Here is a 110,349-nt window from a genome sequence, read left to right on the forward strand (position 1 = left end):
TGCTGATAATCTGTTGACTAGCAGTCTGACTCCACAAGCACCCACACGAATTGCTTGATTCAGTTGTTAAAGAGCGGCTGGTTAAGATCTTTCGTCTCAACCGAGATGCACATCTTACAGCGCATCCTTTCAACTTGCAACCTTAAAAGTTTCTGATTTTTCAACAAAATCAACTACTTAAACCAACGACAACATCAAACTGCTCGTTAGCGGGAGGCGAATAGTACAGGATTAAAATCCGAGGTCAACCCCCCACCTGAAAATTCTTCTTCCCTACCAAAGCGCCCGGGTCGCCACCATGAGAACCTCCAGCATCTATATAAAGCACTGGGACAGCAACGAACCCAAACCACACCACCTGGACATATAGATACAACAATGGTGAGAAAAACCTACGGCAAATGGATACCCAGGGGATCCCAAGAGCATGACAGGCATCACGTCAAAAATGCCGGGGCACGAAACGCCCTCCCCGACCAATACGACAGAAACGAAAAAGCCCCTGAAATGTTTAACCATTTCAGGGGCTTAGTCTTGTTCAATAATGGCGGAGAGATAGGGATTCGAACCCTAGGTACCGGTGAAGGTACAACGGATTTCGAATCCGTCCCATTCGGCCACTCTGGCATCTCTCCAACGGCGCGCATCATAACAACACTTTCGCAGGAAGCGAACCCCCTAAGCGAAATATTTCTGTGCTATCAGATGCTTGCGTCGGTTAAAGCGGTACGCCCAGACGATTGGCGACTTCTTCATAGGCTTCGATGACGTCACCGAGGCCCTGACGGAAGCGGTCCTTGTCCATTTTCTTGCCGGTGGCCTTGTCCCACAGACGGCAGCCGTCCGGACTGAATTCGTCGCCCAGCACGATGGAGCCATCGTGGAACACGCCGAACTCCAGTTTGAAGTCGACCAGCAGCAGGCCGGCGTCGTCGAACAGCTTGCTCAGGACTTCGTTGACCTTGAGCGACAGCTCTTTCATGCGAACCAGTTGCTCGGCGGTACCCCAACCAAAGGCCACAACGTGGGATTCGTTGATGAACGGGTCGCCCTTGGCGTCGTCCTTCAGGAACAGTTCGAAGGTGTAAGGGTTGAGCTTCATGCCCTCTTCGACACCCAGACGCTTGACCAGGCTGCCGGCGGCGTAGTTACGCACGACGCATTCGACCGGGATCATGTCGAGTTTCTTCACCAGGCATTCGTTGTCGCCCAGCAATTTGTCGAATTGGGTCGGCACGCCGGCCGCTTCGAGCTTCTGCATGATGAAGGCGTTGAACTTGTTGTTCACCATGCCTTTGCGGTCGAGCTGCTCGATGCGCTTGCCGTCGAACGCCGAGGTGTCGTTACGAAACAGCAGGATCAAGCGGTTAGCGTCGTCGGTCTTGTAAACCGACTTGGCTTTGCCGCGGTAGAGTTCTTCACGTTTTTCCATGATGGGCTCCGCTTGCTAAGTAGATGGGCTAGGCGATATGTCGCCAGTCGAGCCCTGAATCTTGATCGGCCAGTTGCAGCCAGTCCGGGTCGCACCCAAGGGTGTCGACAAAACATTGCCGGGCCAGCCGCGGCAGGTTGTTCTTGCTGCTCAGATGGGCCAGGACCAGGTGTTGCAGGTCTTTCCAGCCCAGCTCGGCCACCAGGAATGCCGCCTGGTGGTTATTCAAATGCCCGAGTTCACCGCCTACCCGCTGCTTGAGAAAGTACGGGTAATGACCGCGAGCCAGCATGTCACGACAGTGATTGGACTCGATCATCAACGCATCGAGATCCCGATAGCCGTCCAGCACCTTGTCACAATACGAGCCCAGGTCGGTCAACAGGCCGAAGCGCCGTAAACCGTCACTGAAAACATATTGCGTCGGTTCTTGTGCATCGTGGGCCACGGCAATGACACCGATGCTCAAGTCGCCGATTTGCAGTTGATCGCCGCCGGCCAGAAAGCCTGCCGGCTCAATAGGTTTGCGCATCCCGCGCAAGGTCCCGCGACTGAGGTAGACAGGCAGATTGTAGCGCCGAGACAGCAAACCCACGCCATGCACGTGGTCGGCATGTTCGTGGGTCACGAGTATCGCGCTCAGCTGCGCAGGGTTCACACCCAGGCGCAGCAGGCGTTTTTCGGTTTCCCGCAGGGAAAAACCACAATCCACCAATACGTACGTATCAGCGCTGGCTATCAGCGTGCCGTTCCCTTGACTACCGCTGCCGAGAACGGCAAAACGCATAGGATCAGCCCAGGTTGTCCTGAATCTTGCTCAACACTTTACGCGCCACATCGGCCGGCGCCACGGTGTTGATGTTTTTCTCTACGGTGACCTGGACGTTCTCGCCAACCTTGCTCAGGCGAACCTGATAACGCTCGGCGCGGGCCTCAAGCTCTTCCTTGCTCGGCGCGCTGCCGAACAGGCTGCTGAAGAAGCCTGGCTTGTCGTCTTTGCTCTCGGCTTTTTCGGCCAGGTTGATGTAGTACAGGCCCAGGCTGCGGTTGATGTCTTCAACACGCCATTCGCCTTGTTCCAGCGCACGACCGACGCTCGACCAGGCACGATCCAGATCGGTACCGACGTTCAGCACAGGGTTGCCGCTGCCGTCTTCACTCAGGCTGACACGACTTGGCGCGTCGAAATCACGCGAAGCCAGCATGGAGACCGAACCGCCCTTCTCGGAGATACGGCTCATGCTCGCGAGCATGTCGTCGACCAGTGCCGCGTCCAGGCCAGTGTTGACCGAACGGTTGGTGAAGGCCACGTCGGCGGTGCTGCCGGCGGGACGCTCGGCGCTGACCACATAGACTTCACTGGTGTTGCGCTGCACGCCCGGTTCGATGCGCACCCGCACGCGGGTTTCGCTGTCCGTGCTGACGCCGGCCGCGCTCAGGCGCTTGGCCATGGCCGCAGACAGTTCATCGGAATGCTGCCAGGTCGTGGTGAATTCACCGGTTTGCGGACGCTGTTCATCCAGACGGAAACCGTTGTCCTGGAAGAACTGAACGGCCACGGGCCAGACTTCAGCCGGCGGATTCTGCGCCAGGATGGAGCTGGAGCCGCCGCTCTTCTGCAGGGAGTAGGCACCGGCGTCAGCACCCGCGGTCAGCGGCTGCGGCCGAGGAACGATGTATTCGCCCTTGGCGGTGTCATCGGCCACGTTGCGCGGGATCGGCAACAGCGGATCCAGACGCTTGGCGGTACGGACATCCGGTGGCATTTGCATCGGTGCAGTCTGTTGCGCTTCCAGGTAATCGCTACCACGGTCACGGAAATAACCTTCCGGGCCCCAGATCCATCCACAGCCACTGGTGCTGGAGATAATCAAGGCAAGTGCGGAAAGTCCGGCCATTCGCTTCATGCGTTGTACTTCCTCAATTAAACCAGGACGCCGCACTGGCGCAGGGCCGTGCGCAGCGTTTCGTGACAAGGTGCGCTCAGCCAGGTCAACGGCAGGCGGATGCCTTCGTGCATCAGGCCCATTTCAACCAAAGCCCACTTCACCGGAATCGGGTTGGCTTCGATGAACAGATCCTTGTGCAGTGGCATCAGTTTTTCGTTGATTGCCCGTGCAGTCTCGGCATCCCCCTTGAGGGCAGCCTCGCACAGATCGGCCATTTCACGCGGCGCGACGTTGGCGGTAACGGAGATGTTGCCCTTGCCGCCCATCAGGATCAGCTCGACCGCGGTCGGATCATCGCCGGAAAGGACGATGAAGTCCTTGCTTACGCCGTCGAGGATGGCCTTGGCGCGCTTGAGGTCGCCGGTCGCTTCCTTGATACCGATGATGTTCGGCACGGTGGACAGGCGGATCACGGTTTCGGCCTGCATATCGCAGGAGGTGCGGCCGGGAACGTTATAGAGAATCTGCGGGATGTCGACCGATTCGGCGATGTGCTTGAAGTGCAGGTACAGGCCTTCCTGGGTCGGCTTGTTGTAGTACGGCACTACCAGCAGGCAGGCATCGGCGCCGGCTTCCTTGGCATTACGGGTCAATTCGACGGCTTCGCGGGTCGAATTGGCGCCGGTACCGGCAATCACCGGAATGCGGCCGTTGACCTGCTTGACCACGGCACGGATGACTTCGATGTGCTCGTTGACGTCGAGGGTTGCCGACTCGCCGGTGGTGCCAACGGCGACAATGGCATGGGTGCCGTTTTCAAGGTGGAAGTCCACGAGTTTGCTGAGGCTGTCCCAGTCAAGACGCCCCTGTGCATCCATGGGTGTGACCAGTGCCACCATACTGCCCGCAATCATGAAACCGCTCCTGCCGGAAAAAGAGAGCCGTAATGGTACTGGCGCCAAGATGCTTGTACAAGCGAAGTACTGTGCTGCCGCCATTCCCCTTGGCGCCGGTTTTCGCTACCCTTCAGACTTTGATCGGTACAGACAAGCTCGCGCGTCGGGTTTCAGCCTCCATTTTCGGCATCACAAGCCCTGATCCAGCGTTGCCGCGTCTCGCTCCCGCCCTGCCGGAGCACGTCGCGACCTGCCGCTTGGGGTTTACTGAATTCGCATCCGCAGGCTCGCTCCCGGCAAAACGCCCTCTGGACGTACCGACCGCTCATCGCTTTAGGAATGCTGCATGTCCACCCCCACAGTTCGCGAACAATTCCTTGTTATCAGTGCCCTCGGCGCCAACCCCATGGAGCTGACCAACGTCCTGTGCCGCGCCAGCCATGAAAACCGCTGCGCCGTTGTCACCTCTCGCCTGACCCGCCATGGCGAATGCAGTGCCCTGGTGCTGGAAATCTCCGGTAGCTGGGATGCCCTGGCACGCCTGGAAGGCAGCCTGCCAGTATTGGCCAAGCGGCATGCGTTCACGGTCAACGTGGTGCGCAGCGCGGCCCTGGAAAACCGCCCTCAGGCCCTGCCGTACGTCGCTTATGTCAGCTCGGCCTACCGCTCGGACATCATCAACGAGCTGTGCCAGTTCTTCATGGACCACAATGTCGAGCTGGAAAACCTGACCTGCGACACTTATCAGGCTCCGCAGACCGGCGGCACCATGCTCAACGCCACGTTCACCGTGACCTTGCCGGCCGGCGTGCAAATCAGCTGGCTGCGCGATCAGTTCCTGGATTTTGCCGACGCGCTGAACCTCGATGCCCTGATCGAACCCTGGCGCCCACAGAACCCAATGTAAGGAAGCTTTCATGGCCGTCGCCATCGACCAACCGGTTGCCGATTTCCAAGCCCCCGCCACCAGCGGGCAAACCGTCAGCCTCGCCGGCCTGAAAGGCAAGCAGGTAGTGATCTACTTCTACCCCAAGGACAGCACCCCGGGCTGCACGACCGAGGGGCAGGGCTTTCGTGATCAATACGCTGCGTTCAAGGCCGCCAATACCGAAGTGTTCGGCGTGTCTCGCGACAGCCTCAAATCCCACGAGAACTTCAAGTGCAAACAGGAATTCCCTTTTGAGCTGATCAGCGACAAGGACGAAGCCATCTGCCAAGTGTTCGACGTGATCAAGCTGAAAAAGCTCTACGGCAAGGAATACATGGGCGTGGATCGCAGCACGTTCCTGATCGACGCCAACGGCATGCTGCGCCAGGAATGGCGCGGCGTGAAGGTACCGGGGCATGTTGATGCGGTATTGGCCGCGGCTCAGGCTTTGAATAAGGCCTGATTTCCGGGTGCTCTTTCGGACGCCATCGCGAGCAAGCTCGCTCCCACAGCTAACCGTGATTTTCTGAACAACTCGGTCAACTGTGTGAGCGAGCTTGCTCGCGAAGGGGCCATCAGCCCCACTGAACGATCAAACCTGCTCCTTAAAGCAGCGGCGCGACCTCCGGCTCCTTGCGCGGCCAGGCATCCAGCACGGCCTTGAACAGCGTCGCCAGGGGAATCGCGAAGAACACCCCCCAGAACCCCCACAACCCGCCAAACAACAGCACTGCGCAGATGATTGCCACCGGATGCAGGTTGACCGCTTCCGAGAACAACAATGGCACCAGCACGTTGCCATCCAGCGTCTGAATGATCCCGTAGACCGCCATCAAGTATATGAACTGATCGCTCCAGCCCCACTGGAATAGCGCAATCAGAAACACGGGCACAGTCACCACCACGGCGCCGACATAAGGCACCACCACCGAAATCCCCACCAGCAGTGCCAGCAGCGCCGCGTAATTGAGTTCAAGTACAACAAAGGCGATGTAGGTCACGCCACCGCAAATGAAGATTTCGATGACCTTGCCGCGAATGTAATTGGCGATCTGCCGGTTCATTTCATGGGCGACCCGGGTGATCAACGCCCGCTCACGGGGCAGGTAACCGCGCACCCACTGGCCGATCATGGCCCGATCCTTGAGGAAGAAGAACACCAGGATCGGCACCAGCACCAGGTAGATCATGATGTTCACCAGCAATGGCAGGCTCGACAGCGAGAACGTCAGTGCCCACTGACCAAACTTGCCGATTTCGCCCCGCGCCGCTTCGATGGCCTGCAGTACTTGCTCATCGGACACCAGATGCGGATAGCGTTCGGGTAGCAGCAGCAACAGCGACTGCCACTTGGCGAGCATGCCGGGCAACTCGTTGAACAACGTGATCAGTTGATGCCACAGCAACGGCACGACCACCACGATAAACACCAGCAACAGCCCCATGAACAATGCAAAGACCAACCCTACCGCGACCCCGCCCGGCACCCGCAGGCGCTCGAGGGTCACTACCAGCCCCTGCATCAGGTACGCAAGCACCATCCCGGCGAGCACCGGCGCCAGCATACCGCCCAGGGTCAGTACGGCGGTGAACGCCAGAACCAGCAGGACAGCCAGCACCACCGCTTCTTCATCGGAGAAATAGCGCTGAATCCAGTCGCGCAACACTTTGAACATCAATAATCCTTAGGAGTAAACGCAGCCGATTTCAGGCTTTTTTCAACCAGTAACGGTAAACACCCGCATCATCTTCTTCACGAAGCAGGGTATGACCGGCCAATCGGGCAAAGGTGCGAAAGTCGCGCTGCGAACCCGCATCGGTGGCGATGACCTTGAGCACCGCGCCACTGGCCAGACGGTTGAGCTCCATCTTGGCCTTGAGCAACGGCAACGGGCAATTCAGGCCGCTGGCGTCCAGTTCAACGTCATGCTTTACAGCGTCGGTCATTGCATCACTCCAGGTCAGGTGGTTGTGTTGCCTAGAATATCTGGTCGCAACGCCGGTGTCCGGCTACAGTAAGGTCTTTGTCGACTAAGGCTTTGTGCATGACTTTTTTGCGCCCCACCCTGCTGACGCTCGCTTGCCTGCTCGCCTCACCGGGCTTTGCCGACGACCTGCCGTCACTCGGCGACGCCAGTTCTGCCATTGTCTCGCCGCAACAGGAATACCAGCTCGGCCGCGCCTGGCTGGCAATGTTGCGCAGTCAGGTTTCGCAGCTCAACGATCCGCAGCTCAAGAATTACGTGGAATCCAGCGTTTACCGACTGGTCGAGACCAGCCAGGTCACTGACCGACGCCTGGAGTTCATCCTGATCAACAGCCCGCAGCTCAACGCCTTTGCAGCGCCGGGCGGGATCGTCGGGGTGAACGGAGGTTTGTTCCTCAACGCCCAGACCGAGGGCGAATACGCTTCGGTACTGGCGCACGAATTGGCTCACTTGTCGCAGCGCCACTTTGCCCGGGGCGTCGAAGCGCAACAACGCATGCAAGTACCCATGATGGCTGCATTGCTGGCGGGTATCGTGCTGGCGGCCGCCGGTGGCGGTGACGCCGGGATCGCGGCCATTGCCGGCACACAGGCCGCAGCCATCCAGGAACAGCGGCGATTCTCCCGCCAGAACGAGCAAGAAGCCGACCGTATCGGCATCCTCAATCTGGAAAAGGCCGGTTACGATCCCCGCTCGATGCCAACCATGTTCGAACGGCTGGGGCGTCAGTACCGCTACGATGCCAAGCCACCGGAATTTCTGCTGACCCACCCGGTCACCGAATCGCGTATCGCCGACACCCGCAACCGCGCCGAACAGTTTCCAAAGGGCGGTATCGAAGACAGCATGCGCTACCAACTGATCCGCGCACGCGTACAGCTGATCTATGAAGAAACCCCGGGGCTTGGCGCCAAGCGCTTCCGCGCCCAGCTCGACGAGAACCCGAAAAACGACGTGGCACGCTACGGTCTGGCGATCGCCCAGATCAAGGGCGGCCAACTGAACGAAGCACGGGAAAACCTCAAGCAGTTGCTGGCCAAGTCACCCAACGAAATCATCTACAACCTGGCTCAGGTCGATCTGGATATCACCAATAATCGCTTGGCGGATGCCCAGTCCCGGGTTGACCGGTTGATGGGCCAATACTCTGGCAACTACCCGCTGAACCAGATTCGCGTCGACCTGCTGCTCAAGCAAAACCGTACTGCGGATGCGGAGAAAGCCCTCGATAGCCTGCTCAAGTCCCGCCCGGATGACCCGGACGTGTGGTATCAGGTTGCCGAGACGCGCGGCCTGTCGGGCAATATCATCGGCCTGCATCAGGCTCGCGCCGAATACTTTGCGCTAGTCGGGGACTACAAACAGGCCATTCAGCAACTGGACTTCGCCAAACGCAGGGCTGGTAGCAACTTCCCGCTGTCTTCGCGGATCGACGCGCGACAACGCGAGCTGATGGAACAAGAGCGCATGATCAAGGACATGATGGGCTGACGCCCCGACGACAAAAGGTCCGGACACAAAAAAACCGCCTCTTTCGAGGCGGTTTTTTATGCATCCACCAACCGGGTTATTCAGCCAGCTTGAAGGTGATGAAGCTCGCACGTCCCTGACGCAGTACCCGCATCGACACCGAACGGTTCTTTGGCAGCGCCTTGGCGATGTCCGCGAACTCCTTGGTGGAACCGATCGCCTGGTTGTTCAGATGGGTGATCACATCACCCGGCTGCAAGCCGATCATGGCAGCAGGGCCGTCCTGTACTTCCTTGATCAGCACCCCCCCCTTGAGGTCGTAGGTTTTCTTCTGCTCGTCAGTCAGCTCGACCACAGAAACACCAAGGCGATTGCTGCTGCGCTCGATGCTGGATTTTGGCAGCGAGTCCAGCTCCTTGCCTTCTTCCGGAATTGCGCCGACCGTCAATTCGACATTCTTGCGCTTGCCGTCACGAATCACTTCCAGATCGGCCTTGTTGCCAGCCTTCAACCCGCCAACCAGATGCGGCAGGTCGGCCGACATGACGATTGGCTGACCGTTCATGCTCAGGATCACATCGCCAACTTGCAGGCCGCCCTTGGCAGCCGGGCCATCGTCCTGGATTTGGGCAACCAGCGCACCGGCCGGTTTCTCCAGGCCGAACGACTCGGCCAGATCCTTGCTCACTTCCTGAATCACGACGCCCAGCCAGCCACGGCTGACCTTGCCACCGGATTTCAGCTGATTGGAAACATCCATGGCCACGTCGATCGGGATTGCAAACGACACGCCCATGAAGCCACCGGAGCGGGTATAGATCTGCGAGTTGATCCCGACCACCTCACCGTTGAGGTTGAACAGCGGACCACCGGAGTTACCCGGGTTGATCGCCACGTCGGTCTGGATGAACGGCACATAATTTTCGTTCGGCAGGCTGCGACCGACGGCGCTGACGATGCCTTGGGTCACCGTGTGGTCAAAGCCGAATGGCGAACCGATCGCAACAACCCATTGGCCAGCCTTCAGGTCCTGGGACTTGCCAAGCTTGAGCACTGGCAGATCCTTGCCTTCGATTTTCAGCAGCGCCACGTCGGAACGTGGATCGGTACCGATCAGCTTGGCTTTCATTTCACTGCGATCGGCCAGGCGGACGAGGATTTCGTCAGCGTCGGCGATCACGTGATTATTGGTCAGGATATAGCCATCGGAAGAGATGATGAAACCCGAACCCAGGGAGGTTGCCTCGCGCTGACGGTCACGAGGTGAGCGCGATTGTGGCGGCATGCCCCGTTCGAAGAATTCGCGCAGCATCGGTGGCAAGCCTTCGAGGTCAGGCATTTGCTGGCTGACTTTGCGATCCGGCAGCTTTTGCGTGGTACTGATGTTCACGACCGCAGGCGAAGCCTGTTCGACCAGCTGCGTAAAGTCAGGCAATTCGACCGCTTGGGCGGTGACCGCCTGACCGAGCACCAGCACGGTGGCAATAATGGAAAGGTAGGACTTCAAGCGTGGTATCGACATACGGCTCCCGTTACAACGAGCATGGTTAAGCGATATGGAGCAAGGAACACCGGGAACAATACGCCGGTATTTTTGTTCCGGGAACAACAAACAAGGCCAGAGCCGAGAGGCTCTGACCTATAAAAATTCTACGGGATTTTTGCAAGCTGAAATGCTCACGAAACATTTCGAATTCAGCTCATTGCTTGGTTGCAGCGGCGTCGGTACGCATCGAAAGCGCTATCCGTTCAGCAGTACCGACCGGTATCTCGCCAACGACAGTCACCATCATGTCGCCCTGTGCCGTGGCCAAGCGCCGGGAAACCGCAACGGTCGGCCCCAACTGAGTACGGGTATCGGTGACTGTTGCGCCATTCAACGGCTCGAGGAATACCGAAAAGCGCGTCAAGCCATCGTCATACATCAGGCTATTGACCTGAGTCTTGGTCTGCGGATCCTTGCGAGCGGTGCTGCTGATCAGCTCGAAGCCAGGCGGCAACCAGTCGGAACGCCAGACCTGGGCAGCCTTGACGGCAGAGGCCTTGTCACTTTCGAGATTGACTGGCTTGCAATCATTACTGGCCTGCAGGTCTTTTTCGGAAGGGACGTCAGCGGTATCCATTTGCGTGAACTGGAAGCGCTCCAACAACCGCCCCTTGTCGTCCAGTAGCAAGGACTTCAGAGGCAGGCCGGTCTCCTTGTCCAGATGCAGTTCAAAACCATAGCGGTGCTGATCACGGGGTGTCAGCGATACGATCACCGCCGAACGCCCGGCGACACGCGACTTGCCGATGACGGCCAGGTCATACCAATTCTTGAGCTTTTGAGGATCGAGTGCACGGGCGGCGGAGTTCGGGGAGTCCCCAAGCCCTGCTATCAGTGTGCCACTGACGCATTGGGTTTGCCCATCAATGCGAACGACTTCCTGAGCGGAACCGTCGAGCTGGATTAAACGCTCGCGGACCTTTCCATCCTGGACGCGGTGCCAGATGTTATGGGTAGAAAAACTACCGTTACGCTCGTAGACGAAAGTACCCTGAAAGCTTTGCTGTTGCTCTGCCTGGCCCAGGCGGGTCAACCAGTCCTGGGCTTCACCGGCTTGGGCTGGAACGATGAACCAGCCGCTGAGCAGAAGCGAAAGTAGAGGTATGGCGCGCATGATCCTCCTTAACGGTTTTCCAGACTTGCGGCACGAGCGTAAGGCAGAGCGCTCTCAGTGCCTTTCAATGCAGCCTGTTGTGCGTGTTGGCGCAAGTAACCTGGCAGACGCTGATCGTGCCAGCCTGGCTGACCTTGCAGTACGCCATTGGCCATTGGGCCAGTAGCATCCGAACTCTCATTGTAGCCTGCCAAAACGGCTGGGCCTTTTACTTGAGGAGCAGCCAGTCCGGGTTGAGCGGATTGCTGGGCCAGCTCGACACCGGCGATCTCATCCTGGTTGTACAGACGCACACCGGCCAGCACCGCCAGGGTCACCGAGGCAGCGACCGCCAGACGACCCAGGCTGCGCCATGGACCACGGGAAGCTTTTGCCGGTACGGCTTCGTCAGCCAGGGCAGCAGAAACAGCCGCGGCGATGTCCAGGCGTGGAAGCAGCAGATCCTTGTGCATCACTGCCCGAGCGATCTGATAACGAGCCCAGGTTTCACGGGTTTCTACATCGTCACAGGCATTCAATACCCGACGCAATTCCAGTTCGTCCGCTTCGTTATCCATCACTGCGGACAGCGATTCCTGCAGGGCTTCACGACTCATGGCGTTCCTCTCTTGGCTGTCGCCGCTGTCTTTAGTTTTCCTGCAACAACGGCTGCAGGGCTTTGTCGATGGCCTCCCGGGCGCGGAAAATCCGGGAGCGCACGGTGCCTACCGGACATTGCATGACGCTCGCAATGTCCTCGTAACTCAGACCATCAAACTCACGTAAAGTTAAAGCCGTACGCAAATCTTCCGGCAGTTGCTGAATGGTTCGATGGACGGTGCCTTCGATCTCATCCCGCAGCAAAGCCCGTTCTGGCGACTCGAGATCCTTGAGGCCATGATCGCCATCGTAGAACTCTGCATCCTCGGAACTGACATCGCTATCCGGCGGCCGACGGCCGCGTGAAACCAGATAGTTTTTCGCCGTGTTGATGGCGATGCGGTAAAGCCACGTATAAAACGCGCTGTCTCCGCGAAAATTTCCAAGTGCACGGTATGCCTTGATAAAGGCTTCTTGTGCCACATCCTGGGCTTCATGGGTGTCGTGCACGAAACGCACGATCAACCCGAGAATTTTGTGCTGGTATTTCAGCACTAGCAGATCGAAAGCACGCTTGTCGCCGCGCTGAACGCGTTCGACCAGTTGCTGATCCTCTTCCTGGGTTAGCATGAACACTCCTCGATGAGCTCGGAGGAGGCTTGCAGAAGTAAACCACCAGACTTGCAAACATAGACTCGGGCTTTTCGCAAAAGTTCTCCCCCTCCAGGCAAGTTTCCTGCGGGCTCTGATTTGGCACGCACGAAAAGCGCAGCACGAGTTGACCCGGCTGCGCGGATAATCTTGTCATCGGATTCTTCAGCAAGGATCGAACTGCAATCCCGCACTGAAGCCGACACTGTCCCTTGTTTCAGGCAACCGTCTATTGATCTTGGGCCTTTGGCAAAAGTTCCAATTATTTATAGCCGTACCAACCCGACATCGTGCAACCGTGAAGGGAAAAAGACTGTTAAATCGGCGATACAGTCATTCTCGCGCCCAATGGGCAGAAAAACATCCGACGAAGCGACCGATGTTTTGCGTCACGGTAGTTTCACAATGCCATGCTAGCTCGGGTATTGTGCCGCTCCCCCCCTCTATATACTAGTGGGCAGTGCGGCTGCGTTGACTCGAAAGTCCAGCTGCGCCACCCCCGACCCGGGTCGCTTTGAGCGGAATCCTGAAATGAGCCAACAGTTTCAACACGATGTTCTGGTAATTGGCAGCGGTGCTGCCGGCTTGAGCCTTGCGCTGACCTTGCCCGGTCATTTGCGCATTGCCGTTCTGAGCAAGGGCAACCTCGCCAATGGCTCGACTTTCTGGGCCCAGGGCGGCGTTGCGGCCGTTCTCGATGACACCGATACCGTTGAATCCCATGTCGATGACACCCTCAATGCCGGCGGTGGCCTGTGTCATGAGGACGCCGTGCGCTTTACCGTCGAGCACAGCAGGGAAGCGATTCAATGGCTGATTGACCAGGGCGTGCCCTTTACCCGCGATGAACAATCGAGTAACGAAGATGGCGGGTTCGAGTTCCACCTCACCCGCGAGGGTGGTCACAGCCATCGGCGCATCATCCATGCCGCCGATGCCACCGGTGCTGCCATTTTCACCACCCTGCTCGACCAGGCCCGGAAACGACCGAACATCGAACTGCTGGAGCAGCGGGTTGCGGTTGACCTTATTACCGAGAAACGCCTGGGACTCGAAGGTGATCGCTGCCTCGGCGCCTATGTGCTCAATCGCGGCACCGGCGAAGTCGACACCTACGGCGCCCGCTTTGTGATCCTCGCCTCCGGTGGTGCGGCCAAGGTTTACCTCTACACCAGTAACCCTGACGGCGCCTGCGGCGATGGCATTGCCATGGCCTGGCGCTCGGGCTGCCGGGTGGCGAACCTGGAATTCAACCAGTTCCACCCTACTTGCCTGTATCACCCGCAAGCCAAGAGTTTCCTGGTCACCGAAGCCCTGCGAGGCGAAGGTGCCCACCTGAAGCTGCCCAACGGCGAGCGCTTCATGCAGCGCTTCGATCCACGGGCCGAATTGGCCCCACGAGACATCGTCGCCCGGGCCATCGACCATGAAATGAAGCGCCTGGGCATCGACTGCGTCTATCTGGACATCAGCCACAAACCCGAAGCCTTCATCAAGACGCACTTCCCGACGGTGTACGAACGCTGCCTGGAATTTTCCATCGACATCACCAAACAACCGATCCCGGTGGTCCCGGCGGCGCACTACACCTGCGGCGGCGTGATGGTCGATCAACAGGGTCGCACCGATGTGCCGGGACTGTATGCCATCGGCGAAACCAGTTTCACCGGCCTGCACGGCGCCAACCGCATGGCCAGCAACTCGCTGCTGGAATGTTTCGTCTATGCCCGCTCGGCAGCCGCGGACATTCTCGAACAGTTGCCCCGGGTTCCGATGCCAACCCCCCTTCCCGCCTGGGATGCGAGCCAGGTCACCGATTCCGATGAAGACGTGATCATTGCGCACAACTGGGATGAACTGCGGCGATTCATGTGGGACTACGTTGGCATCGTGCGCACCAACAAGCGTCTGCAACGGGCGCAACACCGCGTGCAGCTGTTGCTGGATGAAATCGACGAGTTCTACAGCAACTACAAGGTCAGCCGGGACCTGATCGAGCTGCGCAACCTGGCCCAGGTGGCCGAGCTGATGATTCTGTCAGCCATGGAGCGCAAGGAAAGCCGAGGCCTGCATTACACCCTCGACTACCCGGACATGTTACCGGTCGCGCTGGACACTATTCTGGTGCCGCCCACCTACGTCGGCTGAACTTGAGCCGCACCCGCAGGCGTCGGTGCACATCCGCCGCCTGCGCATCCCGGGGTACGCAAATGGCCCTGACCCGGCGCTCGCCACGCAGACGGAAACGCAGTACCACCACCAACGGCAGCGCCAGGCTGTCCGGCCTCAGTTGTACGGCCTGCCACCCCCTGGCCCGACTCCACAACTGCCAGCCATCGGCATCGCGCCGCAAGCCGCAAAAGGCCTGCGGGTGCGTCAGCAGGATTTGCCGGGGCAACAGCCAAGCGCCGTGAACCACGCACAGCATGACGCCGAGCAAGCTGGCCCAGACCGGAATCGACAGTAAAAACAACGAACCCAACGCGAACATCTGGACCAGAAGATAGGCCGCCAGCAACTGCCGTGAGGCATGCCAGCGGCATTCGAACCCATTACTTGGGCTGGACACGATCCAGGATCATGCGAACCATGCGTTGCAGCTCAGGATCTTCCGATTCGCTGCGTTCCATGAACCAGCCGAACATGTCCTGATCTTCACATTCGAGCAACCTGACATAGCAGGCGCGATCAACCTCGTTGAGGTGCCGATAAACCTCTTTCACAAACGGCACCAGCAACACATCAAGCTCAAGCATGCCGCGGCGGCTGTGCCAATAGAGGCGGTTCAGTTCAACATCTTCGACCATGGAGCGCTCCTCAAATAGGCCGCAAGTATACAGGCCCGCGCCCCGTCGAACAGTCGGCTTTGGTCGGCCACCGTCGAGCCTTTGTTAACTACCCATTTCGAAGGCGGCCCCTTATGATGTCCACCAGACTTTTTACCCTGCGATGACCCATGGCCGACTCTGCTTTTTTCTGCACCCTTTCTCATGAAGGTGTTCTCGCGGTCCGCGGCGCGGACGCCAGCAAATTCCTGCAAGGCCAACTGACCTGCAACCTCAACTACCTGAGCGATTCCCGGGCCAGCCTCGGTGCCCGCTGCACGCAAAAAGGCCGGATGCAATCGAGTTTCCGCATCCTGCTCGAAGGTGACGGCGTGGTCCTGGCCATGGCCACCGAATTGCTCGAACCGCAACTGGCGGATCTGAAAAAATACGCGGTATTTTCCAAGTCGAAACTGACCGACGAAAGTGCCGCCTGGGTCCGTTTCGGCGTTGACCATGGCGACGCCGCACTGGTCAGCCTCAGTCTGGACCTGCCGGCAGAAACCGACAGCGTCGCGCGCAACGATGGGCTGATCGCCATCCGCGTCTCGCCTGATCGTGCCGAACTGTGGGTTGCCGCCGGTCAAGCCGATGCGGTCAAAGGCAAGCTTTCGGCTGTGCTGAGCGAAGGCGATCTGAATCAATGGCTGCTGGGCCAGGTCCGCGCCGGGATCGGCCAGGTCATGCCCGGCACCCGCGAGTTGTTCATCCCCCAGATGCTCAACCTGCAAGCGGTCGGTGGCGTGAGTTTCAAGAAAGGTTGCTACACCGGGCAGGAAATCGTCGCGCGGATGCAGTACCTGGGCAAACTCAAGCGCCGCCTGTATCGCCTGCAACTGGCTGCCGGCGAACTGCCTGAACCGGGTACCCCGCTGTTTTCCCCGACCCACGGCAGCGCCATCGGCGAAGTGGTGCTGGCGGCCCGCGCCGGACAGAACATTGAACTCCTGGCTGTGTTGCAAGCCGAAGCAGCAGAAAGTGGAGACATCCACTTGGGCGCGCTCGAAGGGCCTTCCTTGCAGCTGCTCGACCTGCCTTATGAACTGGACCGCGACCGCGAAATCCAGCAATAACGGCAGTACTTGGTGCGACACCTAGAGAGATTAAATGAGCAAGCTGGCGGAAAAGGTCCAACAGGATTTGGTTGAGGCCATCAATAACGATGACCTGGTTCTGCCAACGTTACCGGAAGTAGCCTTGCAGATTCGCAAGGCCGCGGAAAACCCGGAAGTCAGCGTCAGTACCCTGAGCAAAGTGATCGGCCGTGATACCGCGCTGTCGGCACGCCTGATCAAAGTGGTCAACAGCCCACTGTTGCGCGCGACCCAGGAAGTGACCGACCTGCATACCGCGATCACACGCCTGGGCATCAACTACAGCTGTAACCTGGCGATCGGCCTGGTCATGGAGCAGATTTTCCATGCCCGCTCCGACGTGGTGGAACAGAAGATGCGCGATGTCTGGCGTAAAAGCCTGGAAATCGCCGGCGTCAGCTACGCCTTGTGCCGCAGTTGCACCCGACTAAAGCCCGATCAGGCGGCCCTTGGCGGCCTGGTGCACCAGATCGGCGTGCTGCCGATCCTGACCTACGCCGAAGATCACTACGAGCTGTTGTCCGACCCGGTAAGCCTCAACCATGTGATCGACCGGATTCATCCGCTAATCGGCGAAAAACTGCTCAGGGTCTGGGAATTTCCCGACATGCTGGTACAAGTGCCGCGGCTATACCTGAACTTCAAGCGCCAGTCTGCACAGGTCGACTATGTGGATCTGGTGCAGGTGGCCAGCCTGTATTGCCTGCAGGACACCGATCACCCGCTCGCCAGTACCGATGCATTGAACGTACCGGCCTACAAGGCACTTGGAATCGATTTTGACGACAAGGCGATGTGCGCCGACCTGGAAGAAACGCGCACGATGTTTTACTGATCAAAGACCGCGAAGGGGCCTGAACAGACGCGGCATCAATCCCCCGCAACAAAACTCACCCGCACCTTCAACCCCGCCCGCTCGCCATCGTGCAGGCTGATCTGGGCCAGATGCGCGCGGCAAATCTCACCGACAATCGCCAACCCCAATCCGGAACCGGCCACTTGCTGATTGCGGCGATAAAAGCGCTCGAATACCCGATCGCGGTCTTCAAGAGGTATGCCGGGGCCATCATCTTCGACTTCCAGCACGGCAGGCGCCGAGACCCGCAGAATCACGTTGCCACCCGGCGGCGTGTGGGCCAGTGCGTTATCCACCAGATTGCTCAGCAGCTCGTTCAATAACGTCGGCTCGCCCCGCAACCAGACCGGCTCATCCGCCTCCAGTGCCAGCGCGATACCACGCTTATGGGCCAACGGCGCCATGGCCATGCCCAGCTCACGTGCCAGCTGACTCAGGTCGAGCAACTGCGCGCCGCCCTCGGCAATCGCCCGTGCGCCATTTTCGACCCGCGCCAGGGAAAGCAACTGATTGGCCAGATGAGTCAATCGATCAGTGCCCTGGGCGGCACTCTCCAGCGTGCTGCGCCAGACATCGGGCTCGGCCGAGCGCTGGCCCAGCTCCAGTCGCGCCTTGAGCGCCGCCAGCGGCGTGCGCAGTTCGTGGGCGGCGTCGGCGATGAATTGCGCCTGCTTCTCGAACTGGCCACGCAAGCGCTCGGTAAAGTGATTGAGTGCACGCACCAGCGGCCACAATTCGCGCTGCACTTCCACCAAAGGCAAGGGGCGCAGATCGTCCGGCTGGCGCTCTTCCACCGCCGTGCGCAAGCGCTCCAGCGGACGCAACGCAGCACTCACCGCGAACCACACCAGCATCAACGCACCGATTGCCAGCATGCCCAGGCGCAGCAAAGTATCCGCCGCCAGACTGCGGGCCATGCTGACGCGCGCCTCATCGGTTTCCGCCACGCGAATTTCCGCCATGCCGTTCATGTTCGGCTCGCTCACGGGCTTGAGCAGGCTCACCACGCGCACGTTCTGCCCGCGGTACTGGGCATTGTAGAAACGTGCGAGCGCCGGATAGTCATCGGTGCGCGGCGTTCCCGGCGGTGGCGCGGGCAGGTTTTCGTAACCGGAAATCAGCTTCTGATTGATGTCGTTGACCAGGTAGAAAATTCGCCCGGCACTGTCGTAGGCAAAGGTATCGAGGGCCACGTAGGGCACGTCGGCACTCAGGGTGCCGTCGCGCTGGGAGACGCCGGCAGCGATGGTTCGCGCCGACGCCAGCAGGGTCCGGTCATAGGCCGTATCGGCAGCTTCGCGTCCGTTCCAGTAGGCGCTCAAACCACTGGCGAGCATCAACACTACCAGCAGCAGCGCCAGGTTCCACAGCAACCTCCAGCGCAGGCTGCTGGGCTTATGCATCGCGGCTTTCCAGCAAGTAACCGAGGCCGCGGAAGGTCACGATGGCGACCGGCTGACCGTCGAGTTTCTTGCGCAGGCGGTGCACGTAGATTTCGATGGCATCGGGGCTGGCTTCTTCGTCGAGGCCGAACACTTGCGACGCCAGCTGCTCCTTGCTCATCACCCGACCGGGGCGCGCGATCAGGGCTTCGAGCACGGCCTGTTCGCGGGAGGTCAGGGTCAGCAACTCTTCCCCGAGGGTGAAACGCCGGGTTTCCAGGTCGTAGGCCAGCACACCGCAACGCTGAATGCGCTCACCGCCCAGCACGCTGCGGCGCAACAAGGCTTTGACCCGGGCTTCGAGTTCGGTCAGTTCGAACGGCTTGGCCAGGTAGTCGTCGGCGCCGAGGTTGAGGCCGTGGACCCGGTCCTTGACGTCGCTGCGGGCGGTCAGCATCAACACCGGCAGGTTCTTGCCCCGCGCCCGCAAACGTGCCAGCACTTCGAAACCATCCATGCGCGGCAAGCCGACGTCGAGGATCGCCATGGCGTATTCCTCGCTTCCCAGCGCCAGGTCGGCTGCCACGCCATCGTGCAGAACGTCCACGGTCAGCCCGGTGCTCTTGAGCGCCTGAGCGACACTTTCGGCGAGCTGCAAATGGTCTTCGACGAGCAGAACACGCATGGATCTTTACCTCATTCCGGGATGGTCGACGCCATTCTCTGGCGCGAAGTTTACAGCCGCAACCGCCGCTGTGAAGCCCGAAAACCGTGAAAGTCAGCTGAAAGGTTAGCGAAAGGTTAGCCCGTTACAGTCCAGCCACGGACAGTTTCGACTGCCGTCGCTGCAGCCAAACAGCGATACGAAAAACGCCTCGACGCGTTTTCGACAAATAAGAACAATAAACGGAGTAAGTCATCCATGCAGTCCCTGCAGACCCAGGCTATCGCGCCTGCCCGCCTCTCCCGTTTCAGCCACACTGCGCTTGCCAGCGCTGCCGCCCTTGCCGGCTTTTCGCCGTTGAGCCAGGCCGCATTCTTCGAAGACAGCTCGGCCACTTTCGAAACCCGCAACATGTACTTCAATCGCGACTTTCGCGACGGCACCAGCGCCCAACAGTCCAAGCGTGACGAGTGGGCCCAGGGGTTCATGCTCAATCTGAAATCAGGCTACACCGACGGCACCGTGGGGTTCGGTGTCGATGCGCTGGGCATGATGGGGGTCAAGCTCGATTCGAGCCCGGACCGTACCGGTACCGGCCTGCTGCCGACCGACGATGGGCGCGCCGTCGACGAATACTCCAAGCTCGGCCTGACCGGCAAAATGAAAATCTCCGCCAGCGAGCTGAAAGTCGGCACCCTGATCCCGGAACTGCCGATCCTCAAGCCCAATGACGGGCGCATCCTGCCGCAGACCTTCGAGGGCGGCATGCTGACATCCAAAGAGCTCAAGAACCTGACTTTCACCGGCGGGCGTCTGGATAAAGCCAAGGACCGTGACAGCACCGACTTCGAGGACATTGCCCTCAACAACAAGAACGGCCGTTTTGCTGGCACGGTGGCCGGCAAGCACTTTGATTTTGGCGGCCTGGACTACAAGCTCACCGACAAGATCACCGGCAGCTACCACTTCGCGCAACTCGATGAAGTCTACAACCAGCATTTCCTCGGTTTGATCGCTTCGCAGCCATTTGGCCCCGGCACTTTTGGCACCGACCTGCGGTTTGCCATCAGTGATGACCAGGGTGAGGCCCGTGGCGGCAAGATCGACAACAAGTCCCTCAACGGCCTGGTGAGTTACGCCTTGAGCGGCCACAAGTTCAGCGCGGGCTACCAGCACATGTCCGGCGACAGCGCATTCCCGTATGTGGATGGCGCCGACCCGTACCTGGTTAACTTCGTACAGATCAACGACTTTGCCGGCGCCGAAGAACGCTCCTGGCAAGCGCGTTATGACTTCGACTTCGTCACCCTCGGCGTCCCCGGTCTGACCTTCATGAGCCGTTACGTGAGCGGTGACAACATCAAGCTCAAGAACGGTGACGAAGGCAAAGAGTGGGAACGCAACTCCGAGATTAAATATGTTGTACAAAGCGGCGCGCTCAAGGATGTCGCCGTGCGCCTGCGCAATGCCACCTACCGCTCCAACTACTCTGCTCGCGATGCCGATGAAGTGCGTCTGCTGGTGAGCTATAGCGTTGCCCTTTGGTAATTCAGTACGTCCATAACAACAACTCCCAAGGAGACTTGAATGAACCTGTCAATGCGTAAAATCGCCCTCGCCGCCAGCGTCCTGCTGTTCACCGGCCAAGCGCTCGCCGAACCCAAACGCCCGGAATGCATCGCCCCGGCCTCGCCCGGCGGTGGCTTCGACCTGACCTGCAAACTGGCGCAAAGCGCGCTGGTCAACGAAAAGCTGCTGACCAAACCGATGCGCGTGACCTACATGCCCGGCGGTGTCGGCGCGGTGGCGTACAACGCGGTGGTCGCCCAGCGTCCCGCCGATGCCGGCACCCTGGTGGCCTGGTCCAGCGGCTCGCTGTTGAATCTGGCCCAAGGCAAGTTCGGTCGTTTCGATGAAAGCAACGTGCGCTGGCTGGCCGCCGTTGGCACCAGCTACGGCGCCATCGCAGTGAAAAGCGACTCGCCCTACAAGACCCTCGACGATCTGGTTAAGGCACTGAAGAAAGATCCGAGCAAAGTGGTGATCGGCTCCGGCGGCACCGTCGGCAGCCAGGACTGGATGCAAACCGCGCTGATCGCCAAGGCCGCCGGGATCAACCCGCGCGACCTGCGCTACGTTGCCCTTGAAGGCGGCGGTGAAATTGCCACCGCCCTGCTCGGCGGTCATATCCAGGTCGGCAGCACCGACATCTCCGACTCCATGCCGCACATCCAGAGCGGTGACATGCGCCTGCTGGCGGTGTTCTCCGACAAGCGCCTGGACGAGCCGGAAATGAAGGACATTCCGACAGCCCGCGAGCAAGGCTACGACATCGTCTGGCCGGTGGTTCGCGGCTTCTACCTCGGGCCAAAAGTCAGCGATGAAGACTATGCCTGGTGGAAGGATTCCTTCGACAAGCTGCTGGCCTCCCCCGAGTTCGCCAAGCTGCGCGACCAGCGTGAACTGTTCCCGTTCGCCATGACCGGCCCGGAACTGGACACCTACGTGAAGAAGCAGGTCGCGGACTACAAAGTGCTGGCCAAAGAGTTCGGCCTCATCCAGTGATCGTCTCTGTCTAGCGGCTGCGACTCCGTTCGGCGGAGTCGCAGCACAGGAGTTCCTCATGCTCTTACAACGCATTTTTGCTTCGGTGCTGTTGCTGGCCTGTCTCGGCCTGGCACTGATGGCGTGGCCGTACCAAGCGGATTTTTCCTACGAACCGGTGGGGCCTCGGGCCTTCCCACTGCTGATGCTTGGCCTGATGGGCTCGGCACTTCTGTACATGGTATTTCGTCCTGCGCCGATCAAGCACAGCGATGACGAGCCGCCGCTGGACCGTGAAACCCTGACCAAGATCGGCCTCTGCGTCGTGCTGTTGCTGGTGTTCGCCGGCGCCTTCGAACCCCTGGGTTTCATCGTCGCCAGCATCCTGATCGGGGTGCCCATGGCCCGTCTGTATGGCGGTCGCTGGGTTCCAAGCATCGTGATCATCAGCCTGATGGCCGTCGGCCTCTACCTGCTGTTCGACAAGTTGATGGACGTGCCGCTGCCCTTGGGCGTGCTCAACGTTCTGGAGAACTGATATGGATACTCTTGGCTATTTGGGTCAGGGTTTCGGCGTCGCGCTGAGCCCGTACAACCTGGTGACCGCACTGTGCGGCACCCTGATCGGCACCGTGGTCGGCCTGTTGCCGGGCCTGGGGCCGATCAACGGCGTGGCACTGTTGATCCCGATCGCATTCGCCCTCGGCCTGCCACCGGAGTCGGCACTGATCCTGCTGGCGGCGGTGTACCTGGGTTGCGAATACGGCGGCCGGATAAGCTCGATCCTGCTGAACATTCCGGGCGAAGCGTCCACCGTGATGACCACCCTGGACGGTTACCCGATGGCCCGCAAAGGTCTGGCCGGTGTAGCGCTGTCGTTGTCGGCATGGAGCTCGTTCATCGGTGCCTTCATTGCCACCTGCGGCATGGTGCTGTTCGCCCCGCTACTGGCGAAATGGGCGATTGCCTTCGGCCCCGCGGAATATTTCGTACTGATGGTGTTTGCGATTGTCTGCCTCGGCGGCATGGCCGGTGACCGCCCACTGAAGACGTTCATCGCGGCGCTGATCGGTCTGTTCCTGTCGACCGTCGGCATCGACGCCAACAGCGGTGTGTACCGTTTCACCGGGGACAACATCCACCTCACCGACGGTATCCAGTTCGTCGTGCTGGTGTTGGGCCTGTTCTCCATCAGCGAAATCCTTCTGCTGCTGGAAAAAACCCACCACGGCCAGGAAGCGGTGAAAGCCACCGGGCGCATGATGTTCAACTTCAAGGAAGCGGCGTCGGTGTTCGTGGTGAACATCCGTTGCGGCGTGCTGGGTTTCATCATGGGCGTGTTGCCGGGTGCCGGTGCGACCCTGGCCAGTGCCGTGGCCTACATGACCGAAAAACGCATGGCGGGTGCCAAGGGTACTTTCGGACAAGGCGACATGCGCGGCCTCGCGGCGCCGGAAACCGCCATCGGCGGCGCAGCCTGCGGTGCGCTGGTGCCGATGCTGACCCTCGGCGTTCCAGGTTCAGGCACTACGGCGGTGATGATCGGCGCCCTTTCGCTGTACAACATCACCCCAGGCCCGCTTCTGTTCCAACAGCAACCGGACATCGTCTGGGGCCTGATCGCTTCGTTGTTCATCGCCAACGTGATGCTGGTGATCCTCAACATCCCGATGATCCGCATCTTTACCCGCATTCTCGCCGTGCCGAACTGGGCACTGGTGCCGGTGATCGCGATCATTACCGGGATCGGCGTCTACGCGGTGCATGCGACCACGTTCGACCTGTTCCTGATGATCGGCATCGGCATCTTCGGTTACATCCTGCGCAAGCTGGACTTCCCGCTGTCGCCGGTATTGCTGGGCTTCATCCTCGGAGGTTTGATGGAACAGAACCTGCGCCGCGCTCTGTCGATTTCCAACGGTGCGCTGGAAATCCTCTGGTCGAGCCCGATCACCTTCGGCTGCTGGGTCCTGACGGCGATCATGCTGCTGATGCCGCTCATCCGCATCTGGCGCAAACGTTCGGCCGCCCAACGCGTTATCGCCGATGTCTGATCCGTCCCCCCTCAAACTCTGGTGGGGAACCCCGCTGGTCGGCCTGCTGGGCGGTTTCCTCGCCAGCCAGGTCGGCTGGCCTTTGCCGTGGATGGTCGGCTCGTTGCTGGCGATCATCCTCGTGCGCTGCCTGACACCCTGGCAATTGGCCGAAATCCCTGGCGGACGCAAGTGCGGCCAGTGGATCGTCGGTATCGGTATCGGCCTGCATTTCACTCCAGTGGTGATGGAGCAGGTACTCAGTCATTTCGGTCTGATCTTCTTCGGTGCGTTGGTCACCAGCCTGTCGGCGGTCGTCGGCGTGTGGCTGATGCGCCGTACCGGAGAAGATCGCGCCACGGCGTTCTTTTCCAGCATGCCCGGTGGTTCCGGGGAGATGGTCAACCTCGGCGCCCGCAATGGTGCGGTGCTCAGCCGTGTCGCGGCGGGGCAGAGTTTGCGGGTGTTGGTGGTCGTGCTGTGCGTGCCGGCAGCCTTCAAGTATCTGCTGGGCGACGGTGCGCCGATTTCCCATGCCGGCAGCATCGATTGGCGCTGGCTGGCAGTATTGTTTCCTGCCGGCGCATTGGCCGCCTGGATCTGGGAACGCCTGCGTCAACCCACCCCCTGGCTGTTCGGGCCGTTGCTGGTCAGCGCGGCAGTCAGCATCGGCTGGGACCTGCACATCGGTTTACCCGATGGCGGTAGCCAGATTGGCCAGTGGTTGATCGGTAGCGGTCTGGGCTGTCACTTCAACCGGCAGTTTTTCCGGCGTGCGCCATCGTTCATGGGGCGCACCTTGATCGGCACGATTTTGACCATGCTGATCGCCACAGCGGCGGCCTTGGGTTTGAGTGCGCTGACCCATCTGGATCTGCGTTCGCTGACCTTGGGCATGATGCCCGGCGGGATTGCCGAGATGAGCCTGACGGCGGAAACCCTGCAACTGTCGGTGCCTCTGGTGACGGCGATGCAGGTGATGCGGCTGTTGTTTGTGTTGTTTCTGGCGGAGCCGTTGTTCAAGTACTGGAACCGGGGTCCGGATTCAGTCTGAGCGATCGAGTCGACTTCATCGCGAGCAAGCTCGCTCCCACAGGGTTCGCGTGATCCTTGCTCGCGATGGGGCCCTCTTGCTCAACCCATCAAACCGGCGGCAACCGCCACTCGATCGGCGTCTCGCCATTCTGTTCCAGAAATTTATTGGTCCGGCTGAAGTGCCCGCAACCGAGAAAGCCGCGATAGGCCGACAGCGGTGACGGATGCACCGAGGTCAACACCAGATGCTTGGTCGCATCGATCAGCTTCTGCTTGCTCTGGGCATGGGCGCCCCACAGCATGAAGACCAGGTGCGGTTGCTGTTGGCTCACCACTTCAATGACCCGATCGGTGAAAAACTGCCAGCCCTTGTCCTTGTGCGCATTGGCATTGGCACGCTCGACGGTCATGGTGGTGTTGAGCATCAACACGCCCTGATCGGCCCAGCTTTGCAAGTAGCCATGGTTGGGAATGTCGATGTTCAGGTCGCGTTTGAGTTCTTTGTAAATGTTCACCAGCGACGGCGGCGCCGGCACGCCCGGTTGCACCGAGAAGCACAAGCCATGGGCCTGGCCCGGACCGTGATATGGGTCCTGCCCGAGGATCACTACCTTGACCTTATCCAGCGGCGTGGAATTGAGCGCGTTGAAAATCATCGGCCCCGGCGGATAGATCTCCTTACCGGCCGCCCGCTCCTGTTGCAGGAAGTTTCGCAACTCTGCCATGTAGGGCTGGTCGAATTCGGCACGCAGTGCCTCCTTCCAGCCCGGTTCGAGTTTGATACGGTCGTCAGCAGTCATGGTTACATCCGGAAAAAACAATGGGGCGAACCCTAGGAAAGCGCATCACGCTTGTCAATTGATCTGACGCAGATCCGGCACTTTCCCACACAGCGATCATACTTAACCTTCAAATTCCCGATCGAGGTCACGATGAATCTGCACTTCGAAGAACTCACCGGCACCGACGGCGCGCGCATCGGTATCGCCAGCCTGGATGCCGAAAAATCCCTGAACGCCCTGTCCCTGCCGATGATCAACGCCCTGCGCGACCGAATGGGGGCCTGGGCCAAGGACCCGCAGATCGTCTGCGTTCTGTTGCGCGGCAATGGCGCCAAGGCCTTTTGCGCCGGCGGCGAAGTGCGCAGCCTGGTGGAAGCCTGTCGCGTCCATCCAGGCGAAGTACCGCCACTGGCCGCGCAGTTCTTTGCGGCGGAATATCGCCTGGACTTCAAACTGCATACCTACCCAAAACCGCTGATCTGCTGGGGCCACGGCTATGTGCTCGGCGGTGGCATGGGGCTGTTGCAAGGGGCAGGCATCCGCATCGTCACGCCGAGCAGCCGCTTGGCCATGCCGGAGATCAGCATCGGCCTGTACCCGGACGTTGGCGCCAGTTGGTTTCTGTCGCGCCTGCCCGGCAAGCTCGGGTTGTTCCTGGGCCTGACCGGTGCGCACATGAACGGCCGCGATGCCATCGACCTGGACCTGGCCGATCGTTTCCTGCTCGATGAGCAGCAGCCGGAATTGATCGAAGGCCTGTTGCAATTGAACTGGCAGGAACAGACACCCATGCAACTCAACAGCCTGCTCAAGGCCTTGCAGCAGGAAGCCGTGGCACAGATGCCTGAAGCCCAGTGGCTGCCGCGCCGACAACAGATCGACGAGATGCTGGATGTCAGCGACGTGCGTTGCGCCTGGAAGGCCATCAGCGCCTTGCGCGATCACACCGACCTGTTGCTGAGCCGCGCAGCCAGGACCCTGAGCGAAGGCGCTCCGCTGACCGCTCATCTGGTGTGGGAGCAAATCATCCGTGCCCGACACCTGTCGCTGGCCGAAGTCTTCCAGATGGAATACACCCTGAGCCTCAACTGCTGTCGGCATCCGGAATTCAGCGAAGGCGTACGTGCCCGGTTGATCGACAAGGATCAGAAACCGCATTGGCACTGGCCGGACATCAACAACGTGCCGGACGCGGTGGTAGAGGCGCATTTTCACAAGGCGTGGGAAGGTCGGCATCCGCTGGCGGATTTGTCCGAATACTGAAGTCCGGGCAAAAAAATGTGGGAGCGAGCCTGCTCGCTCCCACAAGTTTTGTATTCAGTTTAAGGATTAGCGGTGCTTGCCCCGCCCGCTGCGATAGCCGCGTCCGTCGTGACCGCGATAGTCGTTGTTCCAGTTCCCGCGGTTACGGCCGTCCCAGCCATGGTTCTGATGCATGCGGTAGTCGCCTCGCGATGGCTGATAGTAACGAGGGGCCGACTGGTAATGGCGCGATGGCTGATACATCCGCGGCTGCGAGTAATAGCGCGACGGTTGATAGATCCGTGGCTGTGAGTAATAGCGCGGTGTCGGCTGGTAATACCGCGCTGGCGGCACGTAGTACCGGGGCGGCGGTGTGTAGTAACCGCCACCATTGGAGTAGTAGGAACTCCCCCCGGCGTAATAGGTTGGCGATGGCGAGGTATAGACCTCGGAACTGTAGTAACTGCCTCCTTCATCGTAGTAAGGCACGCACCCACCAAGGGACAATCCCAACACAGCTAGCAGAAGAATTCGACAGAGCATGGCGGCCTCCTGGACCGCGGGTAAGCCACACCAGCGACGCTGGCAGGCGACAGTCAAATGTTCGGTGACTGTCGAAAGATCAGACACCGAATTCGGAATCTGGTGCGCCATCGAAACAAGTGGAAACATCTGGCCGATGAAAGGTTTTTCATCCATTCGCGCCCTGATTAACGGTGGCCACCTCGATGTCCACCGCCATGATGTCCGCCGCCGTGGCCTCGGTAGTAACCATGCCCACCGTAGTAATAGGCGCGATAGCCACCGTAGTAACGCGGACCGTAGTAACCGTAGTAATAGGGCGAGTAGTAGCCGGGGTAGTAATAAGGTCCCCCGTAGACGTCGGCAGGACCGGCGTAGTAGTAGCAGCCAGACAATCCAAGACCCAGTACTGCACCTAACAACAATCGACGCAACATGGCGGCCTCCGTGAAGACCTGTAACAGCAGTCGGCACGCTCCGACTTACACCTGTTTTGACTGGCAATCCCCTGCCAAGTGCGACGTCACACCCACCGTCTGATCAGCGGTGGACAGGTTCCAATGCGGTGCACCAGCGCACCATCACAAGGCAGTGCACCTTTCCAACCAACACCGTCGATCTCCCTGCCCCCCACGCTAGAGCGCTCGGACCAACTTGGCACGCCTCTCGCTTTACTAAAACCGTGCAGGAGTCACTACAGGTTCGCGGCACCACAATTTGCAATGGCTGACTAGGGTTCCGGCTCGCAATCGCGAGTGACTGGTCCGAGAGTTGGCGACCTCCAGTTGAGGTTACACGGCGGGACAAAAGCCCGGGAGACAAGCCACCGTTATCGGTGCCGCTGCCGTCCTGTCCGTCCTTGATCAACTGGAGAACCACCATGTCCCAGCTTCGTTTACCCGCCCTGCTCGCCGCTGCGTTCGCCGCCCTCGTGAGCTTCTCGTCCCAGGCTGCACAGAAAGACCACTTCAGCGTGTGCTGGACGATCTACGCCGGCTGGATGCCCTGGGAATACGCCGGCAGCCAGGGCATCGTCGACAAATGGGCGAAGAAGTACGGCATCAAGATCGACGTGGTACAGCTCAATGACTACGTCGAATCCATCAACCAGTACACCGCCGGCCAGTTCGACGGTTGCACCATGACCAACATGGACGCGCTGACGATTCCGGCCGCTGGCGGCGTGGACAGCACCGCGCTGATCGTCAGTGATTTCTCCAACGGCAACGACGGCATCGTACTCAAGGGCGAAGGCAGGAAAGTCGCCGACCTCAAGGGCATGGACGTCAATCTGGTGGAGCTCTCTGTCTCCCACTACCTGCTGGCCCGGGCGCTGGATTCGGTGGACCTCACCGAAAAAGACCTGAAAGTGGTCAACACCTCCGACGCCGATATCTCGGCTGCTTTCAACACTGATCAGGTCAACGCCGTCACCACCTGGAACCCGATGCTCTCGGACATCAAGGCCAAGCCTGCGGTGACCGAGGTGTTCAACTCCAGCCAGATCCCCGGCGAAATCATGGACATGATGGTGGTCAACTCCCAAACCCTCAAAGACAACCCGGCCCTCGGCAAGGCACTGACCGGCGCCTGGTTCGAAGTGGTCGAGTTGATGAACGCGAAAAACGCCGCCAGCAAAGCCGCCCTTGAGCACATGGCCAAGGCCTCTGGCACTGACCTGGCGGGTTTCCAGGCGCAACTGGACACCACCAAATTGTTCGCCACCCCGAAAGAAGCCCTGGCGTTCAGTACCAGCAAGCAACTGCCGGAAACCATGCGCAAGGTCGCCGAGTTCTCCTTCCAGCACGGCTTGCTGGGTGAAGGCGCCAAAGACACCAGCGCGGTCGGCATGGCCTTCGCCAACGGCGTGACCAGCGGCGACAAGGGCAACCTCAAGCTGCGCTTCGACCCGAGTTACGTGCAGATGGCCGCCGACGCCAAGCTGTAATCAGGAGAACTGGCCATGCGCCTGATCAACCGTCACCCGGACCGCCCGAGTCGCCTGTTGCTGGTGATCCTGCCGTTCGCCCTGGTGCTGTTCGCCTACTTCATGGGCTCGGCCGAGCGACTGGCGGAAAACCCCAACGACAAGCTGCTGCCCAGCGCCGTGCAGATGACCGATGCGGTGAAACGCCTGGCCTTCGTGGCCGATAGCCGCACCGGCGAATACCTGCTCTGGCAGGACACGGCGTCCAGCCTGCAACGCCTGGCCATCGGCCTGGGCATCAGCGCCCTGGCCGGGCTGTGCCTGGGCATCGCCGCCGGTACCCTGCCGCTGTTCGGTGCGCCGTTGTCACCCTTGTTGACCGTGCTGTCGATGGTGCCACCGCTGGCGATCCTGCCGATCCTGTTCATCGTCTTCGGCTTGGGTGAGTTGTCGAAAGTGATGCTGATCGTGATCGGCATTACTCCGGCACTGGCCCGTGACCTGGAACAACGCGCCCGGGAAATTCCGGTGGAGTTGCTGATCAAGGCCCAGACCCTCGGCGCGTCTACCTGGACCCTGATGCTGCGGGTGGTGTTGCCGCAACTGCTGCCACGCCTGTTGATCTCGCTGCGACTGATGCTCGGCTCGGCGTGGCTGTTCCTGATTGCCGCCGAAGCCATCGCCTCCACCGACGGCCTCGGCTACCGGATTTTCCTGGTGCGCCGTTACCTGGCGATGGACGTGATTTTGCCGTACGTGGTGTGGATCACCCTGCTCGCCTGGTTGATGGATTGGGGGCTCAAGCAGCTGACCCGCCGCGCATTCCCTTGGTATGAAGGAGCGGCCAAATGAGCTTCATCACGGTGAAAAACGTCTGGCAGCAATACGTCGATCAGGTGGTGCTCGAAGGTCTGAACCTGACCGTCAACGAGGGTGAGTTCTGCACCCTGGTGGGTGCGTCCGGGTGCGGTAAATCCACCTTCCTACGTTTGCTGCTCGGTCAGGAGCGAGCCAGCCGCGGCGAAATCCTGCTCGACGGCCAGCCCTTGGCCGCAGAACCGGACGCCAGCCGTGGCGTGGTGTTCCAACGCTATTCGGTGTTCCCGCATCTGAGTGTTCTGGACAACGTCGCCCTCGGCCTCGAACTGCCGCGCTCGCGTTTGCTTGGACGCCTGTTCGGCAGCGCGAAAAAAGAAGCCCGCGAACAGGCTTCGGTGCTGCTGCACAAAGTCGGCCTGGGCCACTCGCTGGACAAGTACCCGGCGCAGCTCTCCGGCGGCATGCAACAACGGCTGGCCATCGCCCAGGCGCTGATCATGAAGCCGCGGGTGTTGCTGCTCGACGAACCGTTCGGCGCCCTCGACCCGGGCATCCGCAAAGACATGCACGCCTTGCTCCTGGAGCTGTGGCGCGAGACCCGACTGACGGTGTTCATGGTTACCCATGACCTGTCCGAAGGCTTCAGCCTGGGCACCCGCCTGCTGGTGTTCGACAAGGTCCGTCTCGACCCCCATGCACCCGGCCGCTATGGCGCACGCATCACCTACGACATCCCTTTGAACAGCGACCGCCGCACCCACAGTACCGCCGTCGACGCCCTGCCAGTGCAACTGGCGGGCTCACTTCGAACCGCTTGAGAGGTTTTTGCCCATGACTGATTCGACCCGACTGTTCCCGCCCTTCGCCGAGGAAATGCTCCCCGGCGGCGGCCATCGTTCCTTCGTGCTCAAACGCGGCCAATTGCTGCGTCTGACCGACCTGCGTGGCGGCGCCAATGTCAGCCTGACGTTGCTCAACGCCAATGAAAAAACCGAACGGCTGAACCTGCCCGACAGCCTCAAATGCCAACACACCGCCAAACTCACCGCCGGCCACTGCCTGTACTCGGACATGGGCCGCGTGCTGGCCGCCATCACCGCTGACACCTGCGGCTGGAGCGACAGCCTCGGCGGTGTGCTCTGCGCTGAAGAAGTGGCGCAAAAGTACGGCGCGGGCCGCTATCAGGAACTGCGCAACGGCTTCTTCCGCAACGGTACCGACAACCTGTTGGTGGAACTGGGCAAGTGGGGGCTGGGCCTGTCCGACCTGCTGATGACCCTCAACCTGTTCAGCCGCGTGAACGTCGATGACGCCGGGCGCTTCCATTTCGTGGAGGGCAATTCCAAGGCTGGCGACTACATCGAGTTGTACGCGCCGATGGACACCCTGGTGGTGCTCACCGCCCTGCAGCACCCGATGGACCCGTCGCCGGAATATGCACCGAAACCGCTGAAGCTCAGCTGGATGAACGCCGACGCCACCGTCGCCGAACACTGCCGTACCTCGCGCCCGGAAAACGAGCGCGGCTTCATCAACACCGACCGTTTGTTTGCCTGAGGATCGCTGCCATGTCACTCGCAATCGCTACCGTTCACAAGCAACCAGACACCGCGATCTACCGCGCCACCATCCCCGCCGGCGAGCCTTGGCTGATGGAGATCAAGGCGGGACAGACCCTGCGCATCCTCGACCTTGAAGGTAATCAAGCCGTCGACACCTTGTTCTACAGCGTCGCCAATCCCAGGGAGCGCTACGACGTGCAGCGCACCCTGCGTCGGCAAAACAGCGTGTACCTGAGCACTGGCAGTGTGCTGTATTCCAACCTCGGCAAGCCGATGCTAACCATCGTCGCCGACACTTGCGGGCGTCACGACACCCTCGGCGGCGCCTGTGCGCAAGAAAGCAACACCGTGCGCTACGCCCTGGAAAAACGCTACATGCACAGCTGCCGCGACAACTACCTGCGCGCCTGTGCTCACGATGGCCGCCTGGGCAAGGGCGACATCGGGCCGAATATCAACTTCTTCATGAACGTTCCAGTTACTGCCGACGGCGGCCTGACCTTCGAAGACGGCATCTCGGCACCGGGCAAGTACGTCGACCTGCGGGCCGAGATGGACGTGATCGTGCTGATCTCCAACTGCCCGCAACTGAACAACCCCTGCAACGCCTACAACCCCACCCCTGCGGAGCTGCTGGTATGGAACTGAAGTTCTCGCGGTTGCGTCGCTGGTTGTTCGCCTTATGCCAGGCCCGTTCCGGCCAGTGCCTCAAACCTCAGGAACACCACCCCCTGTAGGAGCGAGCTCGCTCGCGAAAAACCCGAAGCCACCGCTAGGCATCTGGTTTCACGCGTAATCGTTCACGACCATCGCGAGCAAGCTCGCTCCTACAGGGGGGCGGTGGTGATTTGAAGAAATCTGATTCTGCCGCCGGGGACGACCCCGGCTCTCATCGAAAAACTGCGGGACGGCCCGCATCCCCTCCAGGGGTTATGCCATGTTCGAAAAAGTCCTGATTGCCAACCGTGGCGCCATTGCCTGTCGCATCCTGCGGACCCTGCGTGAACTGCAAGTGCAGGGCGTTGCCGTGTACTCCGAAGCCGATGCCGCCAGCCTGCACATCCTGCAAGCCGATGAGGCCCACAGCCTCGGTGAAGGTGCAGCGGCTGGAACTTACCTGGCGGTCGATAAAATCCTCGCCATCGCCAAGTCCACCGGCGCCACCGCGATCCATCCCGGCTACGGCTTTCTTTCGGAAAACGCCGCGTTCGCCGAAGCCTGCGAGGCCGCCAACATCGCCTTCATCGGCCCGACGCCCGAACAACTGCGGGTGTTCGGCCTCAAGCACACCGCACGCGCCCTGGCCAAACAACACGGCGTGCCGATGCTCGAAGGCACCGAACTGCTCGACAGCCTCGATGCCGCGCTGCTGGCCGGTGAACAGGTCGGCTACCCGGTGATGCTCAAGAGCACCGCTGGCGGTGGCGGCATCGGCATGCGCGTGTGCCGCAGCGCGGCCGAGTTGAGCGAATCCTTCGAAGCGGTCAAGCGCCTGGGCCAGAACAATTTCAGCGACGCCGGAGTGTTCATCGAGAAGTACATACAGCGCGCCCGGCACCTGGAAGTACAGGTGTTCGGCGACGGTCGCGGCGAAGTGATCGCCCTCGGCGTGCGTGATTGCTCGGTACAACGACGCAACCAGAAAGTCCTAGAAGAAACCCCTGCGCCGAACCTGCCCGACGGCATGGCCGATGAACTGTGTGCGGCGGCGATCAAATTGGCCAAGGCAGTGAATTACCGCAGCGCCGGCACCGTGGAGTTTGTGTTCGACAGCGAGGCCCAGCGTTTCTACTTCCTGGAAGTGAACACCCGTTTGCAGGTGGAACACGGTGTCACCGAACAGGTGTGGGGTGTCGACCTGGTGCGCTGGATGGTGCAACTGGCGGCCGGCGATCTGCCACCCCTGTGCGAACTGATGCAGGGTTTGCAACCGGTGGGTCATGCGATTCAGGCGCGGTTGTATGCCGAGGATCCGGGTCGCGACTTTCAACCCAGCCCAGGCTTGCTTACCGCCGTGGATTTCCCGGTGGCCAATGGCGTTCAATTGCGTATCGACACCTGGGTCGAGGCTGGCTGCGAGATCCCGCCCTACTTCGACCCGATGATCGCCAAGGTCATCAGTTGGGCGCCAACTCGCGAAGAGGCCAGCGCGGATCTGCATCAGGCGCTGGGGGCCAGCCTGCTCTACGGCGTGGAAACCAACCGCGACTACCTGCGGCAGATTCTGCTCGATGTGCCTTTCGCCAGCGGCCAGCCATGGACCCGTTGCCTGGAAGGCCTGGTGTATCAGGCCAACACCTTCGAGGTGCTCAGCGCCGGCACCCAGACCAGCGTTCAGGACTATCCCGGCCGACTCGGTTACTGGGCGGTGGGCGTACCGCCATCCGGGCCGATGGACAGTCGCGCGCTGCGTCTGGGCAACCGTCTGCTGGGCAATGACGAAGGCGCAGCGGCGCTGGAAATCACCATGAGCGGACCGTTGCTGCGCTTCAATTGCGAGACGGTGGTGACGGTGACCGGCGCGGTGATTCCGTTGGCTTTGAACGGCGAAAGCGTACCGATGAACACGGCACTGCTGATTCCAGCGGGCGCAATGTTGAGCCTTGGCACCATTGCAGGCGCAGGTGCGCGCACCTATCTGTGCCTGCGCGGTGGCCTGCAAGTGCCGGACTATCTGGGCAGCAAAAGCACCTTCACCCTCGGCCAGTTTGGCGGCCATGGTGGTCGCGCATTGCGAGCCGGTGATGTGTTGCACCTGCCAGCCCTGAATGACCGCAGTGCCGGTCAGCAACTGGCTGAAGAACAGGCCACCAAGTTGCCGGCAGTTCGGCAGATTCGCGTGATCTACGGCCCCCACGGCGCCCCGGAGTACTTCACCGAACACTACATCGGCACCTTCTTCGCCACGCAGTGGGAAGTGCATTTCAACTCCAGCCGCACGGGCGTTCGCCTGATCGGACCGAAGCCTGAGTGGGTGCGTGCCGACGGCGGTGAAGCCGGTTTGCATCCGTCGAACATCCACGACAATCCATATGCGATCGGCGCGGTGGATTTTACCGGTGACATGCCGGTGATCCTCGGCCCGGATGGCCCGAGCCTTGGCGGGTTCGTGTGCCCGGTGACAGTGATCGAGGCAGATCTTTGGCAACTGGGGCAGCTCAAGGCTGGGGACAAGGTGCAGTTCTTGCCCGTCGACCTCAAGACCGCCCGCAGCCTCGCCTTGAAATGGGATCACTGTGGGAGCGAGCTTGCTCGCGATAGCGGTGTTTCAGTCACACAGATGTCGGATGTGATGCCGTCATCGCGAGCAAGCTCGCTCCCACAGGGGATTGAGTCGCCTGTGGTATTGGACATTGGGCAGGACGACACACGGCTGGTGGCAAGACTGTCCGGCGACACCCACCTGCTGCTGGAAATCGGCGCCCCGGAACTCGATCTGGTCCTGCGTTTCCGCGCCCACGCCCTGATGCAGGCGCTGGAAAGCAAATACCTGCACGGCGTGATCGACCTCACCCCCGGCATCCGCTCACTGCAGGTCCACTACCAACCCGAGCAACTGCCGCTGTCCGACCTGCTCGGCATCGTCGCCGGCGAATGGGACGCCGTGTGCGCCGCCAAGGATCTGCAAGTGCCCTCGCGCATCGTGCATCTGCCGCTGTCCTGGGACGACCCGGCGTGCCAGTTGGCCATCGAGAAATACATGACCACGGTGCGCAAGGACGCGCCGTGGTGCCCGAGCAACCTGGAGTTCATCCGCCGCATCAACGACCTGCCGAACCTCGATGAAGTGCAGCGCACGGTGTTCGACGCCAGTTACCTGGTGATGGGCCTGGGCGACGTCTACCTCGGCGCACCGGTCGCCACCCCGCTCGACCCGCGCCATCGCCTGGTGACCACCAAGTACAACCCGGCGCGCACCTGGACCGCGGAAAACTCGGTGGGCATCGGTGGCGCCTACATGTGCGTCTACGGCATGGAAGGCCCCGGTGGCTATCAGTTCGTCGGGCGCACGTTACAGATGTGGAACCGCTACCGCGAAGTCGCCGCGTTCGATGGCAAACCCTGGTTGCTGCGGTTTTTCGACCAGATCCGATTCTACCCGGTCAGCGCCGATGAACTGCTACGCATCCGCCGGGAGTTCCCCCTCGGGCGCTTCGACCTGAACATCGAGCACAGCCAGTTGAACCTGGCGGATTACCAGGCGTTCCTGGCCAGCGAAGCCGAGACCATCGAGGCGTTTCGCGACCAGCAGAAAGGCGCATTCAATGCCGAGCGCGAACGCTGGATCGCCAGTGGCCAGGCGCATTTCGACAGTGAAGAAGCGGCCCCGGAGGCCACCGAGGATGCACCGCTGGAAAACGGCCAACAGAGCGTCGACAGCCACATCGCCGGCAACCTCTGGCAGGTTCAGGTGGAGGTCGGCAGTCGGGTCGCGGCCGGCGATGTGCTGGTGATCCTGGAGTCGATGAAGATGGAAATCCCCCTGCTCGCGCCAATGGCCGGTGTGGTGCGCGAGATTCGCGTGCAACCGGGTTCGGCGGTGCGCGCCGGGCAGCGCGTCGTGGTGCTGGAACTTGACTGAACCCATTTTGAAAAGGACTCATGCCATGAACATCAATCTGCAACTCGACGCCCTGCGTGGCGCTTATCGCGAAGGCTGCACCACGCCACGGCAATTGCTGCTGCAGCTGCGGGACAAAGCCGCGGCACTGAACCCGGACTATCACCTGTTCATTCATTTGCTCAGTGTCGCTGAACTGGAGCCTTACCTCGCCGCCCTCGACGGTCGCGACCTAGACAGCCTGCCGCTGTATGGCGTGCCGTTCGCGATCAAGGACAACATCGACCTGGCGGGCATTCCGACCACGGCGGCGTGCCCGGCATTCGCCTATGTGCCGGAGCGCTCGGCGACCATCGTCGAACAACTGCTGGCCCTTGGTGCGATCCCGCTGGGCAAGACCAATCTCGACCAGTTCGCCACGGGGCTCAACGGCAGCCGCTCACCGTACGGCGCGTGCCCCAACAGCGTATTGCCGGAGTATCCGTCGGGCGGTTCCAGCGCCGGATCGTCGCTGGCGGTGGCGCTCGGGGTCGTAAGCTTTGCGCTGGGCACCGACACCGCCGGCTCCGGTCGTGTGCCGGCGGCGTTGAACAACCTGGTCGGTCTGAAAGCCACCAAGGGCCTGATCTCGACGGCCGGCGTGGTTCCGGCCTGTCGTACGCTGGATTGCGTCACCACCTTCACCGCCACGGCGCGGGAAGCCAGTCAGTTGCTGGCGCTCACCGCACGCCTCGACCCTCGGGACGAATACAGCCGCAGCAACCCCCTGTGGAACGACGGTTCGGCGTTTGGTACACCACGCCCCTTCCGGTTCGGCGTACCCCGTGCACAGGACCTGCAATTCTTCGGTTGCCCTGAAGGCCCACTGTTGTTCGGTGATGCCATCGACCGTCTCAAGGCCCTGGGCGGCGAAGCAGTGGAACTGGACCTGTCGCCGTTTCTGGAGGCTGCACGCTTGCTCTATGAAGGCCCGTGGGTGGCCGAGCGCTACAGCGTGGTCGGGGAGTTGATGGCGCAAAACCCGGAGGCCGTGTTACCGGTTATTCGCACCGTATTGGCCAAGGCACCCGCCGTCGACGGCGTACAAACCTTCCGCGCCCAATACCGGCTGCAAGCGCTCAAAGCCCTGTGCGACACAGCACTGCAAGGCCTGGACTGCGTCGTCACGCCAACCATCGGCCGCCCGGTGACGCTGGCGGAACTCGAGGCCGAACCGGTGCTGCGCAATTCGGAACTGGGCTACTACACCAACTTCATGAACCTGCTCGACTACGCCGCCGTCGCCGTGCCCAGCGCGTTCATGGACAACGGCATGCCTTGGGGCGTGACGCTGTTTGGCCGGGCCTTTACCGATCAGTATCTGTTGGGCGTGGCGGATGCCTTGCAGCGTCAGCAAGGCCTGGCCACGCCTGCACCGGCGACGGTGGCACGCCATGATCGAGCGCGACTGGTGGTCTGTGGGGCGCACCTGGACGGGTTGGCGTTGAACTGGCAGCTCAAGCAGCGCGGTGCCCGTTTGGTGGAAACGACATTCAGCTCACCGGACTATCAACTCCATGCCCTGGCCGGCGGCCCGCCGTTTCGTCCGGGCATGGTCCGCGTGAAGGATGGCGGCGTGGCGATTGCGGTGGAAGTCTGGGAGTTGCCGAGCAGCGAGTTGGGCTCGTTCCTGACCGGGATTCCGGCACCACTGGGGCTGGGCAAGGTGCAACTGGCGGACGGTCGCTGGGAGACCGGGTTTATCTGCGAGGCGTATGGGCTGGAGGGCGCGGTGAACATCAGCCATTTGGGCGGGTGGCGGATGTATCTGAAAACACTCGGCTAAACACCAGACTCACATGCAACACCACCCCCTGTGGGAGCGAGCTTGCTCGCGATGGCGTCAGCACATTCACGATTGATGTGACTGACACACCGCCATCGCGAGCAAGCTAGCTCCCACAAGGACCACGCGCAACCTCCATGGAACACAGGAACGCCCATTCGCGGCACACATAGGGCAGTTATTTCCCCGCAGTGCCATTAGAATGCAACCATCGGATGACTGCCAATGGAACTGCCATGCCGCTTCGCTCGCCGCTGTACTCTCAACGTTCGTTGGTGCTCACGCTGGTCGCGTTGCTGAGCGCAGGCTTCCTCGCCACTTCCTTTCTCAGCTACTACGCCTCCCGGGCTTCGATCCGCGACAACATCGTCAACACCGAATTGCCGCTGACATCGGATACGGTCTACTCGGAAATCCAGAAAGACCTCGTCAGGCCGATCCTGATTTCCTCGATGATGGCTCGCGACACCTTCATGCGCGACTGGGTGGTCAATGGTGAAAAGGATTCCGACCAGATGACCCGTTACCTCAACGAGGTCATGACCCACTACGGCGCCTACACCGCGTTTTTCGTCTCCAACACCAGCCTGACCTACTACCACGCCAAGGGTGTGCTCAAGCAGGTCAAGGCCACCGAGCCCCGCGATGCCTGGTACTTCCGTGTGCGGGACATGAAGGATCCGTACGAGATCAACGTCGACCCGGACCTCGCCAACAAGGACAACCTGACCTTTTTCATCAACTACAAGGTCTACGACTACAACAGCCGATTCATCGGCGCGGCCGGGGTTGGCCTGACCGTCGACGCGGTGATCAAGCTGATCGACAAGTACCAGCAGCGTTATCAGCGCAGCGTGTATTTCGTCGACAACTTCGGGCGCCTGGTGCTCACCGGCGCCGGAGGGGGCCCGCAGGGTGCGCGCATCGGGCAGAAACTCAGCGAACTCGACAGCATGAAAGACTTGGTCAGCCGGCTGCCTAAACCCCACAGCGGCAGCTATGAATACTCCGTGCAGGGCCAGGGGCATTTCCTCAACGTACGGTTTATCCCGGAGCTGAACTGGTACCTGTTCGTCGACAAACGCGAAGACAGCGCCCTCGGTGAAATCCGCCAGTCGCTGTACCTCAACCTGTTGATCTGCCTGCTGGTCACCTTGATCGTGCTGGCCCTGCTCAACCGGGTGATCAAACGCTATCAGGACAAGATCCAGGCCCAGGCCATCCTCGACAGCCTGACCGAACTGCCCAACCGTCGCGGCTTCGACCTGCTGGCCGCGCAGGCCATGCACGAAGCCCGGCGCGAGCCCAAGCCGCTGACCGCTTTGCTGCTGGACCTGGACCACTTCAAAGCGCTGAACGACACCTACGGCCACCTGGCCGGCGACCAGGTACTGATCGGTTTTGCCCGGGATCTGGAAAGTTGCCTGCGGCACTCCGACATCGTCTGCCGCTGGGGCGGTGAAGAGTTCATCGTGCTACTCAAGGACACCGACGGTAAGACCGGTCTGATGATTGCCGAGAAAATTCGTCAGCACGTGGAACAACAGCGCTATGCCTACAACAGTCAGGCCTTGCATGTGACCGTCAGCATAGGCCTCACCACCCAGCAGCCCGATGACACCTTGCACAGCCTGCTGTCACGGGCGGATCATGCGATGTATCGGGCCAAGCAATCTGGCCGTAACCGAACCTGCGTGGAAAAACCTCACTTCAGCTATGAACCAGCCTGACCTCTGCCCGGCCTGCGGTGCACCCAACGACTGCACCCTGGCCGACCCGCGAACCGCCGACCGCGCCTGCTGGTGCTACGGCGTCAGCATCGACCCGGCGGTGCTCCAGGCGCTGCCGGCGGAACTGCGCGACGCCTCGTGCCTGTGCCCGCGCTGCGCCGAGGTCGAGGCGCAGTTGCAAGCAGCGTCCGGGTCGATCAAGTAAGATGCGCACCCCTTTCTGCACTGATCCCTAGTCATGCGTGTCGACCGATTCCTCAGCAACCTGCCGTGCTTCAACCGTAAGCAGGTACGCCTGTTGCTGGTGGAAAAACGCGTGAGGGTTGACGGAAAAGTCGTCAGTGACCCGCACAGCGAAGTCCGTGAATTCAGCCGCGTCGAAGTCGACAACGAAGTGCTGCAAGTCGGTAAACCCCTGCGCCATTTCATGTTGCACAAGCCCGCCGGATGCGTCAGCGCCACCCGGGATCCGCAGCACCCGACCGTGCTCGATTTGATCCATGAACCGGACAAGGACGAACTGCACATCGCCGGACGCCTGGACTTCAACACCACCGGCCTGATGCTGATCACCAACGACGGCAGCTGGTCGCGGCGCCTGACCCAGCCGCAGACCAAACTGCCCAAGGTCTATTACGTCGAAACCGAGCAGGACATCGGCCCCGAATACGCGATCAAATTCAACGAAGGGCTGTACTTCGCCTTCGAAGACCTCACCACGCAACCCGCCGGGCTAGAGCTGCTCGGGCCAAAATGCGCACGCCTGAGCATCGTCGAGGGCCGCTATCACCAGGTCAAGCGCATGTTCGGCCACTTCGACAACAAGGTGATGCGCCTGCATCGCGAACGCATGGGGTCGCTGGTGCTCGACGACACCTTGAAACCGGGCGAATACCGCCCGCTGACCGACGAAGAGATCGGATCGATCTAAGCGCGCGACCGCTCAGCAGAAAGTTGTCGAACAATTTACCAACGGCACTTGCGCAATGATGTGACCCCTGCTTGAATCAGGACGTCGGCCGAAATGTGACCGACGAGTCACCCCATACTTCTAAGAAACTTTTTGCCGGTAGGAACCCAAGGGTTCCGGCCTCATCCGGCAGACTGCCCGCCAATAACAATACCCGTCGACCGGACTGCAATGGATCGACATGGGCCTCTCAAATTCCAGGCGTATGCCTACCTGTCACAAAGCTCGTGCAATCTCATTTGCGCGCATACCCGCTTGCCAGGAGTCTTATGACATGAGGCCAGAAATCGCTGTGCTGGATATACAGGGTCAGTATCGGGTTTACACGGAGTTCTATCGCGCGGACGCCGCAGAGAAGACCATTATCTTGGTCAACGGCTCGATGGCCACGACTGCGTCGTTTGCACAAACCGTGAAAAACCTCCATCCGCAGTTCAACGTCGTCTGCTACGACCAGCCCTACGCGGGCCGGTCAAAAGCCCACAACCTGCATGAAAAAATGCTCACCAAGGAAATCGAAGGGCAGATCCTGCTGGAGCTGATCGACCACTTCGCCGCCGAGCACGTACTGTCGTTTTCCTGGGGCGGTGCCGCGACCATGATGGCATTGTCGCAACGGCCACGGCGCATCGAAAAAGCCGTGATCAGCTCGTTCTCCCCGGTGATCAACGCGCACATGCTCGACTACCTCGAGCGCGGCGTCGAACACCTCGGCAACCTGGATCGCGACCGGGTCGGGCACCTGGTGAACGACACCATCGGCAAACACCTGCCGTCGTTGTTCAAGCGCTTTAACTATCGCCACGTCAGCTCCCTGGCCGAACATGAGTACGGGCAGATGCACTTCCACATCAGCGACGTGCTGCACAGCGACCGCCAGTGCTACCTGCACGCGGCGAAGAAAATCGACGTGCCGGTGCTGTTCCTCAACGGCGAATGGGACGAATACACCGCCGCCGACGACGCCCGGTTGTTCGCCGGCCACGTGCAACACAGCACGTTCAGCACCATTCAGGCCACCGGCCACTTTCTCGACATGGAGCACAAGGCCGCCTGCCGAGACAGCCGCAACGCACTGATGGGCTTCCTGAAACCAGCGCAACTCGAAAGCCGACCGCGTTACCACAACGCCCAGGAACACCATGCATTGGCAGGCTGAAGTAGCGTCATCGCGAGCAAGCCCCGCCCTGCTGCGTTAAACGTATTGCGCAGGCGCGAGGCTTGCCCGCGATCGACCGTCATGCGGTCCGGGCTTTTTTGTCACCTCTGCGTTAAACCCGCTCCACGTAAAGAAAAACTTCAAATCCGCAGCCGTATCTGGTACAAAGTCAGCGCTCTGAGCGGGTGTCGTATAATGGCATTACTCCAGCTTCCCAAGCTGATAACGAGGGTTCGATTCCCTTCACCCGCTCCAATCGAATTTTGATCTCACGTCAGGGTTGTTTTGACGGGGGATGCAGAGACAGAAAAAACCGGCCTTGATGGCCGGTTTTTTTGTGTCCGGGATTTGGTGGATTTTGCTTCTTCAGTCATTCCGCCATTTTCCCTGATCGATTAGCAAGTGCCCTTGGGCGATAGCGTCTATCCTGAGACCTGTTAGCGTTTTTTTCGAAAAGCACGGATTTGTTATCAAATTCAATCCGACATTAGTGTTTTTACCGTTTCGAAATTAGCGTTTTCGCATAAGATCAAGGTTCTGTTAGCGTTTTTCTTGTCCCAGTAAAGGATTTCGTCAATGCAAGTCGGTTTCAAGACCCTCGCGACCCGTTACGACATCGCACTGGCACAGCCTCTGCGCGTCGAATCCATGATCGGCACTGTACGTGTCAATCGCGAAACTGACGGCAATGTGGAGAACCGATACCCGACAAGCTATCGGCCCGCAGACGATTTCGCAGGACATTTCGAATTCGGCCTCAAGTACGAGGAGATCCACCTCGAGTTCTTCGCCCGCCTGTTTGCAGCCATAGGCCCGCTGCCTGTCGAAGAGTGGTGTCGACGGGAGCCTTTCGGTCAATACGCCCGCCGCACGGGGTTCCTCTACGAATGGCTGACAGGCGAACGCCTGGATGTGCCTGACGTGACCAATGGCGGCTATGTTGATGTACTTTCGCCCCAAGATTATCTGACTCGTCGCGAAGCTCTGCGAACTCGTCGTTGGCGCATCAACAACAACCTGCCGGGGACGGCTGAGTTCTGCCCCTTGGTTCGTCGTACGGTGCCAGTGCGAGAAGCTCTGCAATTCAATCTGCGCGAAGCATTGGGTGAATTGGATCAGGCCTTTGGTGCCGACATCCTGATGCGTACGGCCAGTTGGCTGACGTTCAAGGAATCGCGCGCGAGTTTTCTCATCGAAAAGGAAGCCGACCAGGCGGATCGCATCCAGCGGTTTGCCCATGTCATTGCCCAGCACTGCGGTCATATCAAAGACCCGTTGAGCAACGACAGTCTGCATTCCCTGCAAGCTGGCATTCTTGGACACGACGCCATCGGACTGGGCTTGCGGCGCTCTCCCGTATTTGTGGGGCAAGCCACGATGCGCGAGGACATCGTGCATTACATTGCCCCCCATTTCGCAGACCTCGCTCAGCTCTTGGCAGGCCTCAACGAGTTTGAGGTCGCAACCCGTGGTGCTGAGTCAGTGGCACGTGCCGCAGTGTTGGCATTTGGCTTCGTGTACATCCATCCCATGCGCGACGGAAATGGCCGGATTCACCGTTTCCTGATCAACGACACCCTGGTTCGGGACAAGGCTGTGCCCGACGGCGTGATATTGCCGGTCTCTGCCACAATCACAAGCTCGATCGACTTCAGGGCCGGCTACGATCGTACGCTCGAAGTATTCTCGCGACCGTTCATGCGACGTTACGCGACGGCCCATCGGTTCGGCGAACTCGTGACCTACGAGGACGGTACTCGCAGCAACTTCATCTTCGATGAATATGAGGACGCGCGTTTTGCCTGGCGCTATCCCGATCTGACCGAACACGTCCTGTACACCTCACGCGTTGTCGAGCACACGATTAAAAAGGAAATGGCGGATGAAGCCAGAGTACTGGTGATCTTTCAGCGAGCGCAGGAACAGTTGAAAGAGGTATTGGAAATGCCAGACCAGGACGCGAATCGCATCATTCGCTCTATCAAGGAGAATGGCTGGACGGTGTCGGGCAAGCTGAAGAAAGGGTATCCGCAACTTGAAGATGAGCGCGTGGCAGAGCGCGTTGTGGAGGCTGTGCGTTCTGCGTTTGAGGATTGAGAGATGGGAGGTGGATTAAGTAAAAAACGCACTTTTAGCCGTTTTTTGTACCCGGAATTTGGTCGAATCATGACCGATCCAGCTCTACGTTGATAAACAAATCCGTCACCTTTTCCCTGTCACCTTTTCCCAATGAAGGATCAGGGCTCTTGGACTATCAGTTCTGCTAGTACAGGGACTGGACCGAATGCTGTAAAAAAGCAAAAAACCATCCTTGAGCGCAAAGACACAATCCCTATGGCCAAACACACTCGGCATATCGGAAACAGTCTGCAAACAATTCTACTTGCTACCAGTCAGAGCAAATCCGTACTGGCCGAAGTGAACCGGGGCGAAGTAAGCCAAATGACATATTCCGTCTATGGTCATCTCTCAGGCATACACTTGCCCTCGACTCATTTGGGATTCAATGGCGAGTGTCGAGAGCGTCACACGGGTTGGTACATGCTGGGTAACGGCTATCGAGCCTACAACCCGGTACTGATGCGTTTCCATAGCCCAGACAAATTGAGTCCGTTCGGGGCGGGTGGATTGAACCCATACACCTACTGCGCCGCAGACCCCATCAATCATCGTGACCCATCAGGGCGTATCGCTCTACCGGTCATTCTGAGCCAGCTTGCTGGAGTCGGCGGCGGAGCGTCTTCTTTAGGAGGAATGGCTCTTTCATTGTCCACCAGCGCTCGTTTCAGCGGACAAGGGATTTTGGCGCTGGGTACGGGCGCGACGGGTGTGCTGCTTGGGGCAGCAGCAGTTGCAAACCCTGCTTCCGTAATAGCACCGGTTTTGGCAAGTGCAGGGATAACCGCAGGTGCAACCAGTATGACGCTGGCCTACAGAGCGGCAAGAGCAGCAACAGCCCGTGGTACTCAATGGTTTCAGTCGGCAGCTCGGTTCTTCGATGATCCCCCTCGATATTCAACCCTGTCATTAGAAGCACCACCCCCTTCCTTCTCTAGCTTGAATCTGAGTGCTCCGCCAGCGTACACATCACAGAACCCCGAAATCATTATTGCTCGCACACACTCAGTGGCACGTATTGCATCAACCTCAAATCAGGAGGCACTACTAAATTCCCCCGAACGAGTGATCGCTCGAATGGGTGAGTTACCTAGCGTGCACTTCATTAATGAAACGACACTCGCAGCAAAAAAAGTCAGAGCCACCGTACGCTAAGCAGTGAGCCAGCATTCGTAGTTGCCCATCGAATGGACGAAACCCTCGACCATCCCTCATAAAAAGCAACGTCCTACACGACACTGGGAAATGTCCGTAGACTTGCGCATTGCTGTGCCTTTGTCATGAGACCTATAGTCCGACCGCGCCCAAATGGCGTATCGGGTTTGGCGACTCGGTAACAACGGTACAGAAGGCTCCGAGGATTTCTCGGAGCACTTTTGATCACGCTTGGCTGCTTTTTCGGTAGCTGTGCGTGGGAGACCTTCGGGTCTGCCGGTTTTACCATTGTCCGGTTCGCCAACCCGCGTACAGCTACCACCCTATTGTTTGGCGACGATTGAGTGTTAGGTCTTCCACCCACAATTGGTACTCACTCATGAAAGAGTTCATGGCTTTAACCAGCAACGCCGACGATCTCCCCTCTCTATACATCAACACTACCCAACCCCTGCACTCCCTGCTCAGCACCGCCAGCTACAGAATTCGCGCCGTGACGCAGCTCCTTGAAAACCTCGCGATGCGTGGCGACCTGAGCTCCGACACAGTGGTCCTGAGCGACTTCGCATTGCTCTGCTGCGTGCCATTGCGCGATGGTTGCGATGTGCTGGACGTTATCGCTCGACGCATGGATGCAGAACCATCCTGACAGTCCACCCGGCGCCTTTCGGGGGCGCCCTTTGGGGTTCATAACCTCACCCGCTGTGTTCACGGAGGACCATGAACATGTTTTACCCGATTGCGATTTTCATGGACGACGACGAACATGCGTGGGGTGTTGAAGTCCCGGATGTGCCAGGTTGTTTTAGCGCCGGTGAAGATCTGGAAGATGCAATAGCCATGGTTCAACAAGCCATTGAGGGGTATTTCGAGATGCTCGCCGAGAACGGTGCACCCTTCCCCTCAGCCAGCAGCGTTACCCTGCACACATCTAATCCAAAGTACGCTGGCTGTACGTGGGCACTGGTGGAAATCGACGTGATCGAGTAACTGATTGGAGCCCCTGATATGACTCAAAACAGTGGGTTGGTGTTCAGCGCTGAATGTGACCCTGCCACCTGGACGCTCATATCTTTTGCGTATAGATCACCGTAAGCGAGTAAAGAAGCCGTAGAGCTACGTTGAGCCCAGCAATAGTTCCCTTATTCTCCCGGCTCATCCTTCGCCTCGAGATCAACATGCACAATTCAGAGTTGGGAATCATGATCATTTCATTGATCGGGTTGTTCGGCTTTGCCTCCTTTGCCTTTGAGTACTTGAGTGCCCGGCGCTCAAAAAAGAACAAGCCACAGTGATTTTTCAGAATCGAAAAAAGGGGCAGATGACGCTCATCAACTGTCCCTGTTTTGCTTCAGCGGGTCGCGACGATAAACAGTCGCGGAAATGGTAACAGCACCGAACCATCGGCCATGACCGGGTACGCCCGCTCGATAGCAGTCTGATATTGCTTCAGATACTGCACCCGTTCCGCCTCGTCCAACGGATCGAGAAACGGTCGCAAGCCACTGCCCTTGAACCACTCCACCACGCCAGACGCACCGCCCGCGAGCGGATGATGGTAAGTGGTGCGCCACACATCGACGCGGGTGCAACAGGCTTTCAAAATCGAATAGTAGCCACTGGCATCGGCCATTTCGATCCTCTGCCCGGCGGCACCTGCCAGTTTGCCGACCCATGGGCCATCAGCGGCGACTTCACGCATCAAGCGGTGCGAGTATTCATTCAGGTTGTCGGGCATCTGGATCGCCAGGCTGCCACCCGGCGCCAGTTTGCTCACCAGCGACGGTAGCAAGCTGGCGTGATCAGGCACCCACTGCAACACCGCGTTGGCGAAAATCACATCGAACGGGCCACTTTCATTCCAGGTGTCGATGTCGGCGATGTCGAACTGCACCTGCGGCAAGCGCTTGCGAGCGGCTTCGATCATGTCGCTGGAACTGTCCAGCCCTCGCACCGTGGCGCCGGCAAAGCGCTCCACCAGTAACTCGGTGGAGTTGCCGGGCCCACAACCGATATCGATGGCCGAGCGCACGTTCCCGGCGGGGACGGCCGCCAGCAGGTCACGGGCGGGACGGGTGCGTTCATCTTCAAAAGCGACGTACTGTTTGGCGGACCAACTCATTGCATTCTCCTGTCGGTGCGTTGTCGTGATCTGGGCAGACCACCAGTTCACTACGATACATCGGCCAATAGGCTCTGCTCTATTCCACCTTTGTTGCGAAAACTTCTGTGGGAGCGAGCTTGCTCGCGATGGCGATTGCACAGTCAACATCGTCGTCGACTGACATGGCGCTATCGCGAGCAAGCTCGCTCCCACAGTTTTTCACCTTAACTGATCGGCCTAGGCTCTATTAGCCAGTTTTTTCGTCGCTAGACAGCAATCTTAATCGTAGTACCCGACAGTCTTCTTCAAATGATCCGAGTACTCGTAAATGTCATCAACGGAGTTGATTGCATGCCGGGTTTCATTCTTCTCTTCGTCAAATATGCCGATGTATTTCTGTGATCGGTTGAAGTGCAGTCGGCAGATCGGCTTGCGGTTGTTGTCGTCGAGCAGGATGCCGAAGTAACTCTGTGTGTCACGCTGAACAATCCGCTTGGCATCAACAACCGACCGAACCACGGCCCGGACGATGTGATAGCCCTCCAGTTCTTCCAATGTCGTCAGAACTTTGTCCTCTGACTCATCTCGAACATCGGATTGTTCAGTGTCACCAGTAGCGACTGGTAAAGAGGCCTGCGCAGGCTGGAGGGCGCCACTCATTGCCGACTTGAGCCTGTCATTGATTTGGTCGTTGAGAAACTGCACCACAGCCTTTCTCGTGAGCTCATGGAACTGTTCGCGGACCTTCTGAGTAATCACTCCGTCGTAAACCCGAGAAGCAAACACTTTCACGAAGTCGTCGTCAGGCTTGCTTACCTGAGAAGCAATCACCTTCTTGATTTGGCTGACGTACTTCAGCTCACCTGCGGCGCTGATGATCGACTCCACATCGAATGCAGATTTGGTGAGTTTCACCAACTCTGGGACGGAATACTCGTCGATATCCAGCAGGTCGAGTTCAAGGAATGGCTTCTCGTCCATTTTGTTTGGCGCGTCCAGGTCAGTGAAAAACTTATAGACCTGGCCATTGGTGAGAATGGAGATTCGAGCGCTGGTGACATGAAAATAGCGGAACAGCTGGGAGGCATGATTGATATGCAGCGGCTCACCAATTTTTTTGCACTCGATTAGGATCTGAACCTCGCCAGCCTTCATGATTGCGTAGTCAATTTTCTCCCCTTTTTTCGTTCCAATATCGCAAACGAATTCAGGTGTCACTTCCGTCGGATCGAAAACATCGTAGCCCAGTACCGTGCTGATAAAGGGCATGACAAAAGCATTCTTGGTCGCTTCTTCCGTTTGAATGGCAGCGCTCTGCAAACGAACTTTGGCAGCGAGACTTGCTAACTTTTCGAAGAATTCCATGAGTAGCCTCTTTTCCGATTTCGATCCGTGTGAACACATGCTGGCAAATTGACTGCCATTGATACTAGACACAAACCGGTACAAAGGAAGATTCCCACCCAAAATTAAGATCTTGCCTACCTCCATGCTTCATTGGTTTGCAACCCCAGCCGAATTTTCATTCTCCCGCCACTGTCTGAAAAATCAGGCGCCCCCTCAAAAGGAACACGGTCATGAAATTCGCAAAAATCGCGCAGAAACTAGCCCTTTGGGCCGGTAGCCCCAAGACGTTCATGAGCGCGTTGATCCTGATTTTCCTGTGGGGTTTGAGCGGGCCGATTTTTCATTTCAACGATACCTGGCAACTGGTCATCAATACCTCGACCACCATCATCACTTTCCTGATGGTGTTCCTGATCCAGAACACGCAGAACCGCGTCACCGACATCCTGCACTTGAAAGTCGACAAATTGCTGCGGGTGACCAAGGAGGCGCAACAGGCCATGCTCGGGCTTGAGGCGTTGGACCTCAAGCAACTGGAGGCGCTGCGCAGGCACTACCGCGCCATGGGCGAGAACCAGGTGTTCGACCTAGACGGCCTGAACCCAACACATAATCCCAAACTGCATCCGGATCAGCTCTGAACAGAAAAACGGCGCGTGACTGAAGCCCCGTGCCGTTTGTGTTCAAGCCATGCGCTCAACTTTTGGCCTGCAACGCCTTGGCCATTTCCAGGTGATTTTGCAATTTAGGCAGGGTTTCTTCGGCGAACGCCTTGATTTGCGGCACGTCGGTGGTCTGCGCTTCCTGTTGCAGTTGTTCGATGGCTTCCTGCGTGGTCTTCACCTGACTGGCTGTATAGGCCTCGTCGTAGGTCGCCCCATCCAGGACTTGTGGCATCAGGGTTTTCGCCTTTTCGACAATCTCTTCCCGGGGGGCGACCGGTATATCCAGTTGTTTGGCGATTTTCGCCAGGTGCTGGTTCGCCATGGTGCGGTCGTTGATGACGATAATGGTGTAGTCCTTGACCTCTTTGGACTCGGCTTTCTGGTGCGCCAGGCGACTTGCTTCAATACCGGCAATACCTTTTGCCGAGGCCTCGTCGATGAATTCGGCAGTCGACTGGGCAAAGACGCCGCTGGCAAACAGGCCCAGTAACGTGGCAAGACTGGTATTACATAATCGGGTGGCCATCCGGTTCATGGTCGCGCCCTCCTCTTCAAATTCAAACGGGAGCTTTCGCCCCCGCTTCTCAATCAAAACCACCATCATCCATTACTTGGATTTCTGTCCGGGCTTGCGGCCCATGTCGGGTTTCGCAGGCTCTTTGTCGACAGTCGTCGTGGTGGTTTTCCCACCCTTGCGACCGGTTTCAGAAGCCTTCGTTCGATCGTTGGCGAAGTTCCCCGAGTTCGAGTTTCTTGAATTAGGCATGATTCTCTTCCTCTTGGTGGTAGTCGCGGCGAGCTGTAGCCCGCATAGAGTCTGAATTTGCGCGTCCCAAAAGGTTTAGAAAATTACGTGGATGCCACGACGAACGGTGCGCTGTCTTTCAGACCAGTCGCAGGTGATGCTCGCGTTTGGCGCAGTACATTGCCTCGTCGGCATGCCGGAACAATTGCTTCTCTTCGGTGCCGTGATCGGGGTATCGGGCGACGCCGATGCTGGGCTGGATATTCAGGCTGTGCCCGTCCAGGCGCAGGGGCTGACCCAGGACCTGACGGACTTTCTCGACCACAAGGTCGGTATCGTCCGCCGCGTGAATGCTGTGCAGCAACACTACGAACTCATCGCCGCCGATGCGGGCCACGGTGTCGGTTTCCCGCACGCAGCCCTTGAGCCTGTTGGCCACCGCTTGCAACAACATGTCGCCGACCGCGTGCCCATGGGTGTCGTTGACTTGCTTGAAGCGGTCAAGGTCGACGTATAGCAGCGCCATGCGCCCGCCGCCCTCCCGGGCCACTTGCAGTGACGCCTTGAGCCGGTCGCGCAGCAGCTCGCGGTTGGGTAACTGGGTGAGTTGGTCGTACTGGGCCATATGTTGCAGGCGGGCGTGCAATTGCTTGCGCTCGATGGCGGTGGCGACCTGGGCGCAGACGTATTGCAGCAGTTCCTTGTCTTGCTCGGTGTAGCGCTCGCCGCCCGGAATGCTTTTGACGATCAGCGCGCCGATGGTGCCGTTTTGCGAATTCAGCGGCACACCCAGCCAACAGGGTGAGTTCTGTTCGGTCTGCAGCATTTCGAAGCCGGCAAGAGGTGGGCGCTGGCCCGGAGTCAACAGGATCGGCTGCCCCGTGCAGATCACCTCGACACACAGGCGCCCGGTCAGGGTTCCGGGCTGTTCGGTCTGTGGCTCGTGGTCATCGACGTGATAAGGGAAGTTCAGCTGTGCGCAGTGCTGGTCGTACAGCGCCACGGAAAAACTCAATGCTGGCAGCCATTCGCCGATGATCATGTGGATGCGCTTGAATAACGCCAGCAGATCCTCTGCCGCATGGGCCGCTTCGGAAATCGCATACAACGCTGCCTGCCGGGACTCGGCCTGCTTACGCTCGGTGATGTCACGAGCAACGGCGATGCGCAGTTGATCATCCTCGGACCAACGCGCCGACCAGAGGATGTGCACCACACTGCCATCCTTGCGCAGGTAGCGGTTTTCGAAGTTGAGCTTGGGCTCACCGTCCATGATTTCCCGGGCGGCGTCGAGGGTGCGCTGGCGATCGCCCGGGTGCACCATGTCGATCATCGCCTCGCCGATCATCTCATCGGCGCTGTAGCCAAAAATGCGCTCGCATGCCGCGCTGACAAAGACGAAGCGGCCCTGCTTATCCACCGCACAGACGGCGTCCAGCAACAGATCGATATAACTCGCCAGCGGCGCGGAATTCCGGTTTTCCATGGTTCAGCGTGGGTGCCCCGATAATGCAGCGCTCTTCAATCATCCCTGCCCCGTCAGCCTTGCATCCCTGTGATTACATTCAAGCCTTTTCCGGCATCAGCCCCGGCAACGCATGGACCAGCGCATTGATGGCGAAACCGATGAACATTACTCCGCACAACCGGGTGATTGCCAGTTCATGACGCTGGTACAAGGTACGCACTCGCCGTGCACCGACGATGCCGATGAGAATAGCGTAGGCGAGCAACCCGCCGACGAAACTCAGGCCGATCAGTGCCGGCAGCATTGACCAGTTGAGCAGTTCCGCGCGGCTCGACAGCAATGCCGTGAACGTCGCCACCGCCACCGGATAGGCCTTGGGATTGGTCAGGCCAAACAGGATGCCGTGCCAGAACGGCTGCCGCGCCGGGCCCTGCGGCGCATCACCGCTGCTACGCCGGGCGCGCACCGCACGCCAGCCGAGCCAGAACAGGTACAGGCCGCTGAGCACACCGAGCACGTCAAACGCCGTACTGCCGATCTCCCGCGCACCGACAATCGCAATCAGCGCCGTGCTGCACCAGACCACATCGCCGAGCAAATGCCCGCACAGAAACCCCGCCCCGGCCCGTCGCCCATGGGCCGCGCCAATACCGAATACCGCCAGCACACCCGGTCCCGGGGTGATGCCGTAGATAAAACCCGAGGCAAGCACGGCCATTAGCAACGATGGGGTCATGGGGAGTCCTTTTGAACGGCTTGGTGAATGGTGGCCAGTCTATATCAGGTCATTGCCTGTCGACTGAAACATCTCGACAGACGAACGGGCTGGCCCCGCTTCACTGATGACGGTGTAGTATGTTGTATTACAAACCACTACATCGAGACCACCATGTCAGTTATGTCCCTGCGCATACCAGACGAAATCGCCGATACTCTCGCGAGTCTTTCCAAAGCAACAGGCCGCAGCAAATCATTTCTGGCCGTGGATGCGCTGCGTGAGTACCTGGCCCGTGAAGCGTGGCAAATCGAGGAAATTCAGAAAGCCTTGAAAGAAGCCGATGAAGGTGACTTCGCGACACAAGAACAAGTGAACGCTATTGCAGACAAGTGGACGGCGAATGCGCGTTGAGTGGTTGCGTACGGCGTTAAAGAATCTGGATGACGAAGCCGCGTACATCGCCATCGAGAATCCAGAAGCTGCAGCAGATTTTGTCCAGGCAATTCTCGCCAGTGTCGATCACCTTGCCCGATTTCCATCGACAGGTCGTGAGGGGCGCTTACCCGGTACCCGGGAATGGGTCATGCCTGACCGCCCCTATTTGATTCCCTACCGGGTTCGCCAAGGTCGGCTTCAGGTACTACGAATTTTTCATACGCGTCGTCTGCCACCTTCCAATTGGTAAAGGCCATTTGGAAAAACCCCTAGCGTTCGATCCCCTCCCCAATCCTCCGATTCAACCAGTTCAACGCCTGATCCCCGCCCCGCCGCTTGTGCCAGACCAGTACGAAGGTGAACGACGGAATGTGAAACGGCGGTGGCACGACAATCAATGATTGCTCATCGATATCGCGCAAACCCCGGGACGCGACGGTGAGGATCAGGTCGGTGCCGCTGATGAGCTCCGGGGCCACGCTCCAGTGCGGCAGGCTGATGGCGACGCGGCGGCGTTCGCGCAGGGCGGTCAGGGCCCGCTCGATTTCCGGGGTGCCGCTGCCGCGCATCTCCAGCAGGACGTGAGGCCGTGCCAGGTAGGTGGGCAGGTCGAGCATACCGTCGGCGGGCAAGCTTTTGCGATCCACCAGGCAGGCGTAGTGCTCTTCGAACAGCGGGGTGCTGCGCAATTCGTTGGGCATTTCCGGGAACACACCGATGGCGACATCGATATCGCCATTGAGCACGCCGTCGAGCATGCTTTCGCGGCTGCCATGGCTGATTTGCAGGTCAATGCCTGGCGCTTCGTGGCGCAAGGTGCGGATCAGTCCCGGCAGGACAATGGCGGCGCCATAGTCGGACATCGCCAGGCGGAAAGTACGCTGGGTGGTCGCGGGATCGAAGGCATTGGGCGCCAGCAGCGCTTGCACCTGGGCCAGGGCTTCGGCCAGCGGCGCCACCAGCTCCAGCGCTCGCGGAGTCGTGACAAGGCCGGCGCCGGCGCGCACCAGCAGCGGATCGCCAAGCAGGTCGCGCAACCGCGCCAGCGCATGACTGACCGCTGGCTGGCTCAAGTGCAGACGCTCGGCCGCCCGGGTCACGTGTTGCTCGCTGAGCAAGGCGTCGAGAATCACAAGCAAGTTGAGGTCGATACGTCGTAGCTCATTCATCTGTTGCATGTTCTGGATAACAAAACGGAATTTAAATCTGCGCGACGAATACCCTAGAGTCCAGCAAAACCTGTTGGAGATCGATCATGAGTACGTTGCATTGGGCCGGTCTGATGGGGCTGGCGATGATCGCCGGGGCGGTGGTGCCGTTTCAGAGCGCGATCAACGTCAATCTTGGACGCGGCTTGGGTCATCCGTTGTGGGCAACGCTCGCCTCGTTGCTGGTGAGCGTTGTGGTGTTGTTGCCGATCATCGTGGCGATGCGTTTACCGTTGCCGTCTCGGACATTCATCAGTCAGACGCCGCTCTGGATGTGGGCAGGTGGCGCTTTTGGCGTGTGCTTTATTTCACTGGCATTGGTGCTACTGCCCAAACTCGGTGCCGCGGGGTTCATGGCATTGGCGCTGGCGGGGCAAGTGGTGGCGTCGTTGTTGCTGGATCACTTCGGCTGGTTCGGGTTGGCGGAGCGGCCGATCAGCATGCCCAAGGTGTTCGGGGTGGTGCTGTTGATGGCCGGGGTGGTGCTGATTCAATTTTTTGATGCACCGGCCAAAGGATTGGTGACAGCCGGTTGAGGGGACAACCAACCGTCAGATGTCGACTGTCAGTCATCGCGAGCAAGCTCCCACATTGGTCTGTGATCGACACAAATTTTCCTGTGGGAGCAACTGTCTGACACCCTTGCTATCAGGCCTTGTCCAACGTCCGCAACTTCTGCGGCAACCCCCACAGCAACAGCGCCACCGCAATCAGCGCACACACACCAATGACATACAGCGCCGGCGTGGTGCTGCCGGTCAGGTCCTTGATTCGGCCGACCATCACCGGGCTGACGATGCCGCCGAACTGGCCCAGGGTGTTGATCACCGCGATCCCGCCGGCAGCACCCGCCCCGGCCCCGGCCAGCAGTTTCGGCGGCAGGGTCCAGAAGCTCGGGATGGAGGCGATGATCCCGGCACCGAGCAGGCCCAGCGCGACAATCAGGAAGGTCGTGTGACTGGCGAAGATCCCCGCACAGAAGAACCCGACCGCACCAACCGCCACCAGGCCGGCGACAAACTTGCGTCGCTCGCCAGTAGCATCGGACAGCCGTCCGATCACCACCATGCTGATGGCGCCGCAGATGTACGGGATGGCCGTCAGCAAGCCGATCATCACCGGACTCTCAGTACCTGCGCTGCGGATCAGTTGCGGCGCCCAGAAATTCAAGCCGTAGGACGCCACCTGAATCAGGAAATAGATCAGCCCCAAAGTCAGGAAGCCCGGAATCCGCAGGGCGGCGAGCAGCGAACCACCGCTCTTGTGCGGCTCATGCTGAGCGATGCGGCTTGCCAGCAAAGTCTTCTCCGAAGGCGTCAGCCAATGGGCGTCTTCGATGCGATCCTTGAGCAGGGTCAGCACCAGCAAACCGAGGCCGATACACGGCACGCCACCGAGCAGGAACAGCCAGTGCCAGCCACGCATTTGCAGCACACCGTCAAGGTGTTGCAGCACAAGGCCGGAGAACGGCGCGCCCACCAGGCCAGCGAACGCCGACGCCAGGAACAGCATCGAGGTGATGCGCCCGCGATAGTGCTGCGGGAACCACAGGGTCAGGTAATACAGCACGCCCGGAGCGAAACCCGCCTCCATCGCGCCGATCACGAAGCGCAGCACGTAGAACTGCCATTCGCTGTTGACGAACACCATGGCAGCCGTGGCCAGCCCCCAGGACATCATGATCCGGGCGATCCAGCGTCGGGCACCGACCTTGTACAGCATCATGTTGCTCGGCACTTCGAAGATCACATAGCCGACCACGAACAACCCGGCACCCAGGCCGTACGCGGTGTCGCTCAGGCTCAGGTCGGCCTGCAGCTGGAACTTGGCGAAGCTGATGTTGATGCGGTCAAAAAAGGCGAACAGGTAGCAGACCATGATCAGCGGCATCAGACGCCAGGCGACTTTGCTGACCAGGGCTTTTTCGGTGTCGTGGCTAACGGACGGGCTCACGCCCGCCTCCAGTGCATTGAGGCTCATTGTGATTCTCCAGGCGGACTTCCCGTGGGTGTCCGATTGTTTTTGTTGTCTGGTCAATGTTCGATTTCACTGTAGGAGCGAGCTCGATCGCGATGAACCTGAGATCGTCGCGGGATATCTGGCATCCAGCGTTATCGTTGACGTCCATCGTGAGCATGCTCGCTCCTACAGGGGGGCAGTCTGCTCAGGAAGGCACGGGGTGCAGGTCGCAATTGCGCCCGGCCTTGGCCAGTTGACCGGGCACTTCGTGGCCGAGCAGCGCCGGCAGCCCTCGGGACAGTTTCAGCAGCAGCGGCAAATCGATGCCGGTGTAAATGCCAACTTCATCGCACAGGTTCACCAGATCCTCGGTGCAGATGTTTCCCGATGCCCCCGGTGCGAACGGGCAGCCTCCGAGGCCACCGAGGGCCGCGTCGAAACGCCGGGCACCGGCCTCGTAAGCAGCCAGCACATTGCACAGGCCAAGACCGCGAGTGTTGTGAAAATGCAGGGTCAGGTCTGATGGGGAAACCCTTTGCAGCACCCGCCGCACCAGCCGGTCGACCTGACGCGGGTTGGCCATGCCCGTGGTATCGGCCAGGGTGATGCCCTGGATGCCGAGTTCCTGATAGGCCTCGACGATCTGGAGTACGCGGTCCTCATCGATCCTGCCTTCGAACGGGCAGCCGAAGGTGGTGGCGATGCTGGCGTTGAGTCGCACAGGGCTGTCGCCAACGAAGTGCACAATCTCACCGAACGCCGCCAATGAATCCTCACAACGCATGCGCATGTTCGCCAGGTTGTGGGTCTGGCTGGCGGACATCACCAGGTTCAGCTCATCGGCCCTGCACGCCAGTGCCCGTTGTGCGCCCTTGAGGTTGGGGATCAGCGCGACGTAGATCACCCCCGGTTGCCGGGTGATGCCCTTGAACACCAGCTCGCCATCGCGCAGTGCCGGAATGGCCTTGGGCGACACGAACGAACCGGCTTCGATACGGCTGAATCCGGCCAACGACAGTTGGTCGATCAAGGCAATCTTGTCGTGGGTTTCAACCCAGGTCGGTTCGATTTGCAAACCGTCGCGCGGGGACACTTCCTGCACGATCAGGTGGTCTGAATAATCGCTGATCATTGCACCACTCCTTCGACTTTCAGACGTTCGATGTCTGTTGCAGTCAGGCCCAATTGCTCGAGGATGCCAACGGTGTGCTGGCCCAGCCCAGGGCCGGACCAGTTCACGCCACCGGGGGTCTCGGAGAGTTTCGGCACGATACCCGGCATCTTCACCGTGGCGCCACCGGGCAGCTCGGCATTGAGCAGCATGTCCCGCGCCTGATAGTGCGGGTCGGCAACGATGTCGGCCACCGAGTAGATGCGTCCGGCCGGGACTTCGGCAGCTTCCAGCGCAGCCAGCACCTCGTCGATGGGCAGGCTGCTGGTCCAGTGGGTGATGGCGGCGTCGAGCAGGTTGCTCTTGGCTGCGCGCCCGTCGTTGTGGGCGAACTCTGGCGCTTCGGCCAGATCGGCGCGGCCGATGGTTTGCATCAGGCGCCGGTAGATCGGGTCGCTGTTACCGGCAATCACCACGTAGGCGCCGTCGGCGGTCAGATAAGTGTTGGACGGCGCAATCCCCGGCAAGGCACCACCGCTGCGTTCACGCACATGGCCAAGCATGTCGTATTCCGGCACCAGGCTTTCCATCACGTTGAACACGCTTTCGGCCAGGGACACATCCACGATTTGCCCGCCGCCCTGTCCGGTCTTGACCCTTAGCAGCGACATCAGCGCACCGATCACCGCATGCAGCGAAGCCAGGGAATCGCCAAGGCTCACGCCTACCCGCGCCGGCGGCGAACCGGGCGTCCCGGTGGTGTAGCGGATCCCGCCCATGGCCTCGCCTATGGCACCGAAACCCGGACGATCACGATACGGGCCGGTCTGGCCGTATCCGGAAATCCGCACCAGTGTCAGGTTGGGGTTGAGTGCGTGTAACACATCCCAACCGAGGCCGAGTTTTTCCAGGGCGCCGGGACGCAGGTTCTCGATCAGCACATCGGCACTGGTCGCCAGTTGCTTGACCAGTTCGATGCCTTCCGGGGATTTGAGGTTCAGCGCCAGGGACTTCTTGTTGCGTGATTGCAAGTACCACCACAACGAGGTGCCTTCGTGCAGCTTGCGCCATTTACGCAGGGGATCGCCCTGGCCCATGGCTTCGATCTTGATCACCTCGGCGCCGAACTCGGCCAGCATGCGCGCCGCAAACGGCGCGGCAATCAGCGTGCCGATCTCGATCACTTTGATCGCACTCAAGGGGGCAGTCATCGCGGGGTACCTCTTGTTCTTGGAATATGAGCCAAGGCTAGAGGACAGGGGACTCGGGAATCCAACCTTCAGTTGGCAACGGGCGTTCGCGAAATGCGAATGCTCCGGGAAATTGTCGCGGCCTCAGGTCAGTCATCGCGAGCAAGCTAGCTCCCACACTGGATCTGTGTAGCGCTGAAGATCCCTGTGGGAGCGAGCTTGCTCGCGATGAGGCCGGCCCAGTCAGTGAAGAACTTTCAGGCTGCCCCCCGCAAATGCTCAAACAACATCCGGCTCACCGGCGACAGCAACGCCTCATCCCGCACCACCAGAATCAGCGCCCGGTCCGACCATTCGTCCGTCAACGGCACCGCGTGCAAACCCAGCGCCCGGCCAAACAATTCATAGGCTCGCTGCGGCAGGATGCCGATCCCCATGTTGGCCTGGATCATGCGGCACATGGCGTCGAACCCTGGCACATGAATCCGCACCCGCAACACCTTGCCGGCCTCGCGGGCGGCGGCATGGGTGCGCATGTTGATCGAACTGGCGGCATGAAGGCCGACGTAATCGCTGTCCAGCGTATCGGCGAAAGCCAGGCTCGAGCGGCTCGCCAATGGATGGTGCGGCGGCATCAACACCACCAGTTTGTCCTGGCGATACAGCACGCTGTGCAGGCCCTTGATGTCACTGTCGATGGAACAGATCCCGAGGTCGGCCACCCCGTCGAGCACACCCTGAATCACCCCGGCGCTGGGGCGTTCTTCGAGGTCGGTCTTGACCTGTGGGTGACGCTCGGAAAAATCCCGCAGGTCCTCAGGCAAAAACTGAATGATCGCCGACAGGTTGGCGAGCATCCGCACGTAGCCGCGCACACCGTGGCTGTGCTCGCCCAGTTCAAGTCCCATTTTCTCGACGTTGAACAACATCTGCCGGGCATGGTGCAGCAGGGTTTCACCGGCCGGCGTCAGGGACATGCCCTTGGCCTGGCGCACGAACAGGCTGATGCCCAACGCCTCCTCCAGCTCCATCAAACGCTTGCTCGCCGCCGAGACGGCAATCGCTTCGCGCGCCGCTGCACGGGTCAGCGTGCCCTCTTCGTGCACGGCGACGAACAGTTGCAGGGTGATCAGGTCGAGACGGCGGATCAGGCTTTTTTGCAGCATCGGGCACTCGGCGAAGTCGGCTCAGGCGAAGTCGCAGCATAGCGTTCTTCGCCCACGTCGTGCCGTGGTCCAGGCACCGGTCGTGATAAAGTCGCGGCCCACAGACCTTTTGCCGTGAGACGAAGACCGCAATGACCGATTTCCAGGATGTCGATGCTCAACTTGAAGACTGGAACGCCTTGCGCAGCACCACTTCGTTCAGTGGCTTGCTGGTGGGCAACGGTGCCAGTCGCGCGGTGTGGGACGATTTCGGCTACGAATCGCTGTTCGAAAACGCCCGCACCGTTGAAGAAAAACCCCTGAGCCCGTCCGAACTCAGCGTGTTCGATGCGATGCAGACCCGCAGTTTCGAGCAGGTACTGAGCGCCTTGAAAACCACTAGCCGGGTCAACAAGGCCCTGGCTGTCAGCTCCGCCGCCCCGCGCAATCGCTACTACGCGATCAAGGAAGCGCTGATCAACACTGTGCATGCGGTGCATATCCCGTGGCGGCTGGTAGTGCCTTCGACGCTGGCGACGATCAATCAGGAGCTGGCCAGCTACCGCACGGTGTTCACCACCAATTACGACCTGCTCAACTACTGGGCAGTGCAACACCAACCTGAGGCGATCAGCGATCTGTTCCAGGGCGCCGAGCCCGGTTTCGACCTGAGCGACACGGCCACCGATAAAACCCGTTTGCTGTACCTGCACGGCGGTCTGCATCTGGTGCGCAACCAGGACGGTACGGCGCGCAAGCTGATGTCGACAGAGGGCACGTTGCTGGGCAATTTCGCCATCAACAACACGATCAAGACCCTCGACGACGTGCCGCTGTTCGTCAATGAAGGCCCGAGTGCGGACAAGCTCAAGACCATTCGCAGTTCGGATTACCTGTCGTTCTGCTACGAGCAATTACTCGGTCACGGCCAGGCGCTGTGCATCTTCGGCCATGCGCTGGGGGAGCAGGACAGCCACATCATCCATGCCTTGCGCCTGGCGAAACCGCAGGTGGTGGCGATCTCGATTTACCCGCGCAGCAAGGCGTTCATCCAGCACCAGAAGCGGCATTACGCGAAGGTGTTTGAGGGGACGGGTGTGGAGTTGAGGTTTTTTGATTCGAAGAGCCACGCGTTGGGGAGTCCGAAGCTCGCGGTGCCCGTCGAGGTTTAGCGGCGACACAGCTAATGTCATCGTGAGCAAGCTCGCTCCCACAGGTTCAGCGTGATCCCTGTGTGCGAGCTTGCTCGCGATGCTTTTGCAGTCAACTCATTCTTCAGTGCTGTGCACCACCACCAGCAACTGCGCCTGCACCTCACCCACTGAACGAATCCGGTGCGGCTTTTGCGCATTGAAGTGCAATGCATCGCCACGATCGAGCAGCACGCGCTCGTTCATGAAGTCCACCTCCACCCGCCCTTCGTGGACGAATAAAAACTCCTCGCCCAAATGCTCCTTGAAGGTCTTGTCGGTGAACTCGGCCGGCGGGTAGATGATGAACGGCAACAGGCTGCGTTCGCTGACCTGATGCGCCAGCACCGCGTAGCCCGAATTGTTGTCACTGACGCCCAAGGGTTGCCGTTCGTGGCTGCGCACCAGGCTGTAGCTGTCGAGGCTGACGTTGTCTTCAGAGAACAGTTCCTCGACATTCACATTCAGCGCCCTGGCCAGTTTCAGGGCCGCAGCAATCGACGGCGTGTTCAACCCGCGTTCGACTTTCGACAGGTAACTCTTGGTCATGCCGGATTGTTCGGCCAGGGTTTCCAACGTCACGCCAAGTTTTTTTCTGAGTAATTTCAAACGGATAGACATGTAGAGCGATTTATCCATCAAGGAGGCAACGATTTGTCCTTGCCAATGACACAATGTGTCATATAGCCTCTTTAGTGTCATTTGCACTCACCGACGACTTTGCGAGGAACCGGTGAACGGCAAACCCGACGTCCATTGAATCACCCAAAGGACACCGATATGGCCAAGACATTAGCACTGCCCAAAGAGCAACTGGTCAAGCACGCGCTGAACCAAATGCAAAATACCCTGGCGGATAATACGTGGACCGCCCGGCAAAAGCTGGCCCTGACCTGCCGCATCCTGTTCGAGCATGGTCACGATTCCGGCCTTGCCGGACAAATCACCGCCCGTGGTCCACAACCCGGCACTTACTACACTCAACAACTGGGCCTGGGTTTCGACGAAATCACCGCGAGCAACCTGCTGCTGGTCAACGAGGACCTGGAGGTGCTCGAAGGCCACGGCATGCCCAACCCGGCCAATCGTTTTCACAGTTGGGTGTACCGCGCCCGAGCGGATGTGAACTGCATCATTCACACCCATCCGACCCACGTTGCAGCCTTGTCGATGCTGGAAGTGCCGCTGCAGATTTCCCACATGGACCTCTGCCCGCTCTATGACGACTGCGCGTTTCTCGAAGGGTGGCCGGGCGTACCGGTGGGCAACGAGGAAGGCGAGCTGATTGCCGGGGCACTGGGCGACAAACGGGCGATCCTGCTTTCTCACCATGGCCAATTATCCACCGGCGGCACCATCGAGGAAGCCTGCGTCATCGCGCAACTGATCGAACGCGCCGCGAAACTGCAACTGCTGGCGATGAGCGCCGGGACCATCAAACCGATCATTCCCGAACTGGGCCGTGAAGCCCACGACTGGATTGCCCGGCCCAAGCGGCATGCCGCCGCTTTCAACTACTACGCCCGGCAGATCCTGCGCCAACACGCCGATTGCCTGAACTGAACCCATCGATCGAACGGAGAGACACCATGTCCACCGCAAACATTCACGGCATCATCGGCTACACCATCACCCCTTTCACCCCCCACGGCGAGGGCGTTGACCTGGATGCCCTCGGGCGCTCCATCGACCGACTGATCGAGGGCGGCGTACACGCCATCGCACCGCTGGGCAGCACTGGTGAAGGTGCCTACCTGAGCGACGCAGAGTGGGATCAGGTCAGCGAGTTCAGCATCAGGCACGTGGCCAGGCGCGTGCCGACCGTCGTCAGCGTGTCCGACCTGACCACCGCTAAAGCGGTGCGCCGCGCGCGTTTCGCCGAAGCTCACGGCGCCGATGTGGTGATGGTGCTGCCCACGTCCTACTGGAAACTCAGCGAAGCGGAAATCCTCGCCCATTACCGCGCCATCGGCGACAGCATCGGCGTGCCGATCATGCTCTACAACAACCCGGCCACCAGCGGCACCGACATGTCGGTGGACCTGATCCTGCGCATCGTCAATGCCGTGGAAAACGTGACCATGGTCAAGGAGAGCACCGGCGACATCCAGCGCATGCATCAACTGCAACGTCTCGGCGAAGGCCAGGTGCCGTTCTACAACGGCTGCAATCCGTTGGCCCTGGAGGCCTTCGTCGCCGGCGCAAAAGGCTGGTGCACCGCTGCGCCGAACCTGATCCCGCAGCTCAACCTGGATTTGTACGAAGCAGTGCTGACCAACGATTTGCGCAAGGCTCGCGAACTGTTCTATCAACAATTGCCGCTGCTGGATTTCATCCTCAAGGGTGGCTTGCCGGCAACGATCAAGGCGGGTTTGCGGGCGACGGGCCTGGAGGTGGGGGATCCGCGGCTGCCGGTATTCCCGTTGAGTGAGGCAGGTTGTGATCAGCTGGAAGATCTGTTGAAGGCCCTGCGCTGATCTCCAGCTGTACATAAAGCCACTGTGGGAGCGAGCTTGCTCGCGATGGCGGCCTATCAGACAACATGGATGTTGAATGTTATGGCCTCATCGCGAGCAAGCTCGCTCCCACAGGATTGGTACTGGATGTGAAGGTAGTGATCAAAGCACCGGCAACGTCTTGTCCTTGACCACCTTGGACGAACCGTTGGCCTTCACGCTGGCGATGCCTTTCTCCATGGCGGCATCGGAGGAATAGGCCTCGCTGCTGCCGATGATCTCGTGGTTACCCGCCTTGAGATTGAAATACGGATGGCCATCCTTGGTGGTTTTCTTCTCGTATCGCTCATCCAGCGGGCTGTTGGCCTGGACCGAGGCGATGCCTTTGTCGGCGGCGTGGGTGCTGTACAGCTCGCTGGTCAGAATAGTCTCGGCGTTGGCCGCCTTGAGGACAAACCTGAACTGGCCATTGCTGCTTTTGCTCACTTCATACCATCCGGACATGCTTTTTCTCCTTGGCGATTGAAAGGTTGCGCGCTTCACAGTAAAGACCAGCCTCGGGTTTCTGTCGCCTGTTCTGGCCCCTTCGCGAGCAAGCTCGCTCCCACAGTAGATTTGTGTACACCAAACCATTGTGGGAGCGGGCTTGCTCGCGATGGCGTCGACACGATCTTCCTTACTTCGCCGCAGCGCGCACCACCGACAACTCCGGTACCTGAGTCCGACGCTGACTCAGATACCGCGTACAACTCACCCGCAGGAACGAAGCGAAATTGACCACTTCGCCGCGATAGTCCATCACCTCTTCATACAGCTTGGCGATCAACTGATTGGTGGTCATGCCGTCGACCTCGGCGATTTCGCTGAGAATGTCCCAGAACTGATTTTCCAGCCGCAGGGTGGTGACCACCCCGCAGATGCGCAGCGAGCGGGAGCGCGATTCGTAAAGAATCGGGTCGGCTTTGACGTACAACTCGCACATGGACAAGTCCCTCGTTACAACGTGATCTTTGTACCCAGCAACCCCAGGAAACCAGCCAGCCAGCTCGGGTGTGCAGGCCAGGCCGGAGCCGTGGCCAGATTGCCCTGAACATGGCCGTCCGTCACCGGAATATCGATATACGTACCGCCCGCCAGCCGCACCTCCGGAGCGCAGGCCGGATAAGCGCTGCATTCGCGACCTTCGAGAATACCCGCTGCCGCCAGCAACTGCGCGCCATGGCACACGGCGGCGATCGGCTTGCCAGCCTTGTCGAAAGCGCGCACCAGCTCCAGGACCTTTTCGTTCAGGCGCAGGTACTCCGGCGCACGGCCGCCCGGAATCAGCACCGCGTCATAGTCGGCGGCGTTGACCTTGGCGAAATCGAAGTTCAGGGCAAACAGGTGACCGGGTTTTTCACTGTAGGTCTGGTCGCCTTCAAAGTCATGGATCGCCGTGCGCACGGTCTGGCCGGCAGCCTTGTCCGGGCAAACGGCGTGCACCGTGTGGCCGACCATCAGCAACGCCTGGAACGGCACCATCACTTCATAGTCTTCGACGTAATCACCGACCAGCATCAGAATTTTTTTCGCAGCCATGGGGAGGACTCCTCTGGAAGTGGGCGTGCAGGAGTATTCAAGGTAGTCCTTATCCGGCGGGTCGGGTAACAACCGGCTACTACGGCGTTATCGTTCTTCGCGAGCCAGCCCGCAAACTGTACGGATAAGTCTGTGCCTAGCTGTAACAGCGGAAAACCCAAGGTTTATGGCTATATGGAGCCTTACCCCATCACCCCATATTCTGGTTGCAATCATGTCCTCGCGCGAAAACACCGGCATGGCCCTGGGCTTGCTCGGCGTTGTGATCTTCAGCCTCACCCTGCCCTTCACGCGGATCGTCGTGCAGGAGCTCCACCCGCTGCTCAATGGCCTGGGCCGGGCACTGTTTGCAGCGGTTCCGGCGGCGTTGCTGTTGCTGTGGCACCGGGAAAAATGGCCGACCTGGAAGCAGGTCAAAGGCCTGACGCTGGTGATGGCCGGGGTGATCCTCGGTTTCCCGGTATTGTCGGCCTGGGCCATGCAAACCTTGCCGGCGTCCCACGGTGCGCTGGTCAACGGTTTGCAGCCGCTGTGCGTGGCGCTGTACGCCGCGTGGTTGTCCCATGAGCGGCCTTCGAAAGCCTTCTGGGCCTGCGCCGCATTGGGCAGTGCGCTAGTGCTCGGTTATGCACTGATCAGCGGTGCCGGCAGCATTCAGGCCGGTGACTTGCTGATGCTCGGCGCCATTGCAGTGGGCGGATTGGGTTACGCCGAGGGAGGCCGGCTGGCCAGGGAGATGGGCGGCTGGCAGGTGATCTGCTGGGCGCTGGTGCTGTCGACGCCGCTGCTGATCGGCCCGGTGGTGTATCTGGCACTGCAACATCAGGGCGAGATTTCCGCCAAGACCTGGTGGGCCTTCGGATATGTCTCGCTGTTTTCGCAGTTCATCGGTTTCTTTGCCTGGTACGCCGGACTGGCCATGGGTGGCATTGCCCGGGTCAGCCAGATCCAGTTGCTGCAGATCTTCTTCACCATCGCCTTCTCGGCGCTGTTCTTCGGTGAACATGTGGAGCCGATTACCTGGCTGTTTGCCGGCGGGGTGATCGTGACGGTGATGCTCGGGCGCAAGACAGCGATCAAACCCAATCCTGTGGGGGCGAGCTTGCTCGCGATGGGGACATCACATTCAACATCTCTATCGACTGTAAATCCGCCATCGCGAGCAAGCTCGCTCCCACAGGATCAGAGGTAACCGTCGGAGCGCAGCAGGGTTTCCAGGCAATGCTCGCTGATGTGATAGAAATCCTTCAGCTCCTGAATCTTCGCCAGCAACTGGGCCGGGTCCACCGGCTCTGCGCGTTTGACCGCCAGGATCATCTTGTTCTTGTTGGTGTGGTCCAGTGAGATGAACTCGAACACCTTGGTCTCGTAGCCGCAGGCCTCAAGGAACAACGCGCGCAAACTGTCGGTGACCATCTCCGCCTGCTGGCCCAGGTGCAAGCCGTATTGCAGCATCGGCTTGAGCAGCGCCGGGCTCTGGATTTGCAGGCGGATCTGTTTGTGGCAGCACGGCGAGCACATGATGATCGATGCTCCCGAACGGATACCGGTGTGGATCGCATAGTCGGTGGCGATATCGCAGGCATGCAGGGCGATCATCACGTCCAGCTCGCTCGGCGCCACGCTGCGCACGTCACCGCACTTGAACACCAGCCCGGGGTGTTCAAGCTTGGCGGCGGCGGCGTTGCACAGGGTGACCATGTCTTCACGCAGTTCGACGCCGGTCACCTCGCCTTCGGCCTTCAAGGTGTTGCGCAGGTAATCGTGGATGGCGAAGGTCAGATAGCCCTTGCCCGACCCGAAGTCCGCCACACGCACCGGCTTGTCCAGCGCCAGGGGGGACGATGTCAGCGCATGGCTGAACACTTCGATGAACTTGTTGATCTGCTTCCACTTGCGCGACATCGCCGGGATCAGCTCGTGCTTGCTGTTGGTCACACCGAGGTCGGCGAGAAACGGCCGACTCAGGTCAAGAAAACGGTTTTTCTCACGGTTGTGCTCGGCCGATGGCACTTCGCGCAATTGCTGAGGTTGGCTCTTGAACAGCGATGACTTGCCTTTTTTGCTGTATTCGAGCTGGGCTTCGTCGGTCAACGACAACAAATGCGCATTTTTGAACGACGCCGGTAGCAGCCCGGCAATGCTCGCCACGCCTTCGACCAGCGGCAGGTTCTTGGTGATATCGCGGGTCTTGTAGCGGTAGACAAAAGACAGGCAAGGCTGCGCCTTGACCGTCACCGGCTTGATGATGATCCGCTGCAGGTCCGTTTCATCACCCACGTACTTGGCCAGCACCAGTTTGATGAATGCATTGTGCTCTAGGCTCGACTGCAGCAGGTCGATGAACTGGGCGTGATGATCCGGCGCGAGGCTGGCGGGAGTGGCGGTGACAGACATGGAAAAACGGCCTCGGCAATACGAATCTGGGGATGCCGGGTATTTTAGGGGGGACGAGGGTTTTGGGCACGGGGTAATTTTGCGCCAGGTCCCGTTCCCGCCGATCGGGACCTGAATCCAACCGTCGCTACCTTATGGCTCCACCAGTCGAAGTTTGCGATTGGTCGGCGAGTTGATGACGAACTTGACGATCAACCCTACCGGCACCGCCCACGTCAGACCGTTGACCGGATCAGTGACCACGGCGACAGTTTCGGAACTTGCAGCCAGATCCAGACGTCGGCGATCGTTGCTGGATTTGAGTAATCCATACGCGTGGCTGACCAGTCGCTCCGCCTGATGCATTGGCATATCCAGACTCTGCAAATGCCTCACCGCACGGCAGAACAGCACTTGATCATCAATCACACCCTCGCCTTCATGACGGGTCAGAAACGCCTGCGCTATGGCCAATAGCTCCTCATTCAAATGGGCCTGTTCATCAACCTCCTTCATGCTCAAGACTCCTGTTGCGCTTGCGCCGCCGGAGCACTCTCGGTGACAGGCCGCGCGGCGCGACGCAAGTCAGGTCCGGCGCACGGCAGGTGCACGGCCGGATTGGGCATGCCGCTGGGGGAAAGCTCATGGGTCATTTCGAACTCGGCCCGTACCGACCAGCCACAGGCCTCCGACGTACATTGCAGGTATGCCACCCGCAGGAAGATATGCCGCCCTTCGCTGGTACGTATGCGCATCCGGCTCAAGCAGTGCGGGCACACCATCTTGTAAGTACTCATACATGCTTCCCTTGGGCCATCCGGTGGTAATCGAATTGATCAAACGCAATACTGTTTGAAACACAATTGGTGAAAGACAGGTGCTGCAAATAACGTCCGCCAGACAAAAGGAAGTGCAACGGGTGGACACGTAATAGATACGAGCCAAGCTCGTAGGAAATCACCCTGATACCATTAGGAAGTTTCGACATCGTATTCTTCTGATTCATAGTTGACGATTGATTACTTACAAGAAAAAAAAGTACTCATTACGCATACGTTAAGCACTCAAAAAGCATATGTCAAAAGGAAGAGGCTCAAATTGCGTAGCAAAAAATCACAAGCTGTTTTGGCCCGCCTGAAGCAAATCACGGGTACAAAAACTGACGCATCCCTGTCTTCTGCGCTACAGATCAGCCCCCAGACACTCAGCAGCTGGAAAGGCCGCGACAGCACGCCATACTCATTATGCGTAGACATTGCACAGACTCGCGGCATCTCCCTTGACTGGTTGCTGCTGGGCGAGGGGCCGATGCTGCGGCAGCCCCATGTCAACGCTCCTGCAAATGTTGCGGAAACTGCAACAACGCAGGAAAGCACCATCCTTTCGCTGTGGCGATTGCTTGATGAGGATGACCGCTGCGCAATACAAAACGCATTGGAGGAAAAGCGACGCCTGCGGGATCTGGAAACACAACTTTCGGAAATGGCCACTATCCTGGCCTCACTTGGACACTCAAACAAAACCTGATTTGAAGTCCGACGTTTCAATGCTTGAAGGCATGCCACAAAACAATAATGTTGCCACTACTGCGAACAATCATTACGCATGAAAAAACACTCACCACTGCGTGCCATGGGCTAACCGGCAGGAATTTCAGCAATACATCGATGCCGGCAAGGCAGAACACTGCGCCAAGCAAGCTGATCAATATCCTGTCGCACCAGTGGTAACGTTGTTCGTCGCGCTGGTAACACGCCAGCCTGAATGCACTGACCAGGTGAGCCACGCCCGCCACCCACACCAGAGCCGCCATCTCAAAGGTCATTGCCCTCGCCCTCTGAGATGACGAAGGATGTCACCGAGGCCGGCGCCATCGATCCACTGCATGAGCTTGATGCTGATGGGAATGACCAGCAACGCGCACAGAAAGGCCGTCACACCGGCTGTCAGAAAAGGTGCCAGTGGCTGGGCGACCGGGACAAACAGGTAACCGACACCCGCCGACAACAGCCAGGAACCGATGCGTTGCCAGGCCTTGAAGTTGCCGCGTGTGGTCGTGACCAACCACGCGCCAAGCGTCGCGCCGAACAGGGCTTCTCCATCGATAGCCGGCAACGTCGCAATACCCAACCCCACCATGAGCCCGCTGATACTGTTATAGGTCGAATCAGTCAGGCTCATGGGTATCTCGCGACTGCAATGGTTCAACAGTGATGGCTCCCGACTTCAGCGCCTTGAACACGGCCGCGTTGCGAGATCTGACGGCGAACTTGCGGCGGATATTGGAAAAATGGAAGTTGATGGTGGATTCCGAGCAGCTCTGAATCCTGGCTATCTCCCAGGACGTCTTGCCTTTGAGGCACCACTCCAGGGCTTGTGTCTCTTTCGTTGTCAGTTGCACCAGCGGAGTAAGCATTGCGCTACCGGGTGCATCCTCCACCAAGTTCTCCAGCGTTTGTTGCGTTTTCATAAGAACTCCCTCTACACAGAACGCCCATCGCAGGGCGTGCACCATGAGAGAGATGTTGAAGACAAGCTCCCCGCCGGACAACGTTCGGGAACTGTGTCGCGGCGCATTACAAAAGCAGATGAAGCCCTGGCTTAACCCAGCACCACCAGACGATTCGGCAGCTCGTTGCGCACATGGGTCACCGGCACATGTACCTTGAGCAACTCGCCACAGGCCTCGACGCAACTGACAAAGCCCTGCAGCGTCTGCCCCTGTTTCACCTGCTGGGTGAACGTCGCGACGATCGCATCCCAGTTCTTGTTGTCCAGGCGACTGGAAATCCCTTCATCCACCAGGATCTCCACGTAACGCTCGGCCTCGGAAACGAAAATCAGCATGCCGGTGCTGCCCTCGGTGTGGTGCAGGTTCTGCTCCAGGAACTGCCGGCGCGCCAGGTTCGAGGCGCGCCAGTGGCGCACCGAGCGCGGGATCAGATGGGTGGTGACTTTCGGCAGGCGGAACACCAGGCACAGCACGATGAAGATGGCCCACTGCACCATCAGCAGGCTGTGCATGGTCAGCCAGCCGGTGAGGTAATGCACGATGCCCGGCACCAGCAGCGCCAGCAGGCTGGCCCACAGTAACGGGATGTACGCATAGTCGTCGGCGCGGGCTGCGAGCACTGTCACCAGTTCTGCGTCTGTCTCGCGCTCGACCCGGGCAATGGCCTCGGCCACCTTGCGTTGTTCGTGTTCCGTCAGTAATGCCATGTCGTGAAGTGCCTGCTCGTTTTTATTATCACCAGCCGCCGGACGAACCGCCCCCGCCGAAACTGCCCCCGCCGCCGCTGAAGCCTCCCCCACCACCGCCGCCGCCGCCAAATCCACCACCGCCAAAGCCGCCCCCGGATCCACCGGAGCCGCCCCGGCCAGCGGGAAGAATACCGAGCATCTGGCACACAAAAACAGTCAGGATGAATAACATCACAAAAAACACGAACAACCCGGGATGCCGCGCGATGAAATCATCCCCCGGATCGCCTCTGGATTCATACGCCGTGGAGGGTTCGTCCAGGGAGTTACCGCCCAGCACCACCAGCATCGCCGCTACGCCGTCACTGATGCCTTTACTGAAATTGCCGGTCTTGAATGACGGGGTGATGACCTGGTTGATGATCACCGAACTCTGGGCATCGGTCAGGCGATCCTCCAGGCCGTATCCGACTTCGATACGCAGCCGGCGCTCGTCCCGGGCAATGATCAGCAAGGCGCCATTGTTCTTGTCCTTCTGCCCGATGCCCCAGTGGCGGCCGAGTTGGTAACCGAAGTCGGCGATGTCGGTACCTTGCAAATCCGGCAACGTCACTACCACAAGCTGCTCGCCGGTGGCTTGTTCATGGGCCTGAAGTTGTTGGCTGAGCTGCTGACGCACCGATGGCTCGATCATCTGCGCAGTGTCGACCACCCGCCCGGTCAGCGCCGGAAAGCTCAGCTCGGCGTGGGCAGCGATCGCCACCACCCACAACAACAGCAACAGGCCTGTTTTCAGGACGCCCATTGGCAACCTCTTGCGTGGTGACGCCAATTAGCGCTGTTCAAAATTTGACCTCGGGGGGCTTTTCCGAACCCGGCGTGGCTTCGAAGGTCTCGCGCACCGGCAGGTCGCTGTACATCACGATGTGCCACAGGCGACCGGGGAACGTGCGGATCTCGGTGTTGTATTTCTGCACCGCAAGGATGAAATCGCGCCGGGCCACGCTGATGCGGTTCTCGGTGCCTTCAAGCTGCGATTGCAGGGCGAGGAAGTTCTGGTTGGCCTTGAGATCCGGATAACGTTCGGAGACCACCATCAAGCGACTCAAGGCGCCGCTGAGTTGGTCCTGAGCCTGTTGGTACTGCTTGAGCTTTTCCGGATTGTCGAGGGTCGAGGCATCCACCTGGATCGACGTGGCCTTGGCCCGGGCTTCGATGACGGCGGTCAGGGTTTCCTTCTCGTGGGCCGCATAGCCCTTGACGGTCTCCACCAGGTTGGGAATGAGGTCGGCGCGCCGCTGATACTGGTTCTGCACCTGGCCCCAGGCGGCCTTGGCCTGTTCATCGAGCGTCGGGATGTTGTTGATGCCGCAGGCGGTCAGCAACGTAGCCAGCATCAGCAACGTGACGGTCTGCAAACGCGAGCGGTAGGTTGGACTTACATTCATCAGGATGATGCTCCCTTGTGCATTTCATGAAAAATCCGACCGTGAAACCTTCTGAGCCGGCTCTTGGGGCATAATCGCCCGCGCCTCTGGATTGCAACGGGCCGATGGGCTAAAAAGAGGCCCTGCGCGAAAACGCATCCGCCATCTGGCTGTGTTTTTTGGCTCTGGTCTTTTGAGCCGGTACCCGAACAACAATAGACGCTCCCTAAATTTTGGCTGGCCGGCGTGTACATCGCCGTTTGGGCCCTTGAGAAAACTATTCATGAAGAAGCTGTGTTTGCTGGGCCTGTTCGTCAGCCTGGCCAGTCATAACGTATTGGCCGCCACGACGCCCGCACCCCTGGAGAACAAGGAAGCCTTCGTCAGCAACCTGATGAAGCAAATGACCCTCGATGAAAAAATCGGCCAGCTGCGCCTGATCAGCATCGGCCCGGAAATGCCGCGCGAAATGATCCGCAAGGAAATCGCGGCAGGCAACATCGGCGGTACGTTCAACTCGATCACCCGCCCGGAAAACCGGCCGATGCAGGACGCAGCCATGCGCAGCCGCCTGAAGATCCCGATGTTCTTCGCCTACGACGTGATCCACGGCCACCGCACCATTTTCCCGATCCCGCTGGCCCTGGCCTCGAGCTGGGACATGGACGCCATCGGCCTGTCCGGGCGCATCGCCGCCAAGGAAGCCGCGGCTGACAGCCTCGACATCACCTTCGCACCGATGGTCGACATCTCCCGCGACCCACGCTGGGGTCGTACTTCCGAAGGCTTCGGTGAAGACACTTACCTGGTGTCGCGCATTGCCAGCGTGATGGTCAAGGCGTTCCAGGGTACTGGCGCAAACGCGGCCGACAGCATCATGGCCAGCGTCAAGCACTTTGCCTTGTACGGCGCGGTCGAGGGTGGCCGCGACTACAACGTGGTCGACATGAGCCCGGTCAAGATGTACCAGGACTACCTGCCGCCGTACCGCGCCGCCATCGATGCCGGCGCTGGCGGGGTCATGGTCGCGCTGAACTCGATCAACGGCGTGCCGGCCACCGCCAACACCTGGCTGATGAACGACCTGCTGCGCAAGGAGTGGGGCTTCAAGGGCCTGGCCGTCAGCGACCACGGTGCGATTTTCGAGCTGATCAAGCACGGTGTTGCCGCCGACGGTCGCGAAGCGGCGAAGCTGGCAATCAAGGCTGGCATCCACATGAGCATGAACGACACCCTGTACGGCAAAGAGCTGCCAGGGCTGCTGAAGTCCGGCGAGATCCAGCAGAGCGACATCGACAACGCCGTGCGTGCGGTACTGGGCGCCAAGTACGACATGGGCCTGTTCAAGGATCCGTACCTGCGCATCGGCAAGGCCGAGGATGATCCGGTCGACACCTACGCCGACAGCCGCCTGCACCGCGCCGAGGCCCGTGATGTGGCACGCCGCAGCCAGGTACTGCTGAAAAACCGGAATGACACCCTGCCACTGAAGAAGACCGCGAAAATCGCCCTGGTCGGTCCGCTGGCCAAGGCGCCCATCGACATGATGGGCAGCTGGGCCGCCGCCGGTCGCCCTGCTCAATCGGTGACCCTGTTCGACGGCATGACCAACGCCCTGGGAGACAAATCGACACTGATCTACGCCCGTGGCGCCAACATCACCAGCGACCCGAAAATCCTCGGTTACCTGAACTTCCTCAACTTCGATGCCCCGGAAGTGGTGGACGACCCGCGCCCGGCGAACGTGCTGATCGACGAAGCGGTGAAAGCGGCCAAGGATGCTGATGTGGTCGTTGCCGCCGTCGGTGAATCCCGTGGCATGTCCCACGAATCGTCGAGCCGCACCGACCTGAACATCCCGGAAAACCAGCGCGAGCTGATCCGGGCCCTGAAAACCACCGGCAAACCGCTGGTACTGGTGTTGATGAATGGCCGTCCACTGACGATCCTCGAAGAGAAGGAACAGGCCGACGCGATCCTGGAAACCTGGTTCAGCGGCACCGAGGGCGGCAACGCCATCGCTGACGTGCTGTTCGGCGACTACAACCCGTCGGGCAAACTGCCGATCAGCATCCCGCGTTCGGTAGGCCAGATTCCGACCTACTACAACCACCTGACCATTGGCCGGCCGTTCACTCCGGGCAAACCGGGCAACTACACCTCGCAGTACTTCGATGACACCACGGGCCCCTTGTACCCGTTCGGCTATGGCCTGAGCTACACCGAGTTCAGCCTGAGCGACATGGCGCTGTCGTCGACCACGCTGAACAAGACCGGCAAGCTCGACGCCAGTGTCACGGTGAAAAACACCGGCAAGCGCGATGGCGAAACCGTGGTGCAGTTGTACATCCAGGACGTGGCCGGTTCGATGATCCGCCCGATCAAGGAACTGAAGAACTTCCAGAAAGTGATGATCAAGGCCGGCGAACAGAAGGTCGTACACTTCACCATCACCGAGGACGATCTGAAGTTCTACAACACCCAGCTCAAGTACGCGGCGGAACCGGGCAAGTTCAACGTGCAGATCGGCCTGGATTCAGAGGACGTGACGCAGCAGAGTTTTGAGTTGCTGTAATTAATCAAACACCGCAAAAACCTGTGGGAGCGAGCTTGCTCGCGATAGCGGACTGACAGTCGACAGAGATGTTGAATGTTAAGCCCTCATCGCGAGCAAGCTCGCTCCCACAGTGGTTTCAGTGTTCAGAAAACTGGGGTCAACCCCTTCGATTCAGCAGGTTCACCACCACCCGATCCACCCATCCCCACACCCGTTGCTTGACCCGCCGCCACAGTGGCCGGCGCTTCCATTCCTCCAGGCTGACTTGCTCACTCAACCCAAAGTCCCGTTCGAAACTCGCCGCCACCGACCGGGTCAGTCCGGGGTCCAGGGCTTCCAGGTTGGCTTCCAGGTTGAAGCGCAGATTCCAGTGATCGAAGTTGCACGAACCGATGCTCACCCAGTCGTCGACCAGGACCATTTTCAGGTGCAGGAAACACGGTTGGTATTCATAGATCGTCACCCCGGCCTTGAGCAGTCGCGGGTAGTAGCGATGCCCGGCATAGCGCACGGATGGGTGATCGGTACGGGGCCCGGTCAGCAGCAACCGCACATCGACACCCCGGGCAGCCGCCCGGCGCAGGGAGCGGCGGACTTTCCAGGTCGGCAAAAAGTACGGCGTGGCCAGCCAGATCCGTCGCTGACCACTGTTCAGGGCACGCACCAGCGATTGCAGAATGTCCCGGTGTTGACGGGCGTCGGCATAGGCCACCCGGCCCATGCCCTCGCCTATGGACGGCACCCGTGGCAGGCGCGGCAGACCGAAATGCGAAGCCGGTCGCCAGGCACGTCGATGGCGATTGGCAATCCACTGACGATCGAATAGCAGCTGCCAATCGAGCACCAGCGGGCCGGTGATTTCCACCATCACTTCGTGCCATTCGCTGGCGTCTTCGCCCGGCGTCCAGAACTCATCGGTGACACCAGTGCCGCCGACCACGGCCAGGCTCTGGTCCACCAATAACAGCTTGCGGTGATCGCGGTAAAAGTTACCGACCCAACGTCGCCAGCTCAGGCGATTGTAAAAACGCAGCTCCACGCCAGCGGACATCAGCCGCTGACGCAAGGCCAGGGTGAAAGCGAGGCTGCCATAGTCATCGAACAGACAGCGCACCCGTACACCGCGCTCGGCGGCCTGCACCAATGCCTGGACCATGGCTTCGGCGCAGGCGCCCGCCTCCACCAGATACAGTTCCAGCTCAACCTGCTCTTCAGCCCGGGCAATCGCCACCAGCATGCGCGGAAAAAACTGCGGACCGTCGATCAGCAGTTCGAAGTGGTTGCCTTCACGCCACGGAAAAATCGCTCCGGCCATGTCAGCGCGCCGTGAAAATCAGTACCGCACCCACCGGTACGGAAAGACTGATAGCTGATACACCGGCCAGTTTGCGCAACGTTTCCAGGCCGGGAGCCAAATCGAAATCCTCGGCGCTGATCACCAGCGGTTCGAGGGTCACCACCTGGAAACGCCGGTCATCGAGGCGGGTCGCCAACAGTTCGGCCTGGTATTCGTGTTGTTTGCCGTGCAGGTCGACCATCAGCGGCAGGCGCAACTCCAGCTGCGCGCCAGGAGCGAGGTCGTTGATCGGGCGCAGATCTATTTTCGTGGTGATCAGGGCGTCGGGGAACCGGTCGATCTGGAACAGTTCCTTGCGCATGCGCTCATCGCGCAACGGGATGCCGCTGTTGATCGACTCCAGCTCGACTTCCACCTGCGCCAGCCCCTCGGGGTCGACCTTGCCGTGCAGCACCAGGAAGCGCTGCACTTCGGAAACATTGGCATTCTTGGTGCTGACAAACGACAGGCGCGAAGACTCGCCATCGAGGTACCAGTCGGCGCGGGCCGACAACGCGGCACCGGCCAGCAGCAGGAAAGTGAGGGTTTGGAAGGTGGAGCGCTTGAACATAGAGACTCGTGGGGCAGATAAACCTGTGCTGAACCTTAACCGGCCTTCAGCGCATTGCAAGCCATCTACTGCTCTAAACCCGCTTTTGTGGCGAGGGAGCTGTCGCCCCACCTCAAGATTTCAGCGCCGTCAGGGCTGCAAACGACAACCCTGACGCTCGCCGATCCACACCGCGCTGTTGCTGCGGCCCATGCCGCTGACCGTGACACGCTTGCCGGCCGGGTCATCGGTAAAGCCACTGGCGGGCAGCCACTGTTTCACATAACCGTGGCAGTACTCGGCATCGTTGTTCATCACATAGCGGCACGAACAATATTCCTTGGCGGTGTAGGCGCTGATGATGTCGGGGAACGCCCATAGCGCCACCCGCTCGTGCCAGATCCAGCCGAGCAAGGCGATCAGCAGGATCAACAACAGGGAACTGAGCGATCGACGGCGAATGAAACCGCTCATGGCTGCACCTTCCCAGTAAAGGCCTTGAGCGCGAGCTGGAGCAATTGGTTGTGCCGGTAAGTGCCGTCGCGGTCATCGCCGTAGCGGACGATCACCAGCTGTTCACTGGGGATCACGTACATTGCCTGGCCCCAATGCCCCAGCGCGGCGAAGGTGTCGACGGGGGCATCGGGCCAGGGTCGTGCCGCGCCCTCAACGCCTCGATTGAGCCACCACTGGCCGCCGGGGACGGCCTCGTCTTGATCGGCATGATAGTGAGCGAACGGCTCGCGGTTGAATGCCACCCAGTCCCTGGGCAGCAGTTGCCTGTCTGCCCAGCGCCCCTCGCGGGCCATCAACAGGCCGACCCGGGCCAAGTCTCGTGCAGTGAGATAGGCATAGGAAGAAGCAACGAAAGTGCCCGTGGCATCGGTTTCCCACACGGCTTGGCGGATGCCCAGCGGCTCGAACAGCGCGGTCCACGGATAGTCCGGATAGCGGCCGGGGCCGACGATGGTTTTCAGCGCGGCGGACAACAGGTTGCTGTCACCGCTGGAGTAGCGAAACGCCTGGCCCGGCGCCGCGTATTCGGCATGGGCCGCGGTGAACGCAGCCATGTTGTGGTGACCGCGGGTGTAGAGCATGGCCACTACCGAAGACTTCAGCGGTGCATATTCGTAGTCTTCCTGCCAATCCAGACCCGAGGCCCAGTGCAGCAAGTCGGCCATGGTCAGGCTTGGGTGTCTGGCCAGCGGCGGATAAAACTTCTGCACCGGGTCCTGTAACTTGAACAGCCCTTCGCCATAGGCCACACCGAGGACCGTCGCCATCAGGCTCTTGCTGATCGACCAGGTCAGGTGCGGCGTCTCGGCCGTCGTCGGGCCGGCGTAGCGTTCGTAGATCAACTGGCCGTCGCGGATCACCAGCAAGGCATCGGTGCGAATGCCCTGGCGAGTGGTGTCATCGCGGGATGGAAAGGCGTAGGTCTCCAGGGCTTGAAGCGCCGGGCCAGCGGGCGTCGGCGCGGTCGGCCATTGCTCGGCGGGCCAGCTTTCAGCCTGGGTCGTGAGGCTGAGCAACAGCAGGAAAATCAGGGACAGGCCTTTGGGCATGACGGGGGCTCGGAGATTGAACTGGCTGAGCCTAGACGAGGTTGATGACAGTTCAGAAACTTTTGCTGCCAATCAGGTCGCCATCGCGAGCAAGCTCGCTCCCACAATGAATCTTTGTTGTAAGCGAGATCCCTGTGGGAGCGAGCTTGCTCGCGATGAGGCCAGTCAGGGCAGCGAAGATTGCGCCAGAGCCTTCGCCAATCGCTTGCCCCGCGCCCCTGCAGCCAAATCCATCACCGCCTGATCCCGCTGCCACATCGCCGCCCACTCTTGAGGCCCTCCGGCCAGCGCCTCTTTCACCTCAGCCTTGAGCCCTTCGAACTGCGCAAACAACCCGCCAAGCAACACATGCCCGGCCGGATGGGTTGGTGGCTGGCGGCTGATTTCCGCGCACCCCGCCAGCAAACCCAGCAACCGCAATTGCAAGCCTTGCGGCCAAGCGCATTCCTGGCCGACGCCATACAACCAGGCCGTCATGGCGCTCAACACATAGATGTCTTCCAACGTTCGGAACGGTTTGACGTAAGCGTCCCAACCATCCCCTGCGAGCAACTCGCACAGCGCGTTATCCAGAAACAACCGGCCATGGCTGATGTCCGGCATCAACGGGAGCGGCGCCAGCTTTTCCACCCGCACACCCGGCTCATCGCGATAGATCACCGCCAGGCTCAAGCGTGGATCGGCGCCAGGCTCCTCGCTGCGCGCCGCCACCAGCAGCCAGTCGGCGGCATTGCCGGCGGTGACGAAATCCTTGCGTCCGCTCAGGCGCAAATCGCTCAGTCGGGTTTGCATATCGGCCGGGCGCAGGCTGCGCTGCTCGGTGGCGCACAACGCACCCAGGCTCAGTGGCGCGCTCGGCCAGAGCATGCGCAAGGCCGCCTGATACCCCACCAGAAACGCTTGCCCCGGTGTCGCCATCAACCGCCCGCCAAGCACCGCCAATTCAAACGGAGTGACCGTTCCCAACTGCTGCAACAAGGTCGCGAAACCTTCCGCCAGATCCGGGTTGGCGGGCAATCGGTCACGGCGGTTCAACAGGGTTTGCCAGGGCATAAGAGGCTCCTCGAAGGCTGTCATATAAGCATCACCAAAGCTTAATGGCGATGACACCGGGGCTACATAGCCTGACTTTGCACAACACGGCTAGACAAAGAAAGTCGATTCGCTGTAGCCCAAAGACGGGTGAGCAGCCCGCACGGAGATTCGCCATGACTCAGATCGCCCGCATCAGCGACACCGGCAACGAACGCCGCCTGCAAGCCGAACGCCTGGTGGGCGCCGAGGCTTTGCAGGAAGCCCAGGCCTTGCGCTTCAACGTGTTCAGCGGCGAATTCAACGCCAGGCTCAAAGGCGCTGAACTGGGTCTGGACATGGATGACTACGACGTTCACTGCGCCCACATCGGCGTGCGTGACTTGAATACCGGGCGCCTGGTGGCAACCACCCGTTTACTCGACCACACGGCTGCCAGCAGCCTGGGCAAGTTCTACAGCGAAGAAGAGTTCAGCCTCCACGGCCTGGTACACCTGCAAGGCCCGATCCTGGAAATCGGTCGCACCTGTGTCGACCCAGCCTACCGCAATGGCGGCACCATCGCCGTGCTCTGGGGAGAACTGGCCGAAGTCCTGAACCAGGGCGGCTACAGCTACCTGATGGGTTGTGCGAGCATTCCGATGCAGGATGGTGGCGTGCAGGCCCACGCGATCATGCAGCGTCTGCGCGAACGCTACCTGTGCACCGAACATCTGCGCGCCGAGCCGAAAAACCCGCTGCCGAGCCTCGACATCCCGTCGAACGTGATCGCCGAAATGCCACCGCTGCTCAAGGCCTACATGCGCCTGGGCGCGAAGATCTGCGGCGAGCCATGCTGGGACGAAGACTTCCAGGTCGCCGACGTGTTCATACTGCTCAAGCGCGACGAACTCTGCCCGCGTTATGCCAAACACTTCAAGGCGGCTGTGTAATGGGCCGGTTGCGGGTGTACGCGCGAATCGCGCGAGTGCTGATGGTAGTGACGCTGGGCTTGGGCATGGCCAGTGTGTTCGGGCTGTTCGAGCGCTTGGGCATGGCCCATTCGATGGCGCGCCGGCAACGCTGGTCGCGGTTTTTCATGGCCCGCCTGAGCAATGCCCTGCCCTTCGACGTGACCGTCCACGGCGAGCTGCCGAAGGCACCGATGCTCTGGGTCAGCAACCACGTGTCCTGGACCGACATCCCGCTGCTGGGCATGCTCACGCCGCTGTCGTTCCTGTCCAAGGCCGAAGTGCGCACCTGGCCGGTAGCCGGCTGGTTGGCGGCCAAAGCCGGCAGCCTGTTTATCCGCCGTGGCTCGGGTGACAGCCAGTTGATCCGCAAGCAGATGACCCGTCACCTGGAACAGGCACACCCGCTGCTGATGTTCCCCGAAGGCACCACTACCGATGGCCGTTCGCTGCGTACTTTTCACGGCCGCCTGCTGTCCGCCGCCATCGATTCCGAAGTGGCAATGCAACCGGTGGCGATTCGTTATGTGCGTGACGGCGAGACTTGCGCGCTGGCGCCGTTCATTGGCGACGATGACTTGCTGTCGCATCTGATGCGGTTGTTCGCCAATGACCGTGGCGGCGTGGAGATTCATCTGCTCAAGCCAATCGCTTGCGAAGGCCGGGAACGCGCGGCATTGGCGTTCGAGGCGCAGCAGGCGGTGCAGAAGGTGTTGTTTGGTGAAAGTGTCGAACCGCAACGAGCACCAATGCGCCCTGCCATTGCGGCTTGACGCGATCTTTTATTCACCGAAGTACCCTGTGGGAGCGAGCTTGCTCACGATAGCGGTGGGTCATTCAGCATCATCGTTGAATGTTAATCCGCAATCGCGAGCAAGCTCGCTCCCACAGGGGTTTTATGGTGTTGGATAGTTCCGGGCAAAATCCTGAAGCTGCGGATAGAACAACCGGAAATCCTCGCTCAACGGTTCATACAATCGCCGCAATTCCTGCATCGCCGCCGCCAGTTCCTCCGGCCGGGTCAGGCGTCGCGAGATCCCGCGCAACACTTGCTCCAGCACTTCGAATTCCTGATACGAACCCAGCCAGTCATTGGCCACCATGTGCGGCGCAATCTTCGCCAGCCGCTCCGGCAATTGCCGTTCGCTGGACAGCACCCGGTAAACGTCCGAAGTGAACAACGCCAGGGGCCGGTCGGCATACAGCGCCCAGTCCCGGGCCAGGCAATGGTCGAAAAACACATCGAGCACGATACCCGCGTAGCGACGACGGGTCAGGGAGAAACGCGACAACGCGACGTCCACCAGCGGATGGCGGTCGGTGAACACGTCGATGCTGCGGTGCAACTGGATAGCCCCCTCGATGTCCGGAGCGAACTGCCCTTGCAGGTGTCCCTTGACGAAATCGCCATACAGACTGCCGAGCAATTGGCCGGGACGCTGGCCACCGAGGTGAAGATGTGCGAGATAGTTCATGGGCGCAGCTTAGCACTGCCCCCTTGCCTTGTTACACTCAACATATCGTTATAACTCGATATACCGAAATGTGAGTTGGTCAGAGCCAAATCATATTTGTATATCGCGAAATACCGATTTAAAGTTCGCCTCATCGCGATATAGCGTTTTAAACATCACGAGCCCACATCATGACCATCAATCTCGACGAAATAATAAAAGCCCTGGCACACCCAGTACGGCGAGACATCCTGCACTGGCTCAAGGACCCGACCGTCGAATTTCCCGACCAGTCCCACAGTAACGAGCACGGCGTTTGCGCCGGGCAGATCGATCAACGTTGCGGCCTGTCGCAGTCCACGGTGTCCGCACACCTGGCGACCCTGCAACGCGCCGGCCTGATCAGCAGCCGCAAAGTCGGCCAGTGGCATTTTTTCAAACGCAACGAGGAAACCATCCAGGAATTCCTCAAAACCTTCAGTAAAGAGCTCTGACCCTTAACGTCAGTCGGCCGACAAGGAATTAAACATGCCCCTCTCGCTACTCATCCTGGCCTTGAGCGCCTTCGCCATCGGCACCACCGAGTTCGTCATCATGGGCCTGCTGCCCAACGTGGCGGCTGACCTCGGTGTGTCGATTCCCGGTGCCGGCTGGCTGGTGACCGGTTACGCCCTGGGCGTGGCCATCGGCGCGCCGTTCATGGCGCTGGCCACCGCCAGACTGCCGCGCAAGGCAGCCCTGGTGGCGCTGATGAGCATCTTCATTGTCGGCAACCTGCTTTGCGCAGTGGCCGGCGACTACAACGTGCTGATGTTCGCCCGTGTGGTCACCGCCCTGTGCCATGGCGCCTTCTTCGGTATCGGTTCAGTGGTAGCCGCCGGCCTGGTGCCTGCGAACAAACGCGCTTCGGCCGTGGCCCTGATGTTCACCGGCCTGACCCTGGCCAACGTCCTCGGCGTACCGCTGGGCACCGCCCTCGGTCAGGAAGCCGGCTGGCGTTCGACCTTCTGGGCCGTGACCGTGATAGGTGTGATCGCGCTGATCGGCTTGATCCGCTTCCTGCCGGCCAAGCGTGATGAAGAGAAACTCGACATGCGCGCCGAACTGGCCGCACTCAAGGGCGGCGGCATCTGGCTGTCCCTGAGCATGACCGCGCTGTTCGCCGCCTCGGTGTTCACCCTGTTCACCTATGTCGCCCCGCTGCTCGGCGAAGTCACCGGCGTTTCGCCCCGTGGCGTGACCTGGACCCTGATGCTCATCGGCTTGGGCCTGACAGTCGGCAACATCATCGGCGGCAAGCTGGCCGACAAAGGCCTGGCCGCGACGCTGATCGGCGTGTTCATCACCATGGCCGTGGTGTCCACCGTGCTGACCTGGACCAGCGTCGCGCTGATCCCGACCGAAATCACCCTGTTCCTCTGGGCCACTGCGTGCTTTGCCGCCGTACCGGCCTTGCAAGTGAACGTGGTGACCTTCGGCAAAGACGCACCGAACCTGGTGTCGACCCTGAACATCGGCGCTTTCAACATCGGCAACGCACTCGGTGCCTGGGTCGGCGGCAGTGTGATCGCCCACGGCTTTGGCCTGACCAGCGTCCCTCTCGCCGCAGCGGCCCTGGCGGTACTCGCCCTGCTGGTCACCCTGATTACTTTCCGTCAGAGCGGCAATCCCGATCTGACCCCTGCTACCAACTGACAGACCATTACCTCACGAGGGTTGCATTAAATGACGACTATTTTCGATCCGATCAAACTGGGCGACCTCGAGTTGGCCAACCGCATCATCATGGCGCCACTGACCCGCTGCCGCGCCGACGAAGGCCGCGTGCCCAACGCGCTGATGGCCGAGTACTACGTGCAACGTGCCACCGCCGGCCTGATCCTCAGTGAGGCCACTTCGGTGACCCCAATGGGCGTCGGCTACCCGGACACCCCGGGCATCTGGTCCAACGATCAGGTGCGTGGCTGGTCCAACGTGACCAAGGCTATCCATGGCGCGGGCGGCAAGATCTTCCTGCAACTGTGGCATGTGGGTCGCATTTCCCACGGTTTGTACCTAAACGATGAAGCCCCGGTCGCCCCGAGTGCCATCCAGCCCAAGGGCCACGTCAGCCTGGTTCGTCCGCTGGCCGACTTCCCTGTGCCGCGCGCCCTGGAAACCGCTGAAATCGCCGACATCGTCGACGCTTACCGCGTCGGTGCCGAGAACGCCAAGGCCGCCGGCTTCGACGGTGTGGAAATCCATGCGGCCAACGGTTACCTGCTCGACCAGTTCCTGCAAAGCAGCACCAACCAGCGCACCGATAACTACGGCGGTTCCCTGGAAAACCGTGCCCGTCTGCTGCTGGAAGTGACCGACGCCGCCATCGAAACCTGGGGCGCCGGCCGCGTGGGTGTGCACCTGTCGCCACGCGCCGACCTGCATGACATGGGCGACGACAACCTCGCTGAAACGTTCACCTATGTCGCTCGCGAACTGGGCAAGCGTGGCATTGCCTTCATCTGCTCGCGGGAGAAAGAAGGTGCCGACAGCCTCGGCCCGCAACTCAAGGAAGCCTTCGGCGGCCCCTACATTGCCAACGAACGTTTCACCAAGGACAGCGCCAACGCGTTGCTCGCCAGTGGTCAGGCCGATGCAGTCGCCTTCGGTGTACCGTTCATTGCCAACCCTGACCTGCCGGCACGCTTGCAGGCTGACGCGCCGTTGAACGAAGCGCGTCCTGAACTGTTCTACGCCAAGGGCCCGGTCGGTTACATCGACTACCCGACGCTGTAATCAGCAACAGTGGAAACGCAAAAGCCCCGACTCGAAAGAGCCGGGGCTTTTTATTATCTGACGGTTTGACACTATCCACTAATGTGGAAGCGATCATCTCCGAATATTTGCAGGTGCTCACGGCACTCGACACAAATTCCCTACAAATTACTGAGCTTGCTACCTGTCAACCTGCCGAACGTAAGTATATAAAAGCACCCCATTGTCGAAGGGCACATGAAGAACTGTTCATCTGCGGCTTCAACGGTTGACACACAAGGCGCCGATTACGCATTTTTGCTTTATTTGCGCAGGCTGGGGCTAAAGCGCAACAGATCCAGCCCGGTATCGACCCAACGCTCGGCTTCGGCGTGCAATTCAAAACTGTCGGGGGCCAGCAGCCACTGGTACAGGATGCCATCAATGTAAGCATGCAAGCTGATCGCGGCGCGAGCCGTGTCGAGGTTTTCCGGCAACTGACCGCGATTCACTGCATTACTCAGGGCCAGGCCGATCCGTACATTGCATTCGAGGCTGGCCGACACCCGTTGTTGACGCAGGTCGCACATTTCATCGGTGAATTCGCACTTATGAAAAAGAATCTCATTGATACGTCGGGTTTTCGGGTCCAACGCAATTTGATGAAACAAATGAATCAACAACTTTCGCATACAGCCCAGAGGATCGAGTTCGTCTTCACTCTCGCTGGCCTTGGCCATTTCTTCGAGCGGCTCATGCAGAGTGTCGAGCATGGCCTGCACCAGATCCGCCTTGTTGCTGAAATGCCAGTAGATGGCCCCTCGAGTGACGCCGGCCAGAGTCGCGATGTCCGCCAGGGTGGTGCGCGCCACGCCTCGCTCGAAAAAGGCCTTTTCGGCCGCCACGAGAATTTGCGCGCGGGTTTCCTGAGCTTCCTCTTTGGTACGACGGACCATGGCAGTACAACCTCAATCAGGGTGCTTCAGCGATGCCTGAACATCAGCTGAATAAAAGTGGGGCGAACGTTCTGGGGGTTCGTCCCCGGCCTACAATTCCAACCTTTAAACGGCTTGTGTAGCTGCTTGTGTAACGGCGTTGATACGCAGCCTGGGTATTTACAAACAGCCATGTACGTAAGTATATTCCTTAGCAAGCTACTTATCCACTCGGCAAACATTTTCAACCTTCCACCTTTCTAGTGCGCACCTTGCGCGCCTGACCCGAGGATTTTCATGCAATTCAAGCCAGCTGTTACCGCTCTGGTCGCCGCCGTCGCCCTGGCATCGCTGCTCAGCGGATGCAAAAAGGAAGAGGCTGCACCGGCCGCCCCACCGCCTCAGGTCGGCGTTGTGACTCTGCAACCTCAAGCTTTCACCCTGACATCCGATCTGCCCGGCCGTACCAGTGCGTTCCGCATTGCCGAAGTCCGCCCGCAGGTCAACGGCATCATTCTCAAGCGCCTGTTCAAGGAAGGCAGTGACGTAAAGGCTGGCCAGCAGTTGTACCAGATCGATCCGTCGGTCTATGAAGCGACGCTGAAAAGCGCTGAAGCCAACCTGCGCTCGACCAAGTCGATTTCCGACCGCTACCAGCAACTGGTCAACGAACAAGCCGTAAGCCGTCAGGAATACGACACCGCCGTGGCCAACCGCCTGCAATCGGAAGCCGCGTTGCAATCTGCCCAGATCAACGTGCGCTACACCAAGGTCTACGCCCCGTTGACGGGCCGCATCGGCCGCTCCTCGGTGACCGAAGGCGCGCTGGTGAGCAATGCCCAGGTCGATGCGATGGCGGTGATCCAGCAAATCGACCCGATCTACGTCGACGTGACGCAGTCCTCCGTAGAGCTGTTGCAACTGCGCCGTGAGCTGGAGAGCGGTCGTCTGCAAAAGGCTGGCGATAACGCAGCCTCGGTCAAGCTGACCCTCGAAGACGGCAGTGAGTACAAGCTGGACGGCAAGTTGGAGTTCTCCGAAATCTCGGTTGACCAGACCACCGGTTCCGTCACTCTGCGCGCCATTTTCCCGAACCCTGACCACACCCTTCTGCCTGGCATGTTCGTGCACGCCAAGTTGCTGGCCGGTGTGAACAGCGCCGCGATCCTGGCCCCGCAGCAAGGCGTGACCCGCGACCTCAAAGGTACGCCGACCGCACTGGTTGTCGGCCCGGACAACAAGGTCGAACTGCGTCAACTCAAGGCCAACCGCACCGTCGGTAACCAATGGCTGATCGAAGACGGCCTGAAGGCCGGCGATCGCCTGATCACCGAAGGTCTGCAATTCGTCAAACCCGGCGTCGAAGTCAAGGCCAGTGAAGCGACCAACGTAGCCGTAAAGAGCCCGGCCCCCGCCCAGGCAGCTGATAAAGCGTCTGGCGGCAAAGGGGAGTAAACCATGTCGAAATTTTTTATCGACCGTCCGATTTTCGCCTGGGTAATTGCCCTGGTGATCATGCTGGTCGGGGCACTATCGATCCTCAGACTGCCGATCAACCAGTATCCGAGCATTGCGCCTCCAGCGATCGCCATCTCCGTGGCCTACCCGGGTGCTTCGGCACAAACGGTTCAGGACACCGTGGTTCAGGTGATCGAGCAACAGCTCAACGGTATCGACAACCTGCGTTATGTCTCGTCGGAAAGTAACTCCGACGGCACCATGACCATTACCGCAACCTTCGAGCAAGGCACCAACTCCGACACCGCGCAGGTCCAGGTGCAGAACAAGCTGAACCTGGCCACCCCGCTGCTGCCGCAAGAAGTGCAACAGCAAGGTATCCGTGTCACCAAGGCGGTGAAGAACTTCCTGTTGGTGATCGGCGTGGTGTCGCGTGACGGCAGCATGACCAAGGACGACCTGTCCAACTACATCGTGTCGAACATGCAGGACCCGATCTCGCGGACCGCCGGTGTCGGCGACTTCCAGGTGTTCGGTTCTCAGTACGCCATGCGTATCTGGCTCGACCCGGCCAAGTTGAACAACTACAACCTGACTCCGATCGACGTCAAAAACGCCATCGCTGCGCAAAACGTGCAGGTGTCGTCCGGCCAGCTCGGCGGCCTGCCTGCCCTGCCCGACACCCAGTTGAACGCGACGATCATCGGCAAGACCCGCCTGCAGACCGCGGAGCAATTCGACAAGATCCTGCTCAAGGTCAACAAGGACGGTTCCCAGGTTCGCCTGAGGGATGTTGCCGAAGTCGGCCTGGGGGGTGAGAACTACAGCATCAACGCCCAGTTCAACGGTGCCCCGGCTTCCGGCCTGGCGGTGAAACTGGCTACCGGTGCCAACGCTCTCGATACTGCCAAGGCCCTGCGCGCGACCATCGACAGCCTTAAGCCGTTCTTCCCGCAAGGGATGGAAGTGGTGTTTCCGTATGACACCACTCCGGTAGTAACCGAATCGATCAAGGGCGTGGTTCACACCCTGGTCGAAGCGGTCGCACTGGTGTTCCTGGTGATGTTCCTGTTCCTGCAGAACTTCCGCGCCACCATCATCACCACGATGACCGTGCCGGTGGTATTGCTCGGTACATTCGGCATCCTCGCGGCCGCCGGTTTCAGCATCAACACCCTGACCATGTTCGGCATGGTGCTGGCCATCGGCTTGCTGGTGGACGACGCCATCGTCGTGGTGGAAAACGTCGAACGGGTGATGAGCGAAGAAGGTCTGTCACCCAAGGAAGCCACCAAGAAGTCCATGGGACAGATCCAGGGTGCACTGGTCGGTATCGCCCTGGTGTTATCGGCGGTTCTGCTGCCGATGGCGTTCTTCAGCGGCTCCACCGGTGTGATCTACAAGCAGTTCTCGATCACCATCGTCTCGGCCATGGCCCTGTCGGTACTGGTCGCGCTGATCTTCACCCCGGCGCTTTGCGCCACCATGCTCAAGCCGATTCCCAAAGGCGAGCACGGCGTACCCAAGCGTGGTTTCTTTGGCTGGTTCAACCGCAATTTCGACCGTGGCGTTCGCAGCTACGAGCGCGGTGTCGGCAATATCCTGCAGCGCAAGATCCCGTATCTGCTGGCGTACCTGCTGATCGTGGTTGGCATGATCTGGCTGTTCACCCGCATTCCAACGGCGTTCCTGCCGGAAGAAGACCAGGGTGTACTGTTCGCCCAGGTGCAAACCCCGGCCGGTTCGACGTCCCAGCGCACTCAGGTGGTCGTGGACGAAATGCGTGAATTCCTGCTGCGCCCTGGCAAGGATGGCGGCGAAGGCGATGCGGTGAACTCGGTGTTTACCGTGACCGGTTTCAACTTCGCCGGCCGCGGCCAGAGTTCGGGTATGGCGTTCATCATGCTCAGACCGTGGGACGAACGTAACGCCGACAACAATGTGTTCAAGGTGGCGGCCCGTGCCCAGCAGCACTTCTTCACTTTCCGCGATGCCATGGTGTTCGCCTTTGCGCCACCGGCGGTACTGGAACTGGGTAACGCCACCGGTTTCGACGTGTTCCTGCAGGACCGTGCCGGTATCGGCCACGAAAAACTGATGGAAGCGCGCAACCAGTTCCTCGGCATGGCCGCACAAAGCAAGATCCTGTCTCAGGTGCGTCCGAACGGCCTGAACGACGAACCGCAATACCAGCTGGAAATCGATGACGAGAAGGCCAGTGCCCTGGGCATTACCATCGCCGACATCAACAACACCCTGTCGATTGCCCTGGGCAGTAGCTACGTCAACGACTTCATCGACCGTGGCCGGGTGAAGAAGGTGTACGTGCAAGGCCAGCCAGGCGCTCGAATGGGCCCTGAAGACCTGCAGAAGTGGTACGTGCGCAACAGCACCGGCACCATGGTTCCGTTCTCGGCGTTCGCCAAGGGCGAGTGGATTTACGGTTCGCCGAAACTGGCCCGTTACAACGGTGTGGAAGCGATGGAAATCCTCGGTGCCCCGGCGCCGGGCTATTCCACCGGTGAAGCCATGCTCGAAGTCGAAGCCATTGCCAAGAAACTGCCAGCGGGTGTCGGTATTTCCTGGACCGGCCTGTCGTACGAAGAGCGTCTGTCCGGTTCGCAAGCACCGGCGCTGTACGCCCTGTCGCTGCTGATGGTGTTCCTGTGTCTGGCGGCGTTGTATGAAAGCTGGTCGATTCCGATCGCGGTGATGTTGGTTGTACCGCTGGGGATCATCGGTGCGCTGATGGCCACCAGCCTGCGTGGTTTGTCCAACGACGTGTACTTCCAGGTAGGTTTGTTGACGACTATCGGTCTGGCGGCGAAAAACGCCATTCTGATTGTCGAATTTGCAAAGGAATTGCACGAACAAGGGCGTAGCCTGCGCGATGCAGCGATCGAAGCCTGCCGCATGCGTCTGCGACCGATCATCATGACCTCGCTCGCCTTCGTCCTCGGTGTGGTACCACTGGCGATATCCACCGGTGCGGGCTCCGGTAGCCAGCATGCAATCGGTACCGGCGTAATCGGCGGTATGATCACGGCCACTGTGCTGGCGATCTTCTGGGTCCCGCTGTTCTTCGTCACCGTGTCGTCCATTGGCCAGCGCAAAATCGCCGACCAGGATGACGCTATTGAAACTTCTAAAGAGGCTGGCTAATGAGCAAGTCGCTACTCTCCCTGGCAGTCGCCGCCTTCGTGCTCAGTGGCTGCTCGCTGATACCTGACTATCAGCAGCCCGAAGCGCCGGTGGCAGGCCAGTACCCGCAGGGCCCGGCGTACTCTCCGGCCCAGGCACCGGCGCAAGCGGCTGCCGAGCAGGGCTGGAAGCAGTTTTTCCATGACCCGGCGCTGCAACAGCTGATCCAGGTTGCCCTGGAAAACAACCGTGACCTGCGTGTCGCGGCCCTGAACATCGACGCGTTCGCGGCTCAATACCGCATCTCCCGTGCCGATCTGTTCCCGGCCGTCTCGGCCAATGGCAGCGGCAGCCGTCAGCGGCTTCCGGCTGATGCTTCCCAGACCGGCGAAGCCGGCATCACCAGTTCCTACTCGGCAACTGTTGGCGTCAGCGCCTATGAACTCGACCTGTTCGGTCGGGTTCGCAGCCTGAACGAAGAAGCGTTGCAGAAGTACTTCGCCACTGAAGAGGGCCGCCGCAGCACGCAGATCAGCCTGGTGGCCAGCGTGGCCAATGCCTACCTGACCTGGCAGGCCGACAAGGAACTGTACAAGCTGACCCAGGACACCCTCGCCGCCTTCGAGGAGAGCTACAAGCTCACCGCCCGCAGCAACGAAGTCGGCGTCGCCTCGGCCCTGGACCTGGCACAGTCGCGCACCTCGGTGGAAAACGCCCGTGCGCAACTGGCCAAGTACACCCGTCAGGTCGCCCAGGACGAGAACAGCCTGGTGCTGCTGCTCGGCACCGGTGTCCCGGCCAACCTGCAAGCGGCCAAACCACTTGACGACGACCTTCTGAGCGACGTTCCACCCGGCCTGCCGTCGGACCTGCTGCATCGTCGTCCGGACATCCTTCAGGCCGAGTACAACCTGAAGGCCGCCAATGCCAACATCGGCGCGGCGCGGGCTGCGTTCTTCCCGAGCATCAGCCTCACGGCCAATGCAGGCACCCTGAGCCCGGACCTGTCCGGTCTGTTCAAGGGTGGTTCGGGCACCTGGTTGTTCCAACCGCAGATCAACCTGCCGATCTTCAACGCCGGCGCCCTGAGCGCCAGCCTGGATTACTCGAAAATCCAGAAAGACATCGGCGTGGCGAACTACGAGAAGTCCATTCAAACGGCCTTCCAGGAAGTCGCCGACGGCCTGGCTGCCCGCCAGACCTACGTCCAGCAGTTGCAGGCACAGAAAGATTTCGTCAGTGCCAACCAGGACTACTACCGCCTGGCCGAGCGTCGTTACCGCATCGGTGTCGACAGCAACCTGACTTTCCTCGACGCCCAGCGTCAGCTGTTCAGTGCGCAACAGGTGTTGATCACCGACCGCCTGGCGCAACTGGTCAGCCAGGTCAACCTGTACAAGGCTCTGGGTGGTGGCTGGAACGAACAGACGGCGCAGAACGAGCCGTTGAAAGAAGAAGCGCCGAAGATGAAGTATTTCTGATGGTGCTGTGAAAACAAGGAGCCCACCGATTGGTGGGCTTTTTGTTGGCTGCGGGAAAAGGTGTGTTCTCAGTGATGGCCCCATCGCGAGCAAGCTCGCTCCCACAGTGGACTTACAGCGTGCATAAGATTTTTGCCAAACCCGGGCTCCTGTGGGAGCGAGCTTGCTCGCGATGAGGCCCGCACAGGCCACACAAAATCCAGCGACATGTTGCGTTCGATAATCGCCCAAAACCTGCTTTTAACAATTGAACCATCCGGTACATTCCACGCACCATCCGAACCACAAAACCAATAACAACAGGTTCGACGCCATGCCCCCGCGCCCTGCCCTCTCCGGCTGACCCGCTTCGTTTTGTGCTGATTTCGAATATTCGTCTGCAACCCCGAGTTGCGGCATCACCCCGCTTCATCCCCAAGAATTAGAGAGACCCGAGTCCATGACGCCTTCCACCGCACAATATTTCGTTCCCGGCCTGATCGCCGCCGCCTTGGCCAGTACCGCCCTGCCCGCCTGCGCCGAAGAGCCGGGCTTTGTCGAAGGCGCCAAGGTCAACCTGAACCTGCGCAACTTCTACATCAACCGCAACTTCACCAACCCGACCAAGGCCCAGGGCAAGGCTGAAGAATGGACGCAGAGTTTCATCCTCGACGCCAAGTCCGGGTTCACCCAGGGCACCGTCGGGTTCGGCATGGATGTGCTCGGTTTATATTCGGTGAAACTCGACGGCGGTAAAGGCACAAGCGGTACGCAACTGCTGCCGCTGGACCACGACGGCCGCCCGGCGGACAACTTCGGCCGCACCAACGTGGCGTTCAAGGCCAAGCTGTCGCAGACCGAAGTCAAAGTTGGTGAGTGGATGCCCGTGTTGCCGATCTTGCGCTCGGACGACGGTCGTTCGTTGCCGCAAACCTTCCGGGGCGGCCAGATCACGTCGAAGGAGATCAATGGCCTGACGCTCTACGGCGGCCAGTTCCGCCAGAACAGTCCACGCGACGACAGCAGCATGAACGACATGTCGATGACCGGCAAAGCCGCGTTCACCTCCGACCGTTTCAACTTCCAGGGCGGTGAATATGCGTTCAACGACAAACGCACCCAGATCGGTCTGTGGAATGCCGAGCTCAAGGACATCTATAGCCAGCAGTTCATCAATCTGATCCACAGCCAGCCGCTTGGCGACTGGACCCTGGGCGCCAACCTCGGTTTCTTCTACGGCAAGGATGACGGCAGCGCCCGTGCTGGCGAGCTGGACAACAAGACCATGTACGGCTTGTTTTCGGCCAAATACGGCGGCAACACCTTCTACGTCGGCCTGCAAAAACTCACCGGCGACAACGCCTGGATGCGGGTCAACGGTACCAGCGGCGGTACCCTGGCCAACGACAGCTACAACTCCAGTTACGACAATGCCCAGGAGAGATCCTGGCAAGTACGTCACGACTACAACTTCGCCGCCCTGGGCGTTCCGGGCCTGACCCTGATGAACCGCTACATCAGCGGTGACAATGTGCACACCGGCACCATCACCGACGGCAAGGAATGGGGACGCGAAAGCGAACTGGGCTACACCGTGCAAAGCGGCGCGCTGAAGGACCTGAACCTGAAATGGCGCAACTCGACCATGCGCCGCGACTACAGCAACAACGAGTTCGATGAGAACCGCCTGATCATCAGCTACCCGATCAGCCTGTTGTAAACACAAAACAAATGTGGGAGCGAGCTTGCTCGCGATGGCGGTGTATCAGGCGACATCAATAGTGAATGTGCCGACGCCATCGCGAGCAAGCTCGCTCCCACAGGTTGTTCACCGTTACTGCTTACTCCCGCGACTCAACCCCCAACTCATCCCACACCGACTCAGCCAGGTGGAACGTCGCATTGGCCGCCGGGATCCCGCAATAGATCGCGCTCTGCATGATCACTTCCTTGATCTCTCCACGGCTGACGCCGTTGTTGGCGGCGGCGCGCAGGTGCAGTTTGAGTTCGCCCTCGCGGTTCATGCCGATCAGCATGGCGATGGTGATCAGGCTGCGGGTGTGGCGCGGCAGGCCCGGGCGGGTCCAGATGTCGCCCCAGGCGTGGCGGGTGATCATTTCCTGGAACTCCGAGTTGAACTCGGTCAGGGTGGTCAGGCTGCGGTCGACGTGAGCATCGCCCAGTACCGCGCGACGGACTTTCATGCCTTCGTCGTAACGTTGTTTCTCGTCCACGGTTTTCCCCTCAACGAGCCAGCAGGAACGCCAGTACGCGTTCGCTGAAACCAGCGCCGGCCTGAACGTTGGACAGGTGCGCGGCATAGAACTCGGCGTACTCGGCGCCCGGCACATGTTCCTGAATGAAGTGCCCACCCGACGGCGGCGTGACCGCATCCTGAGTGCCAGCGATCACCAGCAGCGGCGCCTTGATCGAGGACAACTGATCGCGGAAATCGGCATCGCGCACAGCTGCGCAATTGGCCGCGTAACCTTCTGGCGAAGTCGCCGCCAGCATGTCGGTAATCTGCTTGGCTGCCGCTGGGTTGGCCTCGGAGAAATCCGGGGTGAACCAGCGGGCAATCGATGCATCGCGCAGGGCGACCATGGCGGCCTCACCATCCCGCAGCACCATCTCGATACGTGGGTTCCATACCGACGGATCGCCAATTTTCGCGGCGGTGTTGCACACGATCAATTTGTTCAGGCGCTCGCCGGCATTGACCCCCAGCCACTGGCCGATCAGCCCCCCCATGGACAGACCGCAGAAATGCGCGCGCTCAATGTGCAAGGCATCCAGCAGCGCCAGCACGTCGTGACCCAGCTGCTCGATACTGTAGGGCCCTGGTGTCACCAAAGATTCGCCGTGACCACGGGTGTCGAAACGCAGTACGCGAAAATGTTCGGAGAACGCCGGAATTTGCGCATCCCACATGTGCAGGTCGGTGCCCAGGGAGTTGGACAGCACCAGCACCGGTGCATCGACCGGTCCATCGAGTTGGTAATGCAGTTCGCCCTCGGCGAGTTGTACAAAAGCCACAGCAAGTCTCCTTCAGGCAGTCAATGCAGAATGTTCAGCCACCGCCCTCTCGACCCAGGTTTTGGCCTGGCCGAGGTAATGGGCAGGGTCCAGCAGATGATCGAGCTCAGCCGCCGACAGTTCGGCGGTCACTTGTGGTTCGTCGCCGAGGACCGCACGCAGGTGACGTTGTTCAGCCACGGCGCGTTTGCAGCATTGCTCCAACAGATGATGCGCGGTATCGCGCCCAACCCGCTGCGCGAGGACGATGCTCACCGCTTCGGCGAGCACCAGGCCCTGGGTCAAATCGAGATTGCGAGCCATGCGCTCGGCATCCACTTCCAGCCCTTGGGCGATCAACAATGCTTGATGCAGGCTGCCCGACACCAGGCAGCAGATTTCCGGCAGGGTTTCCCACTCGGCATGCCACAGACCGAGGCTGCGCTCGTGCTCCTGGGGCATGGCGCTGAACAGCGTCGAGAGCAAACCGGGCACGCGAGTCGCCGCGCCGATCAACACCGCCGCGCCCACCGGATTGCGTTTGTGCGGCATGGTCGAGGAACCGCCCTTGCCCGGCGCCGAAGGCTCGAACACTTCGGCGGCCTCGGTTTGCATCAACAGGCTGATATCACGCCCGAGTTTGCCGAGACTGCCGGCGATCAGGCCGAGCGCAGCGCCGAACTCCACCACGCGATCGCGCTGGGTGTGCCACGGCTGGTCGGGCAAGGTCAGTTGCAGTTCTTCGGCCAGCGCTTGGGCAATCGGCATGGCCTGTTCGCCAAGGGCCGCAAGGGTTCCGGACGCACCGCCGAATTGCAGCACCAGCAGACGCGGCTTGAGTTCGGCCAAGCGTTGGCGACTGCGGGTCACCGCCCCCAGCCAGCCGGCGATCTTCATGCCGAGGGTGACCGGTGTCGCATGCTGCAGCCAGGTGCGTCCGGCCAATGGCGTGGTCGCGTAGCGCTGGGCCTGGGACGCGAGTGTCTGCCCCAGTTGTGCCAGGTCGCTCTCGATCAGTTCCAGCGCCCGGCGCAGTTGCAGCACCAGGCCGCTGTCCATCACGTCCTGGCTGGTCGCGCCCAGATGCACATAGCGCTCGGCTTCGGCATCGGTGGCCGCGATCTGCTTGCCCAGCGCCTTGACCAACGGAATCGCCGAGTTACCCGCCGTGGCAATGGCCTCGCCCAACATCGCAAAATCATAAAGCCCGGCACGGCAAGCTGCTTCAATCGGCGCGACAGCACTCGACGGAATCATCCCGCCCCGTGCTTCGGCCCGGGCCAATGCCGCTTCGAAATCGAGCATGGCCTGGACCCGCCCCTGATCGCAGAACACCTCACGCATATCGCGGGCCGTGAAATAGGCATCGAACAATTGATTGCCCGGTCGCTGGTTCATAAACAATTCCTGGAGGCGCGGGCCTGCGGTCCGCGCGTGAAAATCAAAGGTCGTAATGCAGATACTTCGCCTGTTTCGGCAGACGCAGGCTGAACAGGAACGCTATCGCCATCATCACCGTCACGTACCAGTAGAACGAGTTTTCCATGCCCACGGCCTTGAGGCTCAAGGCCACATACTCCGCCGAACCACCGAAAATCGCATTCGCCACCGCATACGCCAGGCCGACACCCAATGCACGCACCTCGGGCGGGAACATCTCGGCTTTCACCAGGCCACTGATGGAGGTGTAGAAACTGACGATCGCCAGCGCCAGGGTAATCAACACGAAGGCCAGAAACGGACTTGTCACGCTTTTCAGGCTCAACAGGATCGGCACGGTGCACAGCGTGCCGAGGGCGCCGAACCAGAGCATCGAGTTACGCCGGCCGATCTTGTCGGCGAGCATGCCGAAAATCGGCTGCATGCACATATAGAGGAACAGCGCGCCGGTCATGATGTAGCTGGCGGTCTTGGCCGGCATGCCGGCGGTGTTCACCAGGTACTTCTGCATGTACGTGGTGAAGGTGTAGAAGATCAGCGAACCACCGGCGGTGTAACCGAGTACGGTGATGAATGCGGTTTTATGGTCGCGAAACAGGGCGCTGATGCTGCCGGCGTCCTTGTTTTCGCGCATTGCCTTGCTGGTGGTTTCTTTGAGCGAACGACGCAGATACAGCGAAACCAGCGCCGCCATGGCACCCACTACGAAGGGTATCCGCCAGCCGTAGGCACGCAGGTCATCTTCGGTGAGGAACTGTTGCAGGACCACCACTAGCGACACCGCGAGCAATTGGCCGCCAATCAGGGTCACGTACTGGAACGAGGCGAAGAAACCGCGCTGGCCCTTGAGCGCCACTTCACTCATGTAGGTTGCGGTAGTGCCGTACTCACCGCCCACCGACAAGCCTTGCAGCAAACGGGCGAACAGCAACAGGATCGGTGCCCAGACCCCGATGCTGCTGTAAGTCGGCAGGCAGGCGATAAGCAGCGAGCCGAAGCACATCATCAGAATCGAGATCAACATCGAATTCTTGCGCCCGTGCTTGTCCGCCAAGCGCCCGAAAATCCAGCCACCAATCGGCCGCATCAGGAACCCGGCGGCGAACACGCCAGCGGTATTGACCAGCTGCACGGTGGGGTTATCGGACGGAAAAAAGGCCGGTGCGAAATAGATCGCACAGAAGGCGTAGACGTAGAAGTCGAACCATTCAACCAGGTTGCCGGACGAGGCACCGACAATGGCGAAGATCCGCTTGCTGCGTTCTTCGCCCGTATAAAGAGCTATAGGCGCTGTGGGTGTTGTCATTGTTTTTTCACTCAATGGGGACAGTGAGAGTCTAGACACACTTTGCAACACTCCCGTTCCACAGATAGCTCAGTAACACGATCCCTTGTAGGAGCGAGCTTGCTCGCGAAGGATGTCAGCGATAACACGGGCCGACTGAATGCCCGCGTTGCCCAGACCTTTTTCGCGAGCAAGCTTGCTCCTACAAGGATTTCGGCGTTCTCAATAGTCGAAGAACACCGTCTCGGCATCGGTACCCTGCAGAATCACATTCCACTGATAAACACCCGACGCATCCTTCTTGGCCAGCAACGTGCTGCGGCGCTCGGCCGGCACGCACTCCAGCAACGGATCGTTGACGTTGGCCGCCTCGCCTTCAAAGTAGATCCGCGTCAGCAGGTGTTTCACCAAACCACGGGCAAACACCAGAACGACAAGGTGCGGTGCCTGGGTCGTGCCTTTGAGGCCCTCGACCGTACCGGGCTTGATGGTGGTAAAGCGAAAGCGTCCTTCGGCATCTACCGGCACCCGGCCAAAGCCTTCGAAGTTCGGGTCCAGGGGTTTGTCCTGGTCGTCTTCGGGGTGGTCATACTTGCCGGCGGCGTTGGCCTGCCAGACTTCCAGCATCGCGTCGTTGACGATGTCGCCATTGCCGTCGACCACTTGCCCGGTGATCGCTACGCGCTCGCCCAGGGTTTGTTCGACGGTCAGGTTTTCGCGGTTCAGCCAGGTCAGGCCGATGTGGTAGTACGGCCCGACGGTGTGGGACGTGGTCGCAGTCAGCGTCATCTTATTTCTCCATCGGCGTGGCGTCGCGGCCGCGCAATACAATGTCCCAGCGATAACCGAGGGCATAGGAAGGGATGGTTTTTTCCAGATCGAACGTGGCGATCAAACGCTCTTTGGCGCTGGTATCAGGCACGCAGTTGTAGATCGGGTCGTACGCCAGCAGCGGGTCGCCCGGGAAATACATCTGCGTCACCAGGCGCGTCAGGATGCTCGGCCCGAACAGCGAGAAATGGATGTGCGCCGGGCGCCAGGCGTTGTGGTGGTTACCCCATGGATAAGCGCCGGGCTTGATGGTCTGGAACTGATACCAGCCATCGGCGTCGGTCATGGTGCGGCCGGTGCCGGTGAAGTTCGGGTCCAGCGGTGCATCGTGCAGGTCGCGAGCATGGGCGTAGCGGCCGGCGGCGTTGGCCTGCCAGATCTCCACCAGAATCCCCGGCACCGGCAGACCGTTTTCATCCAGCACACGGCCGTGGATGATGATGCGCTCCCCCTGAGGCTGCCCCTCGTGCTGGGCGGTCAGGTCGTTATCCTTCTCGTTGATGCGCTCGGCACCGACGGTAGGACCGGTGATTTCCGACAGCGAATGCGGCAGGAACACCAACGGCTTGGACGGCGAGCGCAAGTTGGTGGATTGATAGGTCGGGTGCAGGTATTCCGGCTGAGTGCCCGCCTGCGGGCGACGGTATCCAGGCTTGTCAGTCATTACACTTTCCTCAGTTCTTGTTAGCCGACGGGGCGTGTCAGACACGTTCGATCGCCAAGGCCAGACCTTGGCCAACACCGACGCACATGGTCGCCAGACCTTTCTTGCCACCGGTTTTTTCCAGCTGATGCAATGCGGTCAACACCAGCCGCGCGCCGCTCATGCCCAACGGGTGACCCAAGGCAATCGCGCCACCGTTCGGGTTGACCTGGGCCGCGTCGTCCGCGATACCCAGTTCACGCAGCACCGCCAAGCCTTGGCTGGCGAAGGCTTCGTTGAGCTCGATCACATCGAAATCGCTGACCGCCACACCGAGGCGCTCGATCAGCTTGCGCACCGCCGGCACCGGGCCGATGCCCATCACCCGAGGGGCGACACCGGCGCTGGCCATGCCCAGCACTTTGGCGCGGGCGGTCAGGCCGTGTTTCTTCACGGCTTCGGCCGAGGCCAGGATCAGCGCCGCTGCGCCATCGTTCACTCCGGAGGCATTGCCGGCGGTGACGGTCTTGTCGGGGCCGTTGACCGGTTTGAGTTTGGTCAGAGCTTCCAGGGTGGTGTCGGCGCGAGGATGCTCGTCCTGGCTGACCACGGTTTCACCCTTCTTGTGGGCTATGCGCACTGCAACGATTTCTTCGGCGAAGAACCCGACGGCTTGTGCGGCGGCCGTGCGTTGTTGACTGCGCAGGGCGAACGCGTCCTGATCGGCGCGGGACACCTTGTAATCGTCGGCCACGTTGTCAGCGGTCTGCGGCATCGCATCCACGCCGTACTGGGCTTTCATCAACGGGTTGATGAAGCGCCAGCCGATGGTGGTGTCTTCGAGCTTCATGTTGCGCGAAAAAGCGGCATCGGCCTTGCCCATCACGAACGGCGCACGGGACATCGACTCGACGCCGCCGGCAATCGCCAGTTCCATCTCGCCGCTGGCGATGGCGCGGAACGCGGTGCCGATGGCATCCATGCCCGAAGCGCAGAGGCGGTTGAGGGTCACCCCGGGAATGGTTTCCGGCAGGCCCGCCAGCAGCAGCGCCATGCGCGCCACGTTGCGGTTGTCCTCACCGGCCTGGTTGGCGCAGCCGAGGAACACTTCGTCCACGGCGTTCCAGTCCACCGACGGGTTGCGCTCCATCAAGGCCTTGATTGGCACGGCAGCCAGGTCGTCGGCACGCACCGTCGACAGGCCACCGCCGAAACGGCCGATAGGGGTACGAATCGCGTCGCAGATATAAACGTCACGCATCACGCTTCTCCGGGGGCTTGGCCGTGTGCGGCAGCGGTACGGGCTTCGAGGTCGCGCAGCGCGGTCAGTTCGACTTCAGTCGGCTCGGCGGTTTGCTCAACCTGGTCGGCAAAGCGAATCGCCCAACCGGTGGCAGCAACCACTTGCTCGCGGGTCACACCCGGGTGTAGTGCGGTGACCACGAACTCATGGGTACCGGCTTCCGGTTCCATGATGCACAGATCGGTGATGATCCCCACCGGTCCGGCGCCTGGCAGACCGAGGCGCTTGCGCGAATCGCCGCCCTCGCCGTGGCCGACCGAGGTAATGAAGTCGAGTTTGTCGACAAAGGAGCGCGACGACTGCTTGAGGATGATCAACACGCTCTTGGCGGAACCGGCAATCTCCGGCGCGCCACCTGCACCCGGCAGACGAACTTTCGGCGCGTGGTAATCACCCACGACGGTGGTGTTGATGTTTCCGAAACGGTCGACCTGCGCCGCGCCAAGGAAACCGACGTCAATGCGCCCGCCCTGCAGCCAGTAACGGAAAATCTCTCCGGTCGGGACTACGGTGTCGGCGGTTTCCGCCAGTTCTCCGTCACCGATCGACAGTGGCAATACACTTGGCTTGGCACCGATCGGACCCGATTCGTAGATCAGGACCACATCAGGCGAGGAAGTCAGGCGCGCCAGGTTGGCCGCTTTCGATGGCAGGCCGATACCGACGAAGCACACCGAACCGTTCTTCAGACGGCGAGCGGCGGCGACGGTCATCATTTCATTGGTGGTGTAAGTCATTACTTCGCCTCCGAAGCGGCGGCCAGTTTGGCCTGGAACTCGCTGAAGTCAGCGCTGCCGTGGATGTATTCGTTGATCCACGCGGTGAAGGTTTCACGGTCGCGGGCAATCGGGTCCCAGGCCTGGTAGAAGCGGTTGTCGCGTTCGTTGTAACCGTGGGCATAGGACGGGTGCGCGCCGCCAGGTACGTGGCAAACCGCGCTCAAGGCCCAGGTTGGCAACACACAGGAGTTCATCGGCGCATTGAGGTCATCGACGATTTCCTCAACGGTGACGATGCAGCGCTTGGCCGCCAGCGCAGCTTCTTTCTGCACACCGAGGATGCCCCACAGCAGCACGTTGCCCTTGCGGTCGGCTTTCTGCGCGTGAATCACCGTGATATCCGGACGCACCGAAGGCACGGCGGCCAACACTTCGCCGGTGAATGGACAGGTAACCGATTTGATCAGCGGGTTAACCTTTGGCAAATCGGAACCAGCGTAGGCACGCAGCACCGCGAACGGCAGGCCGGATGCCCCGGCGACGTAGGCGTTGGCCAGGTCGGCGTGGCTGTGTTCTTCGATTTCCAGCGCGTGGGGCCACTGTTTCTCCACAGCGTCACGCAGGCGATGCAGGGAGCCGACACCCGGGTTGCCGCCCCAGGAGAAAATCAGTTTGCGGGCACAACCGGCACCGATCAACTGGTCGTAGATCAAGTCAGGGGTCATCCGCACCAGGGTCAGGTCTTTCTTGCCCTGGCGAATGATTTCGTGACCGGCGGCCGTCGGGATCAGGTGAGTAAAGCCTTCGAGCGCGACCGTATCGCCGTCGTTTACGAATTGCTTCACCGCGTCGTGCAGCGAAAGGATTTCAGCCATTGGGGCAGGCTCCCGTTTATTGTTAACCGACAGTGGAAGAAGGCGCCGATGCGCAGCGCCGGAATGACTGAAGGTTAAGCTTCTGAAAAAGGCCAAACAATCCGATAATCGACTGAGCGTTCGATTATCGAACACATTGTTGTCTGGCTACCTATCCCCAAATGCATCGCGAGCAGGGCTGTCTCCCACAGAGGATTGCGATCAACTGTAGGAGCGAGCCCTGCTCGCGAAGAGGCCATCTACATCACAGGAGATTCTGGATCAGACTGTCAGGTCGCATCCGCATGACTGACCATGCCCTTGATCACCACCGCCGTCGTCGCCAGTGCCGCCGGAATCACCAGTGCCGTCAGCACTTGCTCGAAGTTCCAGCCCAACCCCAGCAGCGTCGCGCCCATCCACGCCCCGAGGATGGCGCCGAAGCGGCCGATCCCGAGCATCCACGACACGCCGGTGGCCCGCCCTTGAGTCGGATAAAACCGTGCAGCCAGTGACGGCATTGCCGATTGCGCACCGTTGACACACATCCCGGCCACCAGCACCAGTGTCGCCAACAGCGCAATGTTGCCCAGGCTCTGCCCTACCGCGTAGGCAAACACCCCGGCCAGCAGGTAGAAAGTGCCGATGACCTTGTGCGGATTGAACCGGTCCATTGCCCAGCCCACGCCCACCGCACTCAACACACCACCAAACTGGAACAGCGCGCCAATGAAGGCGGCCTGCTCCATGCTCGCGCCACTGTCACGCATCAGCGTCGGCAGCCAACTGGTCAGCAGGTAAACGATCACCAGGCCCATGAAGTAGGTCAGCCACAACAGCAAGGTGCCGGCGCTATAGGTGCCGGAGAAGATCACCGCGAACACATTGCGCGCCTTCACGGTTTTCTGTTCCGGCACGCTGAAACTGGACGCCTGGGCCACCACTGCCGGGTCAATCGGCGCCAGTGCCTTGCGTACTTTGTCCGTACCGCGGTTGCGCACCACCAAGTAACGCGCCGACTCCGGCAGCCAGAACAGCAAAACGACAGCGAGGATCAGCGGCAGCACTCCGCCGATCAGCAGCAGGCTGTGCCAGCCAAAGGCTGGAATGAGTTTGGCCGAGATAAATCCGCCGCCAGCCATGCCGAGGTTGAAGCCGCAGAACATGCTGGTCACCAGCAGGGACTTTTTGCGCTCCGGGGTGTATTCCGACAGCAGGGTCGTGGCGTTCGGCATGCCGGCGCCCAGACCCAGGCCGGTCAGGAAGCGTAACACCAGTAGTTGATCGACATTGGTGCTGTAGGCGGAGGCCAGACTGAAAGCACCGAACAATAGCACCGCGCCGACCAGTACGACTTTTCGCCCGAAGCGGTCAGCCAGAGGGCCGGAGCCCAGTGCGCCGAAGACCATGCCGATCAACGCCGCACTCATCACCGGGCCGAGACTGGCTCGGTCGATACCCCAGTCCTGGGACAGGGCCGGGGCGATGAAGCCCATGGCCGCGGTGTCGAGGCCATCGAGGAAGACAATCAGGAAACACAGAATCACCACGCGCCACTGGTAGCGCGAAATGGGTTGGGCATTGATGAAGGACTGCACGTCGAGGCAGCTACCTACAGCAGACTGAGGCTGGTTCATTATTTTTATTCCCCGGATCGCGGTCGAACGATGCCAGCAGATGCTGACGAAGCCGCGACAGTAATGATCCGGAGGAAACAGCGTCAATTCGATTAACGCGACTCTGTGCGTTTATCGAACAGCTTAGGCAAACAACTGGGCGCTGAGGTCGCGGCTGGCGCTCAACAAACCGGGCAGGAAACGCTGTTCCAGTTCATTGCGGCTGACTCGCCCGGCGTGAGTGCTGACATTGAGGGCCGCGACTACCTGCCCGGAAGCGTCGTACACCGGGACGGCAATCGAACGCAGCCCTTGCTCGAGTTCCTGGTCGACGATGCACCAGCCTTGCTGTCGCACCTCTTGCAGACATTCGAGCAACGCCTCGGGGGTGTGGATCGTGCGGCTGGTCTTGGCTTGCAGTTCGGCGTGGTCGAGGTATTCGCCCAGCGAGGTGTCATCCAGCGCGGCCAGCAGGATCCGCCCCATCGAGGTGCAATAGGCCGGCAAGCGCCCGCCCACCGACAGGTCCACCGAAATCAGCCGCTGGGTGGTCGCAGAGCGCGCGATGTACAGAATGTCATCACCCTCCAGCGTGGCCATGTTGCAGGCCTCGTGCAGTTGCTCGCTCATGCGGTCCAGATAAGGCTGGGCGGAAACCGCCAGCGGCGTAGATGACACATAGGCATGGCCGAGGGTCAGCACTTTGGGCAGCAACGAATAGGTGCGGCCGTCGGTGGTGGCGTAGCCGAGCTTGATCAGGGTGTGCAGGCAACGGCGCACGGCGGCACGGGGAATTTCCGTACGGTGGCTGATCTGGGCGATGGTCAGGTGCCGTTTGCGCTCCTGGAACGCTTGTACCACGGCCAGGCCGCGGGCCAGGGACGTCATGAAATCCGGGTCGCCGGTCAGTGCCTGAATCCGTTTGGCAGGTGAGGCAACGATGGGAGGAGCCACTGAAGCGAAGGAATTGCGCATTTGATCGTTCATAAAAGGTCCTTTTACCCATTCGGATCAGCGACTATTACAAAGGGCGGGTGCTTGGCGCTCAAGCCCGGCCCGCCAACTCCGTGCGATTATCGAACGCTCGATCGATAATCGCAATCAGTCGTGTAAATCCCCACCTGCGCTGATGTCCGGTTTTCGCTGACTTACGCCCCATGTTTACGCTGACTCGACACAGGACTTAATGGGCCAATCCAATTACCGTAACTTACCTGATTTAATGGCGTCAGAAAGGCATCGCAGCAATGCGGTATCCGTCGACGTTCTAGTTAATCGCAAAGCTTCGAGCAACAAAACGGTCACACACCAAGATTCACTTTTAACTCTTTGGAGATAGTGTTCTTCAAATCGGCCGCTATAATAGAATTCAGTAGCGCTTCGGTTTTTTACTTACCGAACCCGCTGCCCGGCCAGGCGATGTTCCATCGCCGTTGCCCGTTGCAAGCGCCAGATCCGCATTGCACAGCCTTGCCATCGCGCTTGCCGAAACAGGAAACTGAAGCTACGTCAGCTGTTTATCTCTGGTGCCGTGGCCGCCTGTGACATGGAAGTATTGATCATGTTGTTGCCAAAAACGATGCCTTGACGGGCATTGCCCACTCGACGAACGTGATCAAACGATTTGATGCAGCGCGTTTTCACCAGAATTTATCCCAACTCAATCAGGTAGCACTGTGACGAAAGACGAACTGCGCGCGGAACTAGAGCGCCAGGAACAACGTTACAAGGAAGTTTACGGCGGAGAAGTCACCACTTACGCCGCTCAACCCGAACCGGAACGCAAACCCTGGCGTAAACGCGCCACCGTTCAGGATCAGGTTTTCCAGCAAGAACTTCAAAAAATGGAAAAGGAACTCAAAGCCGAAGAGCCGTGACCGCTTCGGCCTGATCCTTACAAGGGCCTGCCTCTGCACCCGTTAAAAGCGGGATGTATTGATGTTGCCTTTCGCGCCCGCTACGAGCGGGCAGCGGCCATTAGCGTCGTCGAATCAGGCAGATTTCTGGTATCTGACCTATTTCTCAGATTTTTCTCACAACCGTTCAAGCCCTTCTTACCGGGCTGTGAAGGTTTTGTGACGGTCTATTTTTTCAATTAAATCAATGACTTAAAAAACACAGCAAAATCGTGGGTTTTCAGGTCTTGCGGTAAAAAAATTCGTTGAAGAATGTTACCGATGAGCAGCTAGTGCATTGATTAGCAGTCTTTTCTGGCATAATCGCGCCCCCTTATGACCGGGTCAGAAAACCTTCATGATCGATTTATTCAGCGGACTGGATGCTTGGGTGCTTGTGAGCCTCTTGCTCGCCCTGGCCTTTGTCCTCGCCTTCGAGTTCATCAACGGCTTTCATGACACCGCTAACGCGGTGGCGACCGTTATCTACACCAAAGCCATGCCGCCTCACCTGGCGGTGTTCTTCTCCGGTGTGTTCAACTTCCTCGGCGTGCTGCTGGGCGGGGTCGGCGTGGCGTATGCCATCGTCCACCTGCTGCCGGTAGAACTGCTGATCAATGTGAACACCGGTCACGGGCTGGCCATGGTTTTCTCGTTGCTCGCCGCAGCCATCACCTGGAACCTGGGCACCTGGTACTTCGGTATCCCCGCCTCCAGCTCCCACACGCTGATCGGTTCGATCCTCGGCGTGGGCCTGGCCAACGCCCTGATCAACGAAATTCCGTTGGCCGACGGGGTGAACTGGCAAAAAGCGATCGATATCGGCATGTCGCTGGTATTCTCGCCAATGGCAGGCTTCCTGATCGCCGCGCTGGTCCTGATCGGTCTTAAATGGTGGCGTCCGCTGTCGAAGATGCACAAGACGCCGGAACAGCGCCGCAAGATCGATGACAAGAAACACCCGCCGTTCTGGAATCGCCTGGTACTTGTGATCTCGGCCATGGCCGTGAGTTTCGTTCACGGTTCCAACGATGGCCAGAAAGGTATAGGCCTGATCATGCTGGTCCTGATCGGTATCGTGCCGGCCCAGTTCGTCCTCGACCTGAACAGCACGACCTACCAGATCGAACGGACTCGCGACGCTACGTTGCACCTGAGCCAGTTCTACCAGCGCAATTCCGAAACCCTGGGCGAGTTCCTGGCCCTTGGCAAGAGCCTGAATGGCGATCTGCCGGAGAAATTCCGTTGCAACCCGCAACAGACCGAACCGACCATCACCGCCCTGCTCGGCACCCTCAAGGGTGTAGCCGACTACCATTCGCTGTCGGCGGAAAGCCGCATCGAAGTACGTCGTTACCTGCTCTGCCTGGATGACACCGCGAAGAAAGTCAGCAAATTGCCAACGCTCGGGGCGCGTGAAAAGGCTGACCTGGATAAATTGCGCAAGGACCTGACCACCACCACCGAATACGCTCCGTTCTGGGTGATCCTGGCGGTTGCACTGGCCTTGGGCCTGGGCACCATGGTCGGCTGGAAACGCGTGGTACTGACCATTGGCGAGAAAATCGGCAAGCAAGGCATGACCTACTCCCAAGGCATGTCGGCGCAGATCACCACCGCCAGCCTGATTGGCATGGCAAACATCTTCAGCCTGCCGGTTTCCACCACCCACGTGCTGTCCTCGGGCGTGGCGGGCACCATGGTCGCCAACAAGAGCGGCCTGCAAAGTGGCACCGTCAGAACCATCCTGCTGGCCTGGGTATTGACCCTGCCAGCCACCGTGGCCCTGTCGGCCGGGTTGTTCTGGCTGGCCTCGAAGGCACTGGGTAGCTGATACACAGCCAAACCAGAAAAGGCGCGTTCCGCAAGGAACGCGCCTTTTTTATTGCCGATGTCCGCAAGGACAACGCGTACATTCAGTCAGCCCGCGTCATCGTTGGCGTCCATCGCGAGCAGAGCTCGCTCCTACAAGGTTACGTGTTTATCGATAGTTTTTCGCAGGCAAAAAAAAGGGCAACCGAAGTTGCCCAAAATGCCTTGCGTGCTCATTACATCCAGAAAGAACGACGGTTATTTCCGCTTGTGCGAATCCTTCCAGATAAAAAGTCCGAACCCTGCAAAAAATACAAACATGAGGCTGACAGTCAGCACTCCGGCGATCACCACGTTGTCGAAAAACATGACGCGTCTCCTGTACCTGCCCTGTTGCGATAGGGCTAAGTTAACCAAACGGGCAGGAGAGAATATTGACCGGGATCAATGTCGCCCGAGACTGGGCAAGAGGAAGGGAGAAGTTTGACCCGCATCAATGAATGCGGGGGATTTCAGCGCTTTTTCGGTTTGTTTTTCGGCTTTTTTTTGGCCTTGCCCAATGGCATGGCCTGCTCGAACGCCTGGCGAACTTCATTGAGCCGCTTGTCATTGAGGTCATGAACACGCTTGGCGCGCTCGGCATTGAGGTCAATCAGTTTGTCGTCTTGGCTCATGGCAGTCAGTGCATCGCTTGAAATGAGTTTAAGCCGCCGTAGCGTTCGGCAACCCTGCGCCAATAATGCGGCCTGACGGCCGTGCTGACCAGCCTGCGCTCAAATCTCGATATCGACCCACAACCCTTGCCGCGGCTGATCTTCCATCAGCGGCGCCACCGGCACGGTGTTGTCGGCATTGAGTTCATCCCCGGGAATCGCCAGGTGAGCCTGCGGGTCATTATCAGCTTCGTGGCGACGTCGTTCCTGCTCCTGCCTGCGGCGCTGTTCCTCGCGCAGCACCAGTCCGTCCTCCTCAGGATTGCGCTTTTGCAGGTCGATCGTGCTTTCACTGGAGCTTTCCTGCACCGGCACCACCGGAGGAATATCCGGACGCTGACGGATCGGGTCGGTCTGTGAAGTGATCGGCACGGCACTCAAGGGGAGCATCGGTGGCAGCATGGTTTTCAGTCTCCTGTCAGCAGGCTGTCGGCTGCGGGGATGGCGACTTGAGCCATCGGTCGCAAACTGTGACTCATTTGGCACTCATAAGTGCACCGGGCGGCGCGTCATGCACAGGTGGGCTAACGTATGACTGTGAGTTTTTCTGAGAGTCCTTTGGCCCTGAAGCCCTCATTCCGTTAAGATAGCCGGCTTTTTCAGGTGGGAGTCAGGCAGCATGGCGCAGCAGTATCAACCGGGGCAACGCTGGATCAGTGACAGCGAAGCCGAGCTGGGTTTAGGCACCGTTCTGGCACAGGACGGCCGCTTGTTGACCGTGCTCTATCCGGCCACTGGCGACACTCGCCAGTACGCGCTAAGGAATGCGCCCCTCACCCGTGTGCGGTTTTCGCCCGGTGACTCCATCACTCACTTCGAAGGCTGGAAGCTGACCGTTCGCGAAGTCGACGACGTCGATGGCCTGCTGGTTTACCACGGCCTCAACGGGCAGAACGAAGTGGTCACCCTGCCGGAAACCCAACTGTCGAACTTCATCCAGTTCCGCCTGGCCAGCGACCGTCTGTTCGCCGGTCAGATCGACCCGCTGGCCTGGTTCTCCCTGCGTTACCACACACTGGAACACACCAGTCGCCAGTTGCAGTCCTCCCTTTGGGGCCTGGGTGGCGTGCGTGCGCAACCGATCGCGCACCAATTGCACATTGCCCGCGAAGTCGCCGACCGTATCGCGCCGCGGGTTCTGCTGGCCGACGAAGTGGGCCTGGGCAAAACCATCGAAGCCGGCCTGGTGATCCATCGCCAATTGCTCTCAGGCCGCGCCAACCGCGTGCTGATCCTGGTTCCGGAAAACCTGCAGCACCAGTGGCTGGTCGAGATGCGCCGCCGCTTTAACCTGCAGGTCGCGCTGTTCGACGAAGAACGCTTCATCGAAAGCGATGCCAGCAATCCCTTCGAAGACACCCAGCTCGCACTGGTCGCGCTTGAGTGGTTGGTGGACGACGAGAAAGCCCAGGACGCGCTGTTCGCGGCGGGCTGGGACTTGCTGGTAGTCGACGAGGCTCACCACCTGGTGTGGCACGAAGATCAGGTCAGCCCTGAGTATTCCCTGGTCGAGCAACTCGCCGAGACCATTCCCGGTGTGCTGCTATTGACCGCCACCCCGGAACAACTGGGCCAGGACAGCCACTTCGCTCGTCTGCGTCTGCTCGACCCGAACCGTTTCCACGACCTGCAAGCCTTCCGCGCCGAGAGCGAAAACTATCGCCCGGTGGCTGAAGCCGTTCAGGAGTTGCTGGACAAGGGACGCCTGTCGCCGCAAGCCCACAAGACCATCCACGGCTTCCTCGGCAACGAAGGCGAAGCCCTGCTGGCCGCCGTCAACGATGGCGACACTGAAGCCAGCGCGCGTCTGGTGCGTGAATTGCTCGACCGCCACGGCACCGGCCGCGTGCTGTTCCGCAACACCCGCGCTGCCGTGCAGGGTTTCCCGGAGCGCAAGCTGCACCCGTACCCGCTGCCGTGCCCGGACGAATACCTCGAACTGCCATTGGGCGATCACGCCGAGCTGTACCCGGAAGTCAGCTTCCAGGCCCAACCGGACGCCAGCGAAGAAGAACGCTGGTGGAAATTCGACCCGCGCGTTGAATGGCTGATCGATCAACTGAAGATGCTCAAGCGCACCAAAGTGCTGGTGATCTGCGCCCACGCCGAAACCGCCATGGACCTGGAAGACGCCCTGCGCGTGCGCTCCGGGATCCCGGCCACGGTGTTCCACGAAGGCATGAACATCCTCGAGCGTGACCGCGCCGCCGCCTACTTCGCCGACGAAGAATTTGGCGCGCAGGTGCTGATTTGCTCGGAAATCGGCAGTGAAGGTCGCAACTTCCAGTTCTCCCATCACCTGGTGCTGTTCGACCTGCCGTCCCACCCGGACCTGCTGGAACAACGCATCGGTCGACTGGACCGGATCGGTCAGAAGCACATCATCGAACTGCACGTGCCGTACCTGGAAACCAGCCCGCAACAGCGCCTGTTCCAGTGGTACCACGAAGCGCTGAATGCGTTCCTCAACACCTGCCCGACCGGCAACGCCTTGCAGCACCAGTTCGGCCCGCGCCTGCTGCCGCTGCTCGAAGAAGCCGACGATGGTGAGTGGCAAGCGCTGATCGATGAAGCCCGCACCGAGCGTGAACGTCTGGAAGCCGAGTTGCACACCGGCCGCGACCGGTTGCTGGAGCTCAACTCCGGTGGCGCTGGCGAAGGTGATGCACTGGTTGAAGACATCCTCGAACAGGACGATCAGTTCGCCCTGCCGATCTACATGGAAACCCTGTTCGACGCCTTCGGCATCGACAGCGAAGACCATTCGGAAAACGCGCTGATCCTCAAGCCGAGCGAAAAAATGCTCGATGCCAGCTTCCCGCTGGGCGACGACGAAGGCGTGACCATCACCTACGACCGTAACCAGGCGCTGTCTCGCGAAGACATGCAGTTCATCACCTGGGAGCACCCAATGGTTCAGGGCGGCATGGACCTGGTGCTGTCCGGCTCCATGGGCAACACTGCCGTGGCACTGATCAAGAACAAGGCGCTGAAACCTGGCACCGTGCTGCTCGAACTGCTCTATGTCAGCGAAGTGGTTGCCCCGCGCTCGCTGCAACTGGGGCGCTACCTGCCACCGGCCGCCCTGCGTTGCCTGCTCGATACCAACGGCAACGACCTGTCGGCACGCGTGTCGTTCGAAACATTGAACGACCAGCTCGAAAGCGTGCCGCGTGCCAGCGCCAACAAGTTCATCCAGGCCCAGCGTGACCAACTGACGCCACGGATCAACGCCGGTGAAGCGAAGATTCTGCCGCGCCACACTGAACGTGTCGCCGAGGCGCAACGTCGTCTGGCCGCCGATACCGACGAAGAACTGGCGCGCCTGACCGCCTTGCAAGCGGTCAATCCGACCGTGCGCGACAGCGAACTGGTGGCCCTGCGCAAACAACGCGAGCAAGGCCTGGCCATGCTCGACAAGGCTGCGCTGC

Annotated in this window: 110 protein-coding genes, 2 tRNA genes, 1 pseudogene and 1 riboswitch (1 of these 114 only partly in view); of the genes and pseudogenes, 50 read left to right on the forward strand and 63 right to left on the reverse strand. The window is 60.0% G+C overall.

Annotated elements, in window-relative coordinates:
- Window positions 1-545 precede the first annotated feature (545 nt).
- The 5 genes from AC3WTM_RS19100 to dapA form a co-directional block, all read right to left on the reverse strand.
- Window positions 546-635: transfer RNA gene (locus tag AC3WTM_RS19100), tRNA-Ser, on the reverse strand.
- A gap of 83 nt (window positions 636-718) precedes the next feature.
- Complete coding sequence (gene purC / locus AC3WTM_RS19105) at window positions 719-1,432, reverse strand: phosphoribosylaminoimidazolesuccinocarboxamide synthase (protein WP_007944067.1); 714 nt, start codon at window positions 1,430-1,432, stop codon at window positions 719-721.
- A gap of 28 nt (window positions 1,433-1,460) precedes the next feature.
- Window positions 1,461-2,219, reverse strand: coding sequence for an MBL fold metallo-hydrolase (locus AC3WTM_RS19110; RefSeq protein ID WP_057716015.1), 759 nt, complete (start codon window positions 2,217-2,219; stop codon window positions 1,461-1,463).
- A gap of 4 nt (window positions 2,220-2,223) precedes the next feature.
- The gene (gene bamC, locus AC3WTM_RS19115; RefSeq protein WP_057716016.1) at window positions 2,224-3,339 is read right to left on the reverse strand and encodes an NlpB/DapX family lipoprotein; all 1,116 of its coding nucleotides are present in this window, start codon (window positions 3,337-3,339) and stop codon (window positions 2,224-2,226) included.
- 17 nt (window positions 3,340-3,356) lie between these two features.
- The gene (dapA, locus tag AC3WTM_RS19120; protein WP_057716017.1) at window positions 3,357-4,235 is read right to left on the reverse strand and encodes a 4-hydroxy-tetrahydrodipicolinate synthase; all 879 of its coding nucleotides are present in this window, start codon (window positions 4,233-4,235) and stop codon (window positions 3,357-3,359) included.
- Window positions 4,236-4,563: 328 nt separating this feature from the next.
- Between dapA and AC3WTM_RS19125 the strand changes: the two genes are divergently transcribed.
- Entirely contained in the window at window positions 4,564-5,124 is a 561-nt protein-coding gene (locus AC3WTM_RS19125) for a glycine cleavage system transcriptional repressor (RefSeq protein ID WP_007979776.1), read from the forward strand.
- Between the two features lie 10 nt (window positions 5,125-5,134).
- Window positions 5,135-5,608 carry a peroxiredoxin gene (locus tag AC3WTM_RS19130; RefSeq protein WP_102672037.1) on the forward strand — a complete coding sequence of 158 codons (474 nt, stop codon included), beginning with the start codon at window positions 5,135-5,137 and terminating at the stop codon, window positions 5,606-5,608.
- A gap of 142 nt (window positions 5,609-5,750) precedes the next feature.
- Here the strand turns inward: AC3WTM_RS19130 and AC3WTM_RS19135 are convergent, their stop codons facing one another.
- Both AC3WTM_RS19135 and AC3WTM_RS19140 read right to left on the reverse strand, forming a co-directional pair.
- Window positions 5,751-6,821 (reverse strand): AI-2E family transporter, encoded by a 1,071-nt coding sequence (locus AC3WTM_RS19135; RefSeq protein WP_102672038.1) that lies wholly within the window; start codon window positions 6,819-6,821, stop codon window positions 5,751-5,753.
- Between the two features lie 31 nt (window positions 6,822-6,852).
- Complete coding sequence (locus AC3WTM_RS19140) at window positions 6,853-7,092, reverse strand: sulfurtransferase TusA family protein (protein ID WP_102672039.1); 240 nt, start codon at window positions 7,090-7,092, stop codon at window positions 6,853-6,855.
- Window positions 7,093-7,190: 98 nt separating this feature from the next.
- Here AC3WTM_RS19140 and AC3WTM_RS19145 point away from each other — a divergent pair, with 98 nt between their 5' ends.
- The gene (locus AC3WTM_RS19145; protein WP_102672040.1) at window positions 7,191-8,624 is read left to right on the forward strand and encodes a M48 family metalloprotease; all 1,434 of its coding nucleotides are present in this window, start codon (window positions 7,191-7,193) and stop codon (window positions 8,622-8,624) included.
- Window positions 8,625-8,700: 76 nt separating this feature from the next.
- On the opposite strand, the gene AC3WTM_RS19150 is transcribed toward AC3WTM_RS19145, so the two are convergent.
- The 4 genes from AC3WTM_RS19150 to rpoE form a co-directional block, all read right to left on the reverse strand.
- Entirely contained in the window at window positions 8,701-10,125 is a 1,425-nt protein-coding gene (locus AC3WTM_RS19150) for a DegQ family serine endoprotease (protein ID WP_102672041.1), read from the reverse strand.
- A gap of 178 nt (window positions 10,126-10,303) precedes the next feature.
- Complete coding sequence (locus tag AC3WTM_RS19155) at window positions 10,304-11,263, reverse strand: MucB/RseB C-terminal domain-containing protein (protein ID WP_102672042.1); 960 nt, start codon at window positions 11,261-11,263, stop codon at window positions 10,304-10,306.
- An 8-nt stretch (window positions 11,264-11,271) separates the two neighbouring features.
- Entirely contained in the window at window positions 11,272-11,859 is a 588-nt protein-coding gene (locus AC3WTM_RS19160) for a sigma-E factor negative regulatory protein (protein ID WP_057716023.1), read from the reverse strand.
- Window positions 11,860-11,890: 31 nt separating this feature from the next.
- The gene (rpoE, locus tag AC3WTM_RS19165; RefSeq protein ID WP_003172477.1) at window positions 11,891-12,472 is read right to left on the reverse strand and encodes an RNA polymerase sigma factor RpoE/AlgU; all 582 of its coding nucleotides are present in this window, start codon (window positions 12,470-12,472) and stop codon (window positions 11,891-11,893) included.
- 552 nt (window positions 12,473-13,024) lie between these two features.
- Between rpoE and nadB the strand changes: the two genes are divergently transcribed.
- Complete coding sequence (gene nadB, locus AC3WTM_RS19170) at window positions 13,025-14,641, forward strand: L-aspartate oxidase (RefSeq protein ID WP_057716024.1); 1,617 nt, start codon at window positions 13,025-13,027, stop codon at window positions 14,639-14,641.
- On the opposite strand, the gene AC3WTM_RS19175 is transcribed toward nadB, so the two are convergent.
- A complete protein-coding gene (locus AC3WTM_RS19175) occupies window positions 14,610-15,062 on the reverse strand; it encodes a protein YgfX (RefSeq protein ID WP_102672043.1) in 453 nt (150 codons plus the stop codon). The two genes, nadB and AC3WTM_RS19175, sit on opposite strands and share 32 nt — an antisense overlap.
- The gene (locus AC3WTM_RS19180; RefSeq protein ID WP_057716026.1) at window positions 15,046-15,300 is read right to left on the reverse strand and encodes an FAD assembly factor SdhE; all 255 of its coding nucleotides are present in this window, start codon (window positions 15,298-15,300) and stop codon (window positions 15,046-15,048) included. Before AC3WTM_RS19180 ends, AC3WTM_RS19175 begins: the two co-directional genes overlap by 17 nt.
- A gap of 149 nt (window positions 15,301-15,449) precedes the next feature.
- On the opposite strand from AC3WTM_RS19180, the gene ygfZ reads away from it, so the two are divergent.
- Complete coding sequence (ygfZ, locus tag AC3WTM_RS19185; RefSeq protein WP_102672044.1) at window positions 15,450-16,391, forward strand: CAF17-like 4Fe-4S cluster assembly/insertion protein YgfZ; 942 nt, start codon at window positions 15,450-15,452, stop codon at window positions 16,389-16,391.
- A gap of 34 nt (window positions 16,392-16,425) precedes the next feature.
- Window positions 16,426-17,247, forward strand: coding sequence for an HDOD domain-containing protein (locus AC3WTM_RS19190; protein WP_057716028.1), 822 nt, complete (start codon window positions 16,426-16,428; stop codon window positions 17,245-17,247).
- A 35-nt stretch (window positions 17,248-17,282) separates the two neighbouring features.
- Here AC3WTM_RS19190 and AC3WTM_RS19195 read toward each other — a convergent pair whose 3' ends face one another.
- Window positions 17,283-18,671: a sensor histidine kinase gene (locus AC3WTM_RS19195; RefSeq protein ID WP_102672045.1), complete on the reverse strand. Its 1,389-nt coding sequence runs from the start codon at window positions 18,669-18,671 to the stop codon at window positions 17,283-17,285.
- Complete coding sequence (locus AC3WTM_RS19200; protein WP_007979804.1) at window positions 18,664-19,335, reverse strand: response regulator; 672 nt, start codon at window positions 19,333-19,335, stop codon at window positions 18,664-18,666. The genes AC3WTM_RS19195 and AC3WTM_RS19200 overlap by 8 nt, the downstream gene beginning before the upstream one ends.
- A gap of 237 nt (window positions 19,336-19,572) precedes the next feature.
- Here AC3WTM_RS19200 and AC3WTM_RS19205 point away from each other — a divergent pair, with 237 nt between their 5' ends.
- Genes AC3WTM_RS19205 through AC3WTM_RS19225 form a run of 5 tightly spaced genes read left to right on the forward strand, consistent with a single transcriptional unit; the run spans window position 19,573 to window position 24,945 of the window.
- Entirely contained in the window at window positions 19,573-20,862 is a 1,290-nt protein-coding gene (locus AC3WTM_RS19205; protein ID WP_102672046.1) for an OprD family porin, read from the forward strand.
- A gap of 39 nt (window positions 20,863-20,901) precedes the next feature.
- Window positions 20,902-21,879 carry a Bug family tripartite tricarboxylate transporter substrate binding protein gene (locus AC3WTM_RS19210; RefSeq protein WP_102672047.1) on the forward strand — a complete coding sequence of 326 codons (978 nt, stop codon included), beginning with the start codon at window positions 20,902-20,904 and terminating at the stop codon, window positions 21,877-21,879.
- 58 nt (window positions 21,880-21,937) lie between these two features.
- Window positions 21,938-22,396, forward strand: coding sequence for a tripartite tricarboxylate transporter TctB family protein (locus tag AC3WTM_RS19215; RefSeq protein WP_102672048.1), 459 nt, complete (start codon window positions 21,938-21,940; stop codon window positions 22,394-22,396).
- A gap of 1 nt (window position 22,397) precedes the next feature.
- A complete protein-coding gene (locus AC3WTM_RS19220; RefSeq protein WP_056720684.1) occupies window positions 22,398-23,912 on the forward strand; it encodes a tripartite tricarboxylate transporter permease in 1,515 nt (504 codons plus the stop codon).
- Complete coding sequence (locus AC3WTM_RS19225; RefSeq protein WP_102672049.1) at window positions 23,905-24,945, forward strand: AbrB family transcriptional regulator; 1,041 nt, start codon at window positions 23,905-23,907, stop codon at window positions 24,943-24,945. Before AC3WTM_RS19220 ends, AC3WTM_RS19225 begins: the two co-directional genes overlap by 8 nt.
- Before the next feature lie 88 nt (window positions 24,946-25,033).
- On the opposite strand, the gene ung is transcribed toward AC3WTM_RS19225, so the two are convergent.
- The gene (gene ung, locus AC3WTM_RS19230; protein WP_008050720.1) at window positions 25,034-25,726 is read right to left on the reverse strand and encodes a uracil-DNA glycosylase; all 693 of its coding nucleotides are present in this window, start codon (window positions 25,724-25,726) and stop codon (window positions 25,034-25,036) included.
- 132 nt (window positions 25,727-25,858) lie between these two features.
- Between ung and dspII the strand changes: the two genes are divergently transcribed.
- A complete protein-coding gene (dspII, locus tag AC3WTM_RS19235; RefSeq protein ID WP_102672050.1) occupies window positions 25,859-26,971 on the forward strand; it encodes an enoyl-CoA hydratase/isomerase DspII in 1,113 nt (370 codons plus the stop codon).
- Between the two features lie 66 nt (window positions 26,972-27,037).
- Here the strand turns inward: dspII and AC3WTM_RS19240 are convergent, their stop codons facing one another.
- Window positions 27,038-27,493: a hypothetical protein gene (locus AC3WTM_RS19240; protein ID WP_102672091.1), complete on the reverse strand. Its 456-nt coding sequence runs from the start codon at window positions 27,491-27,493 to the stop codon at window positions 27,038-27,040.
- Window positions 27,494-27,660: 167 nt separating this feature from the next.
- Window positions 27,661-27,909, reverse strand: a complete 249-nt coding sequence (locus tag AC3WTM_RS19245) for a hypothetical protein (protein ID WP_102672051.1) — start codon at window positions 27,907-27,909, stop codon at window positions 27,661-27,663.
- Window positions 27,910-28,191: 282 nt separating this feature from the next.
- Window positions 28,192-28,292, forward strand: a riboswitch (guanidine-I (ykkC/yxkD leader).
- A gap of 60 nt (window positions 28,293-28,352) precedes the next feature.
- Between AC3WTM_RS19245 and AC3WTM_RS19250 the strand changes: the two genes are divergently transcribed.
- The 16 genes and pseudogenes from AC3WTM_RS19250 to AC3WTM_RS19325 form a co-directional block, all read left to right on the forward strand.
- Window positions 28,353-29,420, forward strand: coding sequence for a putative urea ABC transporter substrate-binding protein (locus AC3WTM_RS19250; RefSeq protein ID WP_102672053.1), 1,068 nt, complete (start codon window positions 28,353-28,355; stop codon window positions 29,418-29,420).
- A 15-nt stretch (window positions 29,421-29,435) separates the two neighbouring features.
- Complete coding sequence (locus tag AC3WTM_RS19255; RefSeq protein WP_102672054.1) at window positions 29,436-30,251, forward strand: ABC transporter permease; 816 nt, start codon at window positions 29,436-29,438, stop codon at window positions 30,249-30,251.
- Window positions 30,248-31,036, forward strand: a complete 789-nt coding sequence (locus AC3WTM_RS19260) for an ABC transporter ATP-binding protein (RefSeq protein ID WP_102672055.1) — start codon at window positions 30,248-30,250, stop codon at window positions 31,034-31,036. Before AC3WTM_RS19255 ends, AC3WTM_RS19260 begins: the two co-directional genes overlap by 4 nt.
- Before the next feature lie 13 nt (window positions 31,037-31,049).
- Complete coding sequence (locus tag AC3WTM_RS19265) at window positions 31,050-31,775, forward strand: urea amidolyase associated protein UAAP1 (RefSeq protein ID WP_102672056.1); 726 nt, start codon at window positions 31,050-31,052, stop codon at window positions 31,773-31,775.
- A gap of 11 nt (window positions 31,776-31,786) precedes the next feature.
- On the forward strand, window positions 31,787-32,428 hold the full coding sequence (locus tag AC3WTM_RS19270) for an urea amidolyase associated protein UAAP2 (RefSeq protein WP_102672057.1): 642 nt from the start codon (window positions 31,787-31,789) through the stop codon (window positions 32,426-32,428).
- Window positions 32,429-32,717: 289 nt separating this feature from the next.
- Window positions 32,718-36,362: an urea carboxylase gene (gene uca / locus AC3WTM_RS19275; RefSeq protein ID WP_102672058.1), complete on the forward strand. Its 3,645-nt coding sequence runs from the start codon at window positions 32,718-32,720 to the stop codon at window positions 36,360-36,362.
- 25 nt (window positions 36,363-36,387) lie between these two features.
- The gene (gene atzF / locus AC3WTM_RS19280) at window positions 36,388-38,166 is read left to right on the forward strand and encodes an allophanate hydrolase (RefSeq protein ID WP_102672059.1); all 1,779 of its coding nucleotides are present in this window, start codon (window positions 36,388-36,390) and stop codon (window positions 38,164-38,166) included.
- Between the two features lie 236 nt (window positions 38,167-38,402).
- Entirely contained in the window at window positions 38,403-39,896 is a 1,494-nt protein-coding gene (locus tag AC3WTM_RS19285; protein WP_102672060.1) for a sensor domain-containing diguanylate cyclase, read from the forward strand.
- Window positions 39,883-40,101: a cysteine-rich CWC family protein gene (locus tag AC3WTM_RS19290; protein WP_008050697.1), complete on the forward strand. Its 219-nt coding sequence runs from the start codon at window positions 39,883-39,885 to the stop codon at window positions 40,099-40,101. The genes AC3WTM_RS19285 and AC3WTM_RS19290 overlap by 14 nt, the downstream gene beginning before the upstream one ends.
- Before the next feature lie 33 nt (window positions 40,102-40,134).
- Window positions 40,135-40,827 carry a pseudouridine synthase gene (locus AC3WTM_RS19295; protein ID WP_102672061.1) on the forward strand — a complete coding sequence of 231 codons (693 nt, stop codon included), beginning with the start codon at window positions 40,135-40,137 and terminating at the stop codon, window positions 40,825-40,827.
- A 313-nt stretch (window positions 40,828-41,140) separates the two neighbouring features.
- Window positions 41,141-42,025 (forward strand): alpha/beta fold hydrolase, encoded by an 885-nt coding sequence (locus tag AC3WTM_RS19300; protein WP_057716040.1) that lies wholly within the window; start codon window positions 41,141-41,143, stop codon window positions 42,023-42,025.
- Between the two features lie 181 nt (window positions 42,026-42,206).
- Window positions 42,207-42,280, forward strand: a tRNA-Gly gene (locus tag AC3WTM_RS19305).
- A 321-nt stretch (window positions 42,281-42,601) separates the two neighbouring features.
- A complete protein-coding gene (locus tag AC3WTM_RS19310) occupies window positions 42,602-44,122 on the forward strand; it encodes a Fic family protein (protein WP_102672062.1) in 1,521 nt (506 codons plus the stop codon).
- A gap of 237 nt (window positions 44,123-44,359) precedes the next feature.
- Window positions 44,360-45,298, forward strand: coding sequence for an RHS repeat-associated core domain-containing protein (locus tag AC3WTM_RS19315; protein ID WP_256586111.1), 939 nt, complete (start codon window positions 44,360-44,362; stop codon window positions 45,296-45,298).
- Between the two features lie 379 nt (window positions 45,299-45,677).
- Entirely contained in the window at window positions 45,678-45,947 is a 270-nt protein-coding gene (locus tag AC3WTM_RS19320; RefSeq protein WP_102672064.1) for a short-chain dehydrogenase, read from the forward strand.
- Between the two features lie 77 nt (window positions 45,948-46,024).
- Window positions 46,025-46,279: pseudogene (locus tag AC3WTM_RS19325) on the forward strand (type II toxin-antitoxin system HicB family antitoxin); the annotation flags it as partial.
- Between the two features lie 370 nt (window positions 46,280-46,649).
- Here the strand turns inward: AC3WTM_RS19325 and tam are convergent.
- Together tam and AC3WTM_RS19335 are read right to left on the reverse strand one after the other, a co-directional pair.
- A complete protein-coding gene (tam, locus tag AC3WTM_RS19330) occupies window positions 46,650-47,420 on the reverse strand; it encodes a trans-aconitate 2-methyltransferase (protein WP_102672065.1) in 771 nt (256 codons plus the stop codon).
- A gap of 261 nt (window positions 47,421-47,681) precedes the next feature.
- Entirely contained in the window at window positions 47,682-48,767 is a 1,086-nt protein-coding gene (locus AC3WTM_RS19335) for a type I restriction endonuclease (RefSeq protein WP_102672066.1), read from the reverse strand.
- A 212-nt stretch (window positions 48,768-48,979) separates the two neighbouring features.
- On the opposite strand from AC3WTM_RS19335, the gene AC3WTM_RS19340 reads away from it, so the two are divergent.
- Window positions 48,980-49,390: a low affinity iron permease family protein gene (locus AC3WTM_RS19340; RefSeq protein WP_102672067.1), complete on the forward strand. Its 411-nt coding sequence runs from the start codon at window positions 48,980-48,982 to the stop codon at window positions 49,388-49,390.
- Window positions 49,391-49,445: 55 nt separating this feature from the next.
- Here AC3WTM_RS19340 and AC3WTM_RS19345 read toward each other — a convergent pair whose 3' ends face one another.
- The 4 genes from AC3WTM_RS19345 to AC3WTM_RS19360 form a co-directional block, all read right to left on the reverse strand.
- A complete protein-coding gene (locus tag AC3WTM_RS19345) occupies window positions 49,446-49,949 on the reverse strand; it encodes a DUF4142 domain-containing protein (protein WP_102672092.1) in 504 nt (167 codons plus the stop codon).
- A gap of 72 nt (window positions 49,950-50,021) precedes the next feature.
- Window positions 50,022-50,180, reverse strand: a complete 159-nt coding sequence (locus AC3WTM_RS19350) for a KGG domain-containing protein (RefSeq protein ID WP_102672068.1) — start codon at window positions 50,178-50,180, stop codon at window positions 50,022-50,024.
- A 118-nt stretch (window positions 50,181-50,298) separates the two neighbouring features.
- Window positions 50,299-51,645, reverse strand: coding sequence for a sensor domain-containing protein (locus AC3WTM_RS19355; RefSeq protein ID WP_102672069.1), 1,347 nt, complete (start codon window positions 51,643-51,645; stop codon window positions 50,299-50,301).
- 79 nt (window positions 51,646-51,724) lie between these two features.
- The gene (locus AC3WTM_RS19360; RefSeq protein WP_102672070.1) at window positions 51,725-52,363 is read right to left on the reverse strand and encodes a LysE family translocator; all 639 of its coding nucleotides are present in this window, start codon (window positions 52,361-52,363) and stop codon (window positions 51,725-51,727) included.
- Between the two features lie 153 nt (window positions 52,364-52,516).
- Here AC3WTM_RS19360 and AC3WTM_RS19365 point away from each other — a divergent pair, with 153 nt between their 5' ends.
- Together AC3WTM_RS19365 and AC3WTM_RS19370 are read left to right on the forward strand one after the other, a co-directional pair.
- Window positions 52,517-52,756 (forward strand): CopG family ribbon-helix-helix protein, encoded by a 240-nt coding sequence (locus AC3WTM_RS19365; RefSeq protein WP_090453618.1) that lies wholly within the window; start codon window positions 52,517-52,519, stop codon window positions 52,754-52,756.
- Window positions 52,746-53,030 (forward strand): type II toxin-antitoxin system RelE/ParE family toxin, encoded by a 285-nt coding sequence (locus AC3WTM_RS19370; RefSeq protein ID WP_102672071.1) that lies wholly within the window; start codon window positions 52,746-52,748, stop codon window positions 53,028-53,030. Before AC3WTM_RS19365 ends, AC3WTM_RS19370 begins: the two co-directional genes overlap by 11 nt.
- A 19-nt stretch (window positions 53,031-53,049) precedes the next feature.
- On the opposite strand, the gene AC3WTM_RS19375 is transcribed toward AC3WTM_RS19370, so the two are convergent.
- Complete coding sequence (locus AC3WTM_RS19375) at window positions 53,050-53,958, reverse strand: LysR family transcriptional regulator (RefSeq protein WP_102672072.1); 909 nt, start codon at window positions 53,956-53,958, stop codon at window positions 53,050-53,052.
- A gap of 77 nt (window positions 53,959-54,035) precedes the next feature.
- Here AC3WTM_RS19375 and AC3WTM_RS19380 point away from each other — a divergent pair, with 77 nt between their 5' ends.
- Complete coding sequence (locus tag AC3WTM_RS19380) at window positions 54,036-54,524, forward strand: DMT family transporter (protein WP_102672073.1); 489 nt, start codon at window positions 54,036-54,038, stop codon at window positions 54,522-54,524.
- Between the two features lie 112 nt (window positions 54,525-54,636).
- On the opposite strand, the gene AC3WTM_RS19385 is transcribed toward AC3WTM_RS19380, so the two are convergent.
- The 4 genes from AC3WTM_RS19385 to AC3WTM_RS19400 form a co-directional block, all read right to left on the reverse strand.
- On the reverse strand, window positions 54,637-55,968 hold the full coding sequence (locus AC3WTM_RS19385) for an MFS transporter (RefSeq protein ID WP_102672074.1): 1,332 nt from the start codon (window positions 55,966-55,968) through the stop codon (window positions 54,637-54,639).
- A 184-nt stretch (window positions 55,969-56,152) separates the two neighbouring features.
- Window positions 56,153-57,079 carry a hydroxymethylglutaryl-CoA lyase gene (locus AC3WTM_RS19390; protein ID WP_102672076.1) on the reverse strand — a complete coding sequence of 309 codons (927 nt, stop codon included), beginning with the start codon at window positions 57,077-57,079 and terminating at the stop codon, window positions 56,153-56,155.
- On the reverse strand, window positions 57,076-58,269 hold the full coding sequence (locus tag AC3WTM_RS19395; RefSeq protein WP_102672077.1) for a CaiB/BaiF CoA transferase family protein: 1,194 nt from the start codon (window positions 58,267-58,269) through the stop codon (window positions 57,076-57,078). The genes AC3WTM_RS19390 and AC3WTM_RS19395 overlap by 4 nt, the downstream gene beginning before the upstream one ends.
- A gap of 236 nt (window positions 58,270-58,505) precedes the next feature.
- Complete coding sequence (locus AC3WTM_RS19400; RefSeq protein WP_102672078.1) at window positions 58,506-59,414, reverse strand: LysR family transcriptional regulator; 909 nt, start codon at window positions 59,412-59,414, stop codon at window positions 58,506-58,508.
- Window positions 59,415-59,545: 131 nt separating this feature from the next.
- Between AC3WTM_RS19400 and AC3WTM_RS19405 the strand changes: the two genes are divergently transcribed.
- Window positions 59,546-60,565: a DUF4917 family protein gene (locus AC3WTM_RS19405; protein WP_102672079.1), complete on the forward strand. Its 1,020-nt coding sequence runs from the start codon at window positions 59,546-59,548 to the stop codon at window positions 60,563-60,565.
- A 96-nt stretch (window positions 60,566-60,661) separates the two neighbouring features.
- On the opposite strand, the gene AC3WTM_RS19410 is transcribed toward AC3WTM_RS19405, so the two are convergent.
- Window positions 60,662-61,204, reverse strand: a complete 543-nt coding sequence (locus AC3WTM_RS19410; RefSeq protein ID WP_102672080.1) for a helix-turn-helix domain-containing protein — start codon at window positions 61,202-61,204, stop codon at window positions 60,662-60,664.
- Window positions 61,205-61,363: 159 nt separating this feature from the next.
- Between AC3WTM_RS19410 and AC3WTM_RS19415 the strand changes: the two genes are divergently transcribed.
- Entirely contained in the window at window positions 61,364-62,146 is a 783-nt protein-coding gene (locus AC3WTM_RS19415) for an aldolase (RefSeq protein ID WP_102672081.1), read from the forward strand.
- A 26-nt stretch (window positions 62,147-62,172) separates the two neighbouring features.
- The gene (locus tag AC3WTM_RS19420) at window positions 62,173-63,060 is read left to right on the forward strand and encodes a dihydrodipicolinate synthase family protein (RefSeq protein WP_102672082.1); all 888 of its coding nucleotides are present in this window, start codon (window positions 62,173-62,175) and stop codon (window positions 63,058-63,060) included.
- Window positions 63,061-63,201: 141 nt separating this feature from the next.
- Here AC3WTM_RS19420 and AC3WTM_RS19425 read toward each other — a convergent pair whose 3' ends face one another.
- The 3 genes from AC3WTM_RS19425 to AC3WTM_RS19435 form a co-directional block, all read right to left on the reverse strand.
- Window positions 63,202-63,543, reverse strand: a complete 342-nt coding sequence (locus tag AC3WTM_RS19425) for a YegP family protein (protein ID WP_102672083.1) — start codon at window positions 63,541-63,543, stop codon at window positions 63,202-63,204.
- A gap of 172 nt (window positions 63,544-63,715) precedes the next feature.
- Window positions 63,716-64,021, reverse strand: coding sequence for a ribbon-helix-helix domain-containing protein (locus tag AC3WTM_RS19430; protein WP_102672084.1), 306 nt, complete (start codon window positions 64,019-64,021; stop codon window positions 63,716-63,718).
- A gap of 14 nt (window positions 64,022-64,035) precedes the next feature.
- The gene (locus tag AC3WTM_RS19435) at window positions 64,036-64,617 is read right to left on the reverse strand and encodes a DJ-1/PfpI family protein (RefSeq protein ID WP_102672085.1); all 582 of its coding nucleotides are present in this window, start codon (window positions 64,615-64,617) and stop codon (window positions 64,036-64,038) included.
- A 214-nt stretch (window positions 64,618-64,831) separates the two neighbouring features.
- On the opposite strand from AC3WTM_RS19435, the gene AC3WTM_RS19440 reads away from it, so the two are divergent.
- Window positions 64,832-65,809 (forward strand): DMT family transporter, encoded by a 978-nt coding sequence (locus tag AC3WTM_RS19440; protein ID WP_102672086.1) that lies wholly within the window; start codon window positions 64,832-64,834, stop codon window positions 65,807-65,809.
- Here AC3WTM_RS19440 and AC3WTM_RS19445 read toward each other — a convergent pair.
- The 3 genes from AC3WTM_RS19445 to AC3WTM_RS19455 form a co-directional block, all read right to left on the reverse strand.
- Complete coding sequence (locus AC3WTM_RS19445) at window positions 65,800-67,014, reverse strand: class I SAM-dependent methyltransferase (RefSeq protein WP_102672087.1); 1,215 nt, start codon at window positions 67,012-67,014, stop codon at window positions 65,800-65,802. The genes AC3WTM_RS19440 and AC3WTM_RS19445 overlap by 10 nt on opposite strands.
- 132 nt (window positions 67,015-67,146) lie before the next feature.
- On the reverse strand, window positions 67,147-67,509 hold the full coding sequence (locus AC3WTM_RS19450) for a hypothetical protein (RefSeq protein WP_057716059.1): 363 nt from the start codon (window positions 67,507-67,509) through the stop codon (window positions 67,147-67,149).
- Between the two features lie 2 nt (window positions 67,510-67,511).
- Window positions 67,512-67,790, reverse strand: coding sequence for an Ogr/Delta-like zinc finger protein (locus AC3WTM_RS19455; RefSeq protein ID WP_102672088.1), 279 nt, complete (start codon window positions 67,788-67,790; stop codon window positions 67,512-67,514).
- Between the two features lie 211 nt (window positions 67,791-68,001).
- Here AC3WTM_RS19455 and AC3WTM_RS19460 point away from each other — a divergent pair, with 211 nt between their 5' ends.
- Entirely contained in the window at window positions 68,002-68,520 is a 519-nt protein-coding gene (locus tag AC3WTM_RS19460; protein WP_306283496.1) for a helix-turn-helix domain-containing protein, read from the forward strand.
- Between the two features lie 16 nt (window positions 68,521-68,536).
- Here the strand turns inward: AC3WTM_RS19460 and AC3WTM_RS19465 are convergent, their stop codons facing one another.
- The 6 genes from AC3WTM_RS19465 to AC3WTM_RS19490 form a co-directional block, all read right to left on the reverse strand.
- Window positions 68,537-68,818 carry a phage holin family protein gene (locus AC3WTM_RS19465; protein ID WP_102672089.1) on the reverse strand — a complete coding sequence of 94 codons (282 nt, stop codon included), beginning with the start codon at window positions 68,816-68,818 and terminating at the stop codon, window positions 68,537-68,539.
- Entirely contained in the window at window positions 68,815-69,174 is a 360-nt protein-coding gene (locus AC3WTM_RS19470) for a putative holin (protein ID WP_057716063.1), read from the reverse strand. Before AC3WTM_RS19470 ends, AC3WTM_RS19465 begins: the two co-directional genes overlap by 4 nt.
- Entirely contained in the window at window positions 69,161-69,463 is a 303-nt protein-coding gene (locus AC3WTM_RS19475; protein ID WP_102672090.1) for a helix-turn-helix domain-containing protein, read from the reverse strand. Before AC3WTM_RS19475 ends, AC3WTM_RS19470 begins: the two co-directional genes overlap by 14 nt.
- 131 nt (window positions 69,464-69,594) lie before the next feature.
- Window positions 69,595-70,212, reverse strand: a complete 618-nt coding sequence (locus tag AC3WTM_RS19480) for a TPM domain-containing protein (RefSeq protein WP_057716065.1) — start codon at window positions 70,210-70,212, stop codon at window positions 69,595-69,597.
- A gap of 28 nt (window positions 70,213-70,240) precedes the next feature.
- Window positions 70,241-70,999, reverse strand: a complete 759-nt coding sequence (locus AC3WTM_RS19485; protein WP_492587632.1) for a TPM domain-containing protein — start codon at window positions 70,997-70,999, stop codon at window positions 70,241-70,243.
- Between the two features lie 37 nt (window positions 71,000-71,036).
- Complete coding sequence (locus AC3WTM_RS19490) at window positions 71,037-71,642, reverse strand: LemA family protein (RefSeq protein ID WP_102672163.1); 606 nt, start codon at window positions 71,640-71,642, stop codon at window positions 71,037-71,039.
- A 262-nt stretch (window positions 71,643-71,904) separates the two neighbouring features.
- Between AC3WTM_RS19490 and bglX the strand changes: the two genes are divergently transcribed.
- Entirely contained in the window at window positions 71,905-74,196 is a 2,292-nt protein-coding gene (gene bglX, locus AC3WTM_RS19495; protein ID WP_102672164.1) for a beta-glucosidase BglX, read from the forward strand.
- A 139-nt stretch (window positions 74,197-74,335) separates the two neighbouring features.
- Here bglX and AC3WTM_RS19500 read toward each other — a convergent pair whose 3' ends face one another.
- From AC3WTM_RS19500 to AC3WTM_RS19520, 5 genes are all read right to left on the reverse strand, one after another.
- Complete coding sequence (locus AC3WTM_RS19500; protein ID WP_102672165.1) at window positions 74,336-75,493, reverse strand: phospholipase D-like domain-containing protein; 1,158 nt, start codon at window positions 75,491-75,493, stop codon at window positions 74,336-74,338.
- A 1-nt stretch (window position 75,494) separates the two neighbouring features.
- A complete protein-coding gene (locus AC3WTM_RS19505; protein ID WP_102672166.1) occupies window positions 75,495-76,085 on the reverse strand; it encodes a YceI family protein in 591 nt (196 codons plus the stop codon).
- 129 nt (window positions 76,086-76,214) lie between these two features.
- Complete coding sequence (locus AC3WTM_RS19510; RefSeq protein WP_102672167.1) at window positions 76,215-76,538, reverse strand: amidase; 324 nt, start codon at window positions 76,536-76,538, stop codon at window positions 76,215-76,217.
- A complete protein-coding gene (locus AC3WTM_RS19515) occupies window positions 76,535-77,629 on the reverse strand; it encodes a serine hydrolase domain-containing protein (RefSeq protein ID WP_102672168.1) in 1,095 nt (364 codons plus the stop codon). The genes AC3WTM_RS19510 and AC3WTM_RS19515 overlap by 4 nt, the downstream gene beginning before the upstream one ends.
- Window positions 77,630-77,794: 165 nt before the next feature.
- Window positions 77,795-78,682, reverse strand: coding sequence for an acyl-CoA dehydrogenase family protein (locus tag AC3WTM_RS19520; RefSeq protein WP_102672169.1), 888 nt, complete (start codon window positions 78,680-78,682; stop codon window positions 77,795-77,797).
- A gap of 155 nt (window positions 78,683-78,837) precedes the next feature.
- Between AC3WTM_RS19520 and olsB the strand changes: the two genes are divergently transcribed.
- Together olsB and AC3WTM_RS19530 are read left to right on the forward strand one after the other, a co-directional pair.
- Window positions 78,838-79,593, forward strand: a complete 756-nt coding sequence (olsB, locus tag AC3WTM_RS19525; protein WP_057400777.1) for an L-ornithine N(alpha)-acyltransferase — start codon at window positions 78,838-78,840, stop codon at window positions 79,591-79,593.
- A complete protein-coding gene (locus tag AC3WTM_RS19530; protein ID WP_102672170.1) occupies window positions 79,593-80,384 on the forward strand; it encodes a lysophospholipid acyltransferase family protein in 792 nt (263 codons plus the stop codon). Before olsB ends, AC3WTM_RS19530 begins: the two co-directional genes overlap by 1 nt.
- A 123-nt stretch (window positions 80,385-80,507) precedes the next feature.
- Here the strand turns inward: AC3WTM_RS19530 and AC3WTM_RS19535 are convergent, their stop codons facing one another.
- Window positions 80,508-81,086 carry an acyl carrier protein phosphodiesterase gene (locus AC3WTM_RS19535; protein WP_102672171.1) on the reverse strand — a complete coding sequence of 193 codons (579 nt, stop codon included), beginning with the start codon at window positions 81,084-81,086 and terminating at the stop codon, window positions 80,508-80,510.
- 170 nt (window positions 81,087-81,256) lie between these two features.
- Between AC3WTM_RS19535 and AC3WTM_RS19540 the strand changes: the two genes are divergently transcribed.
- The 3 genes from AC3WTM_RS19540 to AC3WTM_RS19550 are packed head-to-tail and all read left to right on the forward strand — an operon-like array spanning window position 81,257 to window position 83,840.
- Window positions 81,257-81,559 (forward strand): ArsR/SmtB family transcription factor, encoded by a 303-nt coding sequence (locus tag AC3WTM_RS19540; protein WP_008019443.1) that lies wholly within the window; start codon window positions 81,257-81,259, stop codon window positions 81,557-81,559.
- A 34-nt stretch (window positions 81,560-81,593) separates the two neighbouring features.
- Window positions 81,594-82,760 (forward strand): MFS transporter, encoded by a 1,167-nt coding sequence (locus AC3WTM_RS19545; RefSeq protein ID WP_102672172.1) that lies wholly within the window; start codon window positions 81,594-81,596, stop codon window positions 82,758-82,760.
- A 30-nt stretch (window positions 82,761-82,790) separates the two neighbouring features.
- Window positions 82,791-83,840, forward strand: coding sequence for an alkene reductase (locus AC3WTM_RS19550; RefSeq protein ID WP_102672173.1), 1,050 nt, complete (start codon window positions 82,791-82,793; stop codon window positions 83,838-83,840).
- A gap of 281 nt (window positions 83,841-84,121) precedes the next feature.
- Here the strand turns inward: AC3WTM_RS19550 and emhR are convergent, their stop codons facing one another.
- Complete coding sequence (gene emhR, locus AC3WTM_RS19555; protein WP_102672174.1) at window positions 84,122-84,754, reverse strand: efflux system transcriptional repressor EmhR; 633 nt, start codon at window positions 84,752-84,754, stop codon at window positions 84,122-84,124.
- Between the two features lie 276 nt (window positions 84,755-85,030).
- On the opposite strand from emhR, the gene emhA reads away from it, so the two are divergent.
- From emhA to AC3WTM_RS19575, 4 genes are all read left to right on the forward strand, one after another.
- Window positions 85,031-86,188 carry an efflux RND transporter periplasmic adaptor subunit EmhA gene (gene emhA / locus AC3WTM_RS19560; protein WP_102672175.1) on the forward strand — a complete coding sequence of 386 codons (1,158 nt, stop codon included), beginning with the start codon at window positions 85,031-85,033 and terminating at the stop codon, window positions 86,186-86,188.
- Between the two features lie 3 nt (window positions 86,189-86,191).
- A complete protein-coding gene (emhB, locus tag AC3WTM_RS19565) occupies window positions 86,192-89,353 on the forward strand; it encodes an efflux RND transporter permease subunit EmhB (RefSeq protein WP_102672176.1) in 3,162 nt (1,053 codons plus the stop codon).
- Window positions 89,353-90,813 (forward strand): efflux RND transporter outer membrane subunit EmhC, encoded by a 1,461-nt coding sequence (gene emhC, locus AC3WTM_RS19570; protein WP_102672177.1) that lies wholly within the window; start codon window positions 89,353-89,355, stop codon window positions 90,811-90,813. Before emhB ends, emhC begins: the two co-directional genes overlap by 1 nt.
- A gap of 439 nt (window positions 90,814-91,252) precedes the next feature.
- A complete protein-coding gene (locus AC3WTM_RS19575) occupies window positions 91,253-92,512 on the forward strand; it encodes an OprD family porin (RefSeq protein ID WP_102672178.1) in 1,260 nt (419 codons plus the stop codon).
- Between the two features lie 121 nt (window positions 92,513-92,633).
- Here the strand turns inward: AC3WTM_RS19575 and pcaC are convergent, their stop codons facing one another.
- The 11 genes from pcaC to pcaR all read right to left on the reverse strand — a co-directional run bounded on the left by pcaC (window position 92,634) and on the right by pcaR (window position 103,485).
- Window positions 92,634-93,026, reverse strand: a complete 393-nt coding sequence (gene pcaC / locus AC3WTM_RS19580) for a 4-carboxymuconolactone decarboxylase (protein WP_007976697.1) — start codon at window positions 93,024-93,026, stop codon at window positions 92,634-92,636.
- A gap of 10 nt (window positions 93,027-93,036) precedes the next feature.
- Window positions 93,037-93,828, reverse strand: a complete 792-nt coding sequence (gene pcaD, locus AC3WTM_RS19585) for a 3-oxoadipate enol-lactonase (protein WP_102672179.1) — start codon at window positions 93,826-93,828, stop codon at window positions 93,037-93,039.
- Window positions 93,829-93,840: 12 nt separating this feature from the next.
- A complete protein-coding gene (locus AC3WTM_RS19590; protein ID WP_102672180.1) occupies window positions 93,841-95,205 on the reverse strand; it encodes a 3-carboxy-cis,cis-muconate cycloisomerase in 1,365 nt (454 codons plus the stop codon).
- A 43-nt stretch (window positions 95,206-95,248) separates the two neighbouring features.
- On the reverse strand, window positions 95,249-96,553 hold the full coding sequence (locus tag AC3WTM_RS19595; RefSeq protein ID WP_102672181.1) for an MFS family transporter: 1,305 nt from the start codon (window positions 96,551-96,553) through the stop codon (window positions 95,249-95,251).
- A gap of 201 nt (window positions 96,554-96,754) precedes the next feature.
- Window positions 96,755-97,321: a protocatechuate 3,4-dioxygenase subunit alpha gene (pcaG, locus tag AC3WTM_RS19600; RefSeq protein WP_102672182.1), complete on the reverse strand. Its 567-nt coding sequence runs from the start codon at window positions 97,319-97,321 to the stop codon at window positions 96,755-96,757.
- 1 nt (window position 97,322) lies between these two features.
- On the reverse strand, window positions 97,323-98,027 hold the full coding sequence (gene pcaH, locus AC3WTM_RS19605; protein ID WP_102672183.1) for a protocatechuate 3,4-dioxygenase subunit beta: 705 nt from the start codon (window positions 98,025-98,027) through the stop codon (window positions 97,323-97,325).
- A 37-nt stretch (window positions 98,028-98,064) separates the two neighbouring features.
- Entirely contained in the window at window positions 98,065-99,270 is a 1,206-nt protein-coding gene (gene pcaF / locus AC3WTM_RS19610; RefSeq protein WP_173677971.1) for a 3-oxoadipyl-CoA thiolase, read from the reverse strand.
- A complete protein-coding gene (locus tag AC3WTM_RS19615) occupies window positions 99,267-100,046 on the reverse strand; it encodes a CoA-transferase subunit beta (RefSeq protein ID WP_102672185.1) in 780 nt (259 codons plus the stop codon). The genes pcaF and AC3WTM_RS19615 overlap by 4 nt, the downstream gene beginning before the upstream one ends.
- On the reverse strand, window positions 100,046-100,903 hold the full coding sequence (locus AC3WTM_RS19620) for a CoA transferase subunit A (protein ID WP_008054173.1): 858 nt from the start codon (window positions 100,901-100,903) through the stop codon (window positions 100,046-100,048). The genes AC3WTM_RS19615 and AC3WTM_RS19620 overlap by 1 nt, the downstream gene beginning before the upstream one ends.
- A 269-nt stretch (window positions 100,904-101,172) precedes the next feature.
- Window positions 101,173-102,519 carry a 4-hydroxybenzoate transporter PcaK gene (gene pcaK, locus AC3WTM_RS19625; protein WP_102672186.1) on the reverse strand — a complete coding sequence of 449 codons (1,347 nt, stop codon included), beginning with the start codon at window positions 102,517-102,519 and terminating at the stop codon, window positions 101,173-101,175.
- A gap of 123 nt (window positions 102,520-102,642) precedes the next feature.
- Window positions 102,643-103,485 (reverse strand): pca regulon transcriptional regulator PcaR, encoded by an 843-nt coding sequence (pcaR, locus tag AC3WTM_RS19630; RefSeq protein WP_057716093.1) that lies wholly within the window; start codon window positions 103,483-103,485, stop codon window positions 102,643-102,645.
- Window positions 103,486-104,174: 689 nt separating this feature from the next.
- Between pcaR and AC3WTM_RS19635 the strand changes: the two genes are divergently transcribed.
- Window positions 104,175-104,375 (forward strand): hypothetical protein, encoded by a 201-nt coding sequence (locus AC3WTM_RS19635; protein ID WP_007986337.1) that lies wholly within the window; start codon window positions 104,175-104,177, stop codon window positions 104,373-104,375.
- Between the two features lie 376 nt (window positions 104,376-104,751).
- Window positions 104,752-106,227, forward strand: coding sequence for an inorganic phosphate transporter (locus AC3WTM_RS19640; protein WP_102672187.1), 1,476 nt, complete (start codon window positions 104,752-104,754; stop codon window positions 106,225-106,227).
- A 236-nt stretch (window positions 106,228-106,463) separates the two neighbouring features.
- Here AC3WTM_RS19640 and ccoM read toward each other — a convergent pair whose 3' ends face one another.
- The 3 genes from ccoM to AC3WTM_RS19655 all read right to left on the reverse strand — a co-directional run bounded on the left by ccoM (window position 106,464) and on the right by AC3WTM_RS19655 (window position 107,320).
- The gene (ccoM, locus tag AC3WTM_RS19645) at window positions 106,464-106,574 is read right to left on the reverse strand and encodes a cytochrome c oxidase subunit CcoM (protein ID WP_007976669.1); all 111 of its coding nucleotides are present in this window, start codon (window positions 106,572-106,574) and stop codon (window positions 106,464-106,466) included.
- Window positions 106,575-106,717: 143 nt separating this feature from the next.
- A complete protein-coding gene (locus AC3WTM_RS19650) occupies window positions 106,718-106,879 on the reverse strand; it encodes a hypothetical protein (RefSeq protein WP_008016476.1) in 162 nt (53 codons plus the stop codon).
- A gap of 99 nt (window positions 106,880-106,978) precedes the next feature.
- Window positions 106,979-107,320 (reverse strand): hypothetical protein, encoded by a 342-nt coding sequence (locus AC3WTM_RS19655; RefSeq protein ID WP_057716095.1) that lies wholly within the window; start codon window positions 107,318-107,320, stop codon window positions 106,979-106,981.
- Between the two features lie 217 nt (window positions 107,321-107,537).
- On the opposite strand from AC3WTM_RS19655, the gene rapA reads away from it, so the two are divergent.
- Window positions 107,538-110,349 carry the 5' portion of an RNA polymerase-associated protein RapA gene (gene rapA, locus AC3WTM_RS19660; RefSeq protein ID WP_102672188.1) on the forward strand. The gene runs 35 nt beyond the window's last position, so 2,812 of the gene's 2,847 nt are visible here — the first part of the coding sequence; it begins with the start codon at window positions 107,538-107,540; its stop codon lies off the right edge, out of view.

The organism is Pseudomonas sp. EU05-FHT14B02, assembly GCF_058791055.1.

What these genes read in the sequence shown, in the direction of transcription:
- AC3WTM_RS19415 (WP_102672081.1), top strand. Translation starts at nt 61,364, where the DNA reads ATGGCCAAGACATTAGCACTGCCCAAAGAGCAACTGGTCAAGCACGCG.
- pcaK (WP_102672186.1), bottom strand. Translation starts at nt 102,519, where the DNA reads ATGAACCAGCCTCAGTCTGCTGTAGGTAGCTGCCTCGACGTGCAGTCC.
- AC3WTM_RS19220 (WP_056720684.1), top strand. Translation starts at nt 22,398, where the DNA reads ATGGATACTCTTGGCTATTTGGGTCAGGGTTTCGGCGTCGCGCTGAGC.
- AC3WTM_RS19595 (WP_102672181.1), bottom strand. Translation starts at nt 96,553, where the DNA reads ATGACAACACCCACAGCGCCTATAGCTCTTTATACGGGCGAAGAACGC.
- AC3WTM_RS19520 (WP_102672169.1), bottom strand. Translation starts at nt 78,682, where the DNA reads ATGCCCTGGCAAACCCTGTTGAACCGCCGTGACCGATTGCCCGCCAAC.
- bamC (WP_057716016.1), bottom strand. Translation starts at nt 3,339, where the DNA reads ATGAAGCGAATGGCCGGACTTTCCGCACTTGCCTTGATTATCTCCAGC.
- AC3WTM_RS19245 (WP_102672051.1), bottom strand. Translation starts at nt 27,909, where the DNA reads ATGTTGCGTCGATTGTTGTTAGGTGCAGTACTGGGTCTTGGATTGTCT.
- AC3WTM_RS19370 (WP_102672071.1), top strand. Translation starts at nt 52,746, where the DNA reads ATGCGCGTTGAGTGGTTGCGTACGGCGTTAAAGAATCTGGATGACGAA.
- AC3WTM_RS19135 (WP_102672038.1), bottom strand. Translation starts at nt 6,821, where the DNA reads ATGTTCAAAGTGTTGCGCGACTGGATTCAGCGCTATTTCTCCGATGAA.
- AC3WTM_RS19160 (WP_057716023.1), bottom strand. Translation starts at nt 11,859, where the DNA reads ATGAGTCGTGAAGCCCTGCAGGAATCGCTGTCCGCAGTGATGGATAAC.
- AC3WTM_RS19180 (WP_057716026.1), bottom strand. Translation starts at nt 15,300, where the DNA reads ATGGTCGAAGATGTTGAACTGAACCGCCTCTATTGGCACAGCCGCCGC.
- AC3WTM_RS19320 (WP_102672064.1), top strand. Translation starts at nt 45,678, where the DNA reads ATGAAAGAGTTCATGGCTTTAACCAGCAACGCCGACGATCTCCCCTCT.
- AC3WTM_RS19535 (WP_102672171.1), bottom strand. Translation starts at nt 81,086, where the DNA reads ATGAACTATCTCGCACATCTTCACCTCGGTGGCCAGCGTCCCGGCCAA.
- AC3WTM_RS19285 (WP_102672060.1), top strand. Translation starts at nt 38,403, where the DNA reads ATGCCGCTTCGCTCGCCGCTGTACTCTCAACGTTCGTTGGTGCTCACG.
- AC3WTM_RS19485 (WP_492587632.1), bottom strand. Translation starts at nt 70,999, where the DNA reads ATGGGCGTCCTGAAAACAGGCCTGTTGCTGTTGTTGTGGGTGGTGGCG.
- AC3WTM_RS19140 (WP_102672039.1), bottom strand. Translation starts at nt 7,092, where the DNA reads ATGACCGACGCTGTAAAGCATGACGTTGAACTGGACGCCAGCGGCCTG.
- olsB (WP_057400777.1), top strand. Translation starts at nt 78,838, where the DNA reads ATGACTCAGATCGCCCGCATCAGCGACACCGGCAACGAACGCCGCCTG.
- AC3WTM_RS19355 (WP_102672069.1), bottom strand. Translation starts at nt 51,645, where the DNA reads ATGGAAAACCGGAATTCCGCGCCGCTGGCGAGTTATATCGATCTGTTG.
- AC3WTM_RS19225 (WP_102672049.1), top strand. Translation starts at nt 23,905, where the DNA reads ATGTCTGATCCGTCCCCCCTCAAACTCTGGTGGGGAACCCCGCTGGTC.
- AC3WTM_RS19335 (WP_102672066.1), bottom strand. Translation starts at nt 48,767, where the DNA reads ATGGAATTCTTCGAAAAGTTAGCAAGTCTCGCTGCCAAAGTTCGTTTG.
- emhR (WP_102672174.1), bottom strand. Translation starts at nt 84,754, where the DNA reads ATGGTCCGTCGTACCAAAGAGGAAGCTCAGGAAACCCGCGCGCAAATT.
- AC3WTM_RS19345 (WP_102672092.1), bottom strand. Translation starts at nt 49,949, where the DNA reads ATGAACCGGATGGCCACCCGATTATGTAATACCAGTCTTGCCACGTTA.
- AC3WTM_RS19395 (WP_102672077.1), bottom strand. Translation starts at nt 58,269, where the DNA reads ATGACTGCCCCCTTGAGTGCGATCAAAGTGATCGAGATCGGCACGCTG.
- AC3WTM_RS19215 (WP_102672048.1), top strand. Translation starts at nt 21,938, where the DNA reads ATGCTCTTACAACGCATTTTTGCTTCGGTGCTGTTGCTGGCCTGTCTC.
- AC3WTM_RS19515 (WP_102672168.1), bottom strand. Translation starts at nt 77,629, where the DNA reads ATGCCCAAAGGCCTGTCCCTGATTTTCCTGCTGTTGCTCAGCCTCACG.
- pcaR (WP_057716093.1), bottom strand. Translation starts at nt 103,485, where the DNA reads ATGAACGATCAAATGCGCAATTCCTTCGCTTCAGTGGCTCCTCCCATC.
- AC3WTM_RS19550 (WP_102672173.1), top strand. Translation starts at nt 82,791, where the DNA reads ATGACGACTATTTTCGATCCGATCAAACTGGGCGACCTCGAGTTGGCC.
- AC3WTM_RS19350 (WP_102672068.1), bottom strand. Translation starts at nt 50,180, where the DNA reads ATGCCTAATTCAAGAAACTCGAACTCGGGGAACTTCGCCAACGATCGA.
- AC3WTM_RS19205 (WP_102672046.1), top strand. Translation starts at nt 19,573, where the DNA reads ATGCAGTCCCTGCAGACCCAGGCTATCGCGCCTGCCCGCCTCTCCCGT.
- ccoM (WP_007976669.1), bottom strand. Translation starts at nt 106,574, where the DNA reads ATGTTTTTCGACAACGTGGTGATCGCCGGAGTGCTGACTGTCAGCCTC.
- AC3WTM_RS19200 (WP_007979804.1), bottom strand. Translation starts at nt 19,335, where the DNA reads ATGCGTGTTCTGCTCGTCGAAGACCATTTGCAGCTCGCCGAAAGTGTC.
- AC3WTM_RS19575 (WP_102672178.1), top strand. Translation starts at nt 91,253, where the DNA reads ATGACGCCTTCCACCGCACAATATTTCGTTCCCGGCCTGATCGCCGCC.
- AC3WTM_RS19510 (WP_102672167.1), bottom strand. Translation starts at nt 76,538, where the DNA reads ATGAGCGGTTTCATTCGCCGTCGATCGCTCAGTTCCCTGTTGTTGATC.
- AC3WTM_RS19400 (WP_102672078.1), bottom strand. Translation starts at nt 59,414, where the DNA reads ATGCTGCAAAAAAGCCTGATCCGCCGTCTCGACCTGATCACCCTGCAA.
- AC3WTM_RS19360 (WP_102672070.1), bottom strand. Translation starts at nt 52,363, where the DNA reads ATGACCCCATCGTTGCTAATGGCCGTGCTTGCCTCGGGTTTTATCTAC.
- emhC (WP_102672177.1), top strand. Translation starts at nt 89,353, where the DNA reads ATGAGCAAGTCGCTACTCTCCCTGGCAGTCGCCGCCTTCGTGCTCAGT.
- AC3WTM_RS19430 (WP_102672084.1), bottom strand. Translation starts at nt 64,021, where the DNA reads ATGTGCGAGTTGTACGTCAAAGCCGACCCGATTCTTTACGAATCGCGC.
- AC3WTM_RS19125 (WP_007979776.1), top strand. Translation starts at nt 4,564, where the DNA reads ATGTCCACCCCCACAGTTCGCGAACAATTCCTTGTTATCAGTGCCCTC.
- emhB (WP_102672176.1), top strand. Translation starts at nt 86,192, where the DNA reads ATGTCGAAATTTTTTATCGACCGTCCGATTTTCGCCTGGGTAATTGCC.
- AC3WTM_RS19405 (WP_102672079.1), top strand. Translation starts at nt 59,546, where the DNA reads ATGACCGATTTCCAGGATGTCGATGCTCAACTTGAAGACTGGAACGCC.
- atzF (WP_102672059.1), top strand. Translation starts at nt 36,388, where the DNA reads ATGAACATCAATCTGCAACTCGACGCCCTGCGTGGCGCTTATCGCGAA.
- AC3WTM_RS19440 (WP_102672086.1), top strand. Translation starts at nt 64,832, where the DNA reads ATGTCCTCGCGCGAAAACACCGGCATGGCCCTGGGCTTGCTCGGCGTT.
- AC3WTM_RS19410 (WP_102672080.1), bottom strand. Translation starts at nt 61,204, where the DNA reads ATGTCTATCCGTTTGAAATTACTCAGAAAAAAACTTGGCGTGACGTTG.
- AC3WTM_RS19640 (WP_102672187.1), top strand. Translation starts at nt 104,752, where the DNA reads ATGATCGATTTATTCAGCGGACTGGATGCTTGGGTGCTTGTGAGCCTC.
- AC3WTM_RS19310 (WP_102672062.1), top strand. Translation starts at nt 42,602, where the DNA reads ATGCAAGTCGGTTTCAAGACCCTCGCGACCCGTTACGACATCGCACTG.
- AC3WTM_RS19465 (WP_102672089.1), bottom strand. Translation starts at nt 68,818, where the DNA reads ATGACCTTTGAGATGGCGGCTCTGGTGTGGGTGGCGGGCGTGGCTCAC.
- pcaG (WP_102672182.1), bottom strand. Translation starts at nt 97,321, where the DNA reads ATGACGCTGACTGCGACCACGTCCCACACCGTCGGGCCGTACTACCAC.
- AC3WTM_RS19655 (WP_057716095.1), bottom strand. Translation starts at nt 107,320, where the DNA reads ATGCTGCCACCGATGCTCCCCTTGAGTGCCGTGCCGATCACTTCACAG.
- AC3WTM_RS19240 (WP_102672091.1), bottom strand. Translation starts at nt 27,493, where the DNA reads ATGCTCTGTCGAATTCTTCTGCTAGCTGTGTTGGGATTGTCCCTTGGT.
- AC3WTM_RS19505 (WP_102672166.1), bottom strand. Translation starts at nt 76,085, where the DNA reads ATGTTCAAGCGCTCCACCTTCCAAACCCTCACTTTCCTGCTGCTGGCC.
- ung (WP_008050720.1), bottom strand. Translation starts at nt 25,726, where the DNA reads ATGACTGCTGACGACCGTATCAAACTCGAACCGGGCTGGAAGGAGGCA.
- AC3WTM_RS19540 (WP_008019443.1), top strand. Translation starts at nt 81,257, where the DNA reads ATGACCATCAATCTCGACGAAATAATAAAAGCCCTGGCACACCCAGTA.
- AC3WTM_RS19195 (WP_102672045.1), bottom strand. Translation starts at nt 18,671, where the DNA reads ATGCATAAGCCCAGCAGCCTGCGCTGGAGGTTGCTGTGGAACCTGGCG.
- AC3WTM_RS19435 (WP_102672085.1), bottom strand. Translation starts at nt 64,617, where the DNA reads ATGGCTGCGAAAAAAATTCTGATGCTGGTCGGTGATTACGTCGAAGAC.
- AC3WTM_RS19480 (WP_057716065.1), bottom strand. Translation starts at nt 70,212, where the DNA reads ATGGCATTACTGACGGAACACGAACAACGCAAGGTGGCCGAGGCCATT.
- AC3WTM_RS19425 (WP_102672083.1), bottom strand. Translation starts at nt 63,543, where the DNA reads ATGTCCGGATGGTATGAAGTGAGCAAAAGCAGCAATGGCCAGTTCAGG.
- AC3WTM_RS19590 (WP_102672180.1), bottom strand. Translation starts at nt 95,205, where the DNA reads ATGAACCAGCGACCGGGCAATCAATTGTTCGATGCCTATTTCACGGCC.
- AC3WTM_RS19190 (WP_057716028.1), top strand. Translation starts at nt 16,426, where the DNA reads ATGAGCAAGCTGGCGGAAAAGGTCCAACAGGATTTGGTTGAGGCCATC.
- AC3WTM_RS19265 (WP_102672056.1), top strand. Translation starts at nt 31,050, where the DNA reads ATGACTGATTCGACCCGACTGTTCCCGCCCTTCGCCGAGGAAATGCTC.
- dspII (WP_102672050.1), top strand. Translation starts at nt 25,859, where the DNA reads ATGAATCTGCACTTCGAAGAACTCACCGGCACCGACGGCGCGCGCATC.
- AC3WTM_RS19315 (WP_256586111.1), top strand. Translation starts at nt 44,360, where the DNA reads ATGGCCAAACACACTCGGCATATCGGAAACAGTCTGCAAACAATTCTA.
- uca (WP_102672058.1), top strand. Translation starts at nt 32,718, where the DNA reads ATGTTCGAAAAAGTCCTGATTGCCAACCGTGGCGCCATTGCCTGTCGC.
- AC3WTM_RS19470 (WP_057716063.1), bottom strand. Translation starts at nt 69,174, where the DNA reads ATGAGCCTGACTGATTCGACCTATAACAGTATCAGCGGGCTCATGGTG.
- AC3WTM_RS19255 (WP_102672054.1), top strand. Translation starts at nt 29,436, where the DNA reads ATGCGCCTGATCAACCGTCACCCGGACCGCCCGAGTCGCCTGTTGCTG.
- AC3WTM_RS19155 (WP_102672042.1), bottom strand. Translation starts at nt 11,263, where the DNA reads ATGCGCGCCATACCTCTACTTTCGCTTCTGCTCAGCGGCTGGTTCATC.
- AC3WTM_RS19490 (WP_102672163.1), bottom strand. Translation starts at nt 71,642, where the DNA reads ATGAATGTAAGTCCAACCTACCGCTCGCGTTTGCAGACCGTCACGTTG.
- AC3WTM_RS19270 (WP_102672057.1), top strand. Translation starts at nt 31,787, where the DNA reads ATGTCACTCGCAATCGCTACCGTTCACAAGCAACCAGACACCGCGATC.
- bglX (WP_102672164.1), top strand. Translation starts at nt 71,905, where the DNA reads ATGAAGAAGCTGTGTTTGCTGGGCCTGTTCGTCAGCCTGGCCAGTCAT.
- AC3WTM_RS19500 (WP_102672165.1), bottom strand. Translation starts at nt 75,493, where the DNA reads ATGGCCGGAGCGATTTTTCCGTGGCGTGAAGGCAACCACTTCGAACTG.
- AC3WTM_RS19475 (WP_102672090.1), bottom strand. Translation starts at nt 69,463, where the DNA reads ATGAAAACGCAACAAACGCTGGAGAACTTGGTGGAGGATGCACCCGGT.
- AC3WTM_RS19210 (WP_102672047.1), top strand. Translation starts at nt 20,902, where the DNA reads ATGAACCTGTCAATGCGTAAAATCGCCCTCGCCGCCAGCGTCCTGCTG.
- AC3WTM_RS19300 (WP_057716040.1), top strand. Translation starts at nt 41,141, where the DNA reads ATGAGGCCAGAAATCGCTGTGCTGGATATACAGGGTCAGTATCGGGTT.
- dapA (WP_057716017.1), bottom strand. Translation starts at nt 4,235, where the DNA reads ATGATTGCGGGCAGTATGGTGGCACTGGTCACACCCATGGATGCACAG.
- AC3WTM_RS19375 (WP_102672072.1), bottom strand. Translation starts at nt 53,958, where the DNA reads ATGCAACAGATGAATGAGCTACGACGTATCGACCTCAACTTGCTTGTG.
- AC3WTM_RS19290 (WP_008050697.1), top strand. Translation starts at nt 39,883, where the DNA reads ATGAACCAGCCTGACCTCTGCCCGGCCTGCGGTGCACCCAACGACTGC.
- AC3WTM_RS19650 (WP_008016476.1), bottom strand. Translation starts at nt 106,879, where the DNA reads ATGAGCCAAGACGACAAACTGATTGACCTCAATGCCGAGCGCGCCAAG.
- AC3WTM_RS19530 (WP_102672170.1), top strand. Translation starts at nt 79,593, where the DNA reads ATGGGCCGGTTGCGGGTGTACGCGCGAATCGCGCGAGTGCTGATGGTA.
- rpoE (WP_003172477.1), bottom strand. Translation starts at nt 12,472, where the DNA reads ATGCTAACCCAGGAAGAGGATCAGCAACTGGTCGAACGCGTTCAGCGC.
- AC3WTM_RS19340 (WP_102672067.1), top strand. Translation starts at nt 48,980, where the DNA reads ATGAAATTCGCAAAAATCGCGCAGAAACTAGCCCTTTGGGCCGGTAGC.
- AC3WTM_RS19445 (WP_102672087.1), bottom strand. Translation starts at nt 67,014, where the DNA reads ATGTCTGTCACCGCCACTCCCGCCAGCCTCGCGCCGGATCATCACGCC.
- AC3WTM_RS19620 (WP_008054173.1), bottom strand. Translation starts at nt 100,903, where the DNA reads ATGGCTGAAATCCTTTCGCTGCACGACGCGGTGAAGCAATTCGTAAAC.
- AC3WTM_RS19295 (WP_102672061.1), top strand. Translation starts at nt 40,135, where the DNA reads ATGCGTGTCGACCGATTCCTCAGCAACCTGCCGTGCTTCAACCGTAAG.
- AC3WTM_RS19450 (WP_057716059.1), bottom strand. Translation starts at nt 67,509, where the DNA reads ATGAAGGAGGTTGATGAACAGGCCCATTTGAATGAGGAGCTATTGGCC.
- pcaH (WP_102672183.1), bottom strand. Translation starts at nt 98,027, where the DNA reads ATGACTGACAAGCCTGGATACCGTCGCCCGCAGGCGGGCACTCAGCCG.
- emhA (WP_102672175.1), top strand. Translation starts at nt 85,031, where the DNA reads ATGCAATTCAAGCCAGCTGTTACCGCTCTGGTCGCCGCCGTCGCCCTG.
- tam (WP_102672065.1), bottom strand. Translation starts at nt 47,420, where the DNA reads ATGAGTTGGTCCGCCAAACAGTACGTCGCTTTTGAAGATGAACGCACC.
- AC3WTM_RS19260 (WP_102672055.1), top strand. Translation starts at nt 30,248, where the DNA reads ATGAGCTTCATCACGGTGAAAAACGTCTGGCAGCAATACGTCGATCAG.
- AC3WTM_RS19385 (WP_102672074.1), bottom strand. Translation starts at nt 55,968, where the DNA reads ATGAGCCTCAATGCACTGGAGGCGGGCGTGAGCCCGTCCGTTAGCCAC.
- AC3WTM_RS19150 (WP_102672041.1), bottom strand. Translation starts at nt 10,125, where the DNA reads ATGTCGATACCACGCTTGAAGTCCTACCTTTCCATTATTGCCACCGTG.
- ygfZ (WP_102672044.1), top strand. Translation starts at nt 15,450, where the DNA reads ATGGCCGACTCTGCTTTTTTCTGCACCCTTTCTCATGAAGGTGTTCTC.
- AC3WTM_RS19250 (WP_102672053.1), top strand. Translation starts at nt 28,353, where the DNA reads ATGTCCCAGCTTCGTTTACCCGCCCTGCTCGCCGCTGCGTTCGCCGCC.
- AC3WTM_RS19390 (WP_102672076.1), bottom strand. Translation starts at nt 57,079, where the DNA reads ATGATCAGCGATTATTCAGACCACCTGATCGTGCAGGAAGTGTCCCCG.
- AC3WTM_RS19110 (WP_057716015.1), bottom strand. Translation starts at nt 2,219, where the DNA reads ATGCGTTTTGCCGTTCTCGGCAGCGGTAGTCAAGGGAACGGCACGCTG.
- AC3WTM_RS19145 (WP_102672040.1), top strand. Translation starts at nt 7,191, where the DNA reads ATGACTTTTTTGCGCCCCACCCTGCTGACGCTCGCTTGCCTGCTCGCC.
- AC3WTM_RS19365 (WP_090453618.1), top strand. Translation starts at nt 52,517, where the DNA reads ATGTCAGTTATGTCCCTGCGCATACCAGACGAAATCGCCGATACTCTC.
- AC3WTM_RS19130 (WP_102672037.1), top strand. Translation starts at nt 5,135, where the DNA reads ATGGCCGTCGCCATCGACCAACCGGTTGCCGATTTCCAAGCCCCCGCC.
- purC (WP_007944067.1), bottom strand. Translation starts at nt 1,432, where the DNA reads ATGGAAAAACGTGAAGAACTCTACCGCGGCAAAGCCAAGTCGGTTTAC.
- AC3WTM_RS19615 (WP_102672185.1), bottom strand. Translation starts at nt 100,046, where the DNA reads ATGACTTACACCACCAATGAAATGATGACCGTCGCCGCCGCTCGCCGT.
- nadB (WP_057716024.1), top strand. Translation starts at nt 13,025, where the DNA reads ATGAGCCAACAGTTTCAACACGATGTTCTGGTAATTGGCAGCGGTGCT.
- AC3WTM_RS19455 (WP_102672088.1), bottom strand. Translation starts at nt 67,790, where the DNA reads ATGAGTACTTACAAGATGGTGTGCCCGCACTGCTTGAGCCGGATGCGC.
- AC3WTM_RS19545 (WP_102672172.1), top strand. Translation starts at nt 81,594, where the DNA reads ATGCCCCTCTCGCTACTCATCCTGGCCTTGAGCGCCTTCGCCATCGGC.
- AC3WTM_RS19420 (WP_102672082.1), top strand. Translation starts at nt 62,173, where the DNA reads ATGTCCACCGCAAACATTCACGGCATCATCGGCTACACCATCACCCCT.
- AC3WTM_RS19380 (WP_102672073.1), top strand. Translation starts at nt 54,036, where the DNA reads ATGAGTACGTTGCATTGGGCCGGTCTGATGGGGCTGGCGATGATCGCC.